Genomic DNA, 114,611 nt, shown 5'->3' with positions numbered 1-114,611 from the left:
GTTGGTCTGGACATGGATAAGCAGGACTCTTCCGACTATGAAGAGGCCCGTAAACGCGTACCGCAGAGCCAGCTGCAGTATTTTGACGCGCAGTGGAAAGCGGGTCAGATCCGCCGAGCCAGCACTTATAACAGCTTTGAGCGTAGCCAGACAGAACAGGCGCAGCGCCAGCAGCTCGACGCGACAGTTAAATCGTCCGTTGAACAGGAAGCGGGGGCGTTTGACGATCCGCAGGCTGCCGCATTGATTCGCAGCGCCCGGCAGCACTCAATTTCATTGTATGGCCAGGCGCAGGGGTGGTCACAGGAGCAAATAGACCAGGCTGTTTCTGAGGCCAACTTACGCGCTATGGATCAGCGAGCCCAGAACTATGCGGTAACCAATCCTCAGGGCTGGTTAAATGGCGATTTTCCCGTGAAAGACATCGGTGCGCTGGATATGCGCGCCATCGGGATTGTTGAATCCGGAGGTAAGCATTTTAACGCCGACGGCAGTGTGATTACCTCGCTCGCCGGCGCGCAGGGTAAATACCAGCTTATGCCGGACACGGGTAAAGAGCTGGCGGCTAAACGCGGCGTGGAATACAACCCTGCCGACGAACAGCAGAATGCGATACTTGCCAGCGACTATGCAAACCAGCTTTACGGTAAATATGGCTCCGAGACTCTGGCCGGTGCCGCTTATAACTGGGGTATGGGTAACGTTGACAAACTGATCGACAAAGTGGGCGACCCGCGCAAGGGTGAGATTTCTGAGTCTGAGTTTATCAGTAAGCTGCCCGCTGAAACTCGCGGATGGCTGGCCCGCTACCGTAAAAACAAAACAGGCCTCGATCCTGTTTCTGTCAACAAAATCGATAACATTGCCGAGTCAAAAATCCGGGAGCAGCGTACGGCGCTGCGCGAGAAAATTGACCCGATTCTGAACAATACGATGGTGCAGCTGTACAACGGGGAAGTGCCTGACGCGATGCCCGATAAAGCATCAATTATGTTTGCGTACGGCGAGCAGGGGGCAAAAGCCGTTAAGCAGCTCGACATCGCGATCAACAATGCCAAAACCTTCCAGGCGATTCAGTACGTGTCCCCGGAACAGCAACAGGCAGAAATCGCAAAGCTAAAACCTCAGGCAAATGATCCTGATTATGCGCTCAAGCTCGATGCGTATGGCAAGCTCGGCGCGCTGGTGCAGAAAAGCAATGAAGCGATACAGGCGCAGCGTGATACCCGTCGTTTTAACGAAGCGCTGTCTATGGGCGAGAAACTTGACCCTACCAACAAATCCATGCAAAAAGCCGCCGACGCCACGCCAACGGCGCAAAACTTCCGGATTAACGACGCCACCACCCATGACGGGATTGTGCAGCAGGTGGCCCAGACCGGGATCGTCCCTTCGCAGGTAACCACCCAGTTATCGGCGATATCCCGCGCGCGCAGTCCTGAGGCGGTCCGTCAGGGAGCAGAGTTATTTAATCGCCTCTATGACACGGATCCCGCATCTGTTGGCGACATGCCAAAGGATATGCAGGGATTTTATCTCACCGTTAAACAGCTTACCGATTCTGGCATGGCGTCCGAAACCGCTATCGAACAGGCGCAGAATCTGACCTACAACCAGACCGATGCACTCAAAGCGCAACTGGCATCAACCCAGAGCACCAAGGAGTACAAAAAAGACCGCGGCAAAGCGATGGATTCTGCGGTGAGCAGCATGTCGGGCTTCTTTAGCTGGGGAAATCCTTCCGCTGACGACCAGACGCCGGAGGCTGCGCGGTTCCGCAACGATTATCAGTCTCTGTACGACATCAATTACCGCACCACTGGCGGCAATGCTGATGCGGCGAAGAAAATGACCAACCAGCAGATCGCCCGCACATGGAGTATCAGCGAGGTTAACGGCGACGCAAAACTTATGAAATACGCGCCGGAGGCACTCTATAACTACGGCCCATCGGGGTGGCAGGCGGCGCAGTGGAAAGAAGAAAAAGAAAGCCTGATGTATGGCGAGCGCAAGGGCGAAATAACCACCAGCCCGGCTCAGCTGGGTATCACCTCAGGTAGTGCCGCGCCGGTTACCAGCAAAACGCCGGGGTCGCGTATTGGCGGCGATCTGGAAATTACCCCTGATGTGCTGACGGCCCGCAATGGCGATTACGCCATCATGGTGCGAACAAAAGATAAGGATGGTATCGAGGCGGTACAACCGTTCTACGATTCTTACGGCAGGCCGATGCGCTGGAAACCGTCACTGGAAGAGTGGGCGCCATACAAAAAAATGCAGGAAGAGCGCGAAGAACATGATCGCAATGAGCTGCAACGCGGTCAGGATATTCGCGGGTTCAAAGATAAACACCGTGCGCTCGATGAGCAGTACAAGCGCCTGCATAACGAGCGCATGGACAGGGTTAAAAATTACTTTTCGTGGAGCACTGAATAATGCCGGTATACGCCACTCCTGAAGAACTGAATAACGGATTCACTCCGGCGGGTAATGTCCTGGCAGCACCTACCGGATTTGATGTGCCTTTACCTGAAGGCACCAACCCCGAGCCTCAACAGGATGAGCCGTCTGTGTGGGGCGCTGCATTTCGTCAGAATAACCTGCTTGGCGAAATGTTCCGCCCGGCCAAACAGTTTGAGCCGGTAGAGGGTTATAACCCTTATGCGGATAAAACCGAGCTGCACGGGTACGAACAGTGGGGCTCGGCGTTTGCTGATTCCCGATCGCCGGAGGAGACCGCCTGGCTGAAACAACAGATTGACGACGAAAACGAGGACCGCAGGGTACTTTCCGAGGCGGGCGGCGAAGGTGTCCTCGCCAGCATTGCAGCCGGAGTGGTAGACCCTGTCACCGTAGCTTCCATGTTTATCCCCGGTGCGCAGGGCGGCGCGGTTGCCCGTATCGCGTCGCAGGCTGCAATCGGTGCAGCTGCAACAGCAGCGAGCGAGGTTGTCCTGAATAACCAGCAGATCACCCGCACATGGGGCGAAAGTGCTTCCCACGTGGCAGCCGGTGCGTTGATGAGCGGTGTATTTGCTGCAGCCGGCGCAGCGCTGTCACCCTCTGTTCGCACTGCTGCCACGCGCGAAGTGGCTGATGCGCTCGATAATATGAGTATCACGTCAGCGACGGACACCGCTGCTGCTGCATCGCTCCCCGAAGGTGGTAGCGTCGGCGCGGCGAGAATCAGTGAGGCAACGCTCGAGGATCTCACTCCGGCAGCTGGCGGCCCGGTTGGTAAACTGGCACGTAAGGCGGGCAGTTATCTGACGCCGTTTACCCGTCTTATGGAGTCACCGTCGAAAACCTCCCGCCGTACGGCGCTGGAGCTGGCGGAGAATAACTACACCCTGCAGGGTAATGCCCGGGGTATCGAGACGCCCGTCGCGGCAGAAACCCGCGTGCGCGGGTGGCGTCGTGAAGAGGCTGCCGTCGTAGTGACGAACAAGCAGGCCTACAGCCAGTACAAAGCGGCTGGCGGTGACCTGAGCTTTTCACAGTTCCGTGAGGAAGTTGGCAACGCCATGCGCAGCGGCGATGTGCATGCTAATCCGGTGGTGCAGGAAGCGGCACAGGCAATGCGCACCGTGGTTAACCGGGTGAAAGTGGCGCAGCAAAAGCTTGGCCTGTTGCCGCCTGACGAGGAACTGAAAGCCATCGGCCAGGAAAGTTATTTCCCCCGCGTGTACAAAGTCGGCAAGATCGTCAACGAGCGTGATAAATTCCGCGACATGCTGGTCGACTGGTGGTCTCGCGGTGAGAAAACCATGTCCCGCGAAGAGGCTGAAATTACGGCTGATGCCACGATCAATAAAATTGTCGGCGCAAAAATACCGCAGGATTTTGCGAACGTCTTTATGGTGAAAGCGGCTGGCAGCACCCGGTCGCGTACGCTCAGCGTTCCCGATCGCCTGATGAAAGATTATCTGGAGAGCGACGCCAATTATGTGCTGCAGCGTCATATCCGCGAGGCGTCAGCAGAGGTTGAGCTGACGCGCGCATTCGGTAACAAATCGCTGGAAAAGCAGCTCAAGGATATTCAGGATGAATACGATGCGCTGATGCGCCAGAACCCCAAAGACCAGGCGAAGCTGGCGAAAGCCCGCGATAACGATATTCGCGACATCACAGCGCTGCGCGACCGCCTGGCGGGTACCTACGGCATGCCGGACGATCCATCATCATTTTTCGTACGCGCTGGTGCGTTCCTTCGCAGCGCTAACTTTGTCACCAAGCTGGGCGGTATGACCGTTTCCGCTATTCCTGATCTCGCGCGTGGTGTGATGGTTAACGGGTTTGGCAATACCATGCGCGGTTACTCTGCGCTGATAACCCGGTCGCCGGCATTCAAGGCCAGCCGCGCCGAACAGTTAAAAATGGCCGTCGGGCTGGAGACCATACTCCATACCCGTGCGCGTACGATGGGGGACCTGGTGGACAGTTCCGCACGAACCACGGCGGTAGAAGCGGGCATGGAGCGCGTCACCGATGCGTTCGGTAAGCTCACGCTGATGGGCCACTTCGACGATATGAACAAATCGGTAAATGGCATGATCACCTCCGACGGCATTTTGTCCGGCGCGTTCACTGGCCGTCGCCTTGCCAAGCTCGGCATTAACGACAATATTGCCGCGCGTATCCGCAGCGAATTCGAAAAGCACGGCGAGGTAATCAATGGTTGGCATATCGGCAATTTTGAAAAATGGGACGATCAGCATGTGGCTGGTGTCTTCCAGTCGGCGGTGCTCAAAGACGTAAACAATACCGTTATCACACCAGGGATCGGCGATACACCACTGTGGGCCAGCACGCCGCTGGGTAAAACTATCTTCCAGTTTAAATCGTTCGCTACCGCGTCCTACAACCGTGCAACGCTGGGCGGCCTGCAGGAGGGAACCGGTCAGTTTTATTACGGTACTGCTTTCCAGATTGGCCTCGGCGCACTGACGTACGCGCTGAAACAGTCTGCAAATGGTAAAGAGGTTGACTGGTCGCCTCAGAAACTGGCCATTGAGGGTATCGACCGTTCAGGTATTCTCGGCCCGCTGATGGAATATAACAACATGGCAGAAAAAGCCTCCGGCGGTATGGTGGGGCTGGGTGCACTGCTCGGTACCGGAACGCAGTCACGTTATGCCAGCCGTGGTTTTATCGGCTCTGCGCTTGGTCCAACGTTCGGCCTGCTCGATACCATTACCGATGTGACAGCTGGCGTGCTTAACGGCGATGCTGGCGACCGGGTGCTGCATAACGTGCGTACGCTGCTGCCGGGTAATAATCTTTTCTGGATAGCACCGCTGATAAATCAGGTTGATCCCGGTATGAAATAAGTAGCAATATCCGGTAAAACAAAATACGGTGATAAAAATGCGCAAACTTTCTTTTATGTTAACTGGGTTTATTCTGGCCTACTCAACTGTCGCGAGTGCTACGGTATTTGGTGGCTCGAATCTAGGCTTTAGTGGTTATCCTGAGTTTTCGGATTCGGAGCCGACACCTCCTTATGATCGCAATGAATATTCAATGCAAGCGTATAAAAGTGAGGTTGAAAGGTATATCCAAAATGCGAAGGATTATACCGAAAACGCTGGTAACGATATGAAACGTATTCAGGAATCCCAGGACGATGCGATTCAAAAAGCAAACCGCGTTGTAGAGGAATATAACCAAACAGCAAGGGGGTATTAATCGGTCGGGATTCCGACCTTAAACCCACGCCATCATAGCCCTGTATTCACTACGGGGCTTTTTTATGCATCAGGATTACAAAACACGCCTTACCGCACTGAGTGATAAACTCACCGATGTGGTGCTCGAAGAAGCCGATCCGGAAAACTGGCCGGGGGCGGGAAAGAAACCGAGCGAACTGACCAAGGATGAACGTGGCGATCGCTACTGGGATAAGAAGAACGCAGCCGCATCGCTGACGCTGCTGATTAAGGTTCACTCCCTGATTGGCATGCAAACGCGCGGCGGTACGCCATCCGATAATCCCGGTCAGGATGATGAAGCCTTTGCGCTGGGCCAGCAGGTTTCAAAAGCTGAGCGAGAGGCGGCCGCCATTATTGAGCGCCTGCAGAAAGGGAAAAAATGATTTCGTTCCTCGCCTTCTTCTTAATGTGGGCGGAGCGAATGAACTGGGACGTTCCGGACTGCCACTATCAGGCCTGCCACTGGCTGGAGCATCGCGGGAATCTCGCGGTGCTTCGCTGTTTCCGTGGTTTCGGTAAATCAACGATCCTCGCTGTCTATAACGCCTGGCGGTATTACTGTGATCGCCAGTACCGCATTCTGCATCAGTCTGAATCAGACGGAACCGCGTATAAAACCAGCCGTGACACTCAGAACGTCCTGCGTAACCATCCGCTGACCAAAGGCATGCTTCCTGACGGGCAGGGAACCGTTGAGCAATGGTGGGTTAATGGTGCGCTGGATTTACGTAACGGCAGCATGTACGCAAAAGGCATCCTGTCTAACGTAACCTCAGCGCGCGCCAACGAATGCCAGAACGACGACGTAGAGGTACCACGTAATATCCAGACTCCGGAGGCACGCGAAAAGCTGCGCTATCGCCTGGGAGAGCAAACCCACATCCTGATCCCCGGCGGGCGCAAACTTTATATCGGTACACCGCACACGCATGACAGCCTTTATGATGAGGTGGAGTCTATGGGCGCCGACTGTCTTACCATCCGGTTATTTGATAAAGAAAAGCGCATTGAAGCGAAAGAGGCCTCGCAGCTGCGCTACGCAGTGCCTTTTCGCCCGGATTATGTTTTTGCTGGCATCCACAAGGCGGCGCGGCTGTTGGTCGAAAACGTGGATTATAAGCTGACCGCCGACGGCGTTGAGTTTGCGGACGCACCGGACACGGTTATCGATTTTTATGCAGACTGCGCCTGGCCTGAACGGTTCACCCGTGAAGAAATGGAGAACCGCCGTAAAGAAACACGCACGATTAACGAGTGGGATAGCCAGTATCAGCTGCACAGTAAACCCGTCGGAGACGTTCGCCTCGACCCTGAGCGCATCCGGGAATACAACATTCATCCACAAATTCGCTATGCGAACCGTACGGCTTCGCTGTGGCTGGGTAACGTGCAAATCGTTGGTGCTGTTGCCTGGTGGGACGTGGCCACTGGCAAGGTTAAAGCTGACGCCTCTGCATTCTCTCTGATGCTTACGGATGCCAGAGGGCATTTGTACTGGCATATCTGCCAGGAGCTTACCGGGGAGCTGGCAGAGTTCGACGATAACGACAAAATCACCGGCGGGCAAGTAGCGCAGATCAGAGAGCTGGTGCTCAAATATCAGATCCCTGTGGTTTGTGTCGAAGTAAACGGCCCGGGCAGCTTCGCGGGTAAATTACTGCGTCAGGCGCTCAAGGGGACGGGCTGCGGCGTCCGGGAAGAGTTCAGTATCACCAACAAGCAGAAACGCATCCTCGATGCGTTTGAAGCGCCGCTGTCCTCGCGGTTCCTGTGGGCTCACACCGACGTGCTAGACGGTCCTGTCTATGACCAGATGCGCGACTTTAACCCCGCACTGACCAGCCAGCCAGATGACTTTATCGACTCCGGCGCGGGAGCAATAAGTCAGACCCCAGTTCGCATCGGGAAAGTGGTCGGGATTCCGACCGGACATACGCGCGAAGATTGGCAGTTAAGTGACGGAGATCATCTGGTCGACGTCGATTACTAACTTGCCAGAGGTTTCGCATCATGTCGGTACCGAACCAGACTCCATATATAATTTATAACGCCAACGGCCTGACCACCGTTTTTCCCTTCGAGTTCTATATCATCAACTCCGGTGATATTCAGGTCACAATTAACGGCACCGTTATTACTAGCGGGTACACGGTGTCCGGGGTAGGGAATATCGGCGGCGGGGATGTGATTTTTATCACCCCGCCAGCCAGCGGATCGGTTGTGATGCTGGAACGGGTAGTGCCAACGTACAGGCTGACCGATTATCAGGATAACGGCGACCTGTTGGCTGACACGGTTAATAAGGATTTTGACCGCCTCTGGATGGCGATTCAGCGCGCCTTTATTTATCTCGGGTTGGCTCTTCGCCGCCCGTTGTTCGGTGGTCCCTTTGATGCAGAGGGTTATCGTATTGAGAAACTGGCAGATCCGGTAAATGCGCAGGACGCAGTGACTAAAAAGTATTTAGAAAGCGTATCTTTAGCCCGGGTACTGCGCGTTCCAGAGGCATCCGTTGGGTTAGTACCTTCGCTGGATCTGCGTCGCAATAAACTGCTGGCATTCAACAATTCAGGTGACCCTATTCCGGTTTTGCCAGAATCAGGGTCTGCCTCTGACGTGATGATAGAACTGGCAAAACCTACCGGCGCGGGCATGGTAGGCACCACGCTAGGGGGAACAGTACAGAAAAAACTTGAGGATGTTCTCAGTGCGCAATACCGTGAACGAAACATAAAGTTTCTTGCTCAGTTCCAGTATAAATGTCGCACAAAGCAAAGCGTCAAGATCGTATGTCAGGGCGATTCTATTACAGCCGGCATGGACACAACCTCCACAGATGTCGTCCCGCCAACAGGTGCTGATGCCATAGTCAACCCCACCATCACTCACGCGAGTATTGAGTACCCGGCGCGACTTGGGGTGTTTATGAATTACGTATCAGGCATACCTGTATCGGTAGTTAACCAAGGGGTTAGCGGACATACTGCAAAAGAAGGTTACGAATACTGGACAACTAATCCGAACGCAGATGTTGTATTTCTGATGTATGGCATAAATGATGCAGACCCTATCAATAGCACCCATGAAGAATACATGCAGTATATGGAGTTGCTTATTCGCCGTTACATTGACTGGGGATGCGGTGTTGTAATCATGGCTTGCGCATCGGGCGGTACCGGGAGAACTGATCCACTTTTTCAGAAATTCGCTCAGCAAGCAAAGAGTATGGCTACGGTATTTGGCTGCGCTTATATGAATGCAAACGAAGTGCTTTATTATATTCCTCAGGGAGCTGTAGAAGCAGATGGGACTCACCTCAACTCAGCCGGATATTCAAAGCTTGGCGAAGCGGTAGCCGGGTTTATTCTTGCTGGCGGTGTGCTTTCTGCGTATAAACCACTTTCACAAGAAACATTTTTCTGGCCTTCAATGCAAAGTGATACTGTTGGTTTTTACGACGCACTCGGTAGCTTCGAAACTCTATATAACGATGGATCATTCATTCTTCAGAAGATTGTTGGGCGAATGGTTGCAGGCACTCCGACAAGAATATCATTTTCATTTTACCTTGATGCTGATGCTGCTGAAGTAGATGTGATAGGGCAGTGGTCGGACCTTGATGTAGTATGCGGCATGACTTCGGAGCAGGTTCACGGTAGTGTTTACCCCCCGTATTATAACGATGTAAACCCGAGAAGTTCGCGTTACATCGACACCAGATCTGGTCAGTCTTTTCAGCTTTCGATGAGGGACAGAGCTGGAGGGAAATTAAGCGGGTTACCACGAATTGTAGGAAGCCTTATTGGTAGAGGATGGAAGACGATTACATTCCAGACCAGAGAGGATGTTGGGAGTACAAACGATGTGTTCATTCAGGGCATCACGGTCCGCCCCGTCGCCCTTTCAGTAGCGCAAAATGATTATTCAGGAAACCAGGTTTTAAGAGGTACTGATGAGGTTTATCGTCAGACGGTGCCTCATAAAGGAAATAATGAGGCCGGCGGTCCTCCTTCAGCAATAAAGTTGAATGGTGCTATTTTCCCCTTGCCTAAGACTCTATATGGCATGATGTTTAATAACGACACAGATTATTTCGACACAGGGATTATTGAAATCACGTTGCGGTGCGTGGGGGGTACAGTTGGAAACGGGTTAGTTAAGTGGACTGGATATAAAAACTCAATCGGGACGGACTTGGCATTAACAGAAACATTTCGAAGTGGTAACCCTTCAATGCCATCCATAGCTTCACTGAAAATTATGACCGTGCCTAACGACATCAAGTACGCATCTGGTAGTTTTGCACCAAATATGCCATTGCAAAAAATATTTGGACCTGGCGAACCGGTAAATGAAATATCAATGTCACCTATGGGTAGAGCCCTTACCATGACGTTTGACTATCCAACAGCTAATGATACTGGGTACTGGTACATTGAGGTGAGAGGGGTAGCTGTAGGCAGTGGAGGATTCTGCGGTACCGCTTTCTGAATTATAAGGCAAAGAATTTATTAAAAAAAATAGTAGGCCTTTATGGCCTGCTATTAATCTGTGATTTATTTTTACTTTAAAAGAATTATCTTCTGGATGTACAAGTAACTTTATGTAAGTTATGACTTTTTTCTGATGTGTTTTTTATAAAATTCAATTATTATTTTGTGGTCCTGGTGAAGCCAGACAGGAATCATCAAAACTTCAATAAGTTGGACATAAGGATATCCAGAGCTAAAACCGGTTATAAAACTTGTAACGCTTGCTAAAGCTGCAAATCTTACAAGGTTTTCCATTGTTATTTTCATTTACAGGTCTTTAAGTTTAAAAATCAGGGTGTAATTTTATCACTTAAGTACCACTTGATCATCCCTTGCAGCATGATACTTACTCCGTGTAGCTGCTCAAATACCATATAGTCGGGATTCCGACCGGCTCGCCCGCTTACCCTCAGCCCACTACTATGATTTTCCCCACAGGGGGTGAGGCGTGAGGATGAATAACCTTTCAGACGTAGCGGCGGGGCTGTCCTACGGTACATCTATTGGCAGCTTTGGTTACTGGTTACTGCAGCTACTCGATAAAGTTAGCCCCAGCCAGTGGGCCGCAATCGGTGTTCTTGCCAGTATTCTCTTTGGTCTGCTGACCTATCTGACCAATCTGTATTTCAAAATCAAGGATGATCGGCGTAAGGAGGCCCGGGGCAATGGCTTCCAACAAGACTAAGCTCAGCGCTGCCGTTCTGGGGCTTATCCTTGCTGGCGCTTCAGCGCCACAAATTCTTGATCAGTTCTTGAACGAGAAAGAGGGAAACAGCCTGATCGCGTACAGAGATGGCGGCGGAATCTGGACGATTTGCCGTGGTGTCACGATGGTTGATGGTAAGCCAGTGGTGCAGGGCATGAAGCTGACGCAGGCTAAATGCGATCAGGTAAACGCCATCGAACGCAATAAGGCTCTTGCGTGGGTTGACCGCAATATCAAAGTTCCTCTGACCGAACCGCAGAAAGCCGGTATCGCATCCTTCTGTCCGTACAATATTGGCCCCGGAAAATGCTTCCCTTCTACGTTCTATAAACGCATCAATGCCGGTGATCGGAAAGGGGCATGCGAAGCTATCCGCTGGTGGATTAAAGACGGTGGCCGTGACTGTAGACTGACCAAAGGCCAGAAGAATGGCTGCTATGGCCAGGTTGAGCGCCGGGATCAGGAAAGCGCGTTAGCGTGCTGGGGGATAGACCAGTGACGATAAAAGCAAAGCTGTTAGCGCTGGCCGTTCTGCTGGCGTTTTTTGTCGGTACCTTTTACGCAGGCTATCTCAAAGGCTGGTATGCGCACAGCGACAAGGTAAACAGCGAGCATACAGCAAAGAACAAAAAGGTAGAGAAAGCCGTGGCTACTGGCGAGCAGAAAGCGGCGGCGGCCAGTGCAGAGGGTAAAGTGATTTACCGGACCATTTACCGAGATGTGGTGAAATATGTTAACGACCCGAATCATGTTAAGTGCGATTTTGACGATCACGCTGTGCAGCTGCGGCAGCGAGCAATCGATGCGGCCAACAATATCCCAGGATTTGATGAACCCACCGTGCAAGGCAAGTGACGCAGGGCGGGATAGCGACGAAGACCTGCTGGCGGATACCCAGACAACGGAATGTGTGCGCGAGCTGCGGACAAATATCTATCGCTGGCAAGCGTGGTACAGGGCAACGGAATAGTGTGTTTTGTTCCTCAATCGGGAGCGAAAACAAAACGGGTATCAATTCGGGTATCTATCTCATTTGTAAAAATAAAACACAGCAAATACATGTGGTTATTTACTGTGTTTTACTCCTATTATCGGCACCATCTTTTAAAAATCCTCTGATGCATTAGCCATCAAATTCCTCTGACAGCTCCGATAACCCATCACACATCTCCTGCAACTCATTAAACATCCTTGCCACATGGAAACCATCGCACACGGAGTGATGGACCTGCACCGCGAGCGGCAACAACACTTTTCCATCCTGTTCGTAGTATTTTCCGAACGTGAACATAGGAGTAAAAAAGTTCTGCATATGAGCAATGTTCATATTAAAGTTAGTAAACGTGACCCAGGGAATAGACGATACGAAAAAGACATTTTCCCTGGACTCTTCCTTCGGCCAATAAGAAAGGTTATTTCCATAGCGTGCAACGTCTTCTGAATAGGTAATCTGGAAATGATGAATATTGCCATCATAGTGACTCCATAATGACGAGAAGGTCTCCGTTTCATGATGGAAAATGGTGTAGCTTGGATGAATTTCATTCCATATAACCAGCTCATTGCCCTTCATGGCCATACGGAACTCGGCATGCTGGTTCATGATTTTAGAAAGAAGGAAGATAATGGTCGGGTAAAACTTCCAGCCAACCTTTTTAATATGTTTTCGCAATGCGGTAATATCAATCAGGACCGTTTGATTAATTGTACATTGAGCAAATGACTGAAAAACTTCAAAGTGCTCCTTCCTTGCCCAACGAGACAAATCAACAGGTGTATATTCAGGTGTTGTTTTTTTCATTATTTAACCTTTGATGATGCAATCATTGATATGTGTCCTGGCCAGAAACAGCCTTAAATCCATTGCAACCGCATCTGATCTGCTCATTAACCTCAGGATGTGGTTTTCCGAACAGGTATCCCTGTACCAGATCGCAGCCAAGTGCCTGAAGCCGTTGAAGTTGCTCTTCGGTTTCAACGCCTTCTGCAATGACCCTCATATTAAGGCTCTTTGCCATACCGGTAATCAGTTTGACGATATTAAGCGCATTATCTTGCGTAGAGATCGAATTCACAAACGATTTGTCTATTTTAATTTTATCAAAATTAAGTTCACTCAGCCTTGAGAGTGAAGAATATCCCGTGCCGAAATCGTCGATGGAAATTTTTACACCCAATGCCCTTAGCTTTTTGAGAATCGTGAGCGGCGTGTTGCTGTCGCTAAAAAGTGAAGACTCTGTCACCTCTAGCTCAAGGCGGCCAGCCGGTAACCCTGTCTCTTTCAGAATAGACTGCACCATTGTTGTAAACGATTTGGTGCCCAACTGAACAGGTGAAACGTTCACTGAGATCCGCGCCGGAACCGCCCAGGAAGCCGCTTCCCGGCAGGAAAGCTCAAGTACCATTTTTCCTATCTCATTGATCATGCCGGTTTTTTCAGCGACAGAGATAAAATAATCAGGTGAAAGAATGCCCTTTACCGGGTGCACCCAGCGAATAAGCGCTTCATAGCCGTAAATTTCTTTGCTGAACGAATCGACAATCGGCTGGTAATAAACAACGAATTCATTTCTGTCGAGCGCCAGCGCCATATCATGTTCAAGGGTTCTGCTTTCCTGCAATTTTTCCAGCATCCACTGACGAAAAACTTTTATCTGGCGTGAGCCTTCATTTTTAGCTTCGTAGAGCGCCAGGTCGGCAAACTTATAGAGATAATCAGAGCGCCGTTCATTATCGGATAAAACGATCCCCACACAGGTGGCAATTTTAATTAGTTGATTATTAATCGAGTAGGGCTGGCTGATATAATCGCTGATTTCTTTAGCGCGCGAAACAGCAGCGCTTTCGGTCAAGCCACTGGCCAGAAGCGCAAACTCATCTCCTCCTAAACGGTAAAATGTATCTGAACCACTGCTCATTGAGGTGAGCCGTCTGGATACCTGATTTAACAGTAAATCCCCGGCATCATGGCCATAGGTATCGTTAACCTCTTTGAAACGGTCTAAATCAAATAACATCACCGTCACAGGGACGTGGTCTTTATCCGCCTGAAGATTAATTTTGTTGAGATCGTCCCAGAAATAAAGACGGTTTTTCATGCCAGTGAGGGAATCATGATAAACATCATATTCCAGCCTGGAGTTCTGAATTTGCAGCGTTTCTTTTGATAACTGCAGTTCGTCGGCAAGACTTTTAACCTGCATATGTGCTTTGAGAATGTTTTTATTCTGGTAGATCATTAAGAACCCCAGAATAAAACTTAAGATCACCAGGAGTAACGACAGTGCGGAATAAATATAATAAAGGATTTGTATTTTGTTATTGGATTCATTAATCGTATTAATATCTTTTGTTAACGCACTTGAAGAGAGTTGACTGAGTGGCGCGTCGAGCAGATGCATATTAGCCAAATATTTCTTTAACTCGGCATGGCTCATTTTTTCCAGATTATTGTCCAGATACGTAAGTATTTGCTCCAGACGGGCAGCGAGCGCCTGATGCGTTTTATCACTTTCAATATAGCGGCCTAAATCTCCCCCCTTCATTAACTCACCCTGGCTGAGCATAATTTCGAGGCGCATGCGGGCCTGGTCTACCGTAACCTCATCGGTATCGGTTGCGTACAGACCAAGCCATGATTCAAATCGGTAGTACTCAGATACCAGTTGAGCCACGGACCAGGACTCAGTGTAGTGAGTCAGTTTTTGCAACTCTTGCTGACGATCGTAAACAAGAAATGCAATATATCCTGTCGTGATAAAAAGAGAAAAAATGATACCAACCAGTATCCTGTTCATTATGTTCTCCTGAACTGCTATTCAATCTTCATTTTGCTAACCTGCCAGGCTGAACGCGAGTAATAAATCTGATTATTCAATTCAGGAAGACTGTCATACGGGTAAACAATGAATGATGGACCTTTATCGCGAATGCGCATATATTCGCCATTGATCTTTAACGCAAGTATGGCGTTGTATTTTTTGAAGTCGCTGAGAGGGATCTCGGTAGCGTAATCATTGAGCGCAATGACATTAACGGCAGAACCCTTTGCACCCACATAATCCATAAGTTTTTGCATCGGGACACCCTCAAATTTAGTGCGACCAGTGTACCAGGGGGATGTCGTCTCGAAACTTACCATACCCAGTTTTTCCAGGCTGGCGAGATCAAACACTGCTTTTCCCTCTTCATTGGTATTTTCTATATTACCGTAAATCGTCAAAATGGGTTTTCCAACGGGTTTTGGCAGTTCGCCAGCCCAGGCAAAACTCTGTACCAGACAGCATAACAGCATTAGGATTAGTCGCATTTTGGCCTCCATTTTTGTATCAGGTATAAGGATTATAATTTAGTTATCAAATGAGTTTATGTATTTTGTTAAAGCACTATGATTTTTATACTTTTTACTTTTAAAAGTCATTAAAAATCAACGGATTAATGCTAGCTGTTCGATTGTTGAACGAGACCTCAGTTTTTGAAACACGCTACCGTTACTTGAATAAACTCTCCTGCGTTTAAAAAACGATCGTTTTAATTGATTAATATTTTCTCACGCCACAGATTTACTTTTGAGGGAAACCCAAAAAGCCACCCAACGGATGACGCACTCGTATTTAACGATTATCCAGCTGGGCGCGAACGTTGTTCAGCCCGGTGGTGTTGATGCGATAAGGCTGCCCGTTAACAGAGCGGATCAGCTTTTTAGTGCGGAGTTTTTTAAAAACAGCGAGTGTGCAATCACTCAGCACGAGTCCTTTACACCAAAGCCGGACCATCCATGATGTTATGCTCAGGCCAGCGCATATTCGGTATCCGATGAGAAGGTAAAAAAGTGGCGCGATGACGACGGTTAACCCGCTTCCAGCATCCCAAAACTTACAATTCGCGCCCGGCCCAGCTCTTTCGCCCGATACAGAGCCACGTCCGCGGCGCGCAGCAGGTTGTCGCTCTGGGCATGCTCCGGATAGCTGGCGATGCCAATTGAAACATCCACCGGCCCAATCTCTGTCAGCCCGTAGCGAAGCGACAGCTCATGCACGCCAGTGTGAATCTTCTGCGCGCAGGCGTGCGCCTCTTCATCATTGGCACCAGGAAGCAGAACCAGAAACTCTTCGCCTCCGAAGCGGAATGCCAGGCCGCTGTCATGCGCGACCCGCTGAACAATCGACGCCACGCTTTTGATCACCTGATCGCCCGCCTCGTGACCAAAGCGGTCATTAATACTCTTGAAGTGATCGATGTCGATCATCATGCAGCTTAACGGTTCGCTGTTGCGCATTGCCTGCGTCATCTGCGTGTGCAGGGTGTCTTCCAGATGATGACGGTTTCGCAGGCCAGTGAGTGGGTCAAACAAGGCTTTTTCCAGCAGCGCGTCACGCAGACGCTGGTTGGCCAGCGCCAGCCCGAGCGCCTCGGCCATCAGCTCCAGATACGCGCGTGCAGGCGCATTCTCCGGAGTAATGTTCTGGAACGAGAGCAACCCAATGGCTTCGCCCTGGGCGATGAGCGGCACGCACAGCGAGCTCTCCGCCTGTGACGCCGGGAGATGATAGCAGGCGATATCCGGCTCACCGTTGACTGGCGGGTGGCTCTGACCGCGACGCACGGCCCAGCACGCATCGGGGTGAAACGTCGTCTCTTCACCGGCCGGCGACAGCCATTGCGCGGCGCAGCGCATTTGCCACGGATCGCGGTCAAAAACGTAGAGCCGGCCCGCTATCCCCGGCGCGATATTGGGCGCAAACAGCTCCGCCACGTTAATCACGTCGTCAAAGCTTTCACACCCCTGCAGCCGCTGGGTCATGCGCGCCAGCAGCTCGCGGATGGCCCAGTCGGCATCGCGCTCTTTTTCCAGGCGCTGTCGCGCAAGGCCGTTTTCACGAAAGATGCGGATGGCCTGGGCCATATCACCAATCTCATCAATCTGGCTGAAGTTGGGCGTTTCGACGGCGTAATCCTGCGATGCCAGGCGGTGCACCACGTCGCTCAGGCGTACCACCGGGCGGAGCACGCGGCGTTTCAGTATGAAGCCGAGCACAAACAAAAACAGCAGGGCTGTCAGGCCAACCATCACTTCAGAGGCCGTGCGCAGCGCTTTCGATTTTTTCGTCGCCTCCCGCACGGCGGCAATCACACGCTTGTCGAGTATCTGGCGAAAGCGATCGATTTGGGTTTGCGCGCGCTCAAGCTCCTGCTCGTAGGGCATGCCATAGAGCAGGGCAACGGCCTGTTCATCTTCACCCCGTGCCGCATTCGTCAGTGCCGTCTGCTGCTCGTCCTGCAGCTGATCGATGATCTTTAGGCCATCATGCAGCAGGGCCAGCTCGTCATCTGAAGCGCCGCTGTCCTGCAGTTTTTCCAGCTTCAGCTCTATATTCTTAAAGACGTTTTCTGACTGGCTGTATTCTCTGAGGATCTGCGGGTCTTTTTTGATGACATACAGGCGCGCTAAATCGGATTGTATCCAGGCATCGGTTTCAATATTTTCGGTAAGCTCATCAAAACGTTGACGTTGCTCAATGGCCTGACGTTCAGCGGTGTCCGCACCGGAGGCCATCAGCATGATAATGCCGGAGGCGATAGTCAGGCAGACCGTGGCACCGTAGGCCCAGTTTGTTATTGTCGCGATTCGCACCTGGAGATCCTTTTACAACATGAAGAGGATGGCGTTCTTCAAATTATAGAAAACGTTTGATTTAAGGCGAAAAAAAAGGCGGCACAGCGCCGCCTGGTGTGGTCGTTATCGTCACATCCCTACAAATCTGGAGGGTTTTTTCCTTCTTCGATGAAATCCGCGTCCAGCTCTTCGGCATTGCCTGCGTGATCGCGGCCGGAGAAGAGGTTCCAGCAGGCGATAAACAGCGCGGCGATGAGCGGCCCAATCACAAAGCCGTTAATGCCGTACAGCTCCATACCGCCGAGGGTAGTGATCAAAATCAGGTAGTCCGGCATTTTGGTGTCTTTTCCCACCAGCAGCGGGCGCAGAATATTGTCCACCAGCCCGACGATAATCACAAAGAAGCCAACAATAAACAGACCCTGCCAGAGCTGGTGCGTGGCGAACAGGAAGATGGCGGCTGGCACCCAGACAATCGCCGAGCCGACGGCGGGAACCAGCGACAGAAACGCCATCAGCGCGCCCCAGAGCACGCTGCCGTCAATGCCGACAATGGCAAACGCGATCCCGCCGAGCGTGCCCTGAACCACGGCCACCACCGCTGTCCCTTTCACCGTCGCGCGGGAGACGCCGACGAACTTGGCGAATAGGTGCTGTTTAACGAAATCAGACAGCGGCAGGGAGTCGAGGATCTGGCGCACCAGATACGGTCCATCTTTCAGCAGGAAAAACAGCAGATAAAGCATGATGCCGAAGCTAATCGCAAAGCCAAACGTGCCTTTGCCGATCAAAAATGCACTGCCCGCCAGATACTGCCCGCCCTGCAATGCGACATCGGAGAGTTTTTTCTGGATCTGCGCCGCGTTGGTCAGGTTGTGATCCGCCAGGAAGCCGCTTGCCCAGCCCGGCAGGTGGTTAAAGATGCTCGCCACCACTTCCGGGAATTGCGTGTTGTTCTCCTGGAGTTTCGTATAAACCACGTTCAGTTCAATGGCGAGTGAGGAGAAGATCACCATCAATGGGATAAAGACGATCAGGCAGATAATGCCGATCGTCAGCAGCGAGGCCAGCCCGTTGCGATCCCCCAGCGCGGCGCGCAGCTTGTTTTTTACCGGGTTAAAAATGACGGTCAGAATAGCGGCCCACAGTATCGCGGAGAAGTAGGGCGACAGCACGTCGAAGAAAGCCCAGGTGACAAGGGCGAGAATAAAAATAAAGAAACCTTTGGTCAGTCCGTTAAAGCGCATCAGTTAGTCCTGGTTACTAAGAAACTGTGACGACTATAGAACTGATTATGAGAATTACCAACCCGGCGGCCTGTTGAGCAATCTCGTGGTATGAATTTAGCACTTTCGACTGACCGAAGAACGCACGCACCCGCACCATGCTGTAAGTATCTGCTTGCGGAGGTGCTTATGGCCTGGCGTCCGATTCTCTATGTGATCCTCACAACCCGCCCCAGACTCAGCGCGCGGCGCGCCCGTTTGCGTTTGGTCATCTAGCTTTTTATTAACAATCGCGGTATAACACACCTTCTTTGGATGTTTAGATGTCCATACGTATAGAAGGTAATATGCAAACACAACAAGAAAATGGACAGCTTAAGCGCACCATGAAAACACGCCACCTGATTATGCTCTCGCTGGGCGGCGTGATTGGGACAGGGTTATTCTTCAATACCGGATACATCATTTCCACCACCGGTGCGGCAGGCACGCTGCTGGCGTACCTGATCGGCGCGCTGGTGGTCTGGCTGGTGATGCAGTGTCTGGGCGAACTCTCCGTGGCGATGCCGGAAACCGGCGCGTTCCACGTCTACGCCGCCCGCTATCTTGGACCGGCGACGGGCTACACCGTGGCGTGGCTCTACTGGCTCACCTGGACGGTGGCGCTCGGATCGAGCTTTACCGCTGCCGGATTCTGTATGCAGTACTGGTTCCCGCAGGTGCCCGTCTGGGCGTGGTGCGTGGTCTTTTGCGTGGTGATTTTCGGCCTTAACGTCATCTCCACGCGTTTCTTTGCCGAAGGTGAATTCTGGTTCTCGCTGGTGAAGGTCATCACCATCATCGCCTTTATTATCCTGGGTGGCGCGGCGGTCTTTGGCTTTATCCCGATGCAGGACGGTTCACCCGCGCCGGGCTTAAGCAACCTCACTGCCGAGGGCTGGTTCCCGCATGGCGGCCTGCCGATCCTGATGACCATGGTGGCGGTGAACTTTGCCTTCTCCGGGACCGAGCTTATCGGCATCGCGGCGGGTGAAACCGAAAATCCGCACAAGGTGATTCCGGTCGCCATCCGCACCACCATCGCCCGACTGATTATCTTCTTTATCGGCACCGTGTTTGTGCTGGCGGCGCTGATCCCGATGCAGCAGGCGGGCGTGGAAAAGAGCCCGTTCGTGCTGGTGTTTGAGAAGGTCGGCATTCCTTATGCGGCTGATATCTTTAACTTCGTGATCCTGACGGCGATCCTCTCGGCGGCAAACTCCGGGCTGTACGCGTCTGGCCGTATGCTGTGGTCGCTCTCGAATGAGAAAACGCTCCCGCGCTGCTTTGCCCGCGTGAACAAAAACGGCGTGCCGCTGACGGCGCTGTCGGTTTCCATGCTCGGCGGCGTGCTGGCGCTATTTTCAAGCGTTGTCGCCCCGGACACGGTGTTTGTGGCGCTCTCGGCGATTTCCGGGTTTGCGGTGGTAGCGGTGTGGATCAGCATCTGTGCATCGCACTTCGTCTTCCGTCGTCGTCATCTGCAGTCCGGCCAGCCGCTCTCTGCGCTGCAGTACCGTGCGCCGTGGTATCCGCTGGTGCCGGTGCTCGGTTTTATCCTCTGCGTGGTGGCCTGCGTCGGGCTGTGGTTTGACCCGAGCCAGCGTATTGCCCTTTATTGTGGGCTCCCGTTCGTCGCCCTGTGTTATGGTGCCTACTACCTGACCCGAAATATGACATCGCAGGAGCCTGAACATGTCGCAGAATAATCCGCTTACCGCCATCCTCGAAAAACAGCCGTTTGTGGTGCTGGATGGCGCAATGGCAACGGAGCTGGAAGCGCGCGGCTGCAACCTGGCAGACAGCCTCTGGTCTGCCAAAGTGCTGGTAGAAAATCCGGATCTTATCCGCGAAGTGCATCTTGATTACTACCGTGCTGGCGCGCAGGTGGCGATCACCGCCAGCTACCAGGCCACGCCTGCGGGATTTGCAGCGCGCGGCCTGGACGAGGCGCAGTCTCGCGCGCTGATTGGTAAAAGCGTGGAGCTGGCGCGTAAGGCGCGCGAAGCGTACCTGGCCGAAAACCCGCACGCGGGTACGCTGCTGGTAGCGGGTTCCGTTGGGCCGTACGGCGCGTATCTGGCGGATGGCTCAGAGTATCGCGGCGACTACGTGTGCAGTGCCGAAGAATTCACAGAATTCCATCGCCCGCGCGTGGAAGCGCTGCTGGATGCGGGCGCTGACCTGCTGGCCTGCGAAACGCTGCCCTCGTTTGCCGAAATTAAGGCTCTGGTGGCGCTTCTGGCCGAGTACCCCCGCGCCCGGGCGTGGTTCTCGTTTACACTGCGGGACAGCGAGCACCTGAGCGACGGCACGCCGCTGCGTGAGGTGGTCAGCGTGCTGGCAACCTCTCCGCACATTGTCGCGCTTGGCATTAACTGTATCGCCCTGGAAAACACGACTGAGGCGCTGAAGCACCTGCAAAGCCTGACGCCGCTGCCGCTGGTGGTTTATCCGAACTCGGGCGAGCATTATGATGCGGTGACTAAAACCTGGCACCACCACGGTGAAGCGTGCGAGACGCTGGCAGGATATTTACCGCAGTGGCTGGAAGCGGGAGCAAAGTTAATCGGTGGATGCTGTCGCACCACGCCGAAAGACATTGCGGAGCTTAACGCTCAGCGCTGATGCCCTCACCCTGGCCCTCTCCCACGGGGAGAGGGAAAAAACCAACCGCACAAAACTGACTATCCTTTCCCGTTTTTTTTCTAAAAACGAATCGTCATTAACGATTCTTTTTTATTCCTTTATCAAAATTCCCGCGCCGGAAATACTGCCCTCATAACAACAAGGGGAGCAGGCATTATGGCAATTTCATCGCGAATCACACTTCTCGGCGCGCTGGCGCTGTGGGCATTTCAGGCGCAGGCGGTGGACGTTACCGTTGCGTATCAAACCTCCGCCGAGCCAGCGAAGGTTGCGCAGGCGGACAATACCTTTGCGAAAGAGAGCGGCGCGAACGTCGACTGGCGCAAGTTCGACAGCGGCGCGGCCATCGTGCGGGCGCTGGCCTCCGGCGACGTGCAGATTGGCAACCTTGGCTCCAGTCCGCTGGCGGTGGCGGCCAGCCAGCAGGTGCCGATTGAAGTCTTCCTGCTTGCTTCGCAGCTCGGTAATTCCGAAGCGCTGGTGGTGAAGAAAAACATCACCAAACCGGAAGATCTGATCGGCAAGCGTATCGCCGTACCGTTCATTTCCACCACCCATTACAGCCTGCTGGCAGCCCTCAAACACTGGGGCATCAAGCCGGGTCAGGTACAAATTCTCAACCTGCAGCCACCGGCGATTATTGCGGCCTGGCAGCGCGGCGACATTGACGGCGCTTACGTCTGGGCTCCCGCGGTGAACGAGCTGGAAAAAGACGGCACTGTGTTGACCGACTCCGAAAAAGTGGGCCAGTGGGGTGCGCCAACCCTCGACGTGTGGGTGGTGCGCAAAGACTTTGCCGAGAAGCATCCAGAGGTGGTGAAAGCTTTCGCCAAAAGCGCGATTGACGCCCAGCAGCCGTACATCAGCAACCCGGATGCGTGGCTGAAGCAGCCCGCCAACCTGGAAAAACTCTCCCGCCTGAGCGGCGTGCCGGAAGCGGACGTACCGGGGCTGGTGAAAGGCAATACCTATCTGACGCCCGCGCAGCAGGTGCAGCAGCTGACCGGGCCGGTAAATAAAGCAATTGTCGATACCGCCACCTTCCTGAAAGAGCAGGGCAAAGTGCCAGCGGTCGCGGCGGATTACAGCCAGTACGTGACCGATCGTTTTGTGAAATAAGGAGTCCGCCATGCTGAATATTACGAACCTGTATGCCGATTACGGTGGTAAACCCGCGCTGGAGGACATCAACCTGACGCTGGACAGCGGTGAGTTGCTGGTCGTGCTCGGCCCGTCCGGCTGCGGAAAAACCACGCTGCTGAATCTGATCGCCGGGTTTGTACCGTATCAGCACGGCACCATTCAACTGGAAGGCAAAAAGGTGGAAGGCCCCGGTGCCGAGCGCGGCGTGGTTTTCCAGAACGAAGGATTGCTTCCCTGGCGTAACGTGCAGGAAAACGTTGCCTTTGGCCTGCAGCTGGCGGGCGTTGGCCGTGAACAACGGCTGGCAACGGCGCGGGAGATGCTGAAAAAGGTCGGGCTGGAGGGCGCTGAAAAACGCTTTATCTGGCAGCTTTCCGGCGGCCAGCGCCAGCGCGTCGGCATTGCCCGCGCGCTGGCCGCGAATCCGCAGCTGTTGCTGCTGGACGAGCCGTTCGGGGCACTGGATGCCTTCACCCGCGAGCAGATGCAAACCCTGCTGCTGCGCCTGTGGCATGAGACGGGCAAGCAGGTGCTGCTGATTACCCACGACATCGAAGAGGCGGTGTTTATGGCGACGGAGCTGGTGCTGCTCTCGCCGGGGCCGGGCCGCGTGCTGGAACGTTTGCCGCTGGATTTCGCCCGCCGCTACGTGGCGGGGGAGCCGGTGCGCAGCATCAAATCCGATCCGCTGTTTATTGAACAGCGTGAATACGTCTTAAGCCGCGTGTTTGAACAGCGGGAGGCCTTCTCATGAGCATCGTCTTCAGTGAAAAAACGCGCCGCACGCGCCTTACTGTACGCTGGCCATTCTCCCGGCAGTTTACGCTGAGCGTGGGCACCCTGCTGGTGCTGCTGGCGGTGTGGTGGATAGTTGCGGCGCAGGCGTGGATCAGCCCGCTGTTTCTGCCGCCGCCGGGGCAGGTTCTGGCGAAACTCATCACCATCGCCGGGCCGCAGGGCTTTATGGATGCCACGCTCTGGCAGCACCTGGGTGCAAGCCTGGCGCGCATTCTGGTAGCGCTGCTGGCGGCGGTGATTATCGGGATTCCGGTCGGGATCGCGATGGGCCTAAGCCCGACGGTGCGCGGCATACTCGACCCGCTGATTGAGCTTTACCGCCCGGTGCCTCCGCTGGCGTATCTGCCGCTGATGGTGATCTGGTTCGGCATTGGCGAAACGTCAAAAATTCTGCTGATTTATCTGGCGATTTTCGCCCCGGTTGCCATGTCGGCGCTGGCGGGCGTCAGGAGTGCCCAGCAGGTGCGCATTCGTGCGGCGCAATCGCTGGGGGCCAGCCGCACGCAGGTGCTGCTGTTCGTGATTTTACCCGGCGCGCTGCCGGAGATTTTAACCGGGCTGCGCATCGGCCTCGGCGTGGGCTGGTCCACGCTGGTGGCGGCGGAGCTGATTGCGGCCACGCGCGGCCTCGGGTTTATGGTGCAGTCGGCGGGGGAGTTCCTTGCGACTGACGTGGTACTGGCGGGGATAGCGGTGATTGCCGTTATCGCCTTCGGATTAGAACTGGGGCTGCGTGCGTTACAGCGCCGTCTGACGCCCTGGCATGGAGAAATACAATGAGTGAACGTCTGACCATTACCCCGCTGGGGCCGTACATTGGCGCGCAGGTGTCGGGCCTGGATGTGACCCGTCCGCTGAGCGATAACCAGTTCGAGCAGCTGTACCACGCCGTGCTACGCCATCAGGTGGTATTCCTGCGCGAGCAGGCAATCACCCCGCAGCAACAGCGCGCGCTGGCATTGCGTTTTGGCGACCTGCACATCCATCCAGTCTATCCGCATGCGGAAGGGGTGGAGGAAATTATTGTTCTCGACACCCATAACGATAACCCGCCGGACAACGACAACTGGCATACCGACGTGACCTTTATCGAGACGCCGCCCGCCGGAGCCATTCTGGCGGCGAAGCTGCTGCCGGAAACGGGCGGCGATACGCTATGGGCCAGCGGGATCGCGGCGTATGAAGCGCTCTCCGCGCCGTTCCGGACGCTGCTGAGCGGACTGCGTGCGGAGCACGACTTCAAAAAATCGTTCCAGGAATACAAGTATCGTAAAACCGAAGAGGAGCACCAGCGCTGGCAGGAGGCGGTGGCGAAGCATCCTCCGCTGCTGCACCCGGTGGTGCGGACCCATCCGGTCACGGGCAAGCAGGCGCTGTTCGTGAATGAAGGGTTCACGACGCGCATTGTGGACGTGACGGAAAAAGAGAGTGAGGCGCTGCTGGGATTCCTGTTCGCGCATATCACTAAGCCGGAGTTTCAGGTGCGCTGGCGCTGGCAGCAAAACGACCTGGCGATCTGGGATAACCGCGTGACGCAGCACTATGCCAATGCGGACTATCTGCCGCAGCGAAGGATTATGCAGCGGGCGACGATTTTGGGGGATAAGCCGTTTTATCGTGCGCCTTGATCCCCTCACCCTAACCCTCTCCCCAAAGGGGCGAGGGGGCTGTCCGGTGCGGTTTTCACCAGGGAGGGGGCTATAAATGCACCTCTATATACCGCTGATAGCGGTTCGCCTTCAGGTAGCACAAATCCACCAGCACCAGCCCGTCGACGCAGTCGTTGAACGCCGGGTCGCTGCCGAAATCGATAAACTGCACGCCGCCGGGCTCGCACAGTTCGGAATACTGTTTGTACAGCGGCGGTATGCCGCAGCCCAGATTACCGAGCAGAGATTTCAGCTTCGTCAGGTCGTCCACGTAATCCACGCCGCCAAATTGCGCGAGCACGTCCGGTAACGACGCCGGATAAGGCTGGCGTGACGCGGCCAACGGATGCGTTGCCGGGAACCACAGGCGGTAAAAGGCCACCAGCAGATCCCGTGCGGCTGGCGGTAAGCCGCCGGAGATGGAGACCGGGCCAAACAGGTAGCGAAAGTGTGGATAACGCGCCAGGTAAGCCCCGATGCCGGACCACAAATAGTCCAGCCCCCGACGTCCCCAGTAGCGCGGCTGAATAAAGCTGCGCCCGAGCTCAATGCCGTGCTCCAGCACGTCCTGCATTTTGTCGTCGTAGTGGAACAGGCTGTAGCTGTACAGCCCGTCAAGGCCGCGTTTTTCAACCTGCATGGCCGTTGGCATAAAGCGATACGCGCCGACAATCTCCAGATCTTCATCATCCCACAGGATCAGGTGCAGATAATCGTCATCGTAGCTGTCGGTGTCCCGTCGTTTACCGCTTCCTTCCTCCACCGCGCGAAACGCAATCTCGCGCAGACGGCCCAGCTCGCGCAGAAGAGGCGCCTCTTCCTGTCCGTTGCGTTGCCACAGGTAGATGGTTTTGCCGTCGCTGGTTTTCCCCAGACACTCGGCCTGCGCCAGCTCGCGTTTCAGGGTGGCCCGGTCTTCCGGACGGGCAATGGCGCACTGGGTTTTGAAGACGCCAGGCAATCCCTTGCCAAGACGGATCACGTGCTGACGGCACTGCTCGGCCATCTCACGCGACGAAAGGGTGGCGCTGTGCCAGTGATGCCAGGCGATCTGCTGGCCGATTTTAATCGGCAGCTGGCTATGGCGGCGGCGGAACATCTGCTGTATCAGCAGCAGTATCGACAATGTTGGCGACACCAGCGTGCTGGCATAAAAGAGCAGGCTGTTGTGCGCCTGAATATGCACAGGCAGCAGCGGGGCGCGAAGCTTGCTGGCGAGTTTGATAAAGCCAGAGTGCCATTTCTTATCGCGAATGCCTTTGCGCGTGGGCCGCGAAACTTCTCCCGCCGGGAAGAAGATCAGCACGCCCGCGTTTTGCAGATGCTGCTCCATTTGCACCAGCGACGATTTCACCGTTCTGCCGCCCATATTGTCCACCGGAATAAACAGTGAGCTGAGGGGCTCAAGGTGGGTCAGCATCCGGTTGGTCACGACTTTCACGTCGCGCCTCACGCGGGAGACGGCGTACATCAGCGCCAGACCGTCCAGCGTGCCCGTCGGATGGTTGGCAATAATGACCAGCGGGCCATGTTCAGGGATTTGTTCGAGATCGCGGGCGGAAACGGTGCAGAGAATATCAAGATGCTCCAGAACTTGCTCCACCATATCCAGTCCTTTCAGGTGGCGGTGAGCGGCGGCAAACTGCTGGAATTCGTCTTCGTAAAACAGCCTTTTTAACAGACTTTTTTGCCAGGGTGCAGGCCTCGCCTGAGGCCAAAGATCGTCGAGAACGCTATCGAGGCTAAACATGGTTACTCCTCCTGCCGTCTTGCGAAGACAGTAGAAGGAGCAGATGTCGGTTGTATTGCAGTTTGGTGAAGATTAGCGGAGGATTTTTTTCTCAGCCAGATCCAGCGCGAAATAGCTGAAGATCAGATCCGCGCCTGCGCGTTTGATCGCCCCCAGGCTTTCGAGGATCACTTTTTCTTCGTCAATTGCTCCTGCCTGCGCGGCGAATTTGATCATCGCGTACTCACCGCTCACCTGGTATGCCCCCAGCGGCAGTTCGGTGCGTTCGCGGATATCGCGCAGGATATCAAGGTATGCGCCAGCCGGTTTCACCATCAGGCAGTCTGCGCCCTGAGCTTCGTCGAGCAGGGATTCACGAATCGCTTCCCGGCGGTTCAGCGGGTTCATCTGGTAGGTCTTACGATCGCCTTTCAGCGCCGTGCCCGCCGCTTCACGGAACGGGCCGTAGAAGGAGGAGGCAAATTTGGTGGAGTAGGACATGATGGCGGTATCGGTGAAGCCAGCCGCGTCCAGCGCCTGACGGATCGCCTGAACCTGTCCGTCCATTGCGGCAGACGGCGCGATGAAATCCGCACCCGCAGCGGCAGCTACGACCGCCTGCTTGCCGAGGTTTAGCAGGGTGGCATCGTTGTCCACGCCGTGGTCGCATAGCACGCCGCAGTGGCCGTGGGAGGTGTATTCGCAGAAGCAGGTGTCGGACATGACCACCATTTCCGGCACGGTCTCTTTGCAGATACGTGACATGCGGGCAACGAGGCCATCTTCTTTCCAGGCATCGCTGCCGGTCGCGTCGGTATGATGGGAGATGCCGAAGGTCATCACCGAGCGGATCCCCGCGTTGGCGATACGTTCGATCTCGCGCGCCAGATGTTTTTCTGGAATGCGCATCACGCCCGGCATGGCTTCGATGGCTTTGTAGTCATCAATCTCTTCTTCGACAAAAATCGGCAACACCAGATCGTTTAAGCTCAGTGTTGTCTCTTCAAACATAGCGCGCAGTGCAGGTGACTTACGCAGGCGGCGGGGACGTGCAATTAAATCGGTCATGGTATGCCTGATGTTTGTGGAACAAAGAAGGCTAGTGTACCTCAAAGTGAAGACAGGTGTTTTACTAAAGTGGGCATTTTGTTTTTGCCAAATGCGGCCAGTCAGTTTCATATCATCAATATATATAATACCGGGCAGTATATTGCTAAAAAGAGAGGAGGTATTCGCGTAGTTTCTATATTAATTGGGATGCATTATTAAAAATAATCTATTATTTGCTGTTGTATTTTTTGTATTGGTGTGCCTGTATTTTAACGTTTTGTTTTTATAATGTTTATCTCCAATGGCTCATGCGTTTATCGTTTTGAAGTGTTATTAGTCTGAATACGGACTTAATGGAAACATTCATTGAACCTTTTCGAAATGGAAATGCATAATTCCGCTTGCAATAAAATATTGCCAAATGGTTTGATGGATAAACTTGCTTACGTCCCTGAGGAGGGATGACCCAATGCAAATATGGAAAAAGAAACTGGTTGTATCTCAACTTGCATTAGCCTGCACCCTGGCTATCGCTTCTCAGGCCAATGCGAAGGATATTTCCGGCACGACATATAATACTTTTGGATATGATAATACAGCATCTAGCCCATGGTATTATGGCTACGCTGACTGGGATTACTCAGATGTTACCCACGATGGTGATATTTATCCGGTGATTAATCAATCAACGGTGAACGGTGTTATTTCAACATACTATCTGGATGATGGAATCAATGGTCGTGCGAACGCGTTAAGTATTTCTAACAGCACCATTAACGGCATGATCACGTCAGAGTGTATGACCTCGACGTGTGCAGATGGCGTAGATACTGACGGCACCGCTCATACCCAGTATGATCGTTTTAGCCTGACCGTTGATAACTCCACCATCAACGATACCTACGAGCATTACGCGTATGATGTCGTCAATGGCGAAACCACTGAAACGCATTATCTGGACACCTATGGTCTGGGTAACGCCATCACCCTGGACGTTGAGTCTGATATCGTTATTCAGAACAATTCCCACGTCGCGGGTATCACGCTGACGCAGGGTTACCAGGATCTGGATAACACGCCATACGACGGTGTTGAAGGCGTTGCTAACAGCAGCCATATCTTTACCGATACGCTGGTGGTGAAAGACTCTGTGCTGACCTCCGGTGCGTACAGCGATCTGGGTACCAGCGGCTTCTACGGTCAAACGGCGAAGCCGAGCGACTACGGTGAAACCAACGCCACGGCTGCCGATGATGCGGCGCTGATCGTTGCGGCCAGCGCGTCTGATAACGCTATGCAGACCACCGCTACCTTCGATCACTCTACCATTACTGGCGATATCCTTTTTTCCAGCACTTTTGATAACAACTTCTACGAGAATGGCGATCCGGCAACGGATACCACCGATGACGGCATCTATAACCCAACTACCAACGGCTGGGATGATACCGACAAGCTGGATGTCACGCTGACCAATGGCAGTAAATGGGTGGGTGCCGCGCAGTCCAGCGTTGAAGCCATCGGCACGGCGCAGATGTATGGTGAAGGCTACAGCAATGTAGACTGGCACGCGCTTTCTCCAAACAGCATCTGGCCTGATTCTACCTACGACAGCAACGGTCACGTTGCGGGTGAAGAGGTTTATCAGAGCGGCCTGTTCAACGTGGCGCTGGATAACGGTTCCGAGTGGGATACCCGTAAGATCTCCAACATCGACGCGCTGACGGTGAACAACCAGTCTCAGGTCAATGTTGAAAACTCCGGCCTGCTGGCGGATTCCATCACCCTGACCAATGCGTCTAGCCTGAATATCGGCGACAGCGGCGCGGTAGCAACCGACAGCCTGTATCTGGATAGCTACAGCCGTGCGGCACTGACTGAAGAGACAGCTGAGCTGTATGCCAACACCATTACCGTGGACAACGGTGCAGAGCTGGCGCTGGGTCTGGGTCAGGTTGATACGCACAATATGGTGCTGACCGATGGCGGTGTGCTGAATGTTGCCAGCCGCGATTATGTGTTGAACAGCGATCTGAACAACGCACGCTATATTACCAACGATCCGTACCTGGCGGACTACGACTATGGTGTCGTCGCGCTGAATTCTGACGGTCATCTGGCTGTTAACGGTGACGTTAGCGGTAATTACAAAGTGCGCATCGATGATGCGACCGGTGCGGGTTCCGTTGCTGATTATAAAAACAAGGAAATTATCCACGTTTATGACAGCAACACGGATACCGCAGCCAGCTTTACAGCCGCAAACAAAGCCGATTTAGATGCCTACACCTACCAGGCGCAGCAGCAGGGTGACTCCGTTGTCCTCCAGCAGAAAGAGCTGACCGACTACGCCAATATGGCGCTGAGCATCCCATCAGCCAATACCAACATCTGGAATCTGCAGCAGGATACCGTAGGTACGCGTCTGACAAACAGCCGTCACGGTCTGGCGGATAACGGCGGGGCGTGGGTGAGCTACTTCGGTGGTAACTTCGACGGCGACAATGGCGTTATTAGCTACGACCAGGATGTGAGCGGTATTATGGTTGGTCTGGATACACAGATTGACGGTAATAATGCGAAGTGGATTGTCGGTGGTGCGGCAGGTTTCGCGAAGGGTGATATCAGCGATCGTACCGGTCAGGTCGATCAGGACAGCCAGACGGCGATGATCTACGCATCAGCGAAGTTCATGAACGATCTCTTCCTCGACAGCTCCCTGAGCTATACCCGCTTCAACAGCGATCTGTCTGCTAATATGAGCAACGGTCAATATGTTGACGGCAACACCACCAATGACGCAGTTGGTTTTGGGCTGAAACTGGGCTATGACTGGAAACCAAACCTGTCCGGCTATGTCACGCCATACGCAGCCGTGTCTGGGCTCTTCCAGTCAGGCGATGATTATCGCCTCAGCAATGATATGCGCATGGATGGTCAATCTTACGATAGCCTGCGTTATGAGCTGGGAGTGGATACGGGTTATACCTTCAACTACGGTGGCGATCAGGCCCTGACGCCTTACTTCAAACTGGCCTACGTCTATGACGATGCCGATAACAACGCTGATATTAACGGTGACAGCATTGATAACGGTGTTAAAGGCTCCGCTGTGCGGGTCGGGCTGGGCTCCCAGTTCAGCTTTACGAAGAACTTTAGTGCGTATACGGATGCCACTTATCTGGGCGGCGGCGACGTTGACCAGAACTGGGGCGCCAATTTGGGTGTGAAATATACCTGGTAATGCATAAAAGTGGGGGAGGATGTCCCCCGCTTTTTTTATTCATAAAAGCAATATTGAACCGACAAATACGGATGTCTTGAGGTCTGCATGAATGTTAATGCGAAACCACTGTCTGAATTAAGCCGGCTCGAACAGTGTCTAAAATCAGCCAGTACCCCTTTTAAATCTGCCCCACAACAATTAATTACATCTGGTGAGTGTCATGAACCCCGCACGACCATATTACAAACCGGTATAATCGAAATCTATCGTCATTCCGATGCACTGCTTGTGGGTATCGCGAAAGCCCCTTTTATTTTTGGGCTGTCCACAGTAATGATTAATCACTCTCAGGAATATAAAGTGATAGCCAAAACATCCTGCACGGGTTTTTATTTGCCCACTGAAACCACCCGTCAACTTATACAACAGAACGCGTTATGGAAAGAGGCTTTCGGTTGGTTATCCTGGATAAATTACATACTTGAGAAACGTGATATGCAGCTGGTGGGAAATAATTCCTATCATCAGATCCGCGCCATGCTGCTGAATATGGCTGAGTGGGATGAAACGCTGCGCTCAAAAATTGGTGTGATGAATCATATTCAACAAAGTACACGTATTTCGCGTTCAGTTGTTGCTGAGGTTCTCGCTGCTCTGCGGCAAGGTAACTACATCAATATGAGTCGGGGCAAGCTGGTCAGCATCAACCGCTTGCCCACGGAATATTAAGATCAATTAGACGCGGTAAGCACCTGGGCTTTGTTGGCGCTCAGCTCGGCCACCAGGTTATTAATACCATCACTCATATTAACGAAACGCGTGTGTGGAGAACGGGTAACCACCACAAACGCGCCCACGTTGGACTGCGGGATCATCGCCATATAGGTAATGAACCCGCCGCCACCGCCAGTTTTCTGAATAATGCCTGGACGGCCATTTTTCGGTGCCATATAAACCCATCCCAGGCCGAGCGCGTCGGCTTTACCCGGCACGTCCATCCCAATGACGCGTTGCAGCTGGCCGCGCTGATAAATCAGGGTCTGCATACGATCGGCCTGGCTGCTGCGCGCGTAGAAATCTGAAGAGAGGAACTGCTGCATCCAGCGCATCATGTCACCTGGGGTGGAGTAGACCCCGCCGCTGCCCACGGCCGCCAGCGTGTTGTTACACGGGCTTGCGCCTTTCTCCGCCACCATCAGGCGTCGACACTGATCTGGTGACGGGGTAAAGGTGGTGTCTTTCATACCCAGCGGACGCGTAATCTGCTCTTCAAACAGCTGAGGGTAAGGTTTGCCCGCTGCCGCGGAGAGGGCATCTGCCAGCAGGTCAAACGCCAGGTTTGAGTAAGAAGCCTGCGAACCCGGGGCGGTTTTCAGCGTGGCGGTACTCAGGTAATTCCACCGCTGTTGCCGAGTAGGCCAGACGAAAACATCGCGGTGTGCTGCGCCGCCCGGCTGCTCGCGCGGCAGAGCGCTGGTGTGCGTGGCGAGGTTCACAAGGCGAATTGGCGTACCCTGGTACGTCGGCACGCGGGCACCCGGAGGTGCGTATTTGCTGAGCGGATCGTCGAGCTTCACCACGCCCTGGTCGAGCAGCTTCACCAGCATTTCGCTGGTCATCAGCTTGGTTAAGGACGCGATGCGAACAACGGAATCCAGCTGCGGGTGAACGTTATTGCCTGGACGCGTTTCGCCAAAGCTGCGGAAAACGCGCTGGTTGCCGTCGATGACCACCATTGCCATCCCGGTCGCGCCGCTGCCGTAATAGATAAGGTTCGCGTAGCGATCGGCGATATCTGAAGCTAAAACGGGTGCCGTCAGCGGCTGGGCTGCCTGGGCGGTAGAAAAGCTCACCGCACACAGCGCGGCAAAAGAGAGCAGACAACGTTTCAACGAAAAGCATCCATGAAGTGAATGAGGGAAGTAATGGGTATTTATACTACTAATCGGCACCGTGCAATGCCCCGAATGACATAACGATAGCGAGAAAAACGTAACCATGGGTAAATATGAACAATTTCCCTGCGAGCGCTCTCACATTTTGTGACATCAGGCTTATGATAGATGCCAGTGTCACTCAATCTTACGGAGAACGGTATGTCTGAGAAGCGTGTGGTAATGGTGGTTGATATGCAGAACGGAGTATTTGAAACGCCTCGTCATCAGCGAGAAAAGTGCGTTTCTCTTATCAACCAGCTTACGCAGGCAGCCGACACGGTGATTTTTATTCAGCATACCGAAGCCGGGGGGCTGGAAGAGGGGAGTGAAGGGTTTGCGCTGCTGGCTGAACTCCATCAACCCACAGGCGCGCTGTACGTGACCAAGACCGCCTGTGATGCTTTTTACAATACCACGCTTGAGGCGCTGTTACGCGAGCAGGGCATTCGCGAGTTTGTCATCTGCGGCTGCGCCACCGATTACTGTGTCGACGCGACAATCAAAAACGGCGTCAGCCGGGGTTACCACATTACCGTAGCAGAGGATGCCCATACCACCGCCAATCGCCCGGCTGCTGAAGCGCAGATTCTGATTCACCACCACAACGACGTCTGGCGAAACTTCATTGCGCCAGCGAACCCTCTCGCGGTGAAACGCACCGAAACAATTCTCGAAAACTGGAAAGCGAACTAATAATCAACCCACGGGTCTGACCTTTTTGCCCGAGCCGGGAGACCGGCTCTGGCAGGGTATTCGTGTGGTAATGTGTTGAGCACAGCAACAACCATAACAACAAGAAGGAAGCATCATGTTTAAGTCTTTTTTCCCAAAGCCGGGGCCTTTTTTCCTGTCGGCATTTATTTGGGCACTGATTGCAGTCGTATTCTGGCTGGCGGGTGGCGGTGCATGGCTGGCACGCATCGTGGGGGCGACAGGCGAGGTGCCGATTAGCGCGGCGCGCTTCTGGTCGTTCAGCTATCTGCTGTTTTATGCCTACTACACGCTGTGCGTCGGGCTGTTTGCGCTGTTCTGGTTTAATTATTCCCCTCATCGCTGGCAGACGTGGTCCATTCTGGGAACGTCGCTGATTATTTTTGTCACCTGGTTTCTGGTCGAAGTGAGCGTAGCCATTAACGCGTGGTATGCCCCGTTTTACGATCTCATCCAGAAAGCGCTGAGCGCCCCTAACAGGGTGCCAATCGGCGAGCTTTACGCTCAGTTGAAAATTTTTATGGGTATCGCGATGATCGCTGTCACCGTGGCGGTGCTGAATAATTTCTTCGTCAGCCATTACGTCTTCCGCTGGCGTACGGCGATGAACGAATTCTACATGACGCACTGGGAGCGTTTGCGTCATATTGAAGGTGCTGCTCAGCGTGTTCAGGAAGACACCATGCGTTTCGCGTCAACGCTTGAGGATATGGGCGTCAGCCTGCTTAATGCCATCCTGAAACTGTTTGCGTTCTTACCGATTCTGGTCGCGCTTTCTCCCCATATTTCAGCATTGCCGATTGTCGGACATTTACCGTACGGCCTGCTCATCCCGGCGCTGGTCTGGTCGCTTATGGGCACAGGCCTGCTTGCCGTCGTCGGGATTAAGCTGCCGGGCTTAGAGTTTAAGAATCAGCGTGTTGAAGCGGCCTATCGTAAGGAACTGGTCTACGGAGAGGACGACCCAACGCGCGCAGCGCCCCCGACGATAAAAGAGCTGTTCCGTAACGTCCGTTTCAACTATTTCAGGCTCTATTTCCATTACATGTACTTTAATATTGCCCGTATTTTCTATCTGCAGGTCGATACGGTTTTTGGACTATTCCTGTTGTTCCCGTCTATTGTTGCGGGAACAATCACGCTGGGCTTACTGACCCAGATTACGAACGTGTTCGATCAGGTCAGAAACTCTTTCCAGTATCTGATCAACTCCTGGACCACGCTCGTGGAGTTGATGTCCATCTACAAACGTCTGCGCAGCTTTGAGCATGAGCTGGACGATCGTGACCTGCAGGAAGTCACCAACACATTTAGCTAATACAGGGAGTTGCTATGTCTTTTGCCGTACCGCGCGCGTTACCGTTGTCCTTGCTGGCCGCCCTCGTCCTGGCGGGCTGTGCCGAAAAAGGGGCTGCTCCGCTTAAAAAGGGCGAGAAGCCCGTGGATGTGGCGAGCGTTGTGCGGCAAAAAATGCCCGCCAGCGTGAAGGATCGCAATGCGTGGGCGGATGCGCTGGCAAAAACCTTTGAAAGCCAGAAGATCGCCCCAACCGAGGAGAATATCTGCTCGGTGCTGGCGGTGGCGCAGCAGGAGTCGATGTACCAGTCCGACCCGGTGGTGCCGGGTCTCAACAAAATTGCCTGGAAAGAGATCGACCGCCGTGCGGAATCGATGCATATCCCGGTGTTTCTCGTGCACACCGCGCTGAAAATCACCTCGCCAAACGGCAAAAGCTACAGCGAAAGGCTGGATACGGTGAAAACCGAAAAACAGCTTAGCGCCATCTTTGATGATTTCATTAACATGGTGCCGATGGGGCAAAAACTGTTTGGCTCACTGAATCCGGTTCACACCGGTGGCCCGATGCAGGTGAGCATTGCGTTTGCCGAGAAGCATACCGACGGCTACCCGTGGAACATCGACGGTACGGTGCGTCAGGAGGTCTTCTCCCTGCGTGGCGGACTGTGGTTCGGCACCCGGCATCTGCTGAATTATCCGGCGAACTACAGCGAGCCGCTGTACCGCTTTGCCGACTTTAACGCGGGCTGGTATGCCAGCCGTAACGCGGCGTTTCAGAGCGCGGTTAGCCGCGCAAGCGGCGTCAAGCTGGCGCTGGACGGCGATCTCATCGCCTACGGCAGCAGCGAGGCGGGAAGCACCGAGCGGGCGATCCGGAAATTATCGACAGCGCTTGATATGAGCAACAGCGACATTCGCCGTCAGCTTGAGAAAGGCGATAGCCTGACATTTGAGAAAACGGATCTGTACAAGAAAGTGTTTGCGCTTGCAGAGAAGAAGAGCGGGAAAACGTTACCGAGGGCTATCCTGCCGGGTATTCAGCTGGAAAGCCCGAAGATCACGCGTAACCTGACCACAGCCTGGTTCGCAAAACGCGTGGACGATCGCCGGGCTCGCTGTATGGGGCTTTAATGACGACGGCGCAGGCGCAGCACTAACGCGACGACGCCCAGAATCATACAACCCGCGAGGAAGGGGATCAGACCGAACAGGGTGCTGACGCCAAACCCGATTTCAACTCGCGGGCGTCCGTTATCCTGCACCTGCATCAGGTGTTCATAAACGCCAGGCGCATGTACCAGCATATTGAGCAACTGGGAGCCTGCCCAGAAGCAGAACAGGACAAACAGGGCATACGCGATATTACCCGCCGTGGAGGTTTTTGGTTTGCCGCCAAAAATCGGTTTCGACAATGTAAAGTCAGCCATGTTGACCTCCCGTGGTATCACTCTGTTTTAATACGCGTCTTACGGGGTGAGTTTGACAGGTCATCGCATTTGTCAATATCAGAATCGTGGTAATTTACGCTCAGGAATTCTCCTGGATTGTTGATTTCTGCATCACGTCACAATTTATTAACTTAAGTGAAACATCGTCGCATTTCAGAATTTCCGCATCTGCCACAGACCTGGCGGTAAAACTGTGAGAGGATGTGTTTTTTTCCTGCCGGAGTTGTTATGAAGCTCACGTCCAAACTTCGCCGTGACTGGCACTACTACGCTTTTGCTATTGGCCTGATTTTTATTCTTAACGGCGTCGTGGGGCTGTTGGGGTTTGAGGCAAAAGGCTGGCAAACTTATGCCGTGGGTCTGGTGACCTGGGCGATCGGTTTCTGGCTGGCAGGGTTGATTATCCGCCGTCGTCCTGAAGAGACGACAGCGGAGGAGACGGCTAAAGGCGCCGATTAACCGTTAACGGAACTTTTCAGGGCGCTGTCGGCGGCATGACGCTCCAGCGCCAGCTCGATCAGGCGGGTGATCAGCTCAGAGTAGCCAAGCCCGCTGGCCTGCCACAGTTTTGGATACATGCTGATATTGGTGAAACCCGGCAGCGTGTTGATTTCATTGATCACCACCTCGTTCTCCGGCGTCAGGAACACATCCACGCGTGCCATGCCGCTGCAGCCGAGCGTCTGATAAGCCTGAATGGCGATCGCCCGGATCTTATCGTTGATGGCCGGATCGATATCCGCAGGAACAACAACCTGGGCGCCTTTATCATCAATGTATTTGGTGTCGTACGAGTAGAAGTCGCTGTTTAAGACCACTTCACCGCAGGTGCTGGCCTGTGGGAAATCATTGCCCAGCACCGCGCACTCAATTTCGCGGCCTTTGATCCCCTGCTCAACCACCACTTTATGATCGAACGCAAACGCCAGACGGACGGCTTCCGCAAACTGTGCTTCGGTGGTGACTTTGCTGACGCCAACGGAGGAGCCCTGGTTGGCTGGCTTCACAAACAGCGGCAGGCCTAACTCAGCGCTAACCTGCGCGAAGCTGTGCTTGTCGCGGTTGGCGCGGGTGAGCGTCACGAACGGCGCGACATTCAGCCCGGCATCCCGCAGCAGGCGTTTGGTGACGTCTTTGTCCATGCAGGCGGCGGAGCCCAGCACGTCCGAGCCCACGAACGGCAGGTTGGCCATGCGTAGCATCCCCTGCAGGGAACCGTCTTCGCCGAGGGTGCCGTGAACGATGGGGAAGACCACGTCAATCTGGGCGAGAGCCTGCGCATTGCCGGCGTCGATGAGCTGTCCTTGAACGACGCCGGGTACGGTGGCGACGCTAATTTCCGAAGGATTAAGGGCAATGTGTGCCGGATCGTTGGCATTCAGCAGATACTGGCTGGCATCGTTAACATGCCACTGGCCCTGTTTATCAATGCCCAGCAGCACCACGTCAAAACGGCTTTTATCGATCGCATCGACAATATTTTTAGCCGATTGCAATGAAACCTCGTGCTCCGCTGATTTTCCCCCAAAGACAATACCTACGCGCTGCTTTGCCATCTCACTCTCTTCCAGTCTGACGAAAAGCCAATAACATACCACGATGCCCTGCGGGTTTCGCGGCCTTCTGCCATAATGTTTTGGGGAACAGTGAGGGGGGAGAGTGAAAGGAAAAACGTTGCTGACCGTTTTCATCCTTGGGGCAATCGCAACGGCGGGCTACCGCTGGCTGCCGTCACACTACAACCCTTTCACGCCGCTGTCTCTGGACGACCCGCCAGGCCGCATTACCCAGTATAAGCTGCGGCGCTTAACGCCCGACGCCTGCGTGAACCTGCTGGCGCGGGCTAATCAAAGAAATCTTATCCGCACGCAGCCGGTCGCGGACAGCGGCGGAGAGTGTCCACTGAGCAACGTCGTCCGCGTCCGTGACTTCGGCCCCGTCAGCCTGAACGGCAGTTTTCTTGCCAGCTGCCCCCTGGCGCTCGGCTCTGCGCTGTTTGTCAGCCAGCAGGCCCGGCCGCTAACCAAACGCTTCACGGGAAGTGAACTGACGCGCATTGAGCACCTCGGCAGCTTTGCCTGTCGCAATATCTACCACCGGCCTGACGCGCGGCGCAGCGAGCATGCGACGGCAGAAGCCCTGGATATCGTTGCTTTCCGTCTGGCGAACGGGGAGCGCGTTACGGTACTGAACGGCTGGAGATCGGCAAAAACGCAGCCTTGGCTGAAAGCCATACTGGCGGCAAGCTGCGGCTACTACGGGAACGGTCTGGGGCCGGAGTATAACGCGGCGCATGCCAACCATTTCCATCTGGGTATGCGCGGTTTCGGGCTCTGCCGCTGAAGCATAATATTCCGCCAGAAAATGGATGGTTTGTGACTTATTTCACAAATATGATGACTGGGAAGATAAAACACCAAAGTCAGCGAGGGCGCATCTCTGGTGCGACGTCAACACCGGTAACTTGCTAATCTGACGGCGAATTCGCCTAAAAATGAAGACTATTTCTTTATGGAATCCTGGAAAGTTAATCTTATCTCGGTCTGGTTCGGCTGCTTCTTCACCGGGCTTGCCATCAGCCAGATCCTGCCGTTCCTGCCACTGTACGTGTCACAGCTGGGGGTCACCTCCCACGAAGCGCTCTCCATGTGGTCCGGCCTGACGTTCAGCGTCACGTTTCTGGTCTCCGCCATTGTGTCACCGATGTGGGGCAGCCTGGCCGACAGAAAAGGGCGTAAGCTGATGCTGCTGCGCGCCTCGCTCGGGATGGCGATAGCCATTCTCCTGCAGGCCTTCGCCACTAACGTCTGGCAGCTGTTTTTCCTGCGTGCGGTGATGGGGCTGACATCCGGGTATATTCCTAACGCCATGGCGCTGGTCGCCTCGCAGGTGCCGCGCGAGCGCAGCGGATGGGCGCTGAGCACGCTCTCCACCGCTCAGATAAGCGGTGTCATCGGCGGTCCGCTGCTGGGGGGCTTTCTGGCGGACCACGTCGGTCTGCGCGCGGTGTTCATCATCACCGCGATCCTGCTGGTGGTAAGTTTTCTGGTGACGCTCTTTCTTATTAAAGAAGGAGGCCGACCGGTCATCAGTAAATCTGAGCGCCTGAGCGGCAAGGCCGTTTTCGCCTCGCTGCCTTACCCGGGGCTGATGATTAGCCTGTTTGTCACCACCATGGTGATCCAGCTCTGTAACGGCTCGGTCGGCCCGATTCTGGCGCTATTTATTAAGTCGATGGAGCCAGACAGCAATAATATCGCCTTCCTCAGCGGTATGATTGCCGCCGTACCGGGCGTCTCCGCGCTGATCTCTGCGCCGCGTCTGGGAAAACTGGGCGACAGGATCGGCACGGCGCGTATCCTGATGGCGACGCTGATTTTTGCGGTCGTGCTCTTTTTCGCTATGTCTTTTGTCACTTCTCCGCTCCAGCTCGGCGTGCTGCGCTTTTTACTCGGCTTTGCGGATGGCGCCATGCTGCCCGCGGTCCAGACGCTGCTGGTCAAATATTCCAGCGATCAGGTCACGGGGCGTATTTTTGGATATAACCAGTCGTTTATGTATTTAGGCAACGTTGCCGGTCCGCTTATTGGCGCATCCGTTTCTGCAATGGCCGGCTTTCGTTGGGTATTTGCTGCAACGGCGATTGTAGTATTGATAAATGTTATCCAGCTGGCTATTGCCCTGCGTCGTCGCAGGCAATTAGCGGAGGCGAAATCGGCGAAATAACCGTTTCTCAGATGTATTATATATTCTTATGGTAGCCGCATTTTTATATAACAAAATGCGGCTTTTTTTTATAGAAAAACGTTTCGCTGAAAATACCGCGCAGCCTAATTTGGCAGTGGTGTCACTTTTGCATAAGATAATACTTTTCTCCACTTTGCATATTTCATTTCGGATGTTAATTTCAGAGGAAATCCCATAAGGAAATAGCACGATGAAAAATCTCATTGCTGAGTTGCTGGTCAAGCTTGCACAAAAGGAAGAGGAGTCAAAAGAGCTGGTCGCCCAGGTTGAGGCGCTGGAGATCGTCGTCACGGCGCTGCTGCGACAGATGGAAAAACCGGATCAGGAGGCGCTGATCGACAACGTCGAAGGTGCGCTGGAAAAGGCTCGCCCCGATTCACAGGTTCCTGCCGAAGATGCGGAATTGCTGCAGCAATACGTAAAGAAGCTGTTGAGGCATCCGCGCAGCTAAGCCGTCAGGGAACGTAACGACGTGTCATAGAATTGTCATGCAGGATGCCTGGAGTCGCTCTGTTTTATTTTTAAGTATTTGTACATGGAGAAAATAAATCGAAACAGAGCGCACTTTTCATTGCATTTCTTTCCCTGTTTATTACCCACGCCATTTATGCCGATACCGCCAATACTCCCGTTCTGGATTTAAAATGATAAATTCCTGGGGAAAATCACATCTGCCGGGTGGTTTTTTTCCTGCCACGGACCAGACTTACAGGGAATGTTCACAAAAGGATGGTGCAATGAAAACAACATTACTGGTTACTCTGCTCTCCGGCCTGTTCCTGATCTCCTCGGCGAACGCGGAAGAAAAAACGTTAACGCCGCAACAGCAACGTATGACCACCTGTAATCAACAGGCGGCGTCACAGAGTCTGAAAGGCGACGCCCGTAAGACCTACATGAGCGACTGCCTGAAAAACGGCGCCGCGAAACCGGCGGAAAAAAGCCTGACGCCGCAGCAGCAAAAGATGCGCGAGTGTAATGCCAAAGCGACCGAACAATCCCTTAAGGGAGACGATCGCAGCAAGTTCATGAGTGCCTGCCTGAAGAAAAAAGTGTAGTTCAAACGGGTGAGTGGCTCCGGCGGCTCACCCGAAATTTCATACTTTCCCCGCAGACCCCCTCTCTATAATTTGGGAAAATGTTTCAGAATATTCCCAAAAATGATGAGTGATGACATTTATTACACCCAAAAGCGCATTCGGGAAGAGTGGAGTTTAACCCTTTCTCAGGATGACCCTCACCGTACCGGCATCCAGTTTGCCAGGCGAGTTCGGCTGGCGCGCGTTGTCGGGCTGGCGGCGATGTTTTTCCCCGTTGCGGGTATTCTGGTCACCCATTTTTTACCCGGCGGCTGGTGGTTGTTACTGGTGGGATGGGCATTCGTCTGGCCCCATTTTGCCTGGCAGCTCGCCTGCCGCGCCACGTCACCTCATCAGCAGGAAATTTTTAACCTCAAGGTGGATGCCGTTATCGCCGGGGTCTGGATCGGCGTGATGGGGATGTATGTATTACCCGCGGCGGCGCTGGTGATGATGGTGGGGATGAACATGATGGGGTCCGGCGGCTGCCGCCTTTTTATTGCGGGGATCGTGCTCACCTTGCTTACCGCGCTGCTTACGTTACCGCTTGCTGGTAGCGTGGCGCCCTTTAATCCGGGGGCGCTGGAGTGGGGCTTAACCCTTCCCGTCCTTATGTTTTATCCCACGCTCTTTGCCTGGCTCAGCCACCGCACGGCCATCAGGCTGGCGGAACATAAGCGGAGGCTGGAAATGATGAGCACCCGCGACGGTATGACCGGGGTCTTCAATCGACGGCACTGGGAAGTGCTGCTGCGCAATGAGTTTGAGCACTGTCGCCGTAACCACTGCACCGCCACGATATTGCTGATTGATATCGACCACTTTAAAAACATAAACGATACCTGGGGCCACGACGTGGGCGACCAGGCGATCGTTGCCATTACGCGCCAGCTTCAAATGTCGGTGCGCGCAGGGGATGCAATAGGCCGATTTGGCGGGGATGAGTTTGCGGTGATCATGTCGCAGACCGCGGCGGAAAGCGCCATCGCCGTCATGTCCCGGGTTCACGCGCGGCTGGAAACGCTGTCGCTGCCCTGCGCGCCGAAAGAGACGCTACGCATAAGCGTCGGCGTGGCACCCTGGGGGCCACAGTTTGTGCATTATCGGGAATGGCTGAAAGCGGCTGACGTGGCGCTGTACAAGGCGAAAAATGCCGGGCGAGGCCGCACCGAAGTGGCCGCCTGACGCCCGACTCTCCATCAGGATTTACTCAGCTTTTCTGATTTTTCCATGCATTTTGCCATCGCTTCGATAACCGCAGAACGGAACCCGCGTTCTTCCAGCACCCGCACCGCTTCGATGGTCGTACCGCCAGGAGAGCAGACCATATCCTTCAGTTCACCCGGGTGTTTACCGGTTTCAAGTACCATTTTGGCGGAGCCCATCACTGCCTGCGCGGCAAATTTATACGCCTGCGCGCGCGGCATGCCGCCAAGCACGGCGGCGTCCGCCATCGCTTCTAAAAACATGAAGACGTACGCCGGGGCTGAACCGCTCACCCCGACCACCGGATGGATCATGGATTCGGCAATGACTTCCGCCTCACCGAAGCAGCGGAAAATGTTCAGCACGTCCGCCACCTCTTCTGAGGTCACCAGCGCGTTAGGGGTGACGGAGGTCATGCCGGCGTTGACCAGTGAAGGCGTATTGGGCATTGCACGGACGATTTTACGGTCGTGGCCCAGCGCCCGCGCCAGTTGATCGAGCGTGACGCCAGCGGCAATCGACACAACCAGCGTCTCTTTGTTCAGGCTCGAAGTGATATCGCTTAATACTTTGATCATGATGTTCGGCTTAACGGCGCCAAAGACGATATCGGCAACCTGGGCCACCTCCTGCGCGCTTTCGGCGGCGTTGACCCCGTATTGATCGCGCAAGGCGGCGACGTTATCCGGTGACGGGGTATAGACCCAAATCTGACCCGGCAGAACCTGTCCGCTGGCGATCAGGCCGCCCAGGATGGCTTTGCCCATGTTACCGCAGCCGATAAACCCGATTTTCTTATCCATCACGATTCTCCGTCATTATGCGTTGTTTTCTCTGATTGATAGCTTAACAACGAAATGCAGGCGACAATAGTCGGCAGAGTCATTATGGGGAGACAACATGGCGATTTGGGTTGATGCGGACGCGTGTCCGAATGTGATTAAAGAGATTTTATTCCGCGCCGCCGAGCGCGTTCAGATGCCGCTGACGCTGGTGGCGAACCAGAATATTCGCGTACCGCCATCGCGGTTCATCCGTTCTTTGCGCGTGCCAGCCGGGTTCGACGTGGCGGATAACGAAATTGTGCGTCTGTGCAGCGCAGAAGACCTGGTGATCACGGCGGATATTCCCCTGGCGGCGGAAGTGCTGGAGAAAGGGGCAGCGGCGCTCAACCCGCGCGGTGAACGTTACTCGCCTTCAACCATTCGTGAAAAACTCACTATGCGCGATTTTATGGATACGCTGCGGGCCAGCGGCGTGCAGACCGGTGGACCGGACAGCCTCTCCCAGCGCGATCGTCAGCAGTTTGCTGCCGAGCTGGATAAATGGCTGCTGGAAGTGAAGCGCCGCACAGCGTAATGATAATTATTGTCAATTTGTGGTACAGTGTGGCCTCCACAGGGTTGTCATCCCGTACCGCTTTGCAGTAAAGTAATCGACACATCTTCTGCAATTATTTCTTTACACTCTTCAGCCATCCGGCATCAAGGGGAACACCTGGCTATGACCCAACCCATCTTTTTAGTTGGCCCCCGCGGCTGTGGGAAAACCACCGTTGGCCTTGAACTGGCACGCGCGTGTCATCGTCAGTTTGTCGACACCGATCACTGGCTGCAAACCGAGGCTGGCAAAACCATCGCGGAGATAGTCGAGCAAGAGGGATGGGAGAGCTTTCGCGCACGCGAAACGGCTGCGCTGAAAGCGGTCACCACGCCGTCAGCCGTCATTGCGACGGGGGGAGGCATTGTCCTGGCCGAGTGTAATCGTCACTTTATGCGCGAGAAAGGCATTGTGATTTATCTCTGCGCGCCGGTGGCGGCTCTGGTAGGGCGTCTTGAGGCCTTCCCGGAAGAGGGGCAACGCCCGGCGCTGACCTCCAGACCGCTCAGCGAAGAGGTGAGCGAAGTGCTGGCCGAGCGCGATGTACTGTACCGTGAAGCGGCACACCATGTCGTGGATGCCTCTGCTGCCCCGGAAGAAGTGGTAATTCAGATTATTACCGCCCTGCGTCTGGCCTGCGCCAGCTAACCGCCGTCTATACTGATAGCTCAGACATAAAAAAAGGATGAGCTATGCCAACCAGACCTCCCTATCCGCGCGAAGCACGTATTGTTACCGTTGAAAAAGGCAATGGCGACCAGACCGTCACCTGGTATCAGCTGCGTGCCGATCACCCCAAACCGGACTCGCTGATCAGTGAACATGAGACTGAACAGGAAGCGCTGGATGCCAAACGGCGCTACGAAGATCCCGATAAGTCGTAGTTGTTTTCCTAAACGCTCCAATACCGTGCCTGAATCACACTTTTTACTCATCGCTAATGTTAAGCAGGAGTTAATATTTAGTTATTACAGGTAGCTCCGTTTCCGGCAGGTGATCTTTACATTTCGGGACAGAGATCACCTGCTACGCTTGGTGCTGTTTTGTTGAAAAAACGAACTGTGCAGCGTAGTGAGCCTGTACCTGTGTACACGTTTTTGTAGTGATGGAAGGCAAAAAAGATGAAGGCAACGTTGGCGATCCTCACCATTGGTGTGGTCCCTGTAAGCGAAGTATTACCGCTCTTAACCGAGCATATATCTGAACAACAGATCACGCATCTCAGCCTGTTGGGTAAGATGAGTCGGGAAGAGGTCATGGAAGACTACGCTGTTGAGGCGGGGGAGGATCCCCTGGCGACGTTATTAAGTGACGGTAAACTGGCGCATGTTTCACGACAGAAAATAGAGCGTTCGCTGCAGGCAGTTATAGAAGTACTCGATAATCAGCAATATGACGTTATTTTGCTGATGAGCACCGCCCCCATTAAGGGGCTCATCGCGCGTAACGCGATTTTGCTTGAGCCGATGCGAATCATTCCGCCGCTGGTGGCCTCCATTGTTGACGGGCATCAGGTGGGGGTGATTGTGCCCATTGAGGAGCTCATGGACAACCAGGAAGCGAAATGGCATGTGCTTGAAAAAACGCCTCTGTACGCGCTGGCAAACCCCTTCTGGGACAGCGAGGCTAAACTCATTGCTGCCGGGAAGGAGCTGCTGGAAAGAGGGGCAGATGTGTTGATTCTGGACTGTCTGGGGTTCCACCAGCATCACCGCGATTTATTGCAAAAGGCGCTGGACGTGCCGGTGCTGTTATCTAACGTTCTGATGGCTCGCCTGGCATCAGAGCTTCTGACGTAATGATTTTGCGTGACAGGTGATGAGCATGGCCCCTATAGTGAATTTTTATCTCTGAATATAAGGGCCAGTTCATGCTTCAAAGTAACGAATACTTTTCCGGTAAAGTGAAATCCATTGGTTTTACCAGCAGCAGCACTGGCCGCGCCAGTGTGGGCGTCATGGCTGAAGGCGAATACACCTTTGGCACGGCTGAAGCGGAAGAGATGACGGTGGTCAGCGGCGCGCTGAACGTCTTACTGCCGGGTGAAACGGAATGGAAAGTTTACGCTGCCGGGGAAGTTTTCAACGTTCCTGGCCACAGCGAATTTCATCTGCAGGTTGCAGAACCTACCTCTTATCTGTGCCGCTATCTGAAATGATTTTTTCCCCTCTCCCCTATGGGGAGAGGGTTAGGGTGAGGGGAAATTATCTCTGCGCTTCGCCGCCGAGACCTTCCACCAGATTCTGAATTAACGCGGCCAGTTCGCCGGTCATCAGGATAAAGTCCGCATCAAAGCGCTGGGCGTAATCTTCTCTGTCGATATCTTCGTTTTGATCGCGCAGCTCATCGCAGAACTTCAGACGCTTCACGGAGCCGTCGTCGCACATCACGAACTGAATACGCTGCTGCCAGTCGAGCGCCAGTTTAGTGACCACTTTACCCGCTTCGATGTGTACGGCGATCTCGTCGCTCACCAGATCCTGCTTCTTCGCGCGGATCACGCCACCGTCTTCCAGCAGGGCTTTTAACTCGGCTTCGTCCAGGATCTGGAAACCTTGCGCCGCGGTACCGCTGCGGACCCACTCGGTCAGGGTCAGCTCAATCGGCGTTTCAAGCGCCAGCGGAACGACTGGTAAAGAGCCGATGCTTTTGCGCAGCAGGGCCAGCGTATCTTCTGCTTTCTTGGCGCTGGCGCAGTCCACCATGATCAGCCCGTTAACGGTATCGATCCACATCATCGTCTGGCTGAAGCGGCTAAAGGCACGCGGCAGCAGAGAGTGCAGCACTTCATCTTTCAGCGAGTCTTTTTCGGTTTTTTTCAGCTTGCGGCCCTGTTCGGCTTCCAGCTTGAAAATTTTTGCTTCAAGCGCCTGCTTAACCACCGGGGTGGGCAGTATTTTCTCTTCTTTACGGGCGCAGACGATGATTTGACCCGTGCTGCTGGCGTGGGTCAGTGCATCGCTTTGTGAACCCATTGGGGGAACCCAACCGGTTTTCGCCATATCCTGGCTACCGCAAGGGGAAAAGCTATAAGCGGCTAACTGTTTTTCCATCTCTTCTGCGCGCAGCGAAACGTCGCGGCTGAGACGGTAAACCATCAAATTTTTGAACCACAGCATGATAATTTCCACGGCCTTGTCGTTAAATCAGCGGGCATGATAACGAATTGTCGCATCGCTTGCATTGCTAATCGGGAAGCGTGCTTCTACTCTGTTGATAATCAAAATAATGAGGAGAGTCTTGTGCGTATTGGGATTGATTTGGGCGGCACCAAAACAGAAGTTATCGCACTGAGCGAGCAGGGGGAACAGCTGTTCCGTCACCGTCTGCCTACGCCGCGTGATGACTATCACCAGACGATCGAGACGATTGCCCGGCTGGTCGACATGGCCGAGCAGGCTACGGGCGAGAGGGGCACGGTCGGGATGGGGATCCCCGGCTCTATTTCGCCCTATACTGGCGTGGTGAAAAACGCCAACTCCACCTGGCTCAACGGTCAGCCGTTTGATAAGGATTTGAGCCAGCGTCTGAACCGGGAAGTGCGTCTGGCGAATGATGCTAACTGCCTGGCGGTCTCTGAGGCCGTTGATGGTGCAGCCGCAGGAGCGCAGACCGTCTTTGCGGTGATTATCGGTACCGGCTGCGGCGCGGGCGTGGCTTTTGGTGGACGTTCACATATTGGCGGCAATGGCACGGCGGGCGAGTGGGGACACAATCCGCTGCCGTGGATGGATGAAGATGAACTCAAATACCGTGCCGAGGTGCCGTGCTATTGCGGAAAACAAGGCTGTATCGAGACGTTTATCTCCGGCACCGGTTTTGCGACCGACTACCACCGCCTGAGCGGCCAGCCGCTCAAGGGGAACGAAATTATGCGTCTGGTGGAAGAACAGGATCCGGTGGCCGAACTGGCGCTCAGCCGCTACGAAATGCGTCTGGCGAAATCGCTGGCGCACGTGGTGAATATTCTTGACCCGGACGTGATTGTGCTGGGCGGCGGCATGAGCAACGTTGACCGGCTGTACGCCACGGTGCCAAATCTGGTGAAACAGTGGGTCTTCGGCGGCGAGTGCGAAACCCCGATCCGTAAAGCCGTCCACGGTGACTCCAGCGGCGTTCGCGGCGCGGCGTGGCTGTGGCCGGAATAAACGCAAAACAGCAACGTAAGTTGCTGTTTTTAATGTTTGTACCCTCTCCCCGTGGGAGAGGGTCAGGGTGAGGGCACCAGACCGCACCATTCCACCATTCACCCTACCGCAAATTCCCTGTCCAGCCTGCTATACCCCAGCCCGTTGATTTTCTTCACCTTGATCTGCACCGGAATACGCTCTTTCATCGCCTCTACGTGGCTGATCACGCCAATGGTTTTCCCGGTAGCGTTCAGCGCGTCGAGCGCATCCAGCGCGGTATCCAGCGTTTCGCTGTCCAGCGTGCCGAACCCTTCGTCCAGGAACAGGGAATCGATCCGCGTCTTGTGGCTGACTAAATCAGACAGCGCTAAGGCGAGCGCCAGGCTGACCAGGAAGCTCTCACCCCCGGAGAGCGTGCGGGTATCGCGCACCGCGTCCGCCTGCCAGGTGTCGACCACTTCCAGTTCCAGCGCGTCGCTGGCTTTGCGCTGTAGCAGATAGCGTCCGTGCAGGCGGTTAAGCTGCTGGTTAGCGAGCCAGACCAGATTATCCAGCGTCAGCCCTTGAGCGAACTTACGGAACTTATCGCCGGTGCTGGAGCCGATAAGCGCGTTCAGATACCCCCAGTCGTCTGCCTGGCGACCGGCCTCTTCAATTTGCTGCATTAACGCCTGCTGGCGCTGACGGTTATCGCTGTCCTGCTTAAGCTGCTGGCGGATCTCGCCCTGATGCGTGGTGTTCTCACGAAGCCGTAGCGCCAGCTGCTGCAGCTGGCTTTGCAGGGTTGCGGCATCGGTGTCGAGCGCTTCCGGCCGCATCGCCAGATGCGCCTGAAGCTGCTGGCTGGCCTGGCCGGAGAGGGCCGTGGTCTGCTGTATCTGATTTTCCAGCGACTGTTTCAGCTGTTCGAGGTGGCGGATAGCGTCGTCATCCAGCAGGGCGGCAAGAAACGCCTCCCGATCGGCAAAACAGCTTGCTGAGAGCGCGGCAGTGAACTGCGTCTGCGACTGTTGCAGGCGTTCTCGCTCCAGGGCTTCCTGCTGCTGCTGGGCGGTAAGCTGGCTCTGCAGCGACACGCATTCATCATGGATTTCACGCCAGCTATCGGGAATGGCCGGTTCGGCTTCTTCCTCGCTCGTTGCCGGAAGCGTATCGAGCAACGGCTTCAGGGCGTTCACGCGTTCCTGAAGCACGCCGTGCTGCGTTTGTTTCTCCTGCCACTGTGCAAATTCCGCTTCGCGGGCGTGCAGCCAGGCGGCTTCATTACCGTCTTCAGGTACGTTAAGCGATAGCGCGAGGAGGGGGTGTTCCAGCGCCTGGCGCGCGGTCGCCAGCTGTTGCTGATACTGGCGTTCCTGCATTTCCTGTTCGTTGAGCTGGTTTTGCAGAGTCTGGCGCTGGCTGAGCTGATAAAGCTGGCGCTCGTACTGTTCCTGCTCGTTCATCCAGGGCGCGATATCATCCTGAATCGCCAGCGTGACGTTCAGGGACGCGCAGGTCTCCTGCCACTCTTTAGTGAGCGCTTGCTCTTCCTGAGCCAGGGTCTGCGCTTCGTCCGTCTCGCGCTGGATCTGCTGAGCCAGGGCATTGACCTGTCCCAGCACCAGCAGGCCTTCTTCTTTTAGCGCGGCAACCTCTTTTTCCAGCGCATCACGCCGGCGCTGGTTATCCGTCAGTTCAAGCGACTGGTATTGCTCAACGGCGGGATGCTCGCTGGAGCCGCACAGCGGACAGGGTTTGCCTGCCTCAAGCTGGGAACGATAATTCTCCAGATCTTTAATCGTCGCTTCACGTTCACACAGCGCTTTCAGGTCCAGATAGTGCTGGTGTTTCTCTTTGTACTGCTGGCGGCGTAGCGTCAGCGTTTCATTGAGCTTACTCTGCTCCGCCTGCGCTTTTTGCACGCTTTCACTGCTCTGGCGCAGGCGCTTTTGCAGGGGATGATAGCGGGCATGCAGCGACGTCAGCCGCTGGCGCAGCGTGCGTGACCGGGACTGCTGTTCCATTGCCTCGCTGACCTCATCCGCCGTCAACGTCAGCGTAATGTCCGGCATTGCAGCCAGCTTGTTTCGTAGCTCAGCAATCCGCGCAGCAAGCGCGGCGAGCTGACTTTTATCACGGTTTAGCTGCGAGAACTGGGCGCGCCAGCCGGCAATCTCCTGGCCCAGCAGGCGATGACGATCGTGCTCCGCCAGCCACTGCGCCAGCGCCGTCAGTTCGGCCTGTAGCCGCTCGTGGGTTCGCAGTGCGGTCGTACGAATTCGCCCGCGCAGCGCGGTTTTGGCTTGTAAGCGAGTATTTACTTCAATAATTCGCTGCTGGGTTTGCGCCAGACGTGAGGTTTGTTCCTGCAGGTGCTCCCACAGCGGACGCAGCTGGGCGGCGGGCTGGGCAAGCTGGAGCTTTGCCAGCTCAGGCGCTGCGTCCGTCAGCGCCTGCTGCGCCTGCTGCTGCAACGCAGCAACGCGCTGTTGCTCGTGCGCAAGCTCGTCATGACGCGTAAGCCACTGAAAATCTTTCTGTTGGCTCTGCTGTCGCGCCAGCAGGGTTTTCTCTTCGTCAGTAAGTGCCTGCAAACTTTCCTGCAACTGCTGCTGTTGCTCTTCACTCAACAGCACAACGCCCGCCGCCTGCGCCTCGCACTTTTCCAGCACGCTGCGGGCGGCTTTATGTTTTTCAAACACCATGGCGGAAATCTGGCCGTAGATCTCGGTGCCGGTGAGCTCTTCCAGCAGCTCCGCGCGATCGCTCGGTTTGGCATTCAGGAAGGCGGCAAACTGTCCCTGCGAGAGCAGCATCGAGCGGGTAAAACGGCCGTAGTCCAGCCCGGTGAGCGCCGCGGTTTGTTCCAGTTTATCTGAGACCTTATCGGCAAGGATTTTGCCATCTTCGCAGCTGGCCAGCTCCACGCGCGGCGCCTGGAGATTCCCGTCCGGCTGGTTGCGCGCCCGGTTCTGGCTCCAGAAGGCGCGGTAGGCGACGCCTTTCACCTCAAACTCTACCTCCGCCAGGCATTCGGCGGTGTCGCGCGTCATCAGATCGTTCTGCGCCTGCGAGACCTTATTCAGACGCGGGGTTTCGTGGTAGAGCGCCAGACAGATGGCATCGAGCAGGGTGGTTTTACCCGCGCCGGTCGCGCCGGTGATGGCAAACAGGCCGTTGCTGGCAAACGGCTCGGCGGTGAAGTCAATTTTCCACTCGCCCTTGAGGGAGTTGAGGTTTTTCAGACGCAGGCTCAGAATTTTCATGCGTTTTCTTCCTCGTCAGTGAGCGCATGCAGGGTATGGCTGAACAGCTCGTTGAGCCGGGCCCGCTTCGCATCATCGATCTCTTCCTGCGACAGGCGGCGCTCGAACACCTCTTCTACGCGCAGTTCGCTGAGCGTTTCACGCTGGGCGCCGAGCAGAATTTTCTCGCGCTGCTCGCGGCTGCGGCGCACCAGCAGCACCTCTACCGGCAAATCTTCGGTGAGTGCCTGAATTTTTCGCTGCATGTCATGCAGATAGTCATCGGTGGTGATTTCAATATCCAGCCAGATCGGCGGATCGCGCTCTGCGCCGCGCCACTGCTCAAGCTGTTGCGTAATCGCGGCAAGATCGCCTTTTAACACCGCCAGCGGCTGGGTGACCGGCACCTCCAGCGTCTCGACGGCGCTGAGTTTGCCCTCGGAGAAGCTCACCAGATGGACGGATTTGGCTTTACCCGTCTCGTCAAAGCTGAGCGAAACAGGCGAGCCGCAGTAGCGGATATGCTCGCAGCCGCCGATGACCTGTGCCCGGTGAATGTGTCCGAGCGCAATGTAGTCGGCAGGCGGGAAGTTTTGCGCAGGAAAGGCGTCCAGCGTACCGATATAGATCTCGCGGACCGCGTCACTTTTACTGGCCCCGACGGTGGTGAGGTGCCCGGTCGCAATCACGGGGATGGCCTGTTCACCGCGCAGGGCGCAGGCTTCCGCGTACTGCTGGTGATAATAGTCGGTGATGGCCTGTAATAAATGCTGCTGCTTTTCCGCACCCGACAGCCCCGCCTGGCTTTGCACGATGTCGCGCGGACGTAAAAATGGAATGGGGCACAGCACCGCCCCCGGCGTGCCGTCGCGTTTATTCAGGATCTGCGGGGCGTGCCCGGCGCTGGCCACCACGGTGGTATTGAGAAACGCCAGGATATCGCGGGACTCATTCAGCGTGGCGACGGAGTCATGGTTCCCGGCGACAATCACCAGATGGCACCCGGTCTGCTGCAGGTTCACCACAAAACGGTTGTATAATTCACGCGCGTAGCTCGGCGGCGAACCGGTATCGAAAATGTCACCCGCCACAATAATGGCATCTACCTCGTGCGCCTGTGCCGTTTCCAGCAGCCACTTCAGGAACGCTTCATGTTCAGCCGCACGGCTTTTGCTGTAAAAGTTTTGACCCAGGTGCCAGTCCGAGGTGTGAAGTATGCGCATAGGAGATCCGTGGCGAAAAAAGATGCGGACGATTATAAACTCTCAGGGAAAGGAAAATAACCGCTGTAATAAAACAACAGTTTGCCATTTATAGTGGTACTGTTTTTCATAAATCTGTCATAAATCTGACGCATAATGACGCCGCATTACAAACTTGTAACTTAAATAAGATAAGACAGGGCAAAGTATGGCGAGACGTATTCTGGTCGTAGAAGATGAAGCTCCAATTCGTGAAATGGTGTGCTTCGTGCTCGAACAAAATGGCTTTCAGCCGGTTGAAGCGGAAGATTATGACAGCGCGGTGAACCAGCTGAATGAACCCTGGCCCGATCTGATTCTGCTTGACTGGATGTTGCCCGGCGGCTCCGGACTGCAGTTTATCAAACACATTAAGCGTGAGGCGATGACCCGCGATATCCCGGTTGTCATGCTTACGGCGCGCGGTGAAGAAGAGGATCGCGTGCGCGGTCTGGAGACCGGCGCGGACGATTACATCACCAAGCCTTTCTCCCCGAAAGAGCTGGTGGCGCGTATCAAAGCCGTGATGCGCCGCATCTCGCCGATGGCAGTTGAAGAGGTGATTGAGATGCAGGGCCTCAGCCTTGATCCAACGTCACACCGCGTCATGACCGGCGAAAATCCCCTCGATATGGGGCCTACCGAATTTAAACTCCTGCACTTCTTTATGACTCACCCGGAACGCGTTTACAGCCGCGAGCAGTTGCTGAATAACGTCTGGGGAACTAACGTGTATGTCGAAGACCGGACGGTTGACGTCCATATCCGCCGCCTGCGAAAAGCGCTGGAACTGAGCGGCCACGATCGCATGGTGCAGACGGTCCGCGGCACGGGTTATCGTTTTTCTACCCGTTTCTGAACAATGACAGGAGTGTGACGCGTGCTGGAACGTCTGTCATGGAAAAGGCTCGTCTTTGAACTGATCTTATGCTGTATTCCGGCCCTCCTTCTGGGGGCCATTTTGGGTTATCTGCCGTGGTTTCTGCTGGCGTCGGTGACGGGTTTGCTGATCTGGCATTTCTGGAACCTGCTGCGTCTTTCATGGTGGCTGTGGGTGGACAGAAGTATGACCCCTCCGCCGGGGAGCGGAAGCTGGGAACCGCTGCTGTACGGCCTGCACCAGATGCAGATGCGTAATAAAAAGCGTCGTCGCGAGCTGGGAAGCTTAATCAAACGCTTTCGCAGCGGTGCGGAATCGCTGCCTGATGCCGTCATTCTGACGACCGAGGAAGGCACCATTTTCTGGTGTAACGGTCTTGCGCAACAGGTCCTCGGCCTGCGCTGGCCGGACGATAATGGTCAGAACATCCTCAACCTTTTGCGCTATCCCGAATTCACGCTGTATCTGAAAAAGCGTGATTTCACCCGTCCGCACAATCTGAAGCTCAATAATGGCCGCCATCTGGAAATCCGCGTAATGCCCTACAGCGATCGCCAGTGGCTGATGGTGGCGCGCGATGTCACCCAGATGCACCAGCTGGAAGGGGCGCGACGCAACTTCTTTGCCAACGTCAGCCACGAGCTTCGTACCCCGCTGACGGTGCTTCAGGGCTATCTGGAGATGATGCAGGAGCAAACCCTGGAAGGCGCGCCGCGCGAAAAAGCACTGCACACCATGCGCGAGCAAACGCACCGGATGGAAGGGCTGGTGAAGCAGCTGCTGACGCTGTCGAAGATTGAAGCGGCGCCTTCGCTTGCGCTGACTGACACCATCGACGTACCGATGATGCTGCGGGTGGTGGAGCGGGAAGCCCAAACCTTAAGCCATAAAAAACACCATCTTACTTTTGACGTCGACAACACGCTGAAGGTACTCGGTAGCGAAGATGAGCTGCGTAGCGCCATCTCCAACCTGGTGTACAACGCGGTGAATCATACGCCTGAAGGGACGAACATCGTGGTGCGCTGGCAGCACACCCCGGCAGGGGCCGAATTCAGCGTAGAGGACAACGGGCCGGGGATCGCGCCTGAGCACATTCCGCGTCTGACCGAGCGCTTCTATCGCGTGGATAAAGCGCGCTCGCGGCAGACCGGGGGAAGCGGCCTGGGGCTGGCGATTGTGAAACATGCGGTTAATCACCATGAGAGCCGTCTTGATATTCAGAGTACGCCGGGCAAAGGAACCCGCTTCAGCTTTGTGATGCCGGAACGATTAATTGCCAAAAAAATCGCCTGACGGCAGGCGTGTCATTTTACCTTTCCACGGGCCAGCGTTTGCTGGCCCGTTTGCTTTGCAGTCAAGCGAAACGCGTGTGAATTTTATACGGCTGTCTGTTTTTTGTTCGCATGATTAGCCATGGGTTTTTCTCATAATTAGCGCATTGTGCTGGCGTGTGTTTTCATGCTGGCATATTGTTCTGGTTTTGCGATCCCACCTTGCCTTTAAACGTTATAAGCGTTTAAATTGCCCCCCAGATACTGTCAGACCGACTGTATTTGCGTGGTAAATCGAAAAACTATTCTTCTCCACGCCAGGACGGGAGCATTTCCCGCTGAAATTGAGCAAATTTTCGGCTGTATCGTCCCATCAGGGAAATCGAAAATCTCAATGTTTTCAACACCACATCCACAGGCAGTAAGGTTTTATGACCCATCACTTAAAATCGCGTGACATCATCGCGCTGGGCTTTATGACATTTGCGCTGTTCGTTGGCGCAGGCAACATCATTTTCCCTCCAATGGTTGGCTTACAGGCGGGTGAACACGTCTGGACCGCCGCGTTTGGTTTCCTGATTACTGCCGTGGGCCTGCCGGTGCTGACCGTCATCGCGCTGGCGAAAGTCGGCGGCGGCGTGGATAGCCTCAGCACCCCGATTGGCAAAGTGGCGGGCGTTCTGCTGGCGACAGTTTGCTATCTGGCCGTTGGCCCGCTGTTTGCCACCCCGCGTACGGCGACCGTTTCCTTTGAAGTCGGGATTGCCCCGCTGACCGGAGACGGCGCGATGCCGCTGTTTATCTACAGCCTGATCTACTTCGCCATCGTGATTCTGGTTTCCCTCTATCCGGGCAAGCTGCTGGATACCGTAGGTAACTTCCTGGCTCCGCTGAAAATTGTGGCGCTGATCGTGCTGGCCGTGGCGGCCATCATCTGGCCAGCAGGCCCGATTAGCGACGCGATGGACGCCTACAAAAACGCTGCGTTTTCCAACGGCTTTGTGAACGGCTATCTGACGATGGATACGCTGGGCGCCATGGTGTTTGGTATCGTTATCGTTAACGCCGCGCGTTCCCGTGGCGTGACCGAAGCGCGTCTGCTGACCCGCTACACTATCTGGGCTGGCCTGATGGCCGGTGTGGGCCTGACGCTGCTGTATCTGGCGCTGTTCCGCCTGGGTTCCGATAGCGCGATGCTGGTTGATCAGAACGCGAACGGCGCGGCTATCCTGCACGCTTACGTTCAGCACACTTTCGGTGGTGCGGGCAGCATGCTGCTGGCGGCGCTGATCTTCCTGGCGTGTCTGGTGACGGCGGTTGGCCTGACCTGCGCCTGCGCAGAGTTCTTTGCACAGTATCTGCCGCTCTCTTACCGCACCCTGGTGTTTATCCTCGGTATCTTCTCCATGGCGGTGTCCAACCTCGGTCTGAGCCACCTGATTCAGGTCTCTATTCCAGTGCTGACGGCGATTTATCCGCCATGCATCGTGCTCGTGGTGCTGAGCTTCACCCGCCCGTGGTGGCATAACTCCTCGCGAATTATTGCGCCAGCCATGTTTATCAGCCTGATTTTTGGTATCCTTGACGGGATCAAAGCATCAGCGTTCGCAGATATTCTGCCAGCCTGGACACAGCGTCTGCCGCTGTCCGAGCAGGGCCTGGCCTGGCTGATGCCTACCGTTGTTGCGCTGGTTCTGGCCGTTATCTGGGACCGTGCTGCAGGGCGTCAGGTCGCATCGAACGCCCATTAATCAACGGCAACAAACTGTTTAACCACGGGGCTTAAGGCCCCGTGGTTTTTTGTTTTTTCGTGTTGAATGGCAAGATTTTAATGGAAAGCACTAACAAACTTAAACGTGGACTCAGCACTCGCCACATCCGCTTTATGGCGCTGGGCTCTGCTATCGGTACCGGTCTTTTTTATGGCTCGGCAGATGCCATCAAAATGGCCGGTCCCAGCGTTCTGCTGGCCTACATCATCGGCGGCGTGGCGGCGTATATCATCATGCGCGCCCTCGGCGAAATGTCGGTTCACAACCCCTCTGCCAGCTCCTTCTCCCGCTACGCGCAGGAAAATTTAGGCCCGCTGGCCGGGTTTATCACCGGCTGGACCTACTGCTTTGAAATCCTGATTGTCGCCATTGCCGACGTGACCGCGTTTGGCATCTATATGGGCGTCTGGTTCCCGGCGGTGCCGCACTGGATCTGGGTGCTGAGCGTGGTGCTGATTATCTGCGCCGTCAACCTGATGAGCGTGAAGGTGTTTGGTGAGCTGGAGTTCTGGTTCTCCTTCTTTAAAGTCGCGACCATTATCATCATGATCCTCGCCGGTTTTGGCATCATCATCTGGGGCATCGGGAACGGTGGCCAGCCGACCGGGATCCATAACCTCTGGAGCAACGGCGGCTTCTTCAGCAACGGCTGGCTCGGGATGGTTATGTCGCTGCAGATGGTAATGTTCGCCTATGGCGGCATCGAGATTATCGGCATCACCGCCGGGGAAGCGAAAGATCCTGAGAAATCCATTCCGCGCGCCATCAACTCGGTGCCGATGCGTATCCTGGTGTTCTACGTGGGCACGCTGTTTGTGATCATGTCCATCTACCCGTGGAACCAGGTGGGCACCAACGGCAGCCCGTTTGTGCTGACCTTCCAGCATATGGGCATTGCGTTTGCCGCCAGCATTCTCAACTTTGTGGTGCTGACCGCATCGCTTTCGGCCATCAACAGTGACGTGTTCGGCGTGGGCCGCATGCTGCACGGCATGGCAGAGCAGGGCAGTGCGCCTAAAGTGTTTGCCAAAACATCACGCCGCGGCACGCCGTGGGTGACCGTCGTGGTGATGACCGTGGCGCTGCTGTTCTCGGTTTATCTGAACTACATCATGCCGGAGAACGTCTTCCTGGTGATTGCGTCGCTGGCGACCTTCGCGACGGTGTGGGTGTGGATCATGATCCTGCTGTCACAGATTGCCTTCCGCCGCCGTCTGTCGCCGGAAGAAGCGAAAGCGCTGAAGTTCAAAGTACCGGGCGGGGTGGCGACCACCGTCGTTGGGCTGCTCTTCCTGGTGTTTATCATTGGCCTGATTGGTTACCACCCGGATACCCGTATTTCCCTGTACGTGGGCTGTGCGTGGATCGTCCTGCTGCTGGTGGGCTGGGTGTTTAAATGCCGCCGCGACCGTCAGCTGGCGGAAGCGCAGTAATATTTTATTCCCTCTCTCTGCGAGAGAGGGAATTCTTGCCTCCTCCCCCGTCCTCCTCCCCCAATAAATCTCGTCATGGTGAGCTAACCTTAATCACCCTGTGGCAAGGTGACGTCAATTTCATCAAAGGGGATTCGTGATGTTAAACGCCTGGCACCTTCCGGTTGCTCCATTTGTTAAGCAAAACAAAGACAACCTGGTGATTACGCTCTGGCTGGCGGGAGAAAATCAGCCGGAACGTGTGACCCTTCGCGCCGAAGTGGATAACGAAGAAACGTCGCTGAAAATGCACAAACAGCGCAGCCAGCCGCAGCCGGGGATCACGGCGTGGCGGGCGAATATCGACCTGCGCAGCGGGCAGCCGCGCCGTCGCTACAGCTTTAAGCTTTTGTGGAACAACCGCCAGCTGTGGTTTACCCCGCAGGGGTTTAGCCGTTTCCCACCGGCCCGGCTGGAGCAGTTCGCGGTCGATTACCCGGATAACGGTCCGCAGTGGGTTAACGATCAGGTCTTTTACCAGATTTTCCCGGACCGCTTTGCGCGCAGCGAAAAACGTACCGCCGACCAGGACAAGGTCTATTACCATCATGCCGCCGGTCACGACATCATCCTGAAAAAATGGGGTGAACCGGTGACCGCGCAGGCGGGGGGATCGACGTTCTACGGCGGCGATCTCGACGGTATCAGCGAAAAGCTGCCGTACCTGAAAAAGCTCGGCGTGACGGCGTTGTACCTCAACCCGGTGTTTAAAGCCCCGAGCGTGCATAAATACGATACCGAAGATTATCGCCACGTTGACGCGCAGTTTGGCGGCGACGCGGCGCTGCTGCGTCTGCGCGAAAACACCAAAAACGAAGGGATGCGCCTGATCCTGGACGGCGTGTTTAACCACAGCGGCGATTCGCACGCCTGGTTTGACCGTCATAATCAGTCGATGGGTGGGGCGTGCCATAACCCGGATTCGCCGCAGCGCGACTGGTACAGCTTTAACGAGGAGGGGCGCGCGCTGGACTGGCTGGGCTACCCGAGCCTGCCGAAGCTGGATTTCCAGTCGCCCTCTCTGGTGAACGAGATTTACGGCGGTGATGATAGCATAGTCCGTCACTGGCTGAAGGCCCCGTGGAACATGGACGGCTGGCGTCTGGACGTTGTGCATATGCTCGGTGAAGCGGGCGGCGCGCGCAATAACCTTCAGCACGTGGCCGGGATCGCGCGTTCGGCAAAAGCGGCGCAGCCGGAGGCGTTCGTCTTTGGCGAACACTTTGGTGACGCGCGGCAGTGGCTACAGAACGATGCGGAAGATGCGGCGATGAACTATCGCGGCTTTACCTTCCCGCTGTGGGGATTCCTGGCGAACACCGATATTTCCTACGATCCGAACCATATCGACGCCGAAACCTGCATGGCGTGGATGGACAACTATCGTGCTGGCCTGTCGCATCAGCAGCAGTTGCGGATGTTTAACCAGCTCGATAGCCACGATACCGCGCGCTTTAAATCCCTGCTCGGTAAGGATGTCGCGCGCCTGCCGCTGGCGGTCACCTGGCTCTTCACCTGGCCGGGCGTGCCGTGTATTTACTATGGCGATGAGGTCGGGCTGGACGGCAACAACGATCCTTTCTGCCGCAAAACCTTCCCGTGGGAGTCAGAGAAACAGGACAAGGTGCTGTTCAGCCTGTATCAGCGGCTGGCGAAACTGCGTAAGCAGAGTCTCGCCCTGCGCTACGGCGGCTGCCAGGTGGTATACGCCCACGATAACGTGGTGGTCTTTGCTCGCGTCTATAACCAGCAGCGGGTGCTGGTGGCGATTAACCGGGGCGAGGCCTGCGAAGTGGTGCTGGATGATTCCCCGTTGCTGAAGGTGGCTACGTGGACGAACAAAGAGGGCAAGGCGACGATACAGGATGGCGTGCTGGCGCTGCCTGCGGTATCCGCGGCGGTCTGGTTCGGCAGCTAGTGCGCTAAGGTTTCCACTTTTAAGATGGCGCAAATGCAACGATTTGTGTCAATCTTAGTGGATCGTTTACGGTGAAGGTGGAAACATGGACGAGCTTTACATCCTTGGCTGTTTATTCCTGGTTTTTGCGCTGGTGGTTGCGCCCGTGCTGGCGGTTATCGGGTTTAATCGAAGTACGGCGGCGCAGCAGGAGATCGCCCGGCTACGCCAGCGCATTGAGGCGCTTGAGCAGCGCGGCATGGCTGAGATAGCGCCGGATCCGGTACCGGCCGCCGCGCCAGTGGTGGTGGAAGACGCGCCCGCGCCTGTCGATCCCTGGCGCCCCGAAACTCCCGCTGTCGCGACAGAACCCGCTCCGGCCCCTGCGTCTGCGGCTAAACAGCCATCTGCCTTTGGCGGCATAGTGACGTCGCTGGCGCGCTGGTTTATGCAGGGCAATCCGCTCGCGAAGCTTGGCATTCTGCTGCTTTTCCTCGGCCTCTCTTTCCTGCTGCGCTATACCGTCGAACATTCCCTGTTCCCGCTAGAGCTTCGCCTGGTGGCGACGGCGCTGTTTGCTGTCGTTCTGCTGGCGGTTGGCTGGCGGCTTCGGCACAAGCAGCCGGTCTACGCGCTTATCTTACAAGGTGGGGCGACGGGGATTCTCTACCTGACGGTCTTTGGCGCCTTCCGGCTCTGGCAAATGTTGCCGATGACGCTGGCCTTTGCGCTACTGATAGTAATTTGCGCCGCGAGCGTCGGGCTGGCCGTGCTGCAGAAAGCGCTGAGCCTTGCCATGCTGGCGAGCCTCGGCGGATACCTTGCGCCGCTGCTGTTGTCTACCGGAGGCGGGAGCTTTGTGGCGCTGTTCTCCTTCTATCTCCTGCTTTCCATCGGCATTCTTGCCATCAGCATCTGGCAGCACTGGCGCGAGCTTAACCTGCTCGGGCTGCTCTTTACCTTTGGCGTGGGCGGCCTGTGGGGGCTGAGTGATTACCAGCCCGAGGACTATTGGATCTGCCAGCTGTTCCTGATTGCCAATACGCTGATATTCGGCGTGCTGAGCGTAGCCCTTTCGCTGCGGGCACAGGAAAAAGGGAAGCAGATTATTGACGGCGTTCTGCTGCTTGCCCCGCCGCTGGTGGGGTTCGGGATGCAGTACGGCATGACTCAGCACTGGACATACGGCCCGGCGCTCAGCGCATTGGGTTACGGTGCATTTTATCTTTCCCTCGCATTCCTTGCGCTGCGACGCTATCCCTCCATCGGGCGACCTCTGGTGATGGCGGCGCTGGCCATTGGCGGCGGATTTGCCACGCTCGCCATTCCGCTGGCGCTATCGGCACGCTGGACGGCAATGGCATGGGCGCTGGAGGGGCTGGGCATCCTCTGGCTGGGCGTGCAACAGCAGCAGCGGCGCATGAGTTATAGCGGGACGGCGCTGCTGGTGCTGGCGCTCGGCAGCGCGATCTGGGCGCTGATGAACGGCGTGACGTCGCTGAGCCTGCTGTTGATCTTCGCCATTCTCAGCCTCAGCTGGCTGGCTGCAGCCTGGCTGTGGCGGCGTATTGTGCTGCCGGTCAGCTGGACGCTGCTTGCAGGCGGGCTGCTGTTCTGGCTCGTGGCGTTATTGGGCGCGTCGCGGCTGGTGTTGAAACACGAATTACCTGTTCTGGCAGGCGTGCTGGCGCTCCTGGCCGTCTCTGCCTGGGGCTGGCGGCAGGTAGCCGCGCGTCTGACGTGGCGGGAACTGGATGCCAGTAAATGGCTGTTGTGGCCGGTTATGCTGCTGATGGTGGGTTATCAGATCTGGCACCAGCAGATGTTTGCCGCTGGCTGGGTAAATCTCGCCTGGTGCGTTGCGCTGCCTGCCGCGCTGATGCTCTTGTGGCGAGACGGTGCGCGTTTAGCGCCGCGCATCGCGATGGGGCTGCATGTGTCGCTGTTCTGGATGATTTTACTGGCGCTGGCGGCAGAACTTTACTGGTTTGCCCGGTCGCTGCCGTGGGGCATGGCGGCCTGGGGCAGCGGGCTGGCTATGGCCGCAGGCGGCGGGGTGATTATTGCACTCTCTGCGGCGGTGCGCCGTCGCGTGTGGCCGTTCCGTGCGTGGCCTGCGCTCTACGCGTGCATAGCTCCGATCCCCGTGGTCGCGGCGCTGTTGGTATTACTGGTGGTGACCAATTTCCAGGACGGCGTGGTTTATCGTCAGACCTGGCTGCCGCTGGTGAACCCGCTTGAGGAAGGCGCGGCGTTCGCGCTGCTGGGGCTGGTGGTCTTTTATCGGGCAGTGGAGCGCGACTACCCGGCGTTGCTCTCGCAGGCCCGTCCGTGGCCTGCCGTCGCGATCGTGGCGTTTGGCTTCTGGTGGCTTAACGGTGCGTTGATGCGCGCTCTGGCCTGGTATGGTGACGTGGCCTGGAATATGGAATCGCTATGGGATTCGCGGCTTATCCAGACCACCTTTGCCCTGTTCTGGATGCTGATCGCGCTGGTGGTGATGGTTCACGCCACCCGTCGGGCTTCCCGTCAGGAGTGGCTCAGCGGTGCCGGGCTACTGGGGGGGGTGATGGTTAAACTGATGCTGGTAGACAGTGCGGGCGGAGGTGGTCTGTCGCGCGCGGTGGCGTTTATCGGCGTGGCGATACTGGTACTGATCGTGGGGTATTTCTCACCGCTACCGCCCAAAACAGGAGAAGAAAAATGAAATGGATGAAAGCGGTAGCGTGTACCGCGCTGCTGGCGCTTTCCGGCCCGGCGTTCTGCGACGAGGCAAAAACGGAATCGCCGCGGGATTATGCCTTCGGTCTTTCGCTGGATACGTCAGCTCCTTCCCAGTGGTATCGGGTGACGTTGCCGCTCGCCGTCTATGCACAGAGCACGTCGCCGGATCTGCATGACGTCCGCGTCTTTAATCAGTCGGGCGAGCCGGTTCCGTTCAGCCTGGTCGCCGCGACCCGTCCGCAGGCGCCAGTGCAATCCACTGCGCTGCGCCTCTTCCCGCTGGATGCCTCGCCGCTTGCGCCTGCGTCAGATGCCGGTGATAGCGATAAGATCCTGCTCCGTTCCCGAAACGGCGTTGAGATTGTGCTGGAAGGGCAAAAAGCCGCCGCAGCCGGGCAACATTATCTGCTGACCCTGCCGGAGCAGGCTATGGGAGAGATGGCCATATCCCAGCTGCAGCTGCTCTGGAATACCCCGCAGACGCCGTGGCAGGGTACAGCGTCGGTCTATTACAGTGAGGATCTTAAGCGCTGGTATACCCTGCGCGAGGATATGCCATTGCTGGACGTCGTCAGCGGCGAGGATCGTCTTAAGCTCGATCGGATCGATATTGATACGGTTTTATCTCCCGATGCGAATCGCTATCTCATGGTGGTGCTGAACGCGCAGAGCCAGGGGATAACCCTGACCGGCGTAAACGCAATCAGCGCACCTGCCCAGGCGGCCCCGGAAGCGGTCGACCTTGAGGGAGAAGGGGAACAGCTATCGACAAGCGAAGCGCAGTGGCACTGGGCGCGGCCGCAGCCGCTGAGTGCTGTCAGCATTTTACTGAATGGCGACGGCGTCCTTCCCGTCGAGATCGCGTGGCGGAGTACGGAAAAAGATTCATGGCACCCGCTGAAAAAAGAGGTGCTTTACCGTCTGGAAGGCAAAACGTCTCCATCGGTTTCGCTTAACGGAGGCCTGGTGCAGGCAGTGAAAATCACGACGCTGAATGCGCGTCTGCCAGAATACCTGCCGGGCGTCATCGGGCATCGCGATCGTTATGACCTGGTATTCAACGCGCAGGGAAAAGCGCCGTACGTGCTCGCCTGGGGAAACGGGGCTGCAAAACTTGCCAGCGTGGGGCCTGACATGCTGATCCCTGCCGGGCTGCGTAAAACGTATGATATGGCGAACCTGCCGCAGGCCGGTATTCTGAAGGATGTCGCGTTAGGCGGCGAGGGGCGCCTGACCGCTACCTCTGCGGCCGAGCGGGAGAGCCGGATGAACACCCTGCTGGTGTGGGGCGTGCTGATTGCGGGCGTGATTTTGCTGGCAGGCATGGCCTGGCGCATCTGGCGAGAGACGCAGCGTAAAGCATAAAAAAGGCCCGCATAAGCGGGCCTTCTTCGTAAACCGTGCCAATTACAGGCTGGATACGTTCTCGGACAGGTATTTAGCAACGCCGTCTGGGGAAGCAGACATACCTTCTTTACCTTTTTCCCACTGAGCCGGGCACACTTCGCCGTGCTCTTCGTGGAACTGCAGCGCGTCAACCATGCGCAGCATTTCGTCGATGTTACGACCCAGCGGCAGATCGTTCACAACCTGGTGACGAACGATGCCGTTGGCGTCGATCAGGAAGGAACCGCGCAGCGCAACACCAGCGTCCGGATGTTCGATACCGTAAGCCTGCTGGATTTCGCGTTTGATGTCCGCAACCATTGCGTATTTCACCGCACCGATGCCGCCTTTGTCGACAGGGGTGTTACGCCATGCGTTGTGTACAAATTCAGAGTCGAAGGAGACGCCAACAACTTCCACGCCACGCTTCTGGAATTCTTCATAACGTTTGTCGAAGGCGATCAGCTCAGACGGGCAAACGAAAGTGAAGTCCATTGGCCAGAAGAACAGAACGGTCGCTTTACCGTTGGTGTGCTGTTTGAAGTTGAAGTTTTCAACGATTTCACCGTTGCCCAGAACTGCTGCAGCTGTAAAATCCGGAGCCGGACGAGTTACCAGAACCATATGATTCTCCTGTAGATACTAAGGTTATTTGGAACGCAACGCGAGCCAGTATAGAGAGTGTTCATGGATAAGACAAAGAGGTGGTGACAATCGTTCCGCCAGCTTTTACCTATCAATGTGAATTCTGTTACAGCTGTTTGTTTTTCGCCTGCGCCATCATGCGCGGGTAAAACTGCCAGAAACGCGTTTCCAGCGCATCGTAATGTTCATCCAGGTCATACCAGGAATCGCGCAGCGCATCCAGTCGCGGGCGACGGCTCGCCATCCCGTTCAGTACATTCTGGATGAAATCCATCTCGCGATAGCGCTCCAGCCAGCGTTCCGACCACAGGTAGTTATTCAGATTCACAAAGCGCGGCGGCGAATCGGGCAAAATGATCGACACCTGCTGGTGGGCATAGCGCACAAACGCTGGCAAGGGCATCTCCGGCGACAGCTGTTCCCAGTGGCGCGACAGAAAGTGGTCCCACATCACGTCGAGCGTGATCGGCGCAACGCGGCGCGTTTCAGGGCGAAACCACGCTTTGGCTTCCGTGACCTCTGGCAGATTATCGGTCAGCACGTCGATGCGACGGTGCATAAAAATCCCGTCGACAACCTCCGGGGAAAAGTCCTCCGCGGGGTTGCCGCGCACGAAATCGGCCAGCAGGTTGCCGGAGAGGGAGCTTTCAGCGAGGTAAGCGAGATGCAGGTGAGCGAGAAAATTCATGCGTTTTATTTGTCCAGTGGCGGCTAGTTGTTGCAGCAAAAGGGTGTGAGCACTAGACTATGCCGCCTGTTTTTAAGTCACGAGTATACGTCATGCGCGTCGCCGATTTCTCCTTTGAACTACCTGAATCCCTGATTGCTCACTATCCTATGCCTGAGCGCAGTAGCTGTCGCTTACTGTCACTGGATGGGCCAACAGGCGAGCTGACGCACGGTACTTTCACCGATCTGCTCGACAAGCTCAACCCTGGCGATCTGCTGGTTTTTAACAATACCCGCGTGATCCCGGCGCGTCTGTTTGGCCGAAAAGCCAGCGGCGGCAAGATTGAAGTGCTGGTCGAACGTATGCTCGATGATAAACGTATTCTGGCACATATTCGCGCTTCTAAGGCGCCGAAGCCGGGCGCGGAACTGCTGCTGGGCGATGACGAGAGCATCAAAGCGACCATGACCGCGCGCCACGACGCGTTGTTTGAAGTGGAATTCAACGACGAGCGTACGGTACTCGATATCCTGAACGCCATCGGCCACATGCCGCTGCCACCGTACATCGAACGCCCGGATGAAGAGGCAGACCGCGAGCTGTACCAGACCGTCTACAGCCAGAAGCCTGGCGCCGTTGCGGCGCCAACGGCGGGCCTGCACTTTGATGAACCGCTGCTGGAAAAACTGCGCGCGAAGGGCGTGGAGATGGCGTTCGTGACGCTGCATGTCGGCGCGGGCACCTTCCAGCCGGTGCGCGTGGACAGCATTGAAGATCACATCATGCACTCTGAATATGCCGAAGTGCCTCAGGATGTGGTTGACGCGGTGCTGGCGGCAAAAGCGCGCGGTAGCCGCGTCGTGGCCGTCGGAACGACGTCGGTGCGTTCACTGGAGAGCGCCGCTCAGGCTGCAAAGAGCGATCTTATCGAGCCGTTCTTTGGCGATACGCAGATTTTCATCTACCCGGGCTATCAGTACAAAGTGATTGACGCGCTGGTGACCAACTTCCATCTGCCTGAATCGACGCTGATTATGCTGGTTTCCGCGTTTGCGGGGTATCAGCATACGATGAATGCGTACAAGTCTGCGGTAGAACAAAAATATCGCTTTTTTAGCTACGGTGACGCGATGTTTATCACGTACAATCCGCAGGCTTTGAATGAGCGTGTCGGGGAATAAGTCCGCGGCACCGTATGACAACGTTGGACTGTTTTTCTGACGTCGGAGAAAAAATGAAATTTGAACTTGATACCACCGATGGCCGCGCGCGTCGCGGTCGTCTGGTGTTTGATCGCGGCGTGGTGGAAACCCCCGCGTTTATGCCTGTGGGCACGTACGGCACCGTAAAAGGGATGACGCCGGAAGAAGTTGAAGCCACTGGCGCACAGATTATCCTCGGCAACACCTTCCACCTGTGGCTGCGTCCGGGTCAGGAGATCATGAAGCTCCACGGCGATCTGCACGATTTCATGCAGTGGAAAGGCCCAATCCTGACCGACTCCGGCGGCTTCCAGGTCTTCAGCCTGGGCGATATCCGCAAGATCACCGAGCAAGGCGTTCACTTCCGTAACCCGATCAACGGCGATCCGATTTTCCTCGATCCAGAAAAGTCGATGGAGATTCAGTACGATCTCGGTTCTGACATCGTGATGATCTTCGACGAATGTACGCCGTACCCGGCGGACTGGGATTACGCAAAACGCTCTATGGAGATGTCGCTGCGCTGGGCGAAGCGCAGCCGCGACCGTTTTGACTCCCTGCAGAACAAAAATGCGCTGTTCGGCATCATTCAGGGCAGCGTTTACGAAGATTTACGCGATATCTCCGTTAAAGGTCTGGTAGAGATAGGTTTTGATGGCTACGCTGTCGGCGGTTTGGCTGTGGGTGAGCCGAAGGAAGACATGCATCGCATTCTGGAACATGTCTGCCCGCAAATCCCGGCGGATAAACCACGATACCTGATGGGTGTGGGTAAACCCGAAGATCTGGTGGAAGGCGTACGTCGCGGCATTGATATGTTCGACTGCGTAATGCCAACCCGCAACGCGCGTAACGGCCATCTGTTCGTTACCGATGGCGTGGTGAAAATCCGTAACGCGAAGCATAAGAGTGACACCAGCCCGCTCGATGCCGAGTGCGATTGCTATACCTGTCGCAATTATTCTCGCGCGTATCTGCATCATCTCGATCGTTGTAATGAGATTTTGGGCGCGCGTCTCAATACCATTCATAATCTTCGCTACTATCAGCGCTTAATGGCTGGTTTACGCAAGGCTATCGAAGAGGGTAAATTAGAGAGCTTCGTGACCGATTTTTACCAACGTCAGGGGCGGGATGTTCCACCGTTGAACGTTGATTAATATTAATAATGAGGGAATTTGAATGAGCTTTTTTATTTCTGATGCGGTAGCAGCAACGGGTGCACCAGCGCAGGGCAGCCCGATGTCTCTGATTCTGATGCTGGTTGTGTTCGGTCTGATTTTCTACTTCATGATCCTGCGCCCACAGCAGAAGCGTACTAAAGAGCACAAAAAGCTGATGGACTCCATCGCGAAAGGCGATGAAGTGCTGACCAACGGTGGCCTGGTCGGTCGCGTAACCAAAGTGGCTGAAAGCGGCTACATTGCTATCGCCCTGAACGACACCACTGAAGTGGTTATCAAACGTGACTTCGTAGCTGCCGTTCTGCCGAAAGGCACCATGAAGGCGCTGTAATCCCAACTTTTCCCAAAGGGAACTGCCGTGTTAAACCGTTATCCTTTGTGGAAGTACATCATGCTGGTCGTCGTGATTATCGTCGGCCTGCTGTACGCGCTTCCCAACCTGTATGGTGAGGATCCGGCTGTTCAAATCACTGGCGCGCGCGGTGTCGCCGCCAGTGAGCAAACGCTGATCCAGGTCCAGAAAACGTTACAAGAAGAAAAAATTACCGCTAAGTCTGTGGCTCTGGAAGAGGGTGCAATTCTTGCTCGCTTCGACACCACCGACACGCAGCTCCGCGCTCGCGAAGCGCTGATGGGCGTGCTGGGTGACAAGTATGTCGTGGCGCTTAACCTTGCTCCTGCAACCCCTCGCTGGCTGGCTGCGCTGAACGCAGAGCCAATGAAGCTGGGTCTTGACCTGCGTGGCGGCGTTCACTTCCTGATGGAAGTGGATATGGATACCGCGCTCGGCAAGCTGCAGGAACAGAATATCGACAGCCTGCGCAGCGATCTGCGTGATAAAGGCATCGCCTACACCACCGTGCGTAAAGAAGATAACTACGGCATGAGCATCACGTTCCGCGACAGCGCGGCTCGCGATCAGGCTGTAGATTACCTGACACAACGTCACCGTGACCTGGTGATCACCTCTCAGGGCAGCAACCAGCTGCGTGCGGTGATGACCGATGCACGTCTGAAAGAAGCGCGTGAATATGCCGTTCAGCAGAACATCAACATTCTGCGTAACCGTGTAAACCAACTGGGCGTGGCTGAGCCGCTGGTACAGCGTCAGGGTGCTGACCGTATCGTGGTTGAACTGCCGGGTATCCAGGACACTGCGCGTGCGAAAGAGATTCTGGGTGCGACCGCAACGCTGGAATTCCGCCTGGTGAACTCCAATGTTGATCAATCCGCCGCAGCGTCTGGCCGTATTCCGGGTGACTCTGAAGTGAAACAGACCCGCGAAGGTCAGCCGGTTGTGCTGTACAAACGCGTGATCCTGACCGGTGACCACATCACCGACTCCACTTCAAGCCAGGATGAGTACAACCAGCCACAGGTTAACATCTCGCTGGATAGCGCGGGTGGTAACATCATGTCTAACTTCACCAAGGACAACATCGGCAAACCGATGGCGACCCTGTTCGTGGAGTACAAAGACAGCGGTAAGAAAGATGCAAATGGTCGTGCGGTGCTGGTGAAAGAGGAAGAGGTGATTAACATCGCCAATATCCAGTCTCGTCTGGGTAACAGCTTCCGTATTACCGGTATTAACAACCCGAACGAAGCGCGTCAGCTCTCTCTGCTGCTGCGTGCCGGTGCGCTGATTGCGCCAATTCAGATTGTTGAAGAACGTACCATTGGTCCAACTCTGGGTATGCAAAACATCCAGCAGGGTCTGGAAGCGTGTCTGGCCGGTCTGGTGGTCTCTATCCTCTTCATGATCTTCTTCTATAAGAAGTTTGGTCTGATTGCGACCTCCGCGCTGATCGCGAACCTGGTGCTGATCATCGGCATCATGTCCCTGCTGCCGGGGGCGACGCTGACCATGCCGGGGATTGCGGGTATCGTTCTGACCCTTGCGGTGGCGGTCGACGCCAACGTACTGATTAACGAACGTATCAAAGAAGAGTTGAGCAACGGTCGCTCTGTTCAGCAGGCGATTGACGAAGGTTATAAAGGCGCGTTCAGCTCTATCTTCGATGCGAACGTAACAACACTGATTAAGGTTCTTATCCTGTATGCAGTGGGTACTGGCGCGATCAAAGGCTTTGCGATTACCACCGGTATCGGTGTCGCAACGTCAATGTTTACCGCTATTGTCGGCACCCGTGCCATCGTGAACCTGCTGTACGGCGGCAAGCGCGTCAAAAAGCTGTCTATCTGAGGAGTGCGTTGTGGCACAGGAATATACTGTTGAACAATTGAACCATGGCCGTAAAGTCTGGGACTTTATGCGCTGGGACTACTGGGCCTTCGGCATTTCAGGTTTACTGCTGATTTTGTCCATCGTCGTTATGGGCGTGAAAGGCTTTAACTGGGGGCTGGATTTCACCGGTGGTACGGTTATCGAGATCTCCCTGGAAAAACCGGTCGATATGGACCAGATGCGCCTGTCTCTGCAAAAGGCGGGCTTTGAAGAGCCGCTGCTGCAGAACTTCGGCAGCAGCCGCGACATCATGGTGCGTATGCCGCCGGTACACGATGCCAACGGCAGCCAGGAGCTGGGCAGCAAGGTCGTACAGGTCATTAACGAGACCACCAGCCAGAACGCGGCGGTCAAACGTATTGAGTTTGTTGGCCCGAGCGTAGGTGCGGACCTGGCGCAGACCGGCGCCATGGCGCTGCTGGTGGCGCTGATCTCCATCCTGGTGTATGTCGGTTTCCGCTTTGAGTGGCGACTGGCAGCGGGTGTGGTTATCGCCCTGGCGCACGACGTGGTGATCACCATGGGCATACTGTCTCTGTTCCACATTGAGATTGACCTGACCATCGTGGCATCCCTGATGTCCGTTATCGGTTACTCACTGAACGACAGTATCGTGGTATCTGACCGTATCCGTGAAAACTTCCGTAAGATCCGTCGCGGTACGCCGTACGAAATCTTTAACGTGTCGTTGACCCAGACGCTGCATCGTACCTTGATCACATCCGGTACCACCCTGATGGTGATCCTGATGCTGTTCCTCTTCGGTGGCCCGGTACTGGAAGGCTTCTCGCTGACCATGCTGATCGGTGTCTCCATCGGTACGGCGTCGTCCATCTACGTGGCGTCCGCACTGGCACTGAAACTCGGCATGAAGCGCGAGCACCTGCTCCAGCAGAAAGTCGAGAAAGAAGGGGCGGATCAGCCGTCCATTCTGCCGTAAGCCGACGTTTAGCGCGTTATTGAAATCCCGGTCTGTTGACCGGGATTTTTTTTATCTGCTCCTGACAAACACTCCTGACAGTATGCTGTCAGGAGCCCTGTCGTAGACTCCTTCTGAACCCAAACAACAGTCAGGAGGATGTATGAAAAGCGTCATTAACTGGTTTGAAATTCCGGTCTCGGATATGGATCGCGCCATCAAATTTTATGAGCCAGTGATGCAGCTCGCGCTGCGTCGCGAGAAAATGGACTGCGCGGAGCTGGCCGTTTTCCCGCATGAGGATCCGTATACCGGCGGGGCGCTGGCAAAATTTGACGGCGTTACACCGTCTTTGCAGGGCGCTATTATTTACCTGCATACTGACAATCTGGCGGCTACGCTCGATCGCATTGCCTCTGCGGGCGGCGAGTGTGTGTTTGGCCCGCTGGAACTGCCGCATGGCATTGGCACTATCGCATTGTTTACCGACAGCGAGGGTAACCGCGTCGGCCTCCATCAACCTGCCTGAGAGCGAATGACGTTATGACCCGACGCGCTGACCGTTTGTTTCAGATTGTGCAGATCCTGCGGGGCAGGCGTCTGACAACGGCAGCGCATCTGGCGGAGCGGCTGGGCGTGTCCGAGCGCACGGTCTACCGTGATATCCGCGACCTGTCGCTTTCCGGCGTGCCGGTGGAAGGCGAGGCGGGGAGCGGATATCGGCTGATGTCGGGTTTTGACCTGCCGCCGCTGATGCTGACAAACAAGGAGTCAGAGGCGCTGATCGTCGCGATCCGCCTGCTCAAAACCTGGGGAGGGGAGTCGCTGTCGCGCGAGCTGGAGTCGGCTCAGGAGAAGGTGCTGGCTATCCTGCCCGAGGAGAGTCGTCGCAAGGCGGAGCAAACGCGGATCTACGCCCCGGAGTTTTGCATGCAAAGCCACTCCCGCAGCGATTTTGACATGATTCATCAGGCGATTTCCGCCCAGCTTGTGCTGGCGCTGCATTATCGTGATGAGGCCGGGCAACTCTCAAAACGCGAGGTTCAGCCGCTGGGGCTGTTCTTCTGGGGGGAGCGCTGGCTGCTGGCGGCGTGGTGCGAACGGCGCGATGACTACCGCTGTTTCCGGCTCGACCGGTGTCTCAATATTGTGATGACGGAGAGGCGGTTCAGCGAGAGTGCGGACAGGTCTCTGGCGGATTTTTTGCGGAAAGTTAAGCAGTAAAAAGCCAGCTCAAGAGCTGGCTTTTTTGCCCGGCGGTGCTGCGCTTGCACGGGTCTACAGGTTTTGTACGCCGGGTAAAGCATAGCCGCCACCCGGCACCAACCACAACGTTAGAAGTTATAACCTACGACCAGGTAACCACCCCAACCGGTAGAACGGACGTTTTCTTTCATCCAGTTCAGATCGGCGTCGTCGTTCCACTGGCCACCGTTGTGCCAGTAACGCGCAACAACAGAGTAGTGCCAGTGATCGTAGTTCAGCGCCAGGATATGGCTGGACGCGATAGAGTCATTGGTACGCTGTTTAATGCCGTTCTCTGCGTAACCACTCTTATCGCCCAGATCTGAACCCCAGTCGAAGTTGGTGAAGCCGATGTAGCTCAGGTTACCGCCCCACAGTTGGGTGATTGGCACAAAGTATTTCACTTTGAAACGGTAGCCATCCCACTCATTCTGGTTTTCAGCACCGTAGTTCTGCCACTGGTATTTCGCGTACACGTTCAGGGACAGGCTCATTGGCAGGCCAGTGTCGATGTCGGTACCCAGACCCATATACCAGGTGCTCTGACGACCGGACTCGTTGCGGCCCATGTCGTAAATATAGTTGTTCGCGAAGTACCACTCTTTAAACGGACCAAACGCCAGGCTGGTGCCCGTCAGCTTATCAATAGAGAAGCGTGGTTCGATTTCCATAAACAGAGGGGAACCGTGGTTCCAGATACCTTTAGCCTGCGTGTTACCGCCGAAGAAGACCGGAGCATCCATATAGCCGTAGAAATCAAACCAGTCTTTTTTGGCGAACGCTTCGTATTCCAGGTAGGTATCGTTGCGGATCTGTGGTCCGAAACGGGTGTGGTAGCTACCAACCACGTTAACGCTCTGGTGCCACCAGTCGGAGAGGTATTGTGGTTTGTCGTTTTCCGCTGCGTTAACAGTGAAAGAGGAGGACAGTGCCAGCACGGCGCCAGCTGCGAGTAATGTTTTTTTCATAATCATGCCACTGATTGAAATTCCCTTCCGGGAGTGAAAAATGCGCGAATTGCGTTTCTAAATATTTCGTGTTTCTGCGGTGCCTATTATAGGAATCCCTGCTCACAAAAATATGTGTTGTTTCACATATCTCTCACACACGTAATCGATTGCTTTCACGTTTGCGTACTTTAAACGGCCGGGATTGTAGCGGCAATCATTTATGTTGCCAATCCATACGAAATGTAAATGTTAGCGGAGTGACATTTCACTCCGCTCAAAAGGAAGGAATTACTGCGCGGCGGGTTGGATATCGTGAATGCGGATAAAGCCTAACTGCTCAGGCGTAAGGCCGCTTAGCTGAAGCGGAATATCCACATCGCTGGGTGCCAGAACGCTGGCCGGGGCAGTGAAAAGCTGGTTCTTCACGTTCACTTCCTGGTAGCTCTCCGTGGTGCCCTGGATCTGGCCCCACTCTACGGTGCCGCTAAAGGCGGGCAGCGGATCGTTTGATTCACCATGAATACGCAATGTTGCGCGCGTACCATCCGCATTCGCCGCCACATTCACCAGCGACATTTTCAGTGTGCCAATCTGGCTGTTAAGCAGGGCGGGCGTATTTGCCCCCGGCAGCAGATATACCCCGCCGGTGGATTTCGCGTTCAGCGCGTTTTGCTGGGTGATCTTCACCGTTTCTTTGTTCAGTTTGTCCATTGCCGAATTGAGCGTGTTCACACTCTGTTTCATCTGGCGGACTTCGGTTTGCTGTGCGCAGGCACTGAGGGTGAAGAGGCTCCCCACCAGTAAAATTTTCAGGTAACGTCTTGTCATAGCGTTTATTTCCTTGAAATAACGGATCCTTGCTATGGTAGCCAGCAATGTCTCGCCAGACATAGATCCTTTGTCTCAAAAAGCTCTTCCTTTGTTGTCAGGCCAGATCAGGGTAAAATGAAAATCAGTTAACCGGATAACAGGGATACCGTATGCATTGCCCATTCTGCTCCGCTGTGGATACCAAAGTCATCGACTCTCGTCTTGTGGGCGAAGGGTCTTCTGTACGCCGTCGTCGGCAGTGCCTGGTGTGCAACGAGCGTTTCACGACCTTTGAGGTTGCAGAGCTGGTAATGCCGCGCGTGGTAAAAAGCAACGACGTGCGTGAGCCTTTCAACGAAGAAAAGCTGCGCAGCGGGATGCTAAAAGCCCTCGAAAAACGGCCCGTCAGCGCAGACGATGTCGAAATGGCGTTAAACCACATTAAATCTTATCTTCGTGGGCTGGGCGAGCGCGAGGTCCCGAGCAAAATGATCGGCAACCTGGTGATGGAGCAGCTGAAAAAGCTCGATAAAGTTGCCTACATCCGCTTTGCTTCTGTCTACCGCAGTTTCGAAGATATCAAAGAGTTTGGCGAAGAGATCGCCCGCTTACAGGATTAAGCTCATGCACGATGAGATGTACATGGCGCGAGCCATGAAGCTGGCGCAGCGCGGTCGTTTTACTACCCATCCCAACCCGAACGTCGGGTGCGTAATCGTGAAAGATGGCGAAATCGTGGGGGAAGGCTATCACCATCGTGCGGGTGAGCCGCATGCCGAAGTGCATGCGTTGCGCATGGCGGGCGAGAAGGCGCGCGGCGCCACGGCCTACGTGACGCTCGAGCCCTGCAGCCATCACGGACGTACGCCGCCGTGCTGTGACGCGCTGATTGCGGCGGGCGTGGCTCGCGTGGTCGCAGCGATGCAGGATCCTAACCCGCAGGTGGCCGGACGTGGATTATATCGGCTCCAGCAGGAAGGGATCGACGTCAGCCATGGCCTGATGATGCAGGATGCGGAAGCCATCAACAAAGGCTTCCTGAAGCGCATGCGCACCGGCTTCCCGTTTATTCAGCTCAAGCTGGGCGCCTCGCTGGACGGCCGTACGGCAATGGCGAACGGTGAAAGCCAGTGGATCACCTCGCCGCAGGCAAGGCGCGATGTGCAACGTCTGCGCGCGCAAAGCCATGCTATCCTCACCAGCAGCGAAACCGTTCTGGCTGACGATCCGGCCATGACCGTGCGCTGGGACGAACTGAATGCCGATACCCAGGCACTCTATCCGCAGGAGAACCTGCGCCAGCCGCTACGTATTATTATTGATAGCCAGAACCGCGTGACGCCGCAGCACCGCATCGTGCAGCAGCCGGGTGAAACCTGGATTGCCCGCACCAAAGAAGATACGCGCGAGTGGCCGGAAGGCGTGCGCAGCATTATGGTGCCGGAGCATAACGGACATCTGGATCTCGTGGTGCTGATGATGCTGCTCGGCAAACAGCAGGTGAACAGCATCTGGGTCGAAGCCGGTCCAACGCTTGCCGGGGCGCTGCTCCAGGCGGGGCTGGTGGATGAGCTTCTCGTCTACGTTGCGCCTAAACTGTTAGGTCACGACGCGCGCGGCCTGTTTGTGCTGCCCGGCCTTGAAAAACTGGCCGACGCACCGCAACTCACATTCAGCGAGATTCGTCCGGTGGGTCCGGATGTTTGCCTCCATTTAACGACAGCGTAATTGCACCCGAAATAGGGAAGCAGTGCGCAAAGTATTATGATAAAATCCGCCCCCCTGCGGGGCCAAATGAACCCGTAAAGGAAGAGTATGAACATTATTGAAGCTGCTGTAGCTACCCCGGACGCTCGCGTCGCCATCACCATTGCGCGTTTCAACAACTTCATCAACGACAGCCTGCTGGAAGGTGCGATTGACGCCCTGAAACGTATCGGCCAGGTTAAAGATGACAACATTACCGTTGTTTGGGTTCCAGGCGCTTACGAACTGCCACTGGCGGCGGGCGCGCTGGCGAAAACCGGTAAATACGACGCGGTGATTGCACTGGGTACCGTTATTCGTGGCGGCACTGCGCACTTCGAATACGTTGCGGGCGGTGCAAGCAACGGTCTGGCACACGTTGCGCAGGATGCTGAAATTCCTGTCGCGTTCGGCGTGCTGACCACCGAAAGTATTGAACAAGCCATCGAACGTGCTGGCACCAAAGCCGGTAACAAAGGTGCAGAAGCTGCACTGACCGCGCTTGAAATGATCAATGTATTGAAAGCCATCAAGGCCTGATTTTTTTGTAAGGGGAATTCCGTGAAACCTGCTGCTCGTCGCCGCGCCCGTGAATGTGCCGTTCAGGCACTTTACTCCTGGCAGTTGTCCCAGAACGACATCGCTGATGTTGAATACCAGTTCCTGTCAGAACAGGACGTGAAAGACGTTGACGTTCTGTACTTCCGTGAACTGCTGTCGGGAGTGGCGACTAATAGCGCGTATCTCGATGGTCTGATGAAGCCATACCTGTCCCGTTTGCTCGAAGAGCTGGGCCAGGTGGAAAAAGCAGTGTTGCGTATCGCGCTGTTTGAGCTGTCTAAACGTGATGATGTGCCGTACAAAGTGGCCATCAACGAAGCGATCGAACTGGCGAAAACCTTCGGCGCTGAAGACAGCCACAAGTTCGTAAACGGCGTACTTGATAAAGCAGCACCTGCGATCCGTCCCCACAAAAAGTGATCCGCAAACCGGAGTTCTGCATTGCCTGACGGGCAGTGCGGCTCCGGTTTTTTCTTTTATTTGCTGAGGCATAACGTATGGCATGCGGCGAATTCTCCCTGATTGCCCGTTATTTCGACCGTGTCAGAACCTCTCGTCTTGATGTTGAAACCGGCATTGGCGATGACTGCGCACTTCTCAACATTCCCGAAAAACAGACGCTGGCAATCAGCACCGACACCTTAGTGTGCGGACGTCATTTCTTACCGGATATCGATCCTGCCGATCTGGCGTATAAAGCGCTGGCGGTGAATGTCAGCGATCTGGCCGCTATGGGCGCAGATCCTGCCTGGCTGACGTTGGCTCTGACCCTGCCAGAGGTGGATGAAGCCTGGCTGGAAGCGTTTAGCGACGCGCTGTTTGAACAGCTGAATTATTACGATATGCAGCTGATTGGCGGTGATACGACCGCCGGTCCGCTGTCGATGACGCTGGCGATCCACGGCTACGTGCCGTTTGGTCGCGCGCTCAAGCGCTCGGGCGCAAAACCTGGCGACTGGATCTATGTGACCGGTACGCCGGGCGACAGCGCGGCAGGGCTGGCAGTCCTTCAGAATCGATTAACGGTTGAAGATGCCGACGATGCGGCGTATCTGGTGAAGCGTCACCTGCGCCCGACACCGCGTATTCTGCACGGTCAGGCATTGCGTGAGCGGGCCAGCTCGGCTATCGATCTCTCTGACGGACTGATCTCAGACCTCGGCCATATCCTGAAAGCCAGCGGCGTGGGCGCACGCGTTGACCTGGATCTGTTCCCGCTGTCGGAGCAACTGCTTCGCCATGTCGAACCTGAACAGGCGCTGCGCTGGGCGTTATCCGGTGGAGAAGATTATGAGCTGTGCTTCACCGTGCCTGAGCTGAATCGCGGAACGCTGGATGTGGCATTAGCGCATCTCGGCGCGAAATTTACCTGCATCGGTCAGATCATGCCGGAAAGCGAAGGGCTGAAGTTTGTGAAAGACGGTGCGCCTGTGACGCTGGACTGGAAAGGATACGATCACTTCGCGTGAGTTTGTGCGCTCTGTATTGCCGGGTGGCGGTTATGCCTTACCCGGCCTACGGATTAGAGGGTTAGGGCTTACTTAAACCCCACCACCGGATGCTGCTGATACGGCGTCTCCAGCTCGGCAATCTGCTCCGGCGTCAGGGATAAATCCACTGCACTCAGCAACTCATCCAGCTGCTCTTCCCGCGACGTGCCGATAATCGGTGCCGCGACGCCGCGTTTACCCAGCAGCCACGCCAGCGCCACCTGTGCGCGGGTTGCTCCGGTATCGTCGGCTATCCCGGCTAAGCGTTCGGCAATTAGCGCATCGCTGGCCTCTGTTCCGGAATAAAGGTTTTTCCCCACTTCATCCGATACCAGGCGGGCCGTGGTTTCTCCCCACGGGCGTGTCAGGCGGCCGCGCGCCAGCGGGCTCCATGGGATCACCGCTACGCCTTCCTGGTAGCAGAGCGGCAGCATCTCGCGCTCTTCTTCACGATAGATCAGGTTGTAGTGATCCTGCATGGTGACAAAGCGCGCCCAGCCGTGCTGCGCCTGGAGATCCAGCGCCTGGGCAAACTGCGACGCGTGCATAGACGACGCGCCGATATAGCGCGCTTTACCCGCTTTCACCACGTCGTTCAGCGCTTCAAGCGTCTCTTCAATCGGCGTGTTGTAATCCCAGCGATGAATTTGCAGCAGGTCGACGTAATCCATGTTCAGGCGTCTGAGGCTGTCATCAATGGAGCGCAGGATCTGCGCGCGAGAAAGGCCTTCAGTCAGATCGCCTGACGGGTAGTAAACCTTGGTGGCAACGACGATGTCATCCCGGCGGGCAAAATCGCGCAGGGCGCGACCAACAATCTCCTCGCTGCTGCCGTCGGAGTAGCTGTTAGCGGTGTCGAAAAAGTTAATGCCGCCTTCGATGGCGCGTTTGATAATCGGACGGCTGCTCTCTTCCGGCAGTGTCCAGGCATGGTTTCCCCGATCGGGTTCACCAAAGGTCATGCATCCCAGGCAAAGCCGGGAAACCTTAAGGTCCGTTTTACCTAATGTCGTGTATTGCACGGTTCCGCTCCTGCTGTTTAAACACCTGGTTTAAGCATAGCAGGAGCGGAAAAGGGAAGGGGTTATGCCAGCCAGGTGCGGATTTTGGCTTCGATACCGGCGGCATCCAGGCCAATCGCCGCGCGGGCTTCATCCTGGGTACCCTGAGGAATAAAATGATCCGGCAGGCCGAGATTGAGGACCGGAACGGCTTTACGGTTCGCCATCAGCACCTCGTTCACGCCGCTGCCCGCGCCGCCCATAATGGCGTTTTCTTCCAGCGTGACCAGCACGTCGTGGCTTTCCGCCATGCTCAGGATCAGAAACTCATCCAGCGGCTTCACAAAGCGCATATCCACCAGCGTGGCATTCAGCGTTTCAGCCACTTTCGCGGCCTCTGGCATCAGCGTGCCGAAGTTCAGGATTGCCACTTTCTCACCGCGACGCTTCACCACCCCTTTGCCAAGCGGCAGTTTTTCCAGCGGCTGGAGCTCAACGCCCACCGCATTGCCGCGCGGGTAGCGAACCGCGCTTGGGCCATCCTGATAGTGGTAGCCGGTAAACAGCATCTGACGGCATTCGTTCTCGTCACTTGGCGTCATGATCACCATATCCGGGATACAGCGCAGGAACGAGAGATCAAATGCGCCCTGGTGCGTCTGGCCGTCGGCACCGACGATGCCCGCGCGGTCGATAGCAAACAGCACCGGCAGCTTCTGAATCGCTACGTCGTGGATCACCTGATCGTAAGCGCGCTGCAGGAAGGTGGAGTAGATAGCGACAACCGGCTTGTAGCCGCCAATCGCCAGGCCCGCTGCAAACGTCACCGCATGCTGCTCGGCAATCGCCACGTCGAAATACTGGTCAGGGTATTTTCTGGAGAACTCCACCATGCCGGAGCCTTCGCGCATAGCCGGGGTGATCGCCATCAGTTTGTTATCTTTCGCAGCGGTTTCGCACAGCCAGTCGCCGAAGATTTTAGAATAGCTCGGCATACCGCCGCTGCTTTTCGGCAGGCAGCCGCTGGACGGATCGAATTTCGGCACCGCGTGGAAGGTGATCGGATCTTTTTCCGCCGGTTCGTAACCACGACCCTTTTTGGTCATGATATGCAGGAACTGCGGGCCTTTCAGATCGCGCATATTCTTGAGCGTGGTCACCAGACCCAGCACGTCGTGGCCGTCAACCGGGCCGATGTAGTTAAAGCCCAGCTCCTCGAAAAGCGTGCCGGGAACGACCATGCCTTTGATGTGTTCTTCGGTACGTTTGAGCAGCTCTTTAATCGGCGGTACGCCGGAGAAGACTTTTTTGCCGCCTTCGCGCAGGGAGGAGTAGAGCTTGCCGGAAAGCAGCTGCGCCAGATGATTGTTCAGCGCACCGACGTTCTCGGAGATCGACATTTCGTTATCGTTAAGGATAACCAGCATGTCCGGCTTGATGTCGCCCGCGTGGTTCATGGCCTCGAAGGCCATCCCCGCGGTGATGGCGCCGTCGCCAATCACGCAGACGGTGCGGCGCTGCTTGTTCTCTTTTTCGGCGGCAACGGCAATACCGATGCCCGCGGAAATAGAGGTGGAAGAGTGGCCGACGCTCAGCACGTCATACTCGCTCTCACCGCGCCACGGGAACGGGTGAAGGCCGCCTTTCTGACGAATGGTGCCAATTTTATCGCGACGTCCGGTCAGAATTTTGTGCGGGTAGGCCTGATGGCCCACGTCCCAGATGAGCTGATCGAACGGCGTGTTATAGACATAGTGCAGCGCCACGGTCAGCTCTACCGTGCCAAGCCCGGAGGCGAAATGGCCGCTGGAGCGGCTAACGCTGTCGAGCAGGTAGCGACGCAATTCGTCGCACAGCTTCGGCAGGCTCTCTTTCGGCAACAGACGTAACTCCTGGGTGGAGTCAACTAACGCCAGTGTCGGGTATTTGGCAATATCAAAACTCATCAAAGGCTCATCGAGATATATAGTTTATTTATCACGCTGGATTATATAGTCCGCTAGCGCTTCCAGTGCCGAGGTATCCAGCGATTGCGCGGCCAGCTCACTTAGCGAGTGGCGGGCATCGTCTATCAGATCCCGGGCTTTACGTTGGGCTTGCTCAAGACCCAGCAGGGCGGGGTAGGTACTTTTGCCAAGCTGCTGGTCCGCGCCCTGACGTTTACCCAATGTTGCAGTATCGCCCACCACATCCAGAATGTCATCCTGAACCTGGAATGCCAGACCGATACTTTCTGCGTATCTGTCCAGAATCGGCAGGGCTTTGCGCCCTCGCTCACCCGCGCTCAGCGCGCCCAGGCGAACGGCGGAACGAATCAATGCCCCGGTTTTATGGCGGTGAATACGCTCCAGCTGTTCCAGATTAACCTGACGTCCTTCCGCTTCAAGATCCAGCGCCTGTCCGCCGCACATACCGGCGACGCCGCTGGCCATTGCCAGTTCGGAGATCATCGCCAGGCGGTCGCGATCGGCCACTTCCGCCATCGGCGCATCGCTCAGAATCGAGAACGCCAGCGTCTGCAGAGCATCCCCCGCCAGAATGGCATTCGCTTCGCCAAACTTAATGTGGCAGGTGGGTTGACCCCGACGCAGATCGTCATCGTCCATCGCCGGAAGATCGTCGTGGATCAGCGAATAAGCGTGGATGCACTCCACGGCGGCTGCCGGGGCGTCCAGCGTGTTATCGCTGATACCGAACATATTGCCGGTGGCGTACACCAGAAACGGGCGCAGGCGCTTTCCACCCAAGAGTGCGCCATAGTGCATGGCTTCAACCAGTGGAGTGTTCTGAAAAGGCTGTGGCGCAATAAATCGGCGCAGGGCGTTGTTGGCGCGCACGACGCGCGCCTGAAGCTCGTTGGCAAAATCCATTTACTCGGCGTCCGGTGTGAAAGGCGTGGTTTTCGCGTCTTCGCTGTCGGAAAGCAGGATCTGCACACGCTGCTCGGCCTGCTGCAGTTTGACCTGCCCCTGGCGCGCCAGCTGCACGCCACGCTCGAATTCGTTGAGCGCCTCTTCCAGCGGGAGATCGCCGCTCTCAAGACGGGTAACGATTTGCTCCAGTTCACTCAGCGCAGTTTCGAAACTGGCCGGTGCGTCGTTCTTCTTCGGCATAGTGAATTGACTCTTATATTCTCAGCCCTGATATGGTAACGGACTCGGGCGGATAAGCAAATAACGCGCAATGTGCACAGGAGCGGCGCGATGGTGGTATACTTGCGCGCCTGGATGCAGCCACGGGTGTGGGCTGCTGTACTCTTTTCCATTACAAGCCTTAATACGCTTGCCTAAGAAACATTGCCGCCATGAAGTTTATCATTAAATTGTTCCCTGAAATCACCATCAAAAGCCAATCTGTGCGTTTGCGCTTTATTAAAATTCTCACCGGGAACATTCGTAACGTATTAAAGCACTACGACGAAACCCTCGCCGTGGTGCGCCACTGGGACCACGTTGAAGTGCGCGCCAAAGACGAAAACAAACGTCAGGATATTCGCGACGCGCTGACCCGTATTCCAGGGATCCACCATATCCTGGAAGTGGAAGATGTTCCGTTCAGCGATATGCACGACATCTTCGAGAAAGCGCTGGTCCAGTACCGCGACCAGATCGAAGGCAAAACCTTCTGCGTGCGCGTGAAGCGTCGCGGCAAGCACGAGTTCAGCTCTATTGAAGTGGAACGTTACGTCGGCGGCGGTTTGAACCAGCACGTTGAAACGGCGCGCGTACGCCTGACTAACCCGGACGTGACCGTGAACCTGGAGATCGAAAACGATCGCCTGCTGCTGGTGAAAGGGCGCTATGAAGGTATCGGCGGCTTCCCGATTGGCACCCAGGAAGACGTATTGTCCCTGATCTCCGGCGGCTTCGACTCCGGCGTCTCCAGCTATATGCTGATGCGTCGCGGCTGCCGCGTGCATTATTGCTTCTTCAACCTGGGCGGCGCGGCGCACGAAATCGGCGTTCGTCAGGTCGCGCATTACCTGTGGAATCGCTTCGGCAGCTCCCACCGCGTGCGTTTCGTGGCGATTAACTTTGAGCCGGTCGTGGGTGAAATCCTCGAAAAAGTGGACGACGGCCAGATGGGCGTGATCCTGAAGCGCATGATGGTGCGCGCGGCGTCCAAAGTGGCGGAACGCTACGGCGTGCAGGCGCTGGTCACCGGCGAAGCGCTGGGCCAGGTCTCCAGCCAGACGCTGACCAACCTGCGTCTGATCGACAACGTGTCTGATACGCTGATCCTGCGTCCGCTGATCTCCCATGATAAAGAGCACATCATCGACCTGGCGCGCGAAATCGGCACCGAAGATTTTGCCCGCACCATGCCGGAATACTGCGGTGTGATCTCAAAAAGCCCAACCGTCAAGGCGGTGAAGGCGAAGATCGAAGCGGAAGAAGAGAACTTCGATTTCAGCATCCTGGAAAAAGTGGTGGCAGAAGCGTCCAACATCGACATCCGTGAGATTGCCCAGCAGACCGAGCAGGAAGTCGTTGAAGTTGAAACTGTGAGCGGTTTTGGCGCTAACGATGCGATTCTGGATATCCGCTCCATTGACGAGCAGGATGACAAACCGCTGCAGGTAGAAGGCGTGGAGGTGGTTTCTCTGCCGTTCTACAAGCTGAGCACTAAGTTTGGCGATCTCGATCAGAGCAAAACCTACCTGCTGTGGTGTGAGCGCGGGGTGATGAGCCGCCTGCAGGCGCTGTATCTGCGCGAGCAGGGCTTCGCGAATGTGAAGGTGTATCGTCCGTAGTTTCTAGCCGGGGAGTGCGGCCTGATGCCCTCACCCCGGCCCTCTCCCACGGGGAGAGGGAGAACACCTATTCGTAATAATTATAAATCCCCGCCGGCATCACCAGCGATGACGCCACTTCGTACGCTTTCTCACGCCCGACCAGCAGGTCAATAATCTTTAAGCCAAAATCGATAGCGGTGCCGGGCCCCTGGCTGGTCAGCAGGTTGACGCGCGGGTCCCAGACGACGCGTTTATCCACCCAATGCTCTTCCGGGATTGTATCCTTAAGCCCCGGGAAGCCGGTCATGTTGCCGATGGGGAAGATATCGTGCGGAATCAGAACCGTTCCGGCGGCGGCACAGATTGCTGCGACGATGCGGCCGGACAGATGGAACTGGCGCACGGTCTCGACCAGCAGCGGGCTGTCGCGAAAACATTCCGCACCTTTTAAGCCGCCGGGCAGCACGATGATGTCGTAATCGCCGTCAGCCACCTGAACAAGCGGTGCGTCCGCCAGGATTTTCACCCCGCGTGAACAGGTGACGGCGAGATTGCCGTCGCTGGCAACGCTGGCGGTGGTCACCGTGATACCGCCCCGCACCATTAAATCGATAGTGGTGACGGCTTCCATCTCTTCGCTACCAGGGGCGAGGCATACCAGTGCTGACGCGCTCATACTCATTCTCCTTACGTTTAACCTGATCGTACAGGCGGGCGTTCTCAGGCACCGCGATACCGTGCGCACGGGCGCGCTTTAGCAGATAACCGGTGATGTAGTCGATTTCGGTGTGGCGTAACGCACGAACGTCCTGCAGCATCGAAGAGATATTTTCTGCCGTGCTATCAATCACCTGCTCGACATAATAGCGTAAATCATCCGCCGAGGTGTGCAAGCCTTCGCGCTCCACCACCGAAGCCACTTCTTCACACAGCGTCGCTATCTCCTGCGGATGGTTTTTTAGCTCCCCGTTCGGGCAGTCCCACAGCGCCGTCAGCGGGTTGATCACGCAGTTTACCGCCAGCTTGCGCCATAGCTGAGGGCGGATATTGTTGTGCCAGGCAACGTCCGGCAAGACCTTTTGCAGGACATCCGCCAGATAGCTGTAATCGCCGTCCTGTTCGCGGGCCGGACCGATATGCGTCACGCCGCTGGCGACATGCACGATGATATTGCCGTCACGACGCGCAGCGTGCGTTGTGGTCGCCATCAGCAGGGGCTGTGGAACGCTTTGCAGCTCGTCAAGTGTCCCCATGCCGTTATGCAGCAGCAGAATGGGGGAAGTGGGGGGGAGCTGCGCGGCCAGCGTTTTTACCGTGTCGGAAACCTGCCAGGCTTTGAGCGTCACCAGCAGAAGGTCGCTTTGCGCGAGGAAATCAGGATCGTTCGCGGTGAGGGATTCGTTAAAGATGCTTCCGTCTTCACCAATCAGGTTAACACTGCAATAGGGCTGGGGTACGCGCAGCCAGCCCTGAACCTCATGTCCGTGCTTGCACAGTGCGGTCAGCCACAGCTGGCCAAGCGCTCCGCATCCGAGCACCGTAATTTTCATTGTTCCTCCTCACCTGCAACTGCGCCAGGTGTCACAGCTTAATTATACAGCTAAGCTTCTGTTGAGTTATGCCTCGTAGCGGGTATTATGCAACGCAACAAAAGTGAAGGGAGAAGAAAAGATGCCATCTTTCGATATTGTTTCCGAAGTTGATATCCAGGAAGTTCGCAACGGCGTTGAGAACGCAACCCGCGAAGTTGAGTCACGTTTCGATTTTCGTGGCGTTGAGGCGTCGTTCGAGCTGAACGACGCAAATAAGACCATTAAAGTGCTGAGCGAGTCAGATTTCCAGGTGAATCAGCTGCTCGACATTCTGCGCGCCAAGCTGTTAAAACGCGGCATCGAAGGAACGTCTCTCGATGTACCGGACGAATTTGTGCACAGCGGTAAGAACTGGTTTGTGGAAGCGAAGCTGAAGCAGGGCATTGAGAGCGCGGTGCAGAAGAAGATCGTTAAGCTCATCAAAGACAGCAAGCTGAAGGTGCAGGCGCAGATCCAGGGCGAAGAAATTCGTGTGACCGGTAAGTCCCGCGATGACCTCCAGTCGGTGATGGCGCTGGTGCGCGGCGGGGATCTGGGACAGCCGTTCCAGTTCAAAAACTTCCGCGATTAAGACAGAAAAGCCCGGTTCAACCGGGCTTTTTTTTACGCTTAGAGCGCTTGCTCGACCTCGAAGCGATTGGTCATTTTACTGTCTATTTTGACGTAAGCGCTGCGTTCTTCCGGGACGATAAGCACCTCGGTCACGCCTTCTTTGGCTTCCAGACGCTGTTTCAGCGCATCGCTAATCTCCACATCCCCCGGGATTTCTACCCGCAGGCTGCTCACATAGCGCGGCTCTTTCATGGTGCTGGCAACCAGCAGCCAGACTGTCGCCAGCAGCGCGCCCGCGAGAAACACGGTTTGCGAATCAAACAGGCCGTCGACCCAGCCGCCAAGCGAGCCGCCAATCGCCACGCCGAGAAACTGGCTGGTGGAGTAGATGCCCATCGCCGTGCCTTTGTAACCGGCCGGAGACTCTTTGCTGATAAGCGACGGCAGCAGCGCTTCCATCAGGTTAAACGCCAGGAAGAAAAGCTGTACGCCTGCCACCAGCTCCCAGAAGTGCGGGCCGGAGCCCCAGAGCACGATTTCGGCAATCAGCAACAGCGCCACGCAGCCAATGAAGACGCGCTTCATTTTGCGCTTCACTTCGGCATAGATGATGAACGGCACTACGGAGACAAACGAAATCAGCATCGTCACCAGATAGATTTTCCAGTGCTCAGCCGCCGGGAAACCCGCCGCGGCAAGCTGGCCGGGCAGGGCGACGAAGGTGGACATCAGCAGAATGTGCAGACACATGATGCCGAAGTTCAGCTTCAGCAGGCGCGGTTCAACCAGCACTTTGCTGAAGCAGCCCTTCACCATGCCGGATTCACGGTTCAGAACGTGGTTTTTGCTGTCCGGCACAACCCAAAGCGTTAGCGCGATCCCGATGGTCGCCAGTACGGCAATCATCCAGAACAGGGCGTGCAGACCGAGCGCATGGGTGATTATCGGGCCCAGCACCATCGCGATGGCAAAGGTGACGCCAAAGCTGACGCCGATAAAGGCCATCGCCTTCGTGCGGTTCTGCTCGCGGGTGAGATCTGACAGCAGCGCCATGACGGCAGCGGCAATCGCGCCGGAACCCTGCAGGGCGCGGCCAAGAATAATCCCCCAGATAGAGTGGGAGAGGGCGGCAATGATGCTGCCAAGAACAAAGATAAGCAGACCGCCGACGATCAGCGGTTTTCGGCCCACCCGATCCGAGAGCAGGCCAAACGGGATCTGGAAGACCGCCTGCGCCAGTCCATAAATGCCGATCGCGAGTCCAATTAGCGCCTCGCTGGCCCCCTGCAGCGCCATGCCGTACGTGGTCAGAACAGGCAGGACCATAAACATGCCAAGCATCCGTAGCGAGAAGACAGTCCCTAAGCCCCAGGTCGCGCGTAGCTCGCCTGGCGTCATTTTATAATCGTTCATTACCACCTCAGTTCAAAAGCAGGCCATAGTGTAGTGCGGGGAAGGGGCGGGGTAAATAAAGGCTTATTTAACAAATATTACATGCGTTATTAATAGATTTAGTGAATAAAAAAGGGTGCCGAAGCACCCTTTTTAGACCTGATTTGGCTTACCAGACGTAAGTCAGCAGGTTGTGTGAATCTGGCACCATGAAATCTACGGACATCATCACGGACAGCGAGGTGATGGCCACAATCGAGAACACAAACAGTTTGCGCGCCCAGACTTTGTCATCTTCCACTTTGTAACCGCGCAGCGCCATACCGAGCCACCAGACGCTCACCGCAGCCGCTACTGCCAGATATTTGTATCCAGCGTAACCACCCAGAGAGAGCATCAGCGTTGCCACGGCAAAGGCGATGATGTACAGCGTGATGTGGTTCTTGGCAACCGAAATGCCTTTAACGACCGGCAGAACCGGGATGTTCGCTGCCTGATAATCCTTAAAGCGGAAAATCGCGATGGCATAGGAGTGCGGCATCTGCCACAGGCTAAAGATAGCCAGCAGGATCAGCGCACCGCTGTCGAACTCGTTCGTGACCGCGCAGTAGCCAATCACCGGCGGCGCAGCGCCGGAGAGAGAACCAATCAGCGTGCCGTAGACGGAGTGACGTTTCATATACAGGCTGTAGACGCCCACATACACAACGAACCCCATCACCCCCAGCCAGCAGGCCAGCGGGTTAGCACCAAACCACAGCAGCATAAAGCCAGCAATACCCAGCAAGGTGGCGTACACCAGCGAGACGGAAGGGGCGATCAGGCCTTTCACCAGCACCCGATTTTTGGTCCTTTCCATCTTCTTGTCGATATCCATGTCGATGTAGTTGTTAAATACACAACCGGACGCAACAACCAGTGACACACCGACCAGCGTGGAGATAAAGAGGGCGTAATCAATGCTGCCCTTAGAGGCCAGCAGGAACCCTCCGATCACGGAGATCAGGTTGCCAAAGATGATGCCTGGTTTCGTTACTTGCAGGTATTGCTTAAACATACTCGCCGCTCTTAGTGAACCATCATGTTGTAGTTGAGGTTCCACATAATCCAGATGGAACCGACTACCAGGATAGCGATGATAATCACGGTAAAGATAAAGGCCGTCATGTTCCAGCCTTCATCGGACTTGGTGTTCATGTGCAGGAAGCAAACCAGATGCACCAGAATCTGAATCACCGCGGTCACCAGGATTGCGCCCAGGATAACCGGCTTAGATGCAGAACCGCTCATCACCATCCAGAACGGGATCACCGTCAGGATGATCGACAGGATGAAACCTGTCATGTAGGTTTTTACGCTGCCGTGGGAAGCGCCATGATCGTTAGAATGACTCATTACATCGCCCCCATCAGATAGACAACAGAGAACACGCAGATCCACACCACGTCCAGGAAGTGCCAGAACAGGCTCAGGCACAGGATACGGGTACGGTTAGTGCTGGTCAGGCCGCGACGGGAGATCTGGAACATCAGAACTGCCATCCAGATCAGACCTGAAGTCACGTGCAGACCGTGGGTACCCACCAGCGCGAAGAACGCGGACAGGAAGCCACTGCGATCCGGGCCGAAGCCTTCCATGATCAGGTGATGGAATTCATAGATTTCCATCCCGATAAAGCCAGCACCAAACAACCAGGTCAACGCCAGCCAGGAGACAACCTGGCTTTTGTTGTTTTTGTACATGGCGATAGCCGCCATGCCGTAGGTGATGGAGCTGAATAACAGCAGTGCGGTTTCAACCAGAACGAACGGCAGTTCAAAGATGTCCTTGCCGGTCGGGCCGCCCGCTGTGCCGTTCACCAGAACGGCATAGGTCGCGAACAGACAGCAGAACAGAATGCAGTCGCTCATCAGGTAGATCCAGAAACCGAAGACTTTGGTCGGTCCCGTATCGTGGTGCGCATGCTCATGCGCGTGGGCAGTTGAGTGCGCCAGAGTATCAGTTGCCATTTTTCAGCCCCGCTTTAGAAATCTCGTCGAAATGCTGATTTTCCAACTTTTCAACTTCACGGACTGGTACGTAGTAGTCCACGTCCTCGTCAAAGCTCTTCACAATCCAGCTGATTACGATGCCAGCGAAGCCAACAATCGCCATCCACCAGATGTGCCAGATCATTGCGAAACCAAATACCGTTGCGAAAGCGGCAATCACCATGCCCGCCGCGCTGTTTTTCGGCATATGGATCTCTTCGTAATGCTCAGGTTGCTTGTACGCTTCACCTTTTTCTTTCATTTCCCAGAATGCATCACGCTCGTGAATGTGCGGCACTACGGCAAAGTTATAGAACGGCGGTGGAGAAGAGGTCGCCCACTCCAGCGTACGGCCACCCCATGGGTCACCGGTCAGGTCGCGGTTCAGGTTACGGTCACGGATAGACACGTAGTACTGAATCAGCTGGCACAGAATACCGCAGGCAATCAGCGCTGCACCGCCCGCTGCAACCATCAGCATTGGGTGGAACTGCGGATCGATCTGCTGGCTCAGACGACGGGTCATACCCATGAAGCCCAGCACGTACAGCGGCATAAACGCCACGAAGAAGCCAATGATCCAGAACCAGAACGCGCGTTTACCCCATTTTTCGTTCAGCGTGAAGCCGAACGCTTTTGGCCACCAGTAGGTTACGCCAGCGAAGCAGCCGAAGACCACACCACCGATGATAACGTTATGGAAGTGCGCAATCAGGAACAGACTGTTGTGCAGAACGAAGTCAGCACCTGGTACCGCCAGCAGTACGCCGGTCATCCCACCTACGGAGAAGGTCACGATGAAGCCGATGGTCCACAGCATTGCTGAGTGGAACACGATACGGCCCTGGTACATGGTGAACAGCCAGTTGAAGATCTTCACCCCGGTAGGGATGGCGATAATCATGGTGGTGATACCGAAGAAGGCGTTTACGTTCGCGCCCGCACCCATGGTGAAGAAGTGGTGCAGCCAAACGATGAACGACAGAACGGTAATACACACAGTTGCCCACACCAGAGAGGTGTAACCAAACAGACGTTTACGCGAGAAGGTTGCCGCGATTTCGGAGAACACACCGAAGACAGGCAGAACCAGAATGTACACTTCCGGGTGACCCCAGGCCCAAATCAGGTTGATGTACATCATCATGTTGCCACCCATATCATTCGTGAAGAAATGGGTGCCCAGGTAGCGGTCCAGGGTCAGCAGCGCGATGGTGACGGTCAGAATTGGGAACGACGCGATAATCAGTACGTTGGCGCACAGAGATGCCCAGGTAAATACCGGCATCTTGAACATCGTCATACCAGGTGCACGCATCTTCAGGATGGTCACGAAGAAGTTGATACCGGTCAGGGTTGTACCGACACCGGAGAGCTGAAGCGCCCAAATCCAGTAGTCAACGCCTACACCCGGACTGTACTCAATTCCTGACAGCGGCGGGTAAGCCAGCCAGCCGGTCTGTGCGAATTCGCCCACACCCAGTGACAGGTTAACCAGGATAACGCCGACAACCGTGAACCAGAAGCTCAGGTTGTTCAGGAACGGGAACGCAACGTCACGCGCGCCAATTTGCAGCGGAACGACAACGTTCATCAGACCGATTACCAGCGGCATCGCCACGAAGAAGATCATGATAACGCCGTGGGCGGTAAAGATCTGATCGTAGTGGTGCGGTGGCAGGAAGCCGGCTTCGCCCGCAGACGCAAGTGCCTGCTGGCTACGCATCATGATCGCATCCGCAAAGCCACGAATTAACATGACGATACCGACGATGCAGTACATGATACCGAGTTTTTTGTGGTCAACCGAAGTCAGCCACTCATTCCACAGGTAGCTCCACTTACCGAAGTAAGTGATCAGGCCAACTAAGGCCGCGCCACCAATGATAATTGCAGCCACCGTAACCATAATAATCGGTTCATGGTAGGGCACTGCATCCAGTGTCAATTTTCCGAACATTTTCTTCCTCGGCCCCTTAGTGAGCGGTTTCCGCGTGGCTCATGTCCATGCCTTCCATACCTTCGTGCGCGCTGTGCTCGCCTTCAGGCTGGGTCATGTCCATGCTCATACCGTGGTCCATAAATTTGCCAATAACGTCTTTGAACAAATCTGGTTTCACGTTAGAGAAGTACTCCACCTTGTTGTATTCGCTAGGTGCAGCCACTTTTTCGAACGCCGCCATGTCAGACATGGTGTTTGGAGACTGCTTCGCTTTTTCAACCCACTGGTCGAAAGCGGCACGGTCCGGCGTCGCGATAGCTTTGAACTTCATACCTGAGAAGCCCGGGCCGCTATAGCTGGCGGAGATACCATCGTAGGTGCCTGCTTCATTCGCGATCAGATGCAGGTTGGTCTGCATACCGGCCATCGCGTAAATCTGGCTACCCAGACGTGGGATGAAGAAGGAGTTCATTACGGAGTTGGAGGTCACTTTGAACTGAACCGGAGTGTTCGCCGGGAAGGCGATTTCATTCACGGTAGCAATGCCCTGCTCTGGATAGATGAAGAACCATTTCCAGTCCATGGAGACCACTTCAATGGTAATGGGTTTTTCATCGTGAACCAGCGGCTTGCTTGGCTCAAGTGCGTGAGTGGTTTTCCAGGTCAGAACGGCAAGGAACAGGATGATCAGAATAGGTACCGTCCAGACCACAGCTTCCACTTTATTGGAGTGTGACCAGTTAGGGCTATACTTCGCATCTTTATTGCTCGCACGATACTTCCAGGCGAAACCAACAGCCATCAAAATGGCAGGAATAACCACAATCAACATCAGGCCAAAAGCCGTCAATATCAGTGAACGTTGTTCCAGTCCAATCTGTCCTTTGGGGTCTAGTAGTGCAGAATCACAGCCACTGAGTAATACAGTGCCTGCGAATAATGACAACCATCCCAAACTTTTATTGTATTTCCTGAGTCTCATTTAACGACCTCAATTCCACGGGAGTCTGGTGGCGTTTAAAGTGTGCGGGCATTTTACGGGAAGGTTACATTACTGTAAACATCATTAGGCCTGTGTCAGGAAGGTGTTACCGGGTTCTGCCGCACGTGTCACAAGTGTTGCAAATTATGTCGGTTTTTATGACCGAAGCCGCATGGCATGGGCTTTATAACGAAAGGACCCCCAAGCATACCCTAAAAGGGGCAATTGGTATAACCATTGTTAAAAATAAACAAAAAATTAACAATTAATTATCAATAAAAAGACATCTAAAAAACGAAAAATCAAACTTTCCACTGCTGAATCGTTTAATGAAAAATAGCGTTTTGGAATTGGCTCCAATAATTTCCAAAACCTATCCCGCACAAAACAACAAATATTTTTTTTAGCGGTTGGTGGCTATTTCACCGTTATAATTTCGGTTGGTGATTACAACGGGAAATAACCTTTCGCTTTTTCTTCAGGTCATCTGCGTTTTACGCAACGCCATAAAATCGAGCAGACCGCCGGTCAGGATCCCCGCGACGGCCAGCAGGGCGCCTGCGTCCAGCAGAAGGGCTTCGAGAGGGAGCGCCAGTGACGTGCTGGCATTAATAATGAGCACCACAAGCCAGAGTGCCAGCGCAACGCAGCCCACCATTAACAGACGTAAGGCAAAACGGTAGGCGCGATGATATTCGGTACGCGGCATAAAGTGTTCTGTCCGCTGGGTATATTCCAGCGTCTGACGGCAGACCAGCAACAATAAAATCCCCGGCACGGCCGCCACGACCGAGAAGAGATAAAACGTTGGCCAACCGTGGGCTTCTACAAACCAGCCGGCTATTGGCCCAACGTAGACCCGGCCAACGGCGGAGAGCGCCGAGAGCAGAGCGAACTGCGTGGCGGAAAACGACTTGTTGCACAGGGTCATCAGCAGGGCGACAAATGCCGCTGTCCCCATACCGCCACAGAGATTTTCAAAGAACACCGCGGCGGCCATGCTGAACATATGCTTGTCAGTCACCGACAGCAGCCAGTAGCCCGCGTTAGATGCGCCCTGCAGGATGCCGAAGATCAGCAGCGCGCGGAACAGCGTCAGGCGCTGCATCAATACGCCGCCGTAGAGCGCGCCGACGATGGTTGCAAACAGCCCCAGCGTTTTATTCACCACGCCCACTTCACCGGCATCAAAACCGACGCCCCGGATCAGGAAGGTGGTGGTCAGGCTCATCGCAAAGGCATCGCCCAGCTTATAAAGGACGATAAGCAACAGGATCAGCCAGGCGTTGTTGCGGCCAAAGAAGTCGCGCAGCGGTTCGGCGACGGCCTGCTCCAGCGAGCGGGGAACGGGGATAACATCGCTCGGTTCGGGAGCAAACAGGGTGGCAATGATGCAGGGGATCAGCAGGGCGGCCATCAGCCAGTACATGCCCTGCCAGCCGAGGTAGCGATCGGCCAGCCACAGCGCCAGCCCGCCGGAGACCAGCATCCCGAGGCGATAGCCCAACACGCTGATGGCCGCACCGGCACCGCGCTCTTCCGCAGGCAATACGTCCGTTTTCCAGGCATCGAACACGATATCCTGTGACGCAGAACAGAAGGCAATCACCACCGCAAGCGCGGCCATCCAGCGAAGCTGCGTGGTCGGTTCAAGAAAGCCCATCGCTGCAATCGCCAGCAGCAGCAGGACCTGCGTCATCACTAACCAGCCGCGACGACGTCCCAGAAACGGCGGGGTGTAACGGTCCATGACCGGCGACCACAGGAACTTAAAGACATACGCCTGCCCGACAAGCGAGAAGAAACCAATGGTTTTAAGATCGATGTTCTCGACCGTCATCCACGCCTGAAGCGTGCCGGAAGTGAGCGCAAGGGGTAAACCGGAGGCAAAGCCGAGGATCAGCAGAATGGCTGATTTCGGTTGCTGGAAAATGCGTAAGTAATGGCTGGACATGTTCTTATAAAACTGACCCGGCCTGAAACCGGGTCAGCGAGCGGGATTAACGCGCGTTCTGCTTGATGAAGTCGTGGATGCTGGTGTCCTGCGCCATATCGGCGATGGTGTCCGTCAGCACGCTGTTTACAGCGTTAGCGATGTTCTGGTTAGATGCCTGGAACGCACCTTCAACAGAGTAGCTGGCGCGGTAGTTTTTGGTCATTTTGTTGCCGTTTTTCGCGGTAGCAATGATGGCGATATCCGCTTTGGTCGCGATGTTGTAGCGCACGTTGCCCTGAGACACGTCAGCGTACAGGTTGTTAACGATGATCTGCAGATCAACCGCGCCGCTTGGGCCAATCATATAGCCGCGTGCGGTCATTTGCTTCTCAAGCACTTCCTGCAGCAGGAAGCGCAGGTCGCGGGACGCGGTCAGCGTTACCTGCTGGTTATCGCGGGTCACTTTTGCCAGCGCCTGGTCCTGACGCTGATCGGCACCGTTAATGCTCACGGTAACGCCCATCAGGCTTGGGTCCTGCTGAGGCAGCGTGATTTTTGGTGAAACATCAATGGTGGTAGGCGGGGTAGCGCAGCCTGCCAGCATAAAAAGGGCTACCAACGGAAAGAAGAGTTTTTTTAACATTTTCAGGTTCTCAACGAATCGTAAGCATTAAAGAGAGAAAAATTGCCGTCATCATAACATCGACTACGGCCAGGGGAAGTGGTCAACGCATGTAAATTCATCGTCTTGTCTGAAAACTGACCAGCTCATCCTTTTTCTCCTCTCGCGTGTGACGAAAGGTATGAGTCTCACAGGGAACTTCATTCGTTTGAATGAGAAAATCAGACGAAAGCTAAATATTTGTTGTCAAGGTGTAATGGAAACGGTAAAAGCGGCTAATATTTAAAGGGATGGGTGACATCTCAGCGTTGTCGGAGGAGTAATTTCATGATGATACGTGAACAGATAGAAGAAAAATTAAGGGCAGCGTTCAACCCTGTGTTCCTCGAAGTCGTCGACGAAAGCTATCGTCATAACGTGCCGGCAGGTTCTGAAAGCCACTTTAAAGTGGTTCTGGTTAGCGATCGCTTCACGGGAGAACGTTTCCTGAATCGACACCGCCTGATCTACAGCACCTTGACGGAAGAACTCTCCACAACCGTGCATGCGCTGGCACTGCATACCTACACCATTAAGGAATGGGAAGGCTTGCAGGATACGGTTTTCGCGTCGCCGCCTTGTCGCGGTGCAGGCACCATCGCCTGATAAATCGGATTTGCAACGGCTGGAGCTTTTCCAGTATGTTGCTTACAGATTTCCTCAAAACGGCCTCCGGGCCGTTTTGTTTTGTCTGAGTTTTGAGCGGATGGTGCGATTTTAAGGCTAAAAATAGCCTTAAAGTGTGAAAAAAGCCGCAGCAACATGCTCCAACCGTTCTCGACTCACCTAAGTGATGCCGCTATAATGCCGCGTCTTATTGAATGTCTTCGGGATGATTCTGGCGACAGGGAATGTGAATCTGCACTAAGAGAGCATCCCGGTATAACAGACAGATTCAGAGTTGACCGAGCACTGTGATTTTTTTGAGGTAACAAGATGCAAGTTTCAGTTGAAACCACTCAAGGCCTTGGCCGCCGTGTAACGATTACTATCGCTGCTGACAGCATCGAAACTGCTGTGAAAAGCGAGCTGGTCAACGTAGCAAAAAAAGTACGTATTGACGGCTTCCGTAAGGGCAAAGTACCAATGAATGTTGTTGCTCAGCGTTATGGCGCTTCCGTGCGTCAGGATGTGCTGGGTGAACTGATGAGCCGCAACTTTATCGACGCGATCATCAAAGAAAAAATCAATCCGGCCGGTGCGCCAAACTACGTTCCAGGCGAATACAAACTGGGCGAAGACTTCACCTACTCCGTAGAGTTCGAAGTGTACCCGGAAGTTGAGCTGAAAGGTCTGGAATCTATCGAAGTTGAAAAACCGATCGTTTCCGTCACTGACGAAGACGTTGACGGCATGCTGGACACCCTGCGTAAGCAGCAGGCGAACTGGAAAGAGAAAGAAGGCGCTGTTGACGCGGAAGACCGCGTAACCATCGACTTCACCGGTTCTGTAGACGGCGAAGAGTTCGAAGGCGGCAAAGCGTCTGACTTCGTACTGGCAATGGGCCAGGGTCGTATGATCCCAGGCTTCGAAGACGGTATCAAAGGCCACAAAGCGGGCGAAGAGTTCACCATCGACGTGACCTTCCCTGAAGAGTACCACGCTGAAAACCTGAAAGGTAAAGCAGCGAAGTTCGTCATCAACCTGAAGAAAGTGGAAGAGCGCGAACTGCCAGAACTGACTGAAGAATTCATCAAGCGTTTCGGCGTAGAAGATGGTTCTGTTGCAGGCCTGCGTACCGAAGTGCGTAAAAACATGGAGCGTGAGCTGAACGGTGCTGTGCGTAACCGTGTGAAATCTCAGGCGATTGAAGGTCTGGTAAAAGCGAACGAAATCGACGTTCCTGCTGCCCTGATCGACAGCGAAATCGACGTGCTGCGCCGTCAGGCTGCACAGCGCTTCGGTGGCAACCAGCAGCAAGCGATGGAACTGCCACGCGAGCTGTTTGAAGAGCAAGCGAAACGTCGCGTTGTTGTTGGCCTGCTGCTGGGCGAAGTGATTCGTACCCACGAGCTGAAAGCTGACGAAGAGCGTGTGAAGGGCCTGATCGAAGAGATGGCTTCTGCATACGAAGATCCATCAGAAGTGATCGAGTTCTATGGTAAGAACAAAGAGCTGATGGACAACATGCGCAACGTCGCACTGGAAGAGCAGGCTGTTGAAGCGGTACTGGCGAAAGCGAAAGTGACCGAAAAAGCGACCTCTTTCAACGAACTGATGAACCAGCAGGCGTAATTTCGCCCTAACGGTTTAAAGTTTGAACAAAAAACCCGTTGCCTTCCGGCGACGGGTTTTTTTTATCGCTGCTTTAGTTCTGGAAGGGTGCTAAAACGCCCTTTCAGTGTTAGCGTTACAACAAAAGGTTGTTATGCTTGAAATAGGGCGTGGCGAACCCCATAAGTATGTAATCACGATGATTGAGACTGGCTGATAATCCGTCCATAAGGTTACAATCAGTACAGCAGGTGTTTTCAATTTTGAACCAGGAGACGGAAATGTCATACAGTGGCGAACGAGATAACTTTGCACCCCATATGGCGCTGGTGCCGATGGTTATTGAACAGACCTCACGCGGTGAGCGTTCTTTCGATATCTATTCCCGTCTGCTCAAGGAACGCGTTATCTTTTTGACCGGCCAGGTAGAAGACCATATGGCTAACCTGATCGTAGCGCAGATGCTGTTCCTGGAAGCGGAAAACCCGGAAAAAGACATTTACCTGTATATCAACTCGCCAGGCGGTGTGATTACGGCGGGCATGTCCATTTATGACACCATGCAATTCATCAAGCCAGATGTCAGCACTATCTGCATGGGGCAGGCTGCATCCATGGGCGCGTTCCTGTTAACCGCAGGGGCGAAAGGTAAGCGTTTCTGCCTGCCTAACTCCCGCGTGATGATTCACCAGCCGCTGGGTGGTTACCAGGGGCAGGCGACGGATATTGAAATCCACGCCCGCGAAATTCTGAAAGTAAAAGCGCGCATGAATGAACTTATGGCGCAGCATACAGGTCAATCTCTTGAGCAGATCGAGCGCGATACCGAGCGCGATCGCTTCCTCTCTGCTCCAGAGGCAGTTGAGTACGGCTTAGTCGACTCCGTATTGACCCATCGTAATTGATGCCCGCGACGCGAGCGTGCCGCTATACTAAGGTAGGGCGGCACACTGCCTGAGCGCAGCTCGCGTCTGAAAATGGCATTTGCGTCGTCATGTGCGGCACAAAGAACTTAAAAAGAGGTTTGGACTCATGACAGATAAACGCAAAGATGGTTCGGGCAAACTGCTGTACTGCTCTTTTTGCGGCAAAAGCCAGCATGAAGTGCGTAAACTGATTGCCGGGCCGTCCGTGTATATCTGCGACGAATGTGTCGATTTATGTAACGACATCATTCGCGAAGAGATTAAAGAAGTTGCGCCGCACCGTGAGCGCAGCGCGCTGCCAACACCGCATGAGATTCGTCATCATCTTGACGACTATGTCATCGGTCAGGAGCAGGCGAAGAAAGTGCTGGCGGTGGCGGTGTATAACCACTACAAACGTCTGCGTAATGGCGACACCAGCAATGGTGTAGAACTGGGCAAAAGTAACATCCTGCTGATCGGGCCGACTGGCTCCGGTAAAACGCTGCTGGCTGAAACCCTGGCGCGCCTGCTGGATGTACCGTTTACCATGGCGGATGCTACCACCCTGACCGAAGCCGGTTATGTGGGTGAAGACGTTGAGAATATCATTCAGAAACTGCTGCAGAAGTGCGATTACGACGTTCAGAAAGCACAGCGCGGGATTGTTTATATTGATGAGATCGACAAGATCTCCCGTAAATCAGACAACCCGTCCATTACCCGTGACGTATCCGGTGAAGGCGTACAGCAGGCACTGCTGAAGCTGATCGAAGGCACGGTGGCTGCTGTTCCGCCGCAGGGTGGGCGTAAACATCCGCAGCAGGAGTTCCTGCAGGTTGATACCTCCAAGATCCTGTTCATCTGTGGCGGTGCGTTTGCTGGTCTGGATAAAGTTATCTCCCACCGTGTTGAAACCGGCTCCGGCATTGGTTTTGGCGCAACGGTGAAATCAACGTCCGAAAAACCAAACGAAGGCGAACTGCTGTCTCAGGTTGAGCCAGAAGATCTGATCAAATTCGGTCTGATCCCTGAATTCATTGGTCGTCTGCCGGTTGTGGCAACGCTGAATGAACTGAGTGAAGAGGCGCTGATTCAGATCCTGAAAGAGCCGAAAAATGCGCTGACCAAGCAGTATCAGGCGCTATTCAATCTCGAAGGCGTCGATCTGGAATTCCGTGACGAAGCGCTGGATGCGATTGCCAAAAAAGCGATGATTCGTAAAACCGGCGCGCGTGGCCTGCGCTCTATCGTTGAAGCGGCGCTCCTCGACACCATGTACGATCTGCCATCGATGGAAGACGTTGAGAAAGTGGTGATTGACGAGTCCGTGATCAGCGGTCAAACCAAGCCACTGCTGATTTACGGTAAACCGGAAGCCCAGCAGGCATCTGGCGAATAATTCACCAAATCATACAAGCAGTTAATCAAAAAGGGGGGATTTTATCTCCCCTTTACTTTTTCCGTATTCATAGCGTTGAATGTGTGGGAAACATCCCCATATACTGGATACATGTTAATGGTTGTGTGAAGCACAGTTACATGACCAGTTTACCTGGCGGACACTAAACTAAGAGAGAGCTCTATGAATCCTGAGCGTTCTGAACGCATTGAAATCCCCGTATTGCCGTTGCGCGATGTGGTGGTTTATCCGCACATGGTCATACCCTTATTTGTAGGGCGGGAAAAATCTATCCGTTGCCTCGAAGCCGCCATGGATCATGATAAAAAAATCATGTTGGTGGCGCAGAAAGAAGCTTCAACGGATGAGCCGGGTGTAAACGATCTTTTCACCGTCGGGACCGTGGCCTCTATTTTGCAGATGCTGAAACTGCCTGACGGCACCGTGAAGGTGTTGGTTGAAGGCCTGCAGCGTGCGCGTATTACCACCCTGTCAGACGATGGCGAACACTTCTCTGCGAAGGCAGAGTACCTTGATTCGCCTGAGCTTGATGAGCGCGAGCAGGAAGTGCTGGTGCGTACCGCGATTAGCCAGTTCGAAGGCTATATCAAGCTGAACAAGAAAATCCCACCAGAAGTGCTGACGTCGCTGAACAGCATCGACGATCCTGCGCGTCTGGCGGACACCATCGCTGCGCACATGCCGCTGAAGCTGGCTGACAAACAGTCCGTGCTGGAAATGTCCGACGTCAACGAACGTCTGGAATACCTGATGGCGATGATGGAGTCTGAAATCGATCTGCTGCAGGTTGAGAAGCGTATTCGCAACCGCGTGAAAAAGCAGATGGAGAAATCCCAGCGTGAGTACTATCTGAATGAGCAAATGAAGGCCATTCAGAAAGAGCTGGGCGAGATGGACGATGCGCCGGACGAAAACGAAGCGCTGAAGCGTAAGATCGACGCGGCGAAGATGCCGAAAGAGGCGAAAGAGAAAGCCGAAGCAGAACTGCAGAAGCTGAAAATGATGTCTCCGATGTCGGCGGAAGCGACCGTTGTGCGCGGCTACATTGAGTGGATGGTGCAGGTTCCATGGAACGCCCGCAGCAAGGTCAAGAAAGACCTGCGTCAGGCCCAGGAGATCCTCGATACCGACCACTACGGCCTGGAACGCGTGAAAGACCGCATTCTTGAGTACCTTGCGGTACAAAGCCGAGTAAACAAAATTAAAGGCCCAATTCTGTGTCTGGTTGGACCGCCGGGGGTAGGTAAAACCTCTCTGGGTCAGTCCATCGCTAAAGCGACCGGACGTAAGTATATCCGTATGGCGCTGGGTGGCGTACGCGATGAAGCGGAAATCCGCGGTCACCGCCGTACCTACATCGGTTCTATGCCGGGTAAACTGATCCAGAAGATGGCGAAAGTGGGGGTTAAAAACCCGCTGTTCCTGCTTGATGAGATCGACAAAATGTCTTCGGACATGCGTGGCGATCCGGCGTCTGCGCTGCTGGAAGTGCTTGATCCAGAACAGAACGTGGCGTTCAGCGATCACTATCTGGAAGTGGACTACGACCTGAGCGACGTAATGTTCGTGGCGACCTCCAACTCCATGAACATTCCGGCACCGCTGCTGGACCGTATGGAAGTGATTCGCCTCTCCGGCTATACCGAAGACGAGAAGCTGAACATTGCTAAACAGCACCTTCTGCCGAAGCAGATTGAGCGTAACGCGCTGAAAACCAACGAGCTGACCGTCGAGGACAGCGCGATTATCGGCATCATTCGCTACTACACCCGTGAAGCGGGCGTGCGTAGCCTTGAGCGTGAAATCTCTAAACTGTGCCGTAAAGCGGTGAAACAGCTGCTGCTGGATAAGAGCCTGAAGCACATCGTGATTAACGGCGACAATCTGCATGCTTACCTGGGCGTTCAGCGCTTCGACTATGGCCGCGCGGATAACGAAAACCGCGTTGGTCAGGTGACCGGTCTGGCATGGACGGAAGTGGGCGGCGATCTGCTGACCATCGAGACCGCCTGTGTACCGGGTAAAGGCAAGCTGACCTACACCGGCTCGCTGGGTGAAGTGATGCAGGAGTCCATCCAGGCGGCGCTGACCGTGGTGCGCGCGCGCGCGGAAAAACTGGGTATCAACCCGGATTTCTACGAAAAACGCGACATTCACGTTCACGTTCCGGAAGGGGCGACGCCGAAAGATGGCCCGAGCGCGGGTATTGCTATGTGTACCGCTCTGGTCTCCTGTCTGACGGGTAACCCGGTGCGGGCCGACGTGGCAATGACCGGTGAAATCACCCTGCGTGGTCAGGTTCTGCCAATCGGCGGATTAAAAGAAAAACTGCTGGCGGCACACCGCGGTGGGATCAAAACTGTATTGATCCCTTACGAAAACAAACGCGATCTGGAAGAGATTCCGGACAATGTGATTGCCGATCTGCAGATCCATCCGGTTAAGCGAATTGAGGAAGTTCTCAGTCTCGCACTGCAGAATGAACCCTCCGGAATGCAGGTTGTAACCGCAAAATAGTGACCTCGCGCAAAGAGCGTCAATAAAAACAAGGCTGGTAAGTCATTTCGGACTTGCCAGCCTTTTTTTGTATAGCTAATTTAGATTGCTGATTAGGTCAGCCATCAACAACGGGTGTTGTAAGGTCATGGCAGGCCTGATATAACTGCTGCGCGGTCGCGTTGTGAAGGATTCAGGCGCGATATAAATTATAAAGAGAGGAAGAGAACAGTGAATAAATCTCAACTGATTGACAAAATTGCTGCTGGTGCTGATATTTCTAAAGCTGCAGCTGGACGTGCGTTAGATGCATTAATTGCTTCTGTTACTGAATCTCTGCAGGCTGGGGACGACGTTGCACTGGTAGGCTTCGGTACTTTTGCTGTTAAAGAGCGTGCTGCCCGTACTGGCCGCAACCCTCAGACCGGTAAAGAGATCACCATTGCTGCTGCTAAAGTGCCGGGTTTCCGTGCAGGTAAAGCGCTGAAAGACGCAGTAAACTGATTGCTTTCCCGTTTCAGGGAAGCCGGATAGTACAAGGGCGCATCATTTGATGTGCCTTTTTTGTTTGTCCAGACCTGATTTGTGCGAGTTTATGCGAGTTGTGGGCTGACAATCGCCCCGTTTTCTTGTCACAATACGCCTTTACGCGCGACGGGCAGGATTTTCCGTCAGCGTCAGGTAACCAGTCACCTACAGCGGAGTGTTGTTACACCATGATGGACAGCTTACGCACGGCTGCTAACAGTCTCGTGCTCAAGATTATTTTCGGTATCATTATCGTGTCGTTCATATTGACCGGCGTGAGCAGTTACCTTATTGGCGGTGGCGCGAACTATGCCGCAAAAGTGAATGGCCAGGAGATCAGCCGTGGTCAGTTCGAGAATGCTTTTGCCGGTGAACGTAACCGTATGCAGCAACAGCTGGGCGACCAATTCTCTGAACTGGCGGCGAATGAAGGGTACATGAAGACCCTGCGCCAACAGACACTGAACCGTCTTATCGACGAAGCGCTGCTGGATCAGTATGCCAAAAAGCTGGGCCTTGGCATCAGCGATGAGCAGGTGAAAAAAGCGATCTTCGCCACTCAGGCATTCCAGTCTAACGGTAAATTCGACAACGCGCGTTACAACAGCATCGTTAACCAGATGGGCATGACGGCCGATCAGTACGCGCAGGCGCTGCGTAACCAGCTGACCACCCAGCAGCTCATCAACGCTGTCGTGGGTACCGATTTCATGCTTAAAGGTGAAACCGACGAACTGGCCGCGCTGGTGGCGCAGCAGCGCGTTGTCCGTGAAGCGACCATCGATGTGAACGCCCTGGCGGCGAAACAGCAGGTGAGCGACGCAGACGTGAATGCTTACTACGAGCAGAATAAAAACGCCTTTGTTTCTCCAGAACAGTTCCGCGTCAGCTACATCAAGCTGGATGCAGCCGCGCTGCAGGAAACTGCGTCTGACGCGGAAATCCAGTCTTACTACGATCAGCATCAGGATCAGTTCACGCAGCCGCAGCGTAACCGCTACAGCGTGATCCAGACCAAAACTGAAGCTGATGCTAAGGCGGTACTGGACGAGCTGAACAAAGGCGCGGATTTCGCAACCCTCGCAAAAGCAAAATCCACCGATATCATCTCTGCGAAAAACGGTGGTGATATGGGCTGGCTGGAAGACGCAACCACGCCTGATGAGCTGAAAAATGCGGGCCTGAAAGATAAAGGTCAGCTGTCTGGCGTCATTAAGTCTTCCGTTGGTTTCCTGGTCGTACGTCTGGACGACATCGTCGCGGCGAAAACCAAGCCGCTGGCTGAGGTTCGTGATGATATCGCGGCGAAAGTGAAACAGGAAAAAGCGCTGGATGCTTACTATGCGCTGCAGCAGAAGGTAAGTGATGCTGCCAGCAACGATAACGAATCTCTGGCGGGTGCAGAGCAGGCGGCGGGTGTGAAAGCGGTTGAGACCGGCTGGTTTGGGCGTGACAACCTGCCGGAAGAGCTGAACTTCAAGCCGGTTTCCGATGCCATCTTTAACGGTGGTCTGGTGGGCGAGAACGGCACGCCGGGCAGCAACTCAGACATCATTACCGTTGACGGTGACCGTGCGTTCGTTCTGCGCGTCAGCGAGCACAAGCCAGAAGCGGTCAAACCGCTGGCGGAAGTGAAGGATCAGGTTGTCGCTCAGGTTAAGCACAACAAAGCGGAACAGCAGGCCAAACTGGATGCTGAGAAGATTCTGGTTGACCTGAAAGCGGGCAAACAGGACGCGCTGAAAGCGGCTGGCCTGAGCTTTGGTGAGGCGAAAACGCTGAGCCGTACTGGTCAGGACCCTATCAGCCAGGCCGCGTTTGGTCTGAGCCTGCCTGCGAAAGACAAACCAAGCTTCGGTACCACTACCGATATGCAGGGTAACGTCGTTCTGCTGGCGCTGGATGAAGTGAAAGCCGGCACTATGCCAGAAGCGCAGAAGAAAGCGATGGTTCAGGGGATTACCCAGAACAATGCCCAGATTGCCTTCGAAGCGATGATGAGCAACCTGCGCAAAGACGCGAAAATCAAGCTGGGCGATATCATGACTCAGCAGCAATAATTACGTGTCTGCTCGCAGATTTTCGTAACGTACTGCAAAAACTAAAGGCCGCTTTCGCGGCCTTTTCCATTTCTGCAATCTGCTGTTTGTGCCTGTTTTCTCCTGCGGCTATCGTTGCGTGGCTGTCAACAAACAAGGAGATAACAGCATGAAATGTGGAATCAAAGCACTGTTAATTACGCTGGCTATTGCCACCACCGGGATGAGCACGGGGGCGCTGGCGGCGACGCCCGCCGCCAAACCACAGGCTACGCAGAGCAAGTCTGACGCGGCAACGCCGGTGCAAGGGCAAACCAAAGCGACTGATGTCGGTAAAAATGCGGATGATGACGGTACGCGGGTCAGCATTAACTCGGCCTCGGCAGAGGATCTTGCCCGCGCAATGAACGGTGTCGGCCTGAAAAAAGCGCAGGCTATCGTCAGCTATCGTGAAGAATACGGTCCATTCAAAACGGTCGACGATCTCAAACAGGTCCCGGGCATGGGCAGCGCGCTGGTTGAGCGCAACCTCTCACACCTGACACTGTAATTTCGCAATTCCTTGCACTGCGGCAAAAGTTTGCCAGGATAAAGAGGTCATACCAGTTATGACCTCTGATCCTATAACAACGAAAGGCTATTGCGCTATGCAGACAAAAATCAAAGTACGTGGTTTCCATCTTGATGTTTATCAGCACGTCAATAACGCTCGCTATCTCGAGTTTCTTGAAGAAGCGCGCTGGGACGGGCTGGAAAACAGCGAAAGCTTTCAGTGGCTGACTGCGCACAACATCGCGTTTGTGGTCGTCAATATCAATATCAACTACCGTCGTCCGGCCGTGCTGGGTGATGTGCTCACGGTGACCAGCCAGGTACAACAGCTAAACGGCAAGAGCGGCGTGTTAAGCCAGGTGGTAACGCTCGATCCAGAAGGGCAGGTGGTGGCTGATGCACTGATCACCTTTGTCTGTATCGATCTAAAAACGCAGAAAGCGCTGCCGCTTGAAGGGGAATTGCGGGAAAAGCTGGAGTTGATGATCGCTTAGGAAGTTTGTCTTTTATAAAAGACAAAAGGATTTTTCAGGGATAGAATAATGGACAGGGACTACGTTGTTGAACGTTACCGGACCCGTGACGGAAAAGTGCCGTTTGAGGAGTGGGTAGCCAGAATGAATCGAAGGGATCCGGATACGGTTTTCCGGATCCTTATGCGGATCAACCGCGCAATAAAACGTAATTTTGGCGATTACAGATACCTCAGGGAAGGTGTTTGGGAGATGCGAGTCGACAGTGGCCCCGGCTACAGAATCTATTTTGCAGTAGAGAATCGGCAGGTTTTATTGTTACTTATCGGTGGTGACAAAAAGAGCCAAAAAGCGGATATCAAACTGGCAATAGATTACTGGAAAGATCATCAAATAAAAGGACAATCGAATGAGCGCCACTGAACGAAAATATTCGAGTTCTGTTAGCCATCATGATGCTGTTGTGAAAATGCTACGAGAAAATCCTTCCTACGCTCAGCGTTATTTGCAAACAGCCCTGGAAGAAATCTATGAAGACCAGGGGATCCCTGCCTATCTCATTGCACTCCGCCAGGTTATCGAAGCACGAGGTGGCATCGGAGAAATTTCTGCTAAATCAGGCCTGTCTCGTCAGCAGCTATACCGAACCTTATCAGACAACGGCAACCCAACGCTGACAACGCTGATGAAAGTCACCCGTGCTGCCGGCGTGAAACTGTTCGACAGCACGGTTAAATAACCCTATTTAAGCCCGGTTTTTTTCTGCATTGCGGCCATCACGCCGACTTTATCGGCGAGATAATGATTCAGCCCGTTAGCGCGCAGATTACAGGCCGCGCACTGCCCACAGCCGTCGCCTTTGATGCCGTTATAGCAGGTGAGCGTTTCGCTGCGAACCAGGTCCAGCTTGCCCCAGTAGTCGGCCAGCGCCCAGGTTTCGGCTTTATCCAGCCACATGAGCGGGGTTTCAAAGCGCGTTTCTTTCGCCATGCCCAGATTGACGGCGTGGTTGAGCGCTTTCACAAACTCATCGCGGCAGTCCGGGTAACCGGAGAAGTCGGTCTCGCACACGCCGGTAATGACCGCTTCGGCTTTTACCTGATAGGCATAGATTGCCGTCAGGGTCAGGAAGAGAATATTGCGTCCCGGTACGAAGGTATTTGGAATGCCGCTGGCGTCTGGTTCGTAGTCCGGAACCGGAATACTGTCGCGGGTCAGGCTACTGACGGCCAGTTCGTTTAACAGCGTAACGTCCAGCACCTTGTGCGCGCGTGCGCCCAGTTTGAGGGCCAGTTCACGGGCAACGTCGATTTCAGCGCGGTGACGCTGACCATAATCGAAAGTGACACAGTGAACTTCATCGTACTGATGAAGGGCCTGTACCAGGCAGGTAGTAGAGTCTTGTCCTCCGCTGAACACGACGACGGCACGTTTCATAAATCATCTCGACTGTTACGGTAAAAACGTTATGTTACCGTCTGGCTACGGCGGCGACCAGCTTCTTCACGATTTCGGGGCGGGCAGCCAGGCTTCGGTAAAATCAAACCAGCCGCGGGTGTTGAGACGTATCCCGTTTACCCCCGGCGGAGCGCTGATTTGATACTGATAATTAAAGAGCGGCGTCAGTACAGCACTTTCCATTAAGCGGCTGAAGATGACCTGCAGGCCCGCGTGCCGGTCCCGAGCCTCGGCCTGACTCTGCACCGCATCCAGCGTGGCCTGCAGGTGCGCATATGCTGGTGCGCTTAACAGATGCGGCCAGAGCGCATCGCAGCGAAGCCACTGCTCGAGCGTATACGCTGGCGCTTCACCAATTAGCCTGTCCCCCATCATCATATCGGCTTCGGCAAGCTGCTGGCATCCGTCCCACGTCTTGGCATCGTGAAAGATGACGGTCAGTTCACACCCGTGTCGTGCCAGGTACGCCTTCAACTGGCTCGCCATGGTGTGAAGCTCAACGGGCAGATGGTAAACCAGCGTCAGGGCCTCCGGCAGGGCAACATCCGTTAACTCAGGCCATTCCGGGATTGTCCAGCCGGGAAGCAGTTCCTGGGTGGGCGTAATGAGCCCTTCATTGAGCGGAAGCGTGTGCAGAAGCCTGGAGAGATGAATGATATTGATAAGCCGCTTCGCCTGCATTTCGCTCAGGCGCGCGCTCTGTTTCAGCGTGAGGTAACAGAACCCCAGGCTGGTGCTGCTGCTTACCAGCCGCAGACTTTCCAGCTCGTCGGCTTCGCCGATCGCGATTTGCACCGGGTGACGACAGCTGGTGCCCAACCTGTAATCAAAAAGCTGAGGGGTGATCCAGTATTCGATGGCCTTAAGCAGCGGATGGCTCAGGTGGTACTGCTCATGGCTTTCCAGACGCACCAGGTCTGGCTCAAAGGCGGCCAGCCGGAAGGGGCCGCAGCCAAGCTCAGGGTTATCGGGATGCGCCAGACGGCTACAGTAGGTTGCCAGCCTGTGTGCCAGCCAGTAGTCCGGTTGATGCAACACAAACGTCAGGCATTGTGGATGCGTTGTTTCGATACGCGAAACGCTCTGGAACAGGGTTCGCAGGGCGGGGAGCGTCAATAGCGCCGTCAGGCTTCGTTCGAGCTGCGCCGTTTCTATTTTATCGCCGTTATGCCAGTGCAGGGTGGAGCGAATGTAGAAGTGCCAGCGCAGGCCGTCAGCAGAGACCTCCCAGTGATGCGCCAGGTCGCCCGTAGGTTCGCTGCTATTACCGTTAAAACGCGTTAAACCAGAGAATACTTGTCCCGCCAGATGCTGCTCCGCCCGCCCAGGCAAAAAGCCCGGCTGAAGCGGCTCCAGCGAGCGGTAGTAGGGGATGCGTAGCGTCGGCGTGTCGTTTTGCCACTGCCCGCCCAAAAACGGATGCAGTAACGATCTCAGTGCATCAGGCGCAAGCTGGGCCAGTTCCAGCGCGTTATGCTGCTGCCCGCTCTTAAGCGCCTCTTCCATCATCGCATTGCGCAGCGACTCCGGGCTGGCATGGAACGTCAGCTCACCGCGCTTGCCGCGACCAGACCGCGCGCGCCAGCTGAGCCAGCCCGCGTCCTGGGCCTGACGCAGCAGGGTGCGGACATGCCGCTCGCTACAAAAACAGCGGCTGGCGAGTTCACTTACGGTGACCTGTTGCGGAGCGCCAGCGGAAGGTTGCCACAGGCGTTGATACTGATTAAGACGGTTTAGCTGGCGCATAAGAAACCCGGAACAATAATTTTCATCTATTCACTATTACTTCCGTATATCGCAGGCAATACTGATACACAAGTTAACCGCATCACATTTCAGGAGTAATCATGGCCCGCCTCGCTGCATTTGATATGGACGGTACATTGTTAATGCCGGATCACCGTCTGGGGGAGAAAACGCTTAGCACCCTTAAGCGTCTGCGCGAGCGTGATGTCACCCTGACGTTTGCCACTGGCCGCCACGTGCTGGAGATGCGCCATTTGCTGGGCACGTTTTCCCTGGATGCGTTTTTAATCACTGGTAACGGAACGCGCATTCATACCGTGGAAGGAGACGTGCTGCACCGGCAGGACTTAAATCCGGAAGTGGCAGATATCGTTCTGCATAGCACCTGGGACACGCAGGCCAGTATCCACGTCTTTAACGATCAGGGCTGGTTTACCGGACGTGAAATCCCTGAACTGCTGCATGCGCATGTCTATAGCGGTTTTCAATACCAGCTTATCGATCTGCGTCGGATCCCCGCCCATGCGGTGACCAAGATCTGCTTCTGTGGCGATCACGACGATCTTTGTCGCTTACGGATTCAACTGAATGAGGCGCTGGGCGATCGGGCGCACCTGACCTTCTCGGCGGTGGATTGTCTTGAAGTGCTGCCCGTGGGCTGTAACAAAGGTTCAGCCCTGGCGGTGCTTAGCGACCACCTGGGCTTAACGCTGCAGGAGTGTATGGCGTTTGGCGATGCCATGAACGACCGCGAAATGCTGGGCAGCGTGGGGCGCGGTCTGATTATGGGGAATGCGATGCCGCAGTTAATCGCAGAGCTTCCTCATCTGCCGGTTATCGGGCACTGCGGCAACGAAGCGGTGTCCCATTTTTTGACGCATTGGCTGGACAACAACAACCTCCCATATTCCCCCGAATAGTGAGACCCTTCCAGCAAGCCAGACTTCGGTCTGGCTTTTTTTTATTTCAGCAGCTGCGCAATCTGCGCTTTCCACGGGGTGATGTCGCCGATGTTAGCCTGCACCCACTCTGCATTGTAGTAAGTCTCAAGGTAGCGCTCGCCGCTGTCGCACAGCAATGTGACGATAGAGCCGGTACGCCCTTCCTCGCGCATTCTTGCTGCCAGATGCAGCGCGCCCCACATATTGGTGCCCGTCGATGCGCCCACTTTGCGCCCCAGCTGCGTTTCCAGCCAGTGCGCGGTGGCTACGCTGGCGGCGTCCGGCACGCGAAGCATTTCATCCACCACGTCCGGGATGAATGAGGGTTCCACGCGCGGGCGGCCGATCCCTTCAATTTTACTGCCCACCGGGCTGCGCAGGCCGGCATCGCGGCTTTGCCAGTAGTCGAGGAACACGGAGTTCTGCGGGTCAACGACCATCAGCTGCGTATCGTAACCCTGACAGCGGATGTAACGTCCGATAGTGGCTGACGTGCCGCCAGTACCGGCGCTCATCACAATGTATGACGGAACCGGATGCGGTTCGTGGGTCATCTGGCGGAAAATACTGTCGGCAATGTTGTTATTGCCGCGCCAGTCCGTTGCACGCTCGGCGAAGGTGAACTGGTCCATATAGTGGCCGTTCAGCTCGCGGGCCAGCATTTCAGAGGCGGCGTAGATTTCGCAGGCGCTTTCCACAAAGTGGCAGCGACCGCCGTAAAATTCGATCTGTTCGATTTTGCGTTTTGCGGTGCAGGAGGGCATCACGGCGATAAACGGCAGACCCAGCAGGCGGGCGAAATAGGCTTCGGATACCGCCGTTGAACCGGATGAAGATTCAATAATGGTGGTGCCTTCATTGATCCAGCCGTTACACAAACCGTATAAAAACAGGGAACGCGCCAGGCGATGCTTCAGGCTACCGGTAGGATGGGTGCTTTCATCTTTCAGATAGAGTTGAATACCGTCAAATCCCGGCAGGGAGAGGCGAATCAGGTGCGTATCCGCCGAGCGCTGGTAGTCGGCATTGATTTCGCTGATGGCATGTTTAACCCAGGTGCTATTCATCGTCGTTATCCGTTTGTCATTTTGTGCCCAGCATAGCGAAAAGCACAGAAAAAATTGTTGCTATCTGGCCTTTAAAATAGAATGAAGGGAGAAAAATTTTCTCTGTGAGGTGGGTATGCTAGATAAAATTGACCGCAAGCTCCTTTCATTGCTGCAAAGTGACTGTACCCTCTCTTTGCAGGCGCTGGCAGATGCCGTTAATCTGACCACCACACCGTGCTGGAAGCGCCTAAAAAAGCTGGAAGACGACGGCATTTTGCTGGGCCGCGTCGCGTTACTCGATCCCGAAAAACTGGGGCTTGGGTTGACGGCATTTGTGCTGATAAAAACCCAGCATCATAGCAGCGAGTGGTATTGCCGCTTCGTCACTCAGGTATCTGAGATGCCCGAGGTACTCGGCTTCTGGCGTATGGCCGGCGAGTACGACTACCTGATGCGCGTCCAGGTGGCTGACATGAAGCGCTATGATGATTTCTACAAGCGGCTGGTGAACAGCGTCCCGGGCTTGTCGGATGTCACCTCAAGCTTCGCCATGGAACAGATTAAATACACCACAGCATTACCCATTGAATAACTTCGTAAAAAACCTTCAGGAACAAACCGCGTGCGATTATTTGCCCAATTAAGCTGGTACTTTCGTCGGGAGTGGCAACGCTACCTCGGTGCAGTCGCCCTGCTTATTATCATTGCCATTTTGCAGCTGATCCCGCCGAAGGTGGTGGGATACGTCGTGGATGGCGTCACTGAACAGCATTACACCTCCGCACGGGTGTTGATGTGGGTCGGCACGCTGGTGCTGACGGCGGTCATTGTTTATCTGCTTCGCTACGTCTGGCGCGTGCTGCTGTTTGGTGCGTCCTATCAGCTGGCCGTTGAGCTGCGCGAAGATTTTTACCGCCAGCTGAGCCGACAGCATCCTGAGTTTTATCTCCGCCACCGCACCGGGGATCTCATCGCCCGCGCGACGAACGATGTCGATCGCGTGGTCTTTGCCGCCGGAGAAGGCGTATTAACGCTGGTGGACTCGCTGGTGATGGGCTGTGCGGTGCTGATCGTCATGTCCACGCAGATCAGCTGGCAATTGACCCTGCTCGCCCTATTGCCAATGCCGCTGATGGCGCTGGCGATCAATCGCTACGGCGAACAGCTGCACGAGCGCTTCAAGCTGGCGCAGGCGGCGTTTTCTTCTCTAAACGATCGCACCCAGGAGAGCATGACCAGCATCCGCATGATCAAAGCGTTTGGTCTGGAAGACAGGCAGTCCGCGCTGTTTGCCGCCGATGCGGCAGACACGGGTGCGAAAAACATGCGCGTCGCGCGTATTGATGCGCGGTTTGATCCGACGATTTATATCGCAATCGGCATGGCAAATATGCTGGCGATTGGCGGCGGAAGCTGGATGGTGGTGCAGGGCACGTTAACCCTGGGGCAATTGACCAGCTTCGCGATGTATCTGGGGCTGATGATCTGGCCGATGCTGGCGCTGGCCTGGATGTTTAACATTGTGGAGCGCGGTAGCGCTGCCTACAGCCGCATTCGCGCCATGCTGGCCGAAGCGCCGGTGGTCAATGACGGCAGCGAAGCGGTACCGGAAGGGCGCGGCGTCATGCATGTTGACGTCCGCAAGTTTGTCTATCCGCAAACGGAACATCCGGTGCTGGAAAACGTTAGCTTTACGCTGCAGCCAGGCCAGATGCTGGGCATCTGTGGCCCGACGGGGTCCGGTAAAAGTACCGTGCTCTCTCTGCTTCAGCGCCACTTTGACGTCACCGAAGGTGATATTCGTTTCCACGATATCCCCCTGACGAACCTGCTGCTGGATGAGTGGCGTGGCCGCCTGGCGGTCGTCAGCCAGACGCCTTTTTTATTTTCCGACACGGTGGCTAATAACATCGCTCTGGGACGTCCGTCGGCGACGCAGGAAGAGATCGAACATGTGGCGCGCTTAGCCAGCGTACATGACGATATTTTGCGTCTGCCGCAGGGCTACGAAACGGAAGTCGGGGAACGTGGCGTCATGCTCTCCGGCGGGCAGAAACAGCGTATCTCGATTGCCCGCGCGTTGCTGCTGAATGCTGAAATTCTGATTCTTGATGATGCGCTCTCCGCCGTGGATGGTCGTACCGAGCACCAGATTCTGCATAACCTGCGCCAGTGGGGCGACGGGCGCACGGTGATTATCAGCGCCCACCGTTTGTCAGCGCTCACGGAAGCCAGTGAAATTCTGGTCTTACAGCACGGTCACATTGCCCAGCGCGGGCAGCATGAAACGCTTGCCGGGCAGCCGGGCTGGTATCGCGATATGTATCGCTATCAACAGCTTGAGGCGGCGCTGGACGATGCGCCGGAGCAGGATGAGGAGGCCGCGAATGCGTAAGCTCGGAACGATGTGGCCGACGCTCAAACGTCTGCTGGCCTACGGCTCGCCGTGGCGTAAACCGCTCTCCGTTGCCGTACTTTTACTCTGGATAGCGGCAATTGCTGAAGTGAGCGGGCCGCTGCTTATCAGCTACTTCATCGACAATATGGTCGCGAAAAGCTACCTGCCCCTGGGGCTGGTGGCGGGGCTGGGCGTGGCCTACGTTGGTTTACAGCTGGCGGCGGCAGGGCTGCACTATGCGCAGTCGCTGCTGTTTAACCGTGCCGCCGTGGGCGTCGTTCAGCAGCTGCGTACGGATGTGATGGACGCGGCGCTTCGCCAGCCGCTCAGCGAGTTTGATACCCAGCCGGTCGGGCAGGTGATTTCGCGCGTGACCAACGATACTGAGGTGATCCGCGATCTGTACGTCACCGTGGTCGCGACGGTGTTACGCAGCGCGGCGCTAATTGGCGCAATGCTGGTGGCGATGTTCAGCCTCGACTGGCGCATGGCGCTGGTGGCGATCGCTATCTTCCCGGCGGTGTTGATCGTGATGGTTATCTACCAGCGCTACAGCACGCCGATTGTCCGTCGGGTGCGCACCTACCTGGCCGACATTAACGATGGCTTCAACGAAGTGATCAACGGCATGAGCGTCATTCAGCAGTTCCGCCAGCAGGCGCGCTTTGGCGAGCGGATGGGTGAAGCCAGCCGTTCGCACTACATGGCGCGTATGCAGACCCTGCGCCTCGACGGTTTCCTGTTGCGCCCACTGCTGAGCCTTTTCTCCGCGCTGGTACTTTGCGGGCTGCTGATGCTCTTTGGCCTGACCGCACGAGGAACCATTGAGGTAGGCGTTTTATACGCCTTCATCAGCTACCTTGGCCGCCTTAACGAACCGCTGATTGAGCTGACGACACAGCAGTCGATGCTCCAGCAGGCCGTGGTGGCAGGGGAGCGCGTATTTGAGTTGATGGACAGGCCGCGCCAGGCCTACGGCCGTGACGAGCGGCCTCTGCAAAGCGGCGAAATTGCCTTTGATAACGTCTCGTTTGCCTATCGCGACGACCAGCTGGTACTGCAGGACATCACGCTTGATGTCCCGTCGCGCGGGTTCGTGGCGCTGGTGGGGCATACGGGCAGCGGCAAGAGCACGCTCGCCAGCCTGTTGATGGGCTATTACCCGGTCACGCAGGGCGAAATCCGCCTCGACGGGCGCCCGCTCGCGTCCCTCAGCCACAACGTGTTGCGTAAAGGCGTCGCGATGGTGCAGCAGGATCCGGTCGTCCTGGCCGACACCTTCTACGCGAACGTGACCCTGGGCCGGGACTATACCCAGGAGCAGGTCTGGGACGTGCTGGAGAAAGTGCAGCTGGCGGAGCTGGCGCGCGGGTTTAGCGACGGCATAAATACAAAGCTGGGCGAGCAGGGGAACAACCTCTCCGTTGGGCAAAAGCAGCTTCTCGCGCTGGCACGGGTGCTGATTGAAACCCCGCAGGTGCTGATTCTGGATGAAGCGACGGCCAGTATTGACTCCGGCACCGAGCAGGCCATCCAGCAGGCGCTGGCCGCGGTACGCGACCATACGACGCTGGTGGTGATTGCCCATCGACTTTCTACTATTGTCGATGCCGATACCATTCTGGTGCTGCATCGTGGACAAGCCGTGGAACGGGGTACGCACCGCGAACTGCTGGAAGCCAAAGGGCGCTACTGGCAGATGTACCAGCTTCAGCTGGCGGGCGAAGAGCTGGCGGCCAGCGTGCGCGAGGAAGAGTCGCTGAGCGCCTGATGCACCAAAACAAAGCAACGCGCTAACAGTCATTCCTGTTGGTGCAAAACTGAAACGCACCGTGCACTGCCATGGTGCGTTTTTTTTTCACCGGTTCGTTAATAAAGGCGGCGTAACGCTCGTCGCACCGCTTTTCTCCCTCGTTTTCATTTCTGGCATACCCCTTGCAATACCTTCTGCGTGAGCTGCGGCCATTACCGAATTCTGACTGGAGGGGATCTATGAAGCTGGTTACGGTGGT

The 114,611-nt window shown here is 55.2% G+C and carries 104 protein-coding genes and 1 pseudogene (2 of these 105 only partly in view); 69 read left to right on the top strand and 36 right to left on the bottom strand.

Annotation, left to right across the window (positions count from 1 at the left end):
* From ACWKXT_RS07950 to ACWKXT_RS07910, 9 genes are all read left to right on the top strand, one after another.
* Positions 1–2,436: the 3' portion of a transglycosylase SLT domain-containing protein gene (locus tag ACWKXT_RS07950; protein ID WP_454532115.1), read on the top strand. 273 nt of this gene lie to the left of the window's left edge; the window shows 2,436 of its 2,709 coding nt (coding positions 274–2,709); the start codon falls outside the window, past its left edge; it ends in the stop codon at positions 2,434–2,436.
* A complete protein-coding gene (locus ACWKXT_RS07945; protein WP_454532114.1) occupies positions 2,436–5,330 on the top strand; it encodes a hypothetical protein in 2,895 nt (964 codons plus the stop codon). Before ACWKXT_RS07950 ends, ACWKXT_RS07945 begins: the two co-directional genes overlap by 1 nt.
* Before the next feature lie 37 nt (positions 5,331–5,367).
* Positions 5,368–5,688, top strand: a complete 321-nt coding sequence (locus ACWKXT_RS07940) for a hypothetical protein (protein WP_022647164.1) — start codon at positions 5,368–5,370, stop codon at positions 5,686–5,688.
* 64 nt (positions 5,689–5,752) lie between these two features.
* Positions 5,753–6,094 carry a hypothetical protein gene (locus tag ACWKXT_RS07935; protein ID WP_047359753.1) on the top strand — a complete coding sequence of 114 codons (342 nt, stop codon included), beginning with the start codon at positions 5,753–5,755 and terminating at the stop codon, positions 6,092–6,094.
* A complete protein-coding gene (terL, locus tag ACWKXT_RS07930; RefSeq protein ID WP_454532113.1) occupies positions 6,091–7,701 on the top strand; it encodes a phage terminase large subunit in 1,611 nt (536 codons plus the stop codon). The genes ACWKXT_RS07935 and terL overlap by 4 nt, the downstream gene beginning before the upstream one ends.
* A gap of 20 nt (positions 7,702–7,721) precedes the next feature.
* The gene (locus tag ACWKXT_RS07925; protein ID WP_454532112.1) at positions 7,722–10,202 is read left to right on the top strand and encodes a phage tail fiber domain-containing protein; all 2,481 of its coding nucleotides are present in this window, start codon (positions 7,722–7,724) and stop codon (positions 10,200–10,202) included.
* A 495-nt stretch (positions 10,203–10,697) separates the two neighbouring features.
* On the top strand, positions 10,698–10,928 hold the full coding sequence (locus ACWKXT_RS07920) for a class II holin family protein (RefSeq protein WP_023305526.1): 231 nt from the start codon (positions 10,698–10,700) through the stop codon (positions 10,926–10,928).
* On the top strand, positions 10,909–11,448 hold the full coding sequence (locus ACWKXT_RS07915; protein WP_454532111.1) for a lysozyme: 540 nt from the start codon (positions 10,909–10,911) through the stop codon (positions 11,446–11,448). Before ACWKXT_RS07920 ends, ACWKXT_RS07915 begins: the two co-directional genes overlap by 20 nt.
* Entirely contained in the window at positions 11,445–11,804 is a 360-nt protein-coding gene (locus tag ACWKXT_RS07910; protein ID WP_454532110.1) for a hypothetical protein, read from the top strand. The genes ACWKXT_RS07915 and ACWKXT_RS07910 overlap by 4 nt, the downstream gene beginning before the upstream one ends.
* 268 nt (positions 11,805–12,072) lie before the next feature.
* On the opposite strand, the gene catA is transcribed toward ACWKXT_RS07910, so the two are convergent.
* From catA to ACWKXT_RS07880, 6 genes and pseudogenes are all read right to left on the bottom strand, one after another.
* The gene (gene catA, locus ACWKXT_RS07905; RefSeq protein WP_454532109.1) at positions 12,073–12,750 is read right to left on the bottom strand and encodes a type A chloramphenicol O-acetyltransferase; all 678 of its coding nucleotides are present in this window, start codon (positions 12,748–12,750) and stop codon (positions 12,073–12,075) included.
* Positions 12,751–12,772: 22 nt separating this feature from the next.
* The gene (locus tag ACWKXT_RS07900; protein ID WP_454532108.1) at positions 12,773–14,746 is read right to left on the bottom strand and encodes an EAL domain-containing protein; all 1,974 of its coding nucleotides are present in this window, start codon (positions 14,744–14,746) and stop codon (positions 12,773–12,775) included.
* A gap of 17 nt (positions 14,747–14,763) precedes the next feature.
* Positions 14,764–15,258 (bottom strand): molybdopterin-dependent oxidoreductase, encoded by a 495-nt coding sequence (locus ACWKXT_RS07895; RefSeq protein WP_454528089.1) that lies wholly within the window; start codon positions 15,256–15,258, stop codon positions 14,764–14,766.
* 304 nt (positions 15,259–15,562) lie between these two features.
* Positions 15,563–15,706: pseudogene (locus ACWKXT_RS07890) on the bottom strand (YjhX family toxin); the annotation flags it as partial.
* 92 nt (positions 15,707–15,798) lie between these two features.
* Positions 15,799–17,583: a diguanylate cyclase gene (locus ACWKXT_RS07885; protein WP_454528088.1), complete on the bottom strand. Its 1,785-nt coding sequence runs from the start codon at positions 17,581–17,583 to the stop codon at positions 15,799–15,801.
* Between the two features lie 119 nt (positions 17,584–17,702).
* Entirely contained in the window at positions 17,703–18,812 is a 1,110-nt protein-coding gene (locus ACWKXT_RS07880; RefSeq protein ID WP_454528087.1) for an AI-2E family transporter, read from the bottom strand.
* 326 nt (positions 18,813–19,138) lie between these two features.
* Here ACWKXT_RS07880 and mmuP point away from each other — a divergent pair, with 326 nt between their 5' ends.
* The 6 genes from mmuP to tauD all read left to right on the top strand — a co-directional run bounded on the left by mmuP (position 19,139) and on the right by tauD (position 25,048).
* Entirely contained in the window at positions 19,139–20,539 is a 1,401-nt protein-coding gene (gene mmuP, locus ACWKXT_RS07875) for an S-methylmethionine permease (protein ID WP_041911121.1), read from the top strand.
* Positions 20,526–21,458 carry a homocysteine S-methyltransferase gene (gene mmuM / locus ACWKXT_RS07870; RefSeq protein WP_454532107.1) on the top strand — a complete coding sequence of 311 codons (933 nt, stop codon included), beginning with the start codon at positions 20,526–20,528 and terminating at the stop codon, positions 21,456–21,458. Before mmuP ends, mmuM begins: the two co-directional genes overlap by 14 nt.
* Positions 21,459–21,635: 177 nt before the next feature.
* Entirely contained in the window at positions 21,636–22,598 is a 963-nt protein-coding gene (tauA, locus tag ACWKXT_RS07865) for a taurine ABC transporter substrate-binding protein (protein ID WP_454528085.1), read from the top strand.
* Between the two features lie 10 nt (positions 22,599–22,608).
* Positions 22,609–23,376, top strand: a complete 768-nt coding sequence (gene tauB / locus ACWKXT_RS07860; RefSeq protein ID WP_454532106.1) for a taurine ABC transporter ATP-binding subunit — start codon at positions 22,609–22,611, stop codon at positions 23,374–23,376.
* Complete coding sequence (gene tauC / locus ACWKXT_RS07855) at positions 23,373–24,200, top strand: taurine ABC transporter permease TauC (RefSeq protein ID WP_454528084.1); 828 nt, start codon at positions 23,373–23,375, stop codon at positions 24,198–24,200. The genes tauB and tauC overlap by 4 nt, the downstream gene beginning before the upstream one ends.
* Positions 24,197–25,048, top strand: coding sequence for a taurine dioxygenase (gene tauD, locus ACWKXT_RS07850; RefSeq protein WP_454528083.1), 852 nt, complete (start codon positions 24,197–24,199; stop codon positions 25,046–25,048). Before tauC ends, tauD begins: the two co-directional genes overlap by 4 nt.
* Positions 25,049–25,118: 70 nt before the next feature.
* Here the strand turns inward: tauD and ACWKXT_RS07845 are convergent, their stop codons facing one another.
* Both ACWKXT_RS07845 and hemB read right to left on the bottom strand, forming a co-directional pair.
* A complete protein-coding gene (locus ACWKXT_RS07845) occupies positions 25,119–26,819 on the bottom strand; it encodes a lysophospholipid acyltransferase family protein (RefSeq protein WP_454532105.1) in 1,701 nt (566 codons plus the stop codon).
* Positions 26,820–26,891: 72 nt separating this feature from the next.
* Positions 26,892–27,866 (bottom strand): porphobilinogen synthase, encoded by a 975-nt coding sequence (hemB, locus tag ACWKXT_RS07840; protein WP_454528081.1) that lies wholly within the window; start codon positions 27,864–27,866, stop codon positions 26,892–26,894.
* A gap of 451 nt (positions 27,867–28,317) precedes the next feature.
* Between hemB and ACWKXT_RS07835 the strand changes: the two genes are divergently transcribed.
* Both ACWKXT_RS07835 and ACWKXT_RS07830 read left to right on the top strand, forming a co-directional pair.
* Positions 28,318–31,092: an autotransporter outer membrane beta-barrel domain-containing protein gene (locus ACWKXT_RS07835; protein WP_454532104.1), complete on the top strand. Its 2,775-nt coding sequence runs from the start codon at positions 28,318–28,320 to the stop codon at positions 31,090–31,092.
* Between the two features lie 87 nt (positions 31,093–31,179).
* Positions 31,180–31,803, top strand: coding sequence for a helix-turn-helix domain-containing protein (locus ACWKXT_RS07830; RefSeq protein WP_454532103.1), 624 nt, complete (start codon positions 31,180–31,182; stop codon positions 31,801–31,803).
* 2 nt (positions 31,804–31,805) lie between these two features.
* Here the strand turns inward: ACWKXT_RS07830 and ampH are convergent, their stop codons facing one another.
* Positions 31,806–32,966, bottom strand: a complete 1,161-nt coding sequence (ampH, locus tag ACWKXT_RS07825; protein WP_346807568.1) for a D-alanyl-D-alanine-carboxypeptidase/endopeptidase AmpH — start codon at positions 32,964–32,966, stop codon at positions 31,806–31,808.
* A 204-nt stretch (positions 32,967–33,170) separates the two neighbouring features.
* On the opposite strand from ampH, the gene ACWKXT_RS07820 reads away from it, so the two are divergent.
* The 3 genes from ACWKXT_RS07820 (at position 33,171) to ACWKXT_RS07810 (ending at position 36,152) form a co-directional block, all read left to right on the top strand.
* The gene (locus ACWKXT_RS07820; RefSeq protein WP_454528077.1) at positions 33,171–33,704 is read left to right on the top strand and encodes an isochorismatase family protein; all 534 of its coding nucleotides are present in this window, start codon (positions 33,171–33,173) and stop codon (positions 33,702–33,704) included.
* 115 nt (positions 33,705–33,819) lie between these two features.
* Entirely contained in the window at positions 33,820–35,040 is a 1,221-nt protein-coding gene (gene sbmA, locus ACWKXT_RS07815) for a peptide antibiotic transporter SbmA (RefSeq protein WP_454528076.1), read from the top strand.
* 14 nt (positions 35,041–35,054) lie between these two features.
* Positions 35,055–36,152, top strand: a complete 1,098-nt coding sequence (locus tag ACWKXT_RS07810) for a DUF1615 domain-containing protein (protein ID WP_454532102.1) — start codon at positions 35,055–35,057, stop codon at positions 36,150–36,152.
* Here ACWKXT_RS07810 and ACWKXT_RS07805 read toward each other — a convergent pair.
* Positions 36,149–36,448 carry a DUF2755 family protein gene (locus ACWKXT_RS07805; RefSeq protein ID WP_080328096.1) on the bottom strand — a complete coding sequence of 100 codons (300 nt, stop codon included), beginning with the start codon at positions 36,446–36,448 and terminating at the stop codon, positions 36,149–36,151. The two genes, ACWKXT_RS07810 and ACWKXT_RS07805, sit on opposite strands and share 4 nt — an antisense overlap.
* A gap of 249 nt (positions 36,449–36,697) precedes the next feature.
* On the opposite strand from ACWKXT_RS07805, the gene ACWKXT_RS07800 reads away from it, so the two are divergent.
* Positions 36,698–36,928, top strand: coding sequence for a DUF2754 domain-containing protein (locus ACWKXT_RS07800; protein ID WP_454528073.1), 231 nt, complete (start codon positions 36,698–36,700; stop codon positions 36,926–36,928).
* On the opposite strand, the gene ddlA is transcribed toward ACWKXT_RS07800, so the two are convergent.
* On the bottom strand, positions 36,925–38,025 hold the full coding sequence (gene ddlA / locus ACWKXT_RS07795) for a D-alanine--D-alanine ligase (protein WP_454532101.1): 1,101 nt from the start codon (positions 38,023–38,025) through the stop codon (positions 36,925–36,927). The two genes, ACWKXT_RS07800 and ddlA, sit on opposite strands and share 4 nt — an antisense overlap.
* Positions 38,026–38,128: 103 nt before the next feature.
* On the opposite strand from ddlA, the gene ACWKXT_RS07790 reads away from it, so the two are divergent.
* The 5 genes from ACWKXT_RS07790 (at position 38,129) to adrA (ending at position 42,480) form a co-directional block, all read left to right on the top strand.
* A complete protein-coding gene (locus ACWKXT_RS07790; protein ID WP_454532100.1) occupies positions 38,129–38,812 on the top strand; it encodes an extensin-like domain-containing protein in 684 nt (227 codons plus the stop codon).
* A gap of 168 nt (positions 38,813–38,980) precedes the next feature.
* Positions 38,981–40,195 carry a multidrug efflux MFS transporter gene (locus ACWKXT_RS07785; RefSeq protein WP_454528070.1) on the top strand — a complete coding sequence of 405 codons (1,215 nt, stop codon included), beginning with the start codon at positions 38,981–38,983 and terminating at the stop codon, positions 40,193–40,195.
* A gap of 211 nt (positions 40,196–40,406) precedes the next feature.
* On the top strand, positions 40,407–40,667 hold the full coding sequence (gene iraP / locus ACWKXT_RS07780) for an anti-adapter protein IraP (protein ID WP_454528069.1): 261 nt from the start codon (positions 40,407–40,409) through the stop codon (positions 40,665–40,667).
* A gap of 286 nt (positions 40,668–40,953) precedes the next feature.
* Entirely contained in the window at positions 40,954–41,274 is a 321-nt protein-coding gene (gene psiF / locus ACWKXT_RS07775; RefSeq protein ID WP_454528068.1) for a phosphate starvation-inducible protein PsiF, read from the top strand.
* Between the two features lie 102 nt (positions 41,275–41,376).
* On the top strand, positions 41,377–42,480 hold the full coding sequence (gene adrA, locus ACWKXT_RS07770) for a diguanylate cyclase AdrA (RefSeq protein WP_454528067.1): 1,104 nt from the start codon (positions 41,377–41,379) through the stop codon (positions 42,478–42,480).
* Positions 42,481–42,494: 14 nt separating this feature from the next.
* Here adrA and proC read toward each other — a convergent pair whose 3' ends face one another.
* On the bottom strand, positions 42,495–43,304 hold the full coding sequence (proC, locus tag ACWKXT_RS07765) for a pyrroline-5-carboxylate reductase (protein WP_454532099.1): 810 nt from the start codon (positions 43,302–43,304) through the stop codon (positions 42,495–42,497).
* A gap of 97 nt (positions 43,305–43,401) precedes the next feature.
* Here proC and ACWKXT_RS07760 point away from each other — a divergent pair, with 97 nt between their 5' ends.
* From ACWKXT_RS07760 to ppnP, 5 genes are all read left to right on the top strand, one after another.
* Entirely contained in the window at positions 43,402–43,860 is a 459-nt protein-coding gene (locus tag ACWKXT_RS07760) for a YaiI/YqxD family protein (RefSeq protein ID WP_262747736.1), read from the top strand.
* Positions 43,861–44,004: 144 nt separating this feature from the next.
* On the top strand, positions 44,005–44,529 hold the full coding sequence (gene aroL, locus ACWKXT_RS07755; RefSeq protein ID WP_454528065.1) for a shikimate kinase AroL: 525 nt from the start codon (positions 44,005–44,007) through the stop codon (positions 44,527–44,529).
* A 44-nt stretch (positions 44,530–44,573) separates the two neighbouring features.
* Complete coding sequence (gene yaiA, locus ACWKXT_RS07750; protein WP_013095817.1) at positions 44,574–44,765, top strand: protein YaiA; 192 nt, start codon at positions 44,574–44,576, stop codon at positions 44,763–44,765.
* A 237-nt stretch (positions 44,766–45,002) separates the two neighbouring features.
* Complete coding sequence (locus ACWKXT_RS07745) at positions 45,003–45,680, top strand: AroM family protein (RefSeq protein ID WP_454528063.1); 678 nt, start codon at positions 45,003–45,005, stop codon at positions 45,678–45,680.
* A 71-nt stretch (positions 45,681–45,751) separates the two neighbouring features.
* Entirely contained in the window at positions 45,752–46,039 is a 288-nt protein-coding gene (ppnP, locus tag ACWKXT_RS07740; protein ID WP_045328300.1) for a pyrimidine/purine nucleoside phosphorylase, read from the top strand.
* 46 nt (positions 46,040–46,085) lie between these two features.
* Here ppnP and rdgC read toward each other — a convergent pair whose 3' ends face one another.
* The gene (gene rdgC / locus ACWKXT_RS07735; RefSeq protein ID WP_014882739.1) at positions 46,086–47,000 is read right to left on the bottom strand and encodes a recombination-associated protein RdgC; all 915 of its coding nucleotides are present in this window, start codon (positions 46,998–47,000) and stop codon (positions 46,086–46,088) included.
* 123 nt (positions 47,001–47,123) lie between these two features.
* On the opposite strand from rdgC, the gene mak reads away from it, so the two are divergent.
* The gene (mak, locus tag ACWKXT_RS07730; protein ID WP_045259882.1) at positions 47,124–48,029 is read left to right on the top strand and encodes a fructokinase; all 906 of its coding nucleotides are present in this window, start codon (positions 47,124–47,126) and stop codon (positions 48,027–48,029) included.
* Between the two features lie 98 nt (positions 48,030–48,127).
* Here the strand turns inward: mak and sbcC are convergent, their stop codons facing one another.
* Positions 48,128–51,259, bottom strand: a complete 3,132-nt coding sequence (sbcC, locus tag ACWKXT_RS07725) for an exonuclease subunit SbcC (protein ID WP_454532098.1) — start codon at positions 51,257–51,259, stop codon at positions 48,128–48,130.
* Entirely contained in the window at positions 51,256–52,461 is a 1,206-nt protein-coding gene (sbcD, locus tag ACWKXT_RS07720; RefSeq protein ID WP_454532097.1) for an exonuclease subunit SbcD, read from the bottom strand. The genes sbcC and sbcD overlap by 4 nt, the downstream gene beginning before the upstream one ends.
* 187 nt (positions 52,462–52,648) lie before the next feature.
* On the opposite strand from sbcD, the gene phoB reads away from it, so the two are divergent.
* From phoB to ACWKXT_RS07685, 7 genes are all read left to right on the top strand, one after another.
* A complete protein-coding gene (gene phoB / locus ACWKXT_RS07715; RefSeq protein WP_003859122.1) occupies positions 52,649–53,338 on the top strand; it encodes a phosphate response regulator transcription factor PhoB in 690 nt (229 codons plus the stop codon).
* A 21-nt stretch (positions 53,339–53,359) separates the two neighbouring features.
* Complete coding sequence (gene phoR / locus ACWKXT_RS07710) at positions 53,360–54,655, top strand: phosphate regulon sensor histidine kinase PhoR (RefSeq protein ID WP_454528058.1); 1,296 nt, start codon at positions 53,360–53,362, stop codon at positions 54,653–54,655.
* 409 nt (positions 54,656–55,064) lie between these two features.
* On the top strand, positions 55,065–56,384 hold the full coding sequence (gene brnQ / locus ACWKXT_RS07705) for a branched-chain amino acid transporter carrier protein BrnQ (RefSeq protein ID WP_454528057.1): 1,320 nt from the start codon (positions 55,065–55,067) through the stop codon (positions 56,382–56,384).
* 80 nt (positions 56,385–56,464) lie between these two features.
* Positions 56,465–57,838 (top strand): proline-specific permease ProY, encoded by a 1,374-nt coding sequence (proY, locus tag ACWKXT_RS07700; RefSeq protein ID WP_454528056.1) that lies wholly within the window; start codon positions 56,465–56,467, stop codon positions 57,836–57,838.
* A 139-nt stretch (positions 57,839–57,977) separates the two neighbouring features.
* Positions 57,978–59,795 (top strand): maltodextrin glucosidase, encoded by a 1,818-nt coding sequence (malZ, locus tag ACWKXT_RS07695; protein ID WP_454528055.1) that lies wholly within the window; start codon positions 57,978–57,980, stop codon positions 59,793–59,795.
* Positions 59,796–59,880: 85 nt separating this feature from the next.
* Entirely contained in the window at positions 59,881–62,481 is a 2,601-nt protein-coding gene (locus ACWKXT_RS07690) for a DUF2339 domain-containing protein (RefSeq protein WP_454532096.1), read from the top strand.
* Complete coding sequence (locus tag ACWKXT_RS07685; RefSeq protein ID WP_454532095.1) at positions 62,478–63,863, top strand: DUF3999 domain-containing protein; 1,386 nt, start codon at positions 62,478–62,480, stop codon at positions 63,861–63,863. The genes ACWKXT_RS07690 and ACWKXT_RS07685 overlap by 4 nt, the downstream gene beginning before the upstream one ends.
* Before the next feature lie 42 nt (positions 63,864–63,905).
* On the opposite strand, the gene ACWKXT_RS07680 is transcribed toward ACWKXT_RS07685, so the two are convergent.
* Together ACWKXT_RS07680 and acpH are read right to left on the bottom strand one after the other, a co-directional pair.
* A complete protein-coding gene (locus ACWKXT_RS07680; RefSeq protein WP_013095829.1) occupies positions 63,906–64,508 on the bottom strand; it encodes a peroxiredoxin in 603 nt (200 codons plus the stop codon).
* A gap of 127 nt (positions 64,509–64,635) precedes the next feature.
* A complete protein-coding gene (acpH, locus tag ACWKXT_RS07675) occupies positions 64,636–65,217 on the bottom strand; it encodes an ACP phosphodiesterase (RefSeq protein ID WP_454532094.1) in 582 nt (193 codons plus the stop codon).
* Between the two features lie 92 nt (positions 65,218–65,309).
* Between acpH and queA the strand changes: the two genes are divergently transcribed.
* The 7 genes from queA to ACWKXT_RS07640 all read left to right on the top strand — a co-directional run bounded on the left by queA (position 65,310) and on the right by ACWKXT_RS07640 (position 71,976).
* Positions 65,310–66,380 carry a tRNA preQ1(34) S-adenosylmethionine ribosyltransferase-isomerase QueA gene (gene queA / locus ACWKXT_RS07670; RefSeq protein WP_454528051.1) on the top strand — a complete coding sequence of 357 codons (1,071 nt, stop codon included), beginning with the start codon at positions 65,310–65,312 and terminating at the stop codon, positions 66,378–66,380.
* Between the two features lie 53 nt (positions 66,381–66,433).
* Entirely contained in the window at positions 66,434–67,561 is a 1,128-nt protein-coding gene (tgt, locus tag ACWKXT_RS07665; RefSeq protein WP_047347295.1) for a tRNA guanosine(34) transglycosylase Tgt, read from the top strand.
* Between the two features lie 22 nt (positions 67,562–67,583).
* Complete coding sequence (gene yajC / locus ACWKXT_RS07660) at positions 67,584–67,916, top strand: preprotein translocase subunit YajC (RefSeq protein ID WP_000007630.1); 333 nt, start codon at positions 67,584–67,586, stop codon at positions 67,914–67,916.
* Between the two features lie 27 nt (positions 67,917–67,943).
* Complete coding sequence (gene secD / locus ACWKXT_RS07655) at positions 67,944–69,791, top strand: protein translocase subunit SecD (protein WP_080328076.1); 1,848 nt, start codon at positions 67,944–67,946, stop codon at positions 69,789–69,791.
* A gap of 10 nt (positions 69,792–69,801) precedes the next feature.
* Complete coding sequence (secF, locus tag ACWKXT_RS07650; protein ID WP_080328075.1) at positions 69,802–70,773, top strand: protein translocase subunit SecF; 972 nt, start codon at positions 69,802–69,804, stop codon at positions 70,771–70,773.
* Positions 70,774–70,915: 142 nt separating this feature from the next.
* On the top strand, positions 70,916–71,281 hold the full coding sequence (locus ACWKXT_RS07645; RefSeq protein WP_219940583.1) for a VOC family protein: 366 nt from the start codon (positions 70,916–70,918) through the stop codon (positions 71,279–71,281).
* 14 nt (positions 71,282–71,295) lie between these two features.
* Positions 71,296–71,976, top strand: a complete 681-nt coding sequence (locus ACWKXT_RS07640) for a helix-turn-helix transcriptional regulator (RefSeq protein WP_454532093.1) — start codon at positions 71,296–71,298, stop codon at positions 71,974–71,976.
* 110 nt (positions 71,977–72,086) lie between these two features.
* Here ACWKXT_RS07640 and ACWKXT_RS07635 read toward each other — a convergent pair whose 3' ends face one another.
* On the bottom strand, positions 72,087–72,965 hold the full coding sequence (locus tag ACWKXT_RS07635) for a nucleoside-specific channel-forming protein Tsx (protein ID WP_454528049.1): 879 nt from the start codon (positions 72,963–72,965) through the stop codon (positions 72,087–72,089).
* Between the two features lie 270 nt (positions 72,966–73,235).
* Positions 73,236–73,775: a DUF3251 domain-containing protein gene (locus ACWKXT_RS07630; protein ID WP_454532092.1), complete on the bottom strand. Its 540-nt coding sequence runs from the start codon at positions 73,773–73,775 to the stop codon at positions 73,236–73,238.
* Positions 73,776–73,927: 152 nt separating this feature from the next.
* Between ACWKXT_RS07630 and nrdR the strand changes: the two genes are divergently transcribed.
* From nrdR to thiL, 5 genes are all read left to right on the top strand, one after another.
* Positions 73,928–74,377, top strand: a complete 450-nt coding sequence (gene nrdR / locus ACWKXT_RS07625) for a transcriptional regulator NrdR (protein WP_008503337.1) — start codon at positions 73,928–73,930, stop codon at positions 74,375–74,377.
* 4 nt (positions 74,378–74,381) lie between these two features.
* Positions 74,382–75,485 (top strand): bifunctional diaminohydroxyphosphoribosylaminopyrimidine deaminase/5-amino-6-(5-phosphoribosylamino)uracil reductase RibD, encoded by a 1,104-nt coding sequence (gene ribD, locus ACWKXT_RS07620; RefSeq protein WP_454532091.1) that lies wholly within the window; start codon positions 74,382–74,384, stop codon positions 75,483–75,485.
* A gap of 87 nt (positions 75,486–75,572) precedes the next feature.
* Positions 75,573–76,043 (top strand): 6,7-dimethyl-8-ribityllumazine synthase, encoded by a 471-nt coding sequence (gene ribH / locus ACWKXT_RS07615; protein WP_006176874.1) that lies wholly within the window; start codon positions 75,573–75,575, stop codon positions 76,041–76,043.
* A 21-nt stretch (positions 76,044–76,064) separates the two neighbouring features.
* Positions 76,065–76,484, top strand: a complete 420-nt coding sequence (gene nusB, locus ACWKXT_RS07610; RefSeq protein WP_006809908.1) for a transcription antitermination factor NusB — start codon at positions 76,065–76,067, stop codon at positions 76,482–76,484.
* A gap of 77 nt (positions 76,485–76,561) precedes the next feature.
* Positions 76,562–77,533, top strand: a complete 972-nt coding sequence (gene thiL / locus ACWKXT_RS07605) for a thiamine-phosphate kinase (protein WP_454532090.1) — start codon at positions 76,562–76,564, stop codon at positions 77,531–77,533.
* A 68-nt stretch (positions 77,534–77,601) separates the two neighbouring features.
* Here the strand turns inward: thiL and ACWKXT_RS07600 are convergent, their stop codons facing one another.
* The 4 genes from ACWKXT_RS07600 to xseB form a co-directional block, all read right to left on the bottom strand.
* Positions 77,602–78,576 (bottom strand): aldo/keto reductase, encoded by a 975-nt coding sequence (locus ACWKXT_RS07600; RefSeq protein ID WP_454532089.1) that lies wholly within the window; start codon positions 78,574–78,576, stop codon positions 77,602–77,604.
* 62 nt (positions 78,577–78,638) lie between these two features.
* A complete protein-coding gene (gene dxs, locus ACWKXT_RS07595; RefSeq protein WP_454532088.1) occupies positions 78,639–80,501 on the bottom strand; it encodes a 1-deoxy-D-xylulose-5-phosphate synthase in 1,863 nt (620 codons plus the stop codon).
* Between the two features lie 24 nt (positions 80,502–80,525).
* Positions 80,526–81,425 carry a (2E,6E)-farnesyl diphosphate synthase gene (ispA, locus tag ACWKXT_RS07590; protein WP_454528038.1) on the bottom strand — a complete coding sequence of 300 codons (900 nt, stop codon included), beginning with the start codon at positions 81,423–81,425 and terminating at the stop codon, positions 80,526–80,528.
* The gene (xseB, locus tag ACWKXT_RS07585) at positions 81,426–81,668 is read right to left on the bottom strand and encodes an exodeoxyribonuclease VII small subunit (protein WP_008503331.1); all 243 of its coding nucleotides are present in this window, start codon (positions 81,666–81,668) and stop codon (positions 81,426–81,428) included.
* Between the two features lie 191 nt (positions 81,669–81,859).
* On the opposite strand from xseB, the gene thiI reads away from it, so the two are divergent.
* Positions 81,860–83,308: a tRNA uracil 4-sulfurtransferase ThiI gene (gene thiI / locus ACWKXT_RS07580; RefSeq protein WP_454528037.1), complete on the top strand. Its 1,449-nt coding sequence runs from the start codon at positions 81,860–81,862 to the stop codon at positions 83,306–83,308.
* 67 nt (positions 83,309–83,375) lie between these two features.
* On the opposite strand, the gene yajL is transcribed toward thiI, so the two are convergent.
* Together yajL and panE are read right to left on the bottom strand one after the other, a co-directional pair.
* On the bottom strand, positions 83,376–83,966 hold the full coding sequence (yajL, locus tag ACWKXT_RS07575) for a protein deglycase YajL (protein WP_454532087.1): 591 nt from the start codon (positions 83,964–83,966) through the stop codon (positions 83,376–83,378).
* Positions 83,929–84,840, bottom strand: coding sequence for a 2-dehydropantoate 2-reductase (panE, locus tag ACWKXT_RS07570; RefSeq protein WP_454532086.1), 912 nt, complete (start codon positions 84,838–84,840; stop codon positions 83,929–83,931). Before panE ends, yajL begins: the two co-directional genes overlap by 38 nt.
* Positions 84,841–84,961: 121 nt before the next feature.
* On the opposite strand from panE, the gene ACWKXT_RS07565 reads away from it, so the two are divergent.
* Positions 84,962–85,453, top strand: coding sequence for a YajQ family cyclic di-GMP-binding protein (locus ACWKXT_RS07565; RefSeq protein WP_023293165.1), 492 nt, complete (start codon positions 84,962–84,964; stop codon positions 85,451–85,453).
* 38 nt (positions 85,454–85,491) lie between these two features.
* Here ACWKXT_RS07565 and ACWKXT_RS07560 read toward each other — a convergent pair whose 3' ends face one another.
* From ACWKXT_RS07560 to ACWKXT_RS07525, 8 genes are all read right to left on the bottom strand, one after another.
* A complete protein-coding gene (locus ACWKXT_RS07560; RefSeq protein ID WP_454532085.1) occupies positions 85,492–86,847 on the bottom strand; it encodes an MFS transporter in 1,356 nt (451 codons plus the stop codon).
* Positions 86,848–86,995: 148 nt separating this feature from the next.
* Positions 86,996–87,883 (bottom strand): heme o synthase, encoded by an 888-nt coding sequence (gene cyoE, locus ACWKXT_RS07555; protein WP_061099044.1) that lies wholly within the window; start codon positions 87,881–87,883, stop codon positions 86,996–86,998.
* Between the two features lie 11 nt (positions 87,884–87,894).
* The gene (locus ACWKXT_RS07550; RefSeq protein ID WP_006176899.1) at positions 87,895–88,221 is read right to left on the bottom strand and encodes a cytochrome o ubiquinol oxidase subunit IV; all 327 of its coding nucleotides are present in this window, start codon (positions 88,219–88,221) and stop codon (positions 87,895–87,897) included.
* Positions 88,221–88,835 (bottom strand): cytochrome o ubiquinol oxidase subunit III, encoded by a 615-nt coding sequence (locus tag ACWKXT_RS07545; RefSeq protein WP_008503324.1) that lies wholly within the window; start codon positions 88,833–88,835, stop codon positions 88,221–88,223. The genes ACWKXT_RS07550 and ACWKXT_RS07545 overlap by 1 nt, the downstream gene beginning before the upstream one ends.
* On the bottom strand, positions 88,825–90,816 hold the full coding sequence (cyoB, locus tag ACWKXT_RS07540) for a cytochrome o ubiquinol oxidase subunit I (protein ID WP_017383189.1): 1,992 nt from the start codon (positions 90,814–90,816) through the stop codon (positions 88,825–88,827). Before cyoB ends, ACWKXT_RS07545 begins: the two co-directional genes overlap by 11 nt.
* A gap of 16 nt (positions 90,817–90,832) precedes the next feature.
* Positions 90,833–91,780 (bottom strand): cytochrome o ubiquinol oxidase subunit II, encoded by a 948-nt coding sequence (gene cyoA, locus ACWKXT_RS07535; protein WP_080328065.1) that lies wholly within the window; start codon positions 91,778–91,780, stop codon positions 90,833–90,835.
* A 478-nt stretch (positions 91,781–92,258) separates the two neighbouring features.
* Positions 92,259–93,734 carry a muropeptide MFS transporter AmpG gene (gene ampG, locus ACWKXT_RS07530; RefSeq protein ID WP_454532084.1) on the bottom strand — a complete coding sequence of 492 codons (1,476 nt, stop codon included), beginning with the start codon at positions 93,732–93,734 and terminating at the stop codon, positions 92,259–92,261.
* Positions 93,735–93,780: 46 nt separating this feature from the next.
* Positions 93,781–94,359 carry a lipoprotein gene (locus tag ACWKXT_RS07525; protein ID WP_023310568.1) on the bottom strand — a complete coding sequence of 193 codons (579 nt, stop codon included), beginning with the start codon at positions 94,357–94,359 and terminating at the stop codon, positions 93,781–93,783.
* 306 nt (positions 94,360–94,665) lie between these two features.
* Between ACWKXT_RS07525 and bolA the strand changes: the two genes are divergently transcribed.
* From bolA to ACWKXT_RS07470, 11 genes are all read left to right on the top strand, one after another.
* On the top strand, positions 94,666–94,983 hold the full coding sequence (gene bolA / locus ACWKXT_RS07520; RefSeq protein WP_003859051.1) for a transcriptional regulator BolA: 318 nt from the start codon (positions 94,666–94,668) through the stop codon (positions 94,981–94,983).
* 330 nt (positions 94,984–95,313) lie between these two features.
* Positions 95,314–96,612: a trigger factor gene (tig, locus tag ACWKXT_RS07515; protein WP_008503318.1), complete on the top strand. Its 1,299-nt coding sequence runs from the start codon at positions 95,314–95,316 to the stop codon at positions 96,610–96,612.
* Positions 96,613–96,872: 260 nt separating this feature from the next.
* Positions 96,873–97,496, top strand: a complete 624-nt coding sequence (gene clpP, locus ACWKXT_RS07510) for an ATP-dependent Clp endopeptidase proteolytic subunit ClpP (RefSeq protein WP_014069126.1) — start codon at positions 96,873–96,875, stop codon at positions 97,494–97,496.
* A gap of 127 nt (positions 97,497–97,623) precedes the next feature.
* Positions 97,624–98,898, top strand: a complete 1,275-nt coding sequence (gene clpX / locus ACWKXT_RS07505; RefSeq protein ID WP_028017641.1) for an ATP-dependent protease ATP-binding subunit ClpX — start codon at positions 97,624–97,626, stop codon at positions 98,896–98,898.
* 183 nt (positions 98,899–99,081) lie between these two features.
* On the top strand, positions 99,082–101,436 hold the full coding sequence (gene lon, locus ACWKXT_RS07500) for an endopeptidase La (RefSeq protein WP_454528033.1): 2,355 nt from the start codon (positions 99,082–99,084) through the stop codon (positions 101,434–101,436).
* A 210-nt stretch (positions 101,437–101,646) separates the two neighbouring features.
* The gene (gene hupB, locus ACWKXT_RS07495; RefSeq protein ID WP_002444653.1) at positions 101,647–101,919 is read left to right on the top strand and encodes a nucleoid-associated protein HU-beta; all 273 of its coding nucleotides are present in this window, start codon (positions 101,647–101,649) and stop codon (positions 101,917–101,919) included.
* 212 nt (positions 101,920–102,131) lie between these two features.
* Positions 102,132–104,003, top strand: coding sequence for a peptidylprolyl isomerase (gene ppiD / locus ACWKXT_RS07490; protein WP_454532083.1), 1,872 nt, complete (start codon positions 102,132–102,134; stop codon positions 104,001–104,003).
* A gap of 148 nt (positions 104,004–104,151) precedes the next feature.
* Positions 104,152–104,532, top strand: a complete 381-nt coding sequence (locus ACWKXT_RS07485) for a helix-hairpin-helix domain-containing protein (RefSeq protein WP_454528031.1) — start codon at positions 104,152–104,154, stop codon at positions 104,530–104,532.
* A 97-nt stretch (positions 104,533–104,629) separates the two neighbouring features.
* Positions 104,630–105,028 carry a YbgC/FadM family acyl-CoA thioesterase gene (locus ACWKXT_RS07480; protein ID WP_025756175.1) on the top strand — a complete coding sequence of 133 codons (399 nt, stop codon included), beginning with the start codon at positions 104,630–104,632 and terminating at the stop codon, positions 105,026–105,028.
* Between the two features lie 48 nt (positions 105,029–105,076).
* On the top strand, positions 105,077–105,430 hold the full coding sequence (locus tag ACWKXT_RS07475; protein WP_069720235.1) for a type II toxin-antitoxin system RelE/ParE family toxin: 354 nt from the start codon (positions 105,077–105,079) through the stop codon (positions 105,428–105,430).
* The gene (locus ACWKXT_RS07470; protein ID WP_028012165.1) at positions 105,417–105,746 is read left to right on the top strand and encodes an addiction module antidote protein; all 330 of its coding nucleotides are present in this window, start codon (positions 105,417–105,419) and stop codon (positions 105,744–105,746) included. Before ACWKXT_RS07475 ends, ACWKXT_RS07470 begins: the two co-directional genes overlap by 14 nt.
* 2 nt (positions 105,747–105,748) lie before the next feature.
* On the opposite strand, the gene queC is transcribed toward ACWKXT_RS07470, so the two are convergent.
* Together queC and ACWKXT_RS07460 are read right to left on the bottom strand one after the other, a co-directional pair.
* On the bottom strand, positions 105,749–106,444 hold the full coding sequence (gene queC / locus ACWKXT_RS07465) for a 7-cyano-7-deazaguanine synthase QueC (RefSeq protein ID WP_032646166.1): 696 nt from the start codon (positions 106,442–106,444) through the stop codon (positions 105,749–105,751).
* Positions 106,445–106,510: 66 nt separating this feature from the next.
* Complete coding sequence (locus tag ACWKXT_RS07460; protein WP_454528030.1) at positions 106,511–108,211, bottom strand: SgrR family transcriptional regulator; 1,701 nt, start codon at positions 108,209–108,211, stop codon at positions 106,511–106,513.
* Positions 108,212–108,312: 101 nt separating this feature from the next.
* Between ACWKXT_RS07460 and cof the strand changes: the two genes are divergently transcribed.
* Complete coding sequence (cof, locus tag ACWKXT_RS07455) at positions 108,313–109,131, top strand: HMP-PP phosphatase (protein WP_454528029.1); 819 nt, start codon at positions 108,313–108,315, stop codon at positions 109,129–109,131.
* 41 nt (positions 109,132–109,172) lie between these two features.
* On the opposite strand, the gene ACWKXT_RS07450 is transcribed toward cof, so the two are convergent.
* Positions 109,173–110,219, bottom strand: a complete 1,047-nt coding sequence (locus ACWKXT_RS07450) for a PLP-dependent cysteine synthase family protein (protein ID WP_454532082.1) — start codon at positions 110,217–110,219, stop codon at positions 109,173–109,175.
* A 115-nt stretch (positions 110,220–110,334) separates the two neighbouring features.
* On the opposite strand from ACWKXT_RS07450, the gene ACWKXT_RS07445 reads away from it, so the two are divergent.
* The 4 genes from ACWKXT_RS07445 to glnK form a co-directional block, all read left to right on the top strand.
* Entirely contained in the window at positions 110,335–110,793 is a 459-nt protein-coding gene (locus ACWKXT_RS07445; RefSeq protein WP_008503307.1) for an Lrp/AsnC family transcriptional regulator, read from the top strand.
* A gap of 30 nt (positions 110,794–110,823) precedes the next feature.
* Entirely contained in the window at positions 110,824–112,596 is a 1,773-nt protein-coding gene (locus tag ACWKXT_RS07440; protein WP_454528027.1) for a SmdA family multidrug ABC transporter permease/ATP-binding protein, read from the top strand.
* The gene (locus tag ACWKXT_RS07435; protein WP_454528026.1) at positions 112,589–114,370 is read left to right on the top strand and encodes a SmdB family multidrug efflux ABC transporter permease/ATP-binding protein; all 1,782 of its coding nucleotides are present in this window, start codon (positions 112,589–112,591) and stop codon (positions 114,368–114,370) included. Before ACWKXT_RS07440 ends, ACWKXT_RS07435 begins: the two co-directional genes overlap by 8 nt.
* Before the next feature lie 221 nt (positions 114,371–114,591).
* Positions 114,592–114,611 carry the 5' end (the start) of a P-II family nitrogen regulator gene (gene glnK / locus ACWKXT_RS07430; RefSeq protein WP_008503304.1) on the top strand. It continues 319 nt past the right edge of the window, so the window shows 20 of its 339 coding nt (coding positions 1–20); its start codon is at positions 114,592–114,594; its stop codon lies off the right edge, out of view.

Source organism: Enterobacter sp. UPMP701 (genome assembly GCF_053709515.1).
This window is presented reverse-complemented; position numbering and strand designations above follow the sequence as displayed.

What these genes read in the sequence shown, in the direction of transcription:
- ACWKXT_RS07945 (WP_454532114.1), top strand. Translation starts at nt 2,436, where the DNA reads ATGCCGGTATACGCCACTCCTGAAGAACTGAATAACGGATTCACTCCG.
- ACWKXT_RS07940 (WP_022647164.1), top strand. Translation starts at nt 5,368, where the DNA reads ATGCGCAAACTTTCTTTTATGTTAACTGGGTTTATTCTGGCCTACTCA.
- ACWKXT_RS07935 (WP_047359753.1), top strand. Translation starts at nt 5,753, where the DNA reads ATGCATCAGGATTACAAAACACGCCTTACCGCACTGAGTGATAAACTC.
- terL (WP_454532113.1), top strand. Translation starts at nt 6,091, where the DNA reads ATGATTTCGTTCCTCGCCTTCTTCTTAATGTGGGCGGAGCGAATGAAC.
- ACWKXT_RS07925 (WP_454532112.1), top strand. Translation starts at nt 7,722, where the DNA reads ATGTCGGTACCGAACCAGACTCCATATATAATTTATAACGCCAACGGC.
- ACWKXT_RS07920 (WP_023305526.1), top strand. Translation starts at nt 10,698, where the DNA reads ATGAATAACCTTTCAGACGTAGCGGCGGGGCTGTCCTACGGTACATCT.
- ACWKXT_RS07915 (WP_454532111.1), top strand. Translation starts at nt 10,909, where the DNA reads ATGGCTTCCAACAAGACTAAGCTCAGCGCTGCCGTTCTGGGGCTTATC.
- catA (WP_454532109.1), bottom strand. Translation starts at nt 12,750, where the DNA reads ATGAAAAAAACAACACCTGAATATACACCTGTTGATTTGTCTCGTTGG.
- ACWKXT_RS07900 (WP_454532108.1), bottom strand. Translation starts at nt 14,746, where the DNA reads ATGAACAGGATACTGGTTGGTATCATTTTTTCTCTTTTTATCACGACA.
- ACWKXT_RS07895 (WP_454528089.1), bottom strand. Translation starts at nt 15,258, where the DNA reads ATGCGACTAATCCTAATGCTGTTATGCTGTCTGGTACAGAGTTTTGCC.
- ACWKXT_RS07880 (WP_454528087.1), bottom strand. Translation starts at nt 18,812, where the DNA reads ATGCGCTTTAACGGACTGACCAAAGGTTTCTTTATTTTTATTCTCGCC.
- mmuP (WP_041911121.1), top strand. Translation starts at nt 19,139, where the DNA reads ATGCAAACACAACAAGAAAATGGACAGCTTAAGCGCACCATGAAAACA.
- mmuM (WP_454532107.1), top strand. Translation starts at nt 20,526, where the DNA reads ATGTCGCAGAATAATCCGCTTACCGCCATCCTCGAAAAACAGCCGTTT.
- tauA (WP_454528085.1), top strand. Translation starts at nt 21,636, where the DNA reads ATGGCAATTTCATCGCGAATCACACTTCTCGGCGCGCTGGCGCTGTGG.
- tauB (WP_454532106.1), top strand. Translation starts at nt 22,609, where the DNA reads ATGCTGAATATTACGAACCTGTATGCCGATTACGGTGGTAAACCCGCG.
- tauC (WP_454528084.1), top strand. Translation starts at nt 23,373, where the DNA reads ATGAGCATCGTCTTCAGTGAAAAAACGCGCCGCACGCGCCTTACTGTA.
- tauD (WP_454528083.1), top strand. Translation starts at nt 24,197, where the DNA reads ATGAGTGAACGTCTGACCATTACCCCGCTGGGGCCGTACATTGGCGCG.
- ACWKXT_RS07845 (WP_454532105.1), bottom strand. Translation starts at nt 26,819, where the DNA reads ATGTTTAGCCTCGATAGCGTTCTCGACGATCTTTGGCCTCAGGCGAGG.
- hemB (WP_454528081.1), bottom strand. Translation starts at nt 27,866, where the DNA reads ATGACCGATTTAATTGCACGTCCCCGCCGCCTGCGTAAGTCACCTGCA.
- ACWKXT_RS07835 (WP_454532104.1), top strand. Translation starts at nt 28,318, where the DNA reads ATGCAAATATGGAAAAAGAAACTGGTTGTATCTCAACTTGCATTAGCC.
- ACWKXT_RS07830 (WP_454532103.1), top strand. Translation starts at nt 31,180, where the DNA reads ATGAATGTTAATGCGAAACCACTGTCTGAATTAAGCCGGCTCGAACAG.
- ACWKXT_RS07820 (WP_454528077.1), top strand. Translation starts at nt 33,171, where the DNA reads ATGTCTGAGAAGCGTGTGGTAATGGTGGTTGATATGCAGAACGGAGTA.
- sbmA (WP_454528076.1), top strand. Translation starts at nt 33,820, where the DNA reads ATGTTTAAGTCTTTTTTCCCAAAGCCGGGGCCTTTTTTCCTGTCGGCA.
- ACWKXT_RS07810 (WP_454532102.1), top strand. Translation starts at nt 35,055, where the DNA reads ATGTCTTTTGCCGTACCGCGCGCGTTACCGTTGTCCTTGCTGGCCGCC.
- ACWKXT_RS07805 (WP_080328096.1), bottom strand. Translation starts at nt 36,448, where the DNA reads ATGGCTGACTTTACATTGTCGAAACCGATTTTTGGCGGCAAACCAAAA.
- ACWKXT_RS07800 (WP_454528073.1), top strand. Translation starts at nt 36,698, where the DNA reads ATGAAGCTCACGTCCAAACTTCGCCGTGACTGGCACTACTACGCTTTT.
- ddlA (WP_454532101.1), bottom strand. Translation starts at nt 38,025, where the DNA reads ATGGCAAAGCAGCGCGTAGGTATTGTCTTTGGGGGAAAATCAGCGGAG.
- ACWKXT_RS07785 (WP_454528070.1), top strand. Translation starts at nt 38,981, where the DNA reads ATGGAATCCTGGAAAGTTAATCTTATCTCGGTCTGGTTCGGCTGCTTC.
- iraP (WP_454528069.1), top strand. Translation starts at nt 40,407, where the DNA reads ATGAAAAATCTCATTGCTGAGTTGCTGGTCAAGCTTGCACAAAAGGAA.
- psiF (WP_454528068.1), top strand. Translation starts at nt 40,954, where the DNA reads ATGAAAACAACATTACTGGTTACTCTGCTCTCCGGCCTGTTCCTGATC.
- adrA (WP_454528067.1), top strand. Translation starts at nt 41,377, where the DNA reads ATGATGAGTGATGACATTTATTACACCCAAAAGCGCATTCGGGAAGAG.
- proC (WP_454532099.1), bottom strand. Translation starts at nt 43,304, where the DNA reads ATGGATAAGAAAATCGGGTTTATCGGCTGCGGTAACATGGGCAAAGCC.
- ACWKXT_RS07760 (WP_262747736.1), top strand. Translation starts at nt 43,402, where the DNA reads ATGGCGATTTGGGTTGATGCGGACGCGTGTCCGAATGTGATTAAAGAG.
- aroL (WP_454528065.1), top strand. Translation starts at nt 44,005, where the DNA reads ATGACCCAACCCATCTTTTTAGTTGGCCCCCGCGGCTGTGGGAAAACC.
- yaiA (WP_013095817.1), top strand. Translation starts at nt 44,574, where the DNA reads ATGCCAACCAGACCTCCCTATCCGCGCGAAGCACGTATTGTTACCGTT.
- ACWKXT_RS07745 (WP_454528063.1), top strand. Translation starts at nt 45,003, where the DNA reads ATGAAGGCAACGTTGGCGATCCTCACCATTGGTGTGGTCCCTGTAAGC.
- ppnP (WP_045328300.1), top strand. Translation starts at nt 45,752, where the DNA reads ATGCTTCAAAGTAACGAATACTTTTCCGGTAAAGTGAAATCCATTGGT.
- rdgC (WP_014882739.1), bottom strand. Translation starts at nt 47,000, where the DNA reads ATGCTGTGGTTCAAAAATTTGATGGTTTACCGTCTCAGCCGCGACGTT.
- sbcC (WP_454532098.1), bottom strand. Translation starts at nt 51,259, where the DNA reads ATGAAAATTCTGAGCCTGCGTCTGAAAAACCTCAACTCCCTCAAGGGC.
- sbcD (WP_454532097.1), bottom strand. Translation starts at nt 52,461, where the DNA reads ATGCGCATACTTCACACCTCGGACTGGCACCTGGGTCAAAACTTTTAC.
- phoB (WP_003859122.1), top strand. Translation starts at nt 52,649, where the DNA reads ATGGCGAGACGTATTCTGGTCGTAGAAGATGAAGCTCCAATTCGTGAA.
- brnQ (WP_454528057.1), top strand. Translation starts at nt 55,065, where the DNA reads ATGACCCATCACTTAAAATCGCGTGACATCATCGCGCTGGGCTTTATG.
- proY (WP_454528056.1), top strand. Translation starts at nt 56,465, where the DNA reads ATGGAAAGCACTAACAAACTTAAACGTGGACTCAGCACTCGCCACATC.
- malZ (WP_454528055.1), top strand. Translation starts at nt 57,978, where the DNA reads ATGTTAAACGCCTGGCACCTTCCGGTTGCTCCATTTGTTAAGCAAAAC.
- ACWKXT_RS07690 (WP_454532096.1), top strand. Translation starts at nt 59,881, where the DNA reads ATGGACGAGCTTTACATCCTTGGCTGTTTATTCCTGGTTTTTGCGCTG.
- ACWKXT_RS07685 (WP_454532095.1), top strand. Translation starts at nt 62,478, where the DNA reads ATGAAATGGATGAAAGCGGTAGCGTGTACCGCGCTGCTGGCGCTTTCC.
- ACWKXT_RS07680 (WP_013095829.1), bottom strand. Translation starts at nt 64,508, where the DNA reads ATGGTTCTGGTAACTCGTCCGGCTCCGGATTTTACAGCTGCAGCAGTT.
- acpH (WP_454532094.1), bottom strand. Translation starts at nt 65,217, where the DNA reads ATGAATTTTCTCGCTCACCTGCATCTCGCTTACCTCGCTGAAAGCTCC.
- queA (WP_454528051.1), top strand. Translation starts at nt 65,310, where the DNA reads ATGCGCGTCGCCGATTTCTCCTTTGAACTACCTGAATCCCTGATTGCT.
- tgt (WP_047347295.1), top strand. Translation starts at nt 66,434, where the DNA reads ATGAAATTTGAACTTGATACCACCGATGGCCGCGCGCGTCGCGGTCGT.
- yajC (WP_000007630.1), top strand. Translation starts at nt 67,584, where the DNA reads ATGAGCTTTTTTATTTCTGATGCGGTAGCAGCAACGGGTGCACCAGCG.
- ACWKXT_RS07645 (WP_219940583.1), top strand. Translation starts at nt 70,916, where the DNA reads ATGAAAAGCGTCATTAACTGGTTTGAAATTCCGGTCTCGGATATGGAT.
- ACWKXT_RS07640 (WP_454532093.1), top strand. Translation starts at nt 71,296, where the DNA reads ATGACCCGACGCGCTGACCGTTTGTTTCAGATTGTGCAGATCCTGCGG.
- ACWKXT_RS07635 (WP_454528049.1), bottom strand. Translation starts at nt 72,965, where the DNA reads ATGAAAAAAACATTACTCGCAGCTGGCGCCGTGCTGGCACTGTCCTCC.
- ACWKXT_RS07630 (WP_454532092.1), bottom strand. Translation starts at nt 73,775, where the DNA reads ATGACAAGACGTTACCTGAAAATTTTACTGGTGGGGAGCCTCTTCACC.
- nrdR (WP_008503337.1), top strand. Translation starts at nt 73,928, where the DNA reads ATGCATTGCCCATTCTGCTCCGCTGTGGATACCAAAGTCATCGACTCT.
- ribD (WP_454532091.1), top strand. Translation starts at nt 74,382, where the DNA reads ATGCACGATGAGATGTACATGGCGCGAGCCATGAAGCTGGCGCAGCGC.
- ribH (WP_006176874.1), top strand. Translation starts at nt 75,573, where the DNA reads ATGAACATTATTGAAGCTGCTGTAGCTACCCCGGACGCTCGCGTCGCC.
- thiL (WP_454532090.1), top strand. Translation starts at nt 76,562, where the DNA reads ATGGCATGCGGCGAATTCTCCCTGATTGCCCGTTATTTCGACCGTGTC.
- dxs (WP_454532088.1), bottom strand. Translation starts at nt 80,501, where the DNA reads ATGAGTTTTGATATTGCCAAATACCCGACACTGGCGTTAGTTGACTCC.
- ispA (WP_454528038.1), bottom strand. Translation starts at nt 81,425, where the DNA reads ATGGATTTTGCCAACGAGCTTCAGGCGCGCGTCGTGCGCGCCAACAAC.
- xseB (WP_008503331.1), bottom strand. Translation starts at nt 81,668, where the DNA reads ATGCCGAAGAAGAACGACGCACCGGCCAGTTTCGAAACTGCGCTGAGT.
- thiI (WP_454528037.1), top strand. Translation starts at nt 81,860, where the DNA reads ATGAAGTTTATCATTAAATTGTTCCCTGAAATCACCATCAAAAGCCAA.
- yajL (WP_454532087.1), bottom strand. Translation starts at nt 83,966, where the DNA reads ATGAGCGCGTCAGCACTGGTATGCCTCGCCCCTGGTAGCGAAGAGATG.
- panE (WP_454532086.1), bottom strand. Translation starts at nt 84,840, where the DNA reads ATGAAAATTACGGTGCTCGGATGCGGAGCGCTTGGCCAGCTGTGGCTG.
- ACWKXT_RS07565 (WP_023293165.1), top strand. Translation starts at nt 84,962, where the DNA reads ATGCCATCTTTCGATATTGTTTCCGAAGTTGATATCCAGGAAGTTCGC.
- ACWKXT_RS07560 (WP_454532085.1), bottom strand. Translation starts at nt 86,847, where the DNA reads ATGAACGATTATAAAATGACGCCAGGCGAGCTACGCGCGACCTGGGGC.
- cyoE (WP_061099044.1), bottom strand. Translation starts at nt 87,883, where the DNA reads ATGTTTAAGCAATACCTGCAAGTAACGAAACCAGGCATCATCTTTGGC.
- ACWKXT_RS07550 (WP_006176899.1), bottom strand. Translation starts at nt 88,221, where the DNA reads ATGAGTCATTCTAACGATCATGGCGCTTCCCACGGCAGCGTAAAAACC.
- ACWKXT_RS07545 (WP_008503324.1), bottom strand. Translation starts at nt 88,835, where the DNA reads ATGGCAACTGATACTCTGGCGCACTCAACTGCCCACGCGCATGAGCAT.
- cyoB (WP_017383189.1), bottom strand. Translation starts at nt 90,816, where the DNA reads ATGTTCGGAAAATTGACACTGGATGCAGTGCCCTACCATGAACCGATT.
- cyoA (WP_080328065.1), bottom strand. Translation starts at nt 91,780, where the DNA reads ATGAGACTCAGGAAATACAATAAAAGTTTGGGATGGTTGTCATTATTC.
- ampG (WP_454532084.1), bottom strand. Translation starts at nt 93,734, where the DNA reads ATGTCCAGCCATTACTTACGCATTTTCCAGCAACCGAAATCAGCCATT.
- ACWKXT_RS07525 (WP_023310568.1), bottom strand. Translation starts at nt 94,359, where the DNA reads ATGTTAAAAAAACTCTTCTTTCCGTTGGTAGCCCTTTTTATGCTGGCA.
- bolA (WP_003859051.1), top strand. Translation starts at nt 94,666, where the DNA reads ATGATGATACGTGAACAGATAGAAGAAAAATTAAGGGCAGCGTTCAAC.
- tig (WP_008503318.1), top strand. Translation starts at nt 95,314, where the DNA reads ATGCAAGTTTCAGTTGAAACCACTCAAGGCCTTGGCCGCCGTGTAACG.
- clpP (WP_014069126.1), top strand. Translation starts at nt 96,873, where the DNA reads ATGTCATACAGTGGCGAACGAGATAACTTTGCACCCCATATGGCGCTG.
- clpX (WP_028017641.1), top strand. Translation starts at nt 97,624, where the DNA reads ATGACAGATAAACGCAAAGATGGTTCGGGCAAACTGCTGTACTGCTCT.
- lon (WP_454528033.1), top strand. Translation starts at nt 99,082, where the DNA reads ATGAATCCTGAGCGTTCTGAACGCATTGAAATCCCCGTATTGCCGTTG.
- ppiD (WP_454532083.1), top strand. Translation starts at nt 102,132, where the DNA reads ATGATGGACAGCTTACGCACGGCTGCTAACAGTCTCGTGCTCAAGATT.
- ACWKXT_RS07485 (WP_454528031.1), top strand. Translation starts at nt 104,152, where the DNA reads ATGAAATGTGGAATCAAAGCACTGTTAATTACGCTGGCTATTGCCACC.
- ACWKXT_RS07480 (WP_025756175.1), top strand. Translation starts at nt 104,630, where the DNA reads ATGCAGACAAAAATCAAAGTACGTGGTTTCCATCTTGATGTTTATCAG.
- ACWKXT_RS07475 (WP_069720235.1), top strand. Translation starts at nt 105,077, where the DNA reads ATGGACAGGGACTACGTTGTTGAACGTTACCGGACCCGTGACGGAAAA.
- ACWKXT_RS07470 (WP_028012165.1), top strand. Translation starts at nt 105,417, where the DNA reads ATGAGCGCCACTGAACGAAAATATTCGAGTTCTGTTAGCCATCATGAT.
- queC (WP_032646166.1), bottom strand. Translation starts at nt 106,444, where the DNA reads ATGAAACGTGCCGTCGTCGTGTTCAGCGGAGGACAAGACTCTACTACC.
- ACWKXT_RS07460 (WP_454528030.1), bottom strand. Translation starts at nt 108,211, where the DNA reads ATGCGCCAGCTAAACCGTCTTAATCAGTATCAACGCCTGTGGCAACCT.
- cof (WP_454528029.1), top strand. Translation starts at nt 108,313, where the DNA reads ATGGCCCGCCTCGCTGCATTTGATATGGACGGTACATTGTTAATGCCG.
- ACWKXT_RS07450 (WP_454532082.1), bottom strand. Translation starts at nt 110,219, where the DNA reads ATGAATAGCACCTGGGTTAAACATGCCATCAGCGAAATCAATGCCGAC.
- ACWKXT_RS07445 (WP_008503307.1), top strand. Translation starts at nt 110,335, where the DNA reads ATGCTAGATAAAATTGACCGCAAGCTCCTTTCATTGCTGCAAAGTGAC.
- ACWKXT_RS07435 (WP_454528026.1), top strand. Translation starts at nt 112,589, where the DNA reads ATGCGTAAGCTCGGAACGATGTGGCCGACGCTCAAACGTCTGCTGGCC.